Origin of the sequence: Rhizobium sp. F40D2, assembly GCF_051810745.2 — a bacterium.
Lineage (GTDB): Bacteria > Pseudomonadota > Alphaproteobacteria > Rhizobiales > Rhizobiaceae > Rhizobium.
On record NZ_CM131436.1, the window covers coordinates 2,472,501 to 2,587,843 of the forward strand.

Annotated in this window: 91 protein-coding genes, 1 tRNA gene, 2 rRNA genes and 2 pseudogenes (2 of these 96 cut by a window edge); 50 read left to right on the forward strand and 46 right to left on the reverse strand. The window is 61.0% G+C overall.

Annotation, left to right across the window (positions count from 1 at the left end; genetic code table 11):
* From ACS4RS_RS11855 to ACS4RS_RS11870, 4 genes are all read left to right on the forward strand, one after another.
* Positions 1-2,755 (forward strand): 23S ribosomal RNA (locus tag ACS4RS_RS11855) (it extends 186 nt beyond the left edge of the window).
* 241 nt (positions 2,756-2,996) lie between these two features.
* Positions 2,997-3,111: ribosomal RNA gene (rrf, locus tag ACS4RS_RS11860) — 5S ribosomal RNA — on the forward strand.
* Positions 3,112-3,239: 128 nt separating this feature from the next.
* Positions 3,240-3,316, forward strand: a tRNA-Met gene (locus tag ACS4RS_RS11865).
* A 279-nt stretch (positions 3,317-3,595) separates the two neighbouring features.
* Positions 3,596-4,618 (forward strand): DUF808 domain-containing protein, encoded by a 1,023-nt coding sequence (locus tag ACS4RS_RS11870; RefSeq protein ID WP_439010818.1) that lies wholly within the window; start codon positions 3,596-3,598, stop codon positions 4,616-4,618.
* Between the two features lie 55 nt (positions 4,619-4,673).
* Here ACS4RS_RS11870 and ACS4RS_RS11875 read toward each other — a convergent pair whose 3' ends face one another.
* Positions 4,674-6,470 (reverse strand): tetratricopeptide repeat protein, encoded by a 1,797-nt coding sequence (locus tag ACS4RS_RS11875; RefSeq protein ID WP_439010817.1) that lies wholly within the window; start codon positions 6,468-6,470, stop codon positions 4,674-4,676.
* Positions 6,471-6,527: 57 nt separating this feature from the next.
* The gene (locus ACS4RS_RS11880) at positions 6,528-8,846 is read right to left on the reverse strand and encodes a membrane-bound PQQ-dependent dehydrogenase, glucose/quinate/shikimate family (RefSeq protein ID WP_439010816.1); all 2,319 of its coding nucleotides are present in this window, start codon (positions 8,844-8,846) and stop codon (positions 6,528-6,530) included.
* Between the two features lie 253 nt (positions 8,847-9,099).
* Here ACS4RS_RS11880 and ACS4RS_RS11885 point away from each other — a divergent pair, with 253 nt between their 5' ends.
* Entirely contained in the window at positions 9,100-10,209 is a 1,110-nt protein-coding gene (locus ACS4RS_RS11885) for an acyltransferase family protein (RefSeq protein WP_439011845.1), read from the forward strand.
* Positions 10,210-10,573: 364 nt separating this feature from the next.
* A complete protein-coding gene (locus tag ACS4RS_RS11890) occupies positions 10,574-10,873 on the forward strand; it encodes a hypothetical protein (RefSeq protein WP_439010815.1) in 300 nt (99 codons plus the stop codon).
* 32 nt (positions 10,874-10,905) lie between these two features.
* Here ACS4RS_RS11890 and ACS4RS_RS11895 read toward each other — a convergent pair whose 3' ends face one another.
* A complete protein-coding gene (locus ACS4RS_RS11895) occupies positions 10,906-11,556 on the reverse strand; it encodes a sugar transferase (RefSeq protein ID WP_439010814.1) in 651 nt (216 codons plus the stop codon).
* Between the two features lie 455 nt (positions 11,557-12,011).
* Between ACS4RS_RS11895 and ACS4RS_RS11900 the strand changes: the two genes are divergently transcribed.
* The gene (locus tag ACS4RS_RS11900; RefSeq protein ID WP_439010813.1) at positions 12,012-12,764 is read left to right on the forward strand and encodes a helix-turn-helix domain-containing protein; all 753 of its coding nucleotides are present in this window, start codon (positions 12,012-12,014) and stop codon (positions 12,762-12,764) included.
* A gap of 206 nt (positions 12,765-12,970) precedes the next feature.
* On the opposite strand, the gene ACS4RS_RS11905 is transcribed toward ACS4RS_RS11900, so the two are convergent.
* Both ACS4RS_RS11905 and ACS4RS_RS11910 read right to left on the reverse strand, forming a co-directional pair.
* On the reverse strand, positions 12,971-13,993 hold the full coding sequence (locus ACS4RS_RS11905; RefSeq protein ID WP_439010812.1) for a glycosyltransferase family 2 protein: 1,023 nt from the start codon (positions 13,991-13,993) through the stop codon (positions 12,971-12,973).
* 130 nt (positions 13,994-14,123) lie between these two features.
* A complete protein-coding gene (locus ACS4RS_RS11910) occupies positions 14,124-15,035 on the reverse strand; it encodes a glycosyltransferase (RefSeq protein WP_439010811.1) in 912 nt (303 codons plus the stop codon).
* 308 nt (positions 15,036-15,343) lie between these two features.
* Here ACS4RS_RS11910 and ACS4RS_RS11915 point away from each other — a divergent pair, with 308 nt between their 5' ends.
* Entirely contained in the window at positions 15,344-15,640 is a 297-nt protein-coding gene (locus ACS4RS_RS11915; protein WP_439010810.1) for a hypothetical protein, read from the forward strand.
* Between the two features lie 188 nt (positions 15,641-15,828).
* Here the strand turns inward: ACS4RS_RS11915 and ACS4RS_RS11920 are convergent, their stop codons facing one another.
* The 5 genes from ACS4RS_RS11920 to ACS4RS_RS11940 form a co-directional block, all read right to left on the reverse strand.
* Entirely contained in the window at positions 15,829-17,298 is a 1,470-nt protein-coding gene (locus tag ACS4RS_RS11920) for a hypothetical protein (protein WP_439010809.1), read from the reverse strand.
* Between the two features lie 126 nt (positions 17,299-17,424).
* Complete coding sequence (locus ACS4RS_RS11925) at positions 17,425-18,804, reverse strand: polysaccharide biosynthesis/export family protein (RefSeq protein WP_439010808.1); 1,380 nt, start codon at positions 18,802-18,804, stop codon at positions 17,425-17,427.
* Between the two features lie 4 nt (positions 18,805-18,808).
* Complete coding sequence (locus tag ACS4RS_RS11930) at positions 18,809-19,771, reverse strand: glycosyltransferase (protein ID WP_439010807.1); 963 nt, start codon at positions 19,769-19,771, stop codon at positions 18,809-18,811.
* Positions 19,768-21,534: a Wzz/FepE/Etk N-terminal domain-containing protein gene (locus tag ACS4RS_RS11935; RefSeq protein WP_439010806.1), complete on the reverse strand. Its 1,767-nt coding sequence runs from the start codon at positions 21,532-21,534 to the stop codon at positions 19,768-19,770. The genes ACS4RS_RS11930 and ACS4RS_RS11935 overlap by 4 nt, the downstream gene beginning before the upstream one ends.
* Positions 21,535-21,650: 116 nt before the next feature.
* Positions 21,651-22,352: a sugar transferase gene (locus ACS4RS_RS11940; RefSeq protein WP_184697070.1), complete on the reverse strand. Its 702-nt coding sequence runs from the start codon at positions 22,350-22,352 to the stop codon at positions 21,651-21,653.
* Positions 22,353-22,823: 471 nt separating this feature from the next.
* Here ACS4RS_RS11940 and ACS4RS_RS11945 point away from each other — a divergent pair, with 471 nt between their 5' ends.
* The 5 genes from ACS4RS_RS11945 to ACS4RS_RS11965 all read left to right on the forward strand — a co-directional run bounded on the left by ACS4RS_RS11945 (position 22,824) and on the right by ACS4RS_RS11965 (position 28,588).
* Positions 22,824-23,561: a helix-turn-helix domain-containing protein gene (locus ACS4RS_RS11945; RefSeq protein WP_439010805.1), complete on the forward strand. Its 738-nt coding sequence runs from the start codon at positions 22,824-22,826 to the stop codon at positions 23,559-23,561.
* Complete coding sequence (locus tag ACS4RS_RS11950) at positions 23,561-24,907, forward strand: glycosyltransferase (protein WP_439010804.1); 1,347 nt, start codon at positions 23,561-23,563, stop codon at positions 24,905-24,907. Before ACS4RS_RS11945 ends, ACS4RS_RS11950 begins: the two co-directional genes overlap by 1 nt.
* Entirely contained in the window at positions 24,904-26,148 is a 1,245-nt protein-coding gene (locus ACS4RS_RS11955) for a glycosyltransferase family 4 protein (RefSeq protein WP_439010803.1), read from the forward strand. The genes ACS4RS_RS11950 and ACS4RS_RS11955 overlap by 4 nt, the downstream gene beginning before the upstream one ends.
* A gap of 78 nt (positions 26,149-26,226) precedes the next feature.
* On the forward strand, positions 26,227-27,708 hold the full coding sequence (locus ACS4RS_RS11960) for an oligosaccharide flippase family protein (protein ID WP_439010802.1): 1,482 nt from the start codon (positions 26,227-26,229) through the stop codon (positions 27,706-27,708).
* 52 nt (positions 27,709-27,760) lie between these two features.
* Positions 27,761-28,588 carry a family 16 glycosylhydrolase gene (locus ACS4RS_RS11965; RefSeq protein ID WP_439010801.1) on the forward strand — a complete coding sequence of 276 codons (828 nt, stop codon included), beginning with the start codon at positions 27,761-27,763 and terminating at the stop codon, positions 28,586-28,588.
* A gap of 27 nt (positions 28,589-28,615) precedes the next feature.
* Here the strand turns inward: ACS4RS_RS11965 and ACS4RS_RS11970 are convergent, their stop codons facing one another.
* The 6 genes from ACS4RS_RS11970 to ACS4RS_RS11995 all read right to left on the reverse strand — a co-directional run bounded on the left by ACS4RS_RS11970 (position 28,616) and on the right by ACS4RS_RS11995 (position 34,682).
* On the reverse strand, positions 28,616-29,695 hold the full coding sequence (locus ACS4RS_RS11970) for a sn-glycerol-3-phosphate ABC transporter ATP-binding protein UgpC (RefSeq protein WP_439010800.1): 1,080 nt from the start codon (positions 29,693-29,695) through the stop codon (positions 28,616-28,618).
* On the reverse strand, positions 29,692-30,621 hold the full coding sequence (locus ACS4RS_RS11975) for a PfkB family carbohydrate kinase (protein ID WP_439010799.1): 930 nt from the start codon (positions 30,619-30,621) through the stop codon (positions 29,692-29,694). The genes ACS4RS_RS11970 and ACS4RS_RS11975 overlap by 4 nt, the downstream gene beginning before the upstream one ends.
* A complete protein-coding gene (locus tag ACS4RS_RS11980; RefSeq protein WP_439010798.1) occupies positions 30,622-31,644 on the reverse strand; it encodes an SIS domain-containing protein in 1,023 nt (340 codons plus the stop codon).
* Positions 31,641-32,486, reverse strand: coding sequence for an ABC transporter permease subunit (locus tag ACS4RS_RS11985; protein ID WP_439010797.1), 846 nt, complete (start codon positions 32,484-32,486; stop codon positions 31,641-31,643). Before ACS4RS_RS11985 ends, ACS4RS_RS11980 begins: the two co-directional genes overlap by 4 nt.
* Entirely contained in the window at positions 32,486-33,370 is an 885-nt protein-coding gene (locus ACS4RS_RS11990; RefSeq protein ID WP_439010796.1) for an ABC transporter permease subunit, read from the reverse strand. The genes ACS4RS_RS11985 and ACS4RS_RS11990 overlap by 1 nt, the downstream gene beginning before the upstream one ends.
* 73 nt (positions 33,371-33,443) lie before the next feature.
* Positions 33,444-34,682 (reverse strand): extracellular solute-binding protein, encoded by a 1,239-nt coding sequence (locus tag ACS4RS_RS11995; RefSeq protein WP_439010795.1) that lies wholly within the window; start codon positions 34,680-34,682, stop codon positions 33,444-33,446.
* Positions 34,683-34,879: 197 nt separating this feature from the next.
* Between ACS4RS_RS11995 and ACS4RS_RS12000 the strand changes: the two genes are divergently transcribed.
* The 5 genes from ACS4RS_RS12000 to ACS4RS_RS12020 all read left to right on the forward strand — a co-directional run bounded on the left by ACS4RS_RS12000 (position 34,880) and on the right by ACS4RS_RS12020 (position 40,862).
* A complete protein-coding gene (locus ACS4RS_RS12000; protein WP_449313664.1) occupies positions 34,880-36,085 on the forward strand; it encodes an ROK family transcriptional regulator in 1,206 nt (401 codons plus the stop codon).
* Between the two features lie 363 nt (positions 36,086-36,448).
* Positions 36,449-37,804 (forward strand): extracellular solute-binding protein, encoded by a 1,356-nt coding sequence (locus ACS4RS_RS12005; RefSeq protein ID WP_439010793.1) that lies wholly within the window; start codon positions 36,449-36,451, stop codon positions 37,802-37,804.
* Positions 37,805-37,930: 126 nt separating this feature from the next.
* On the forward strand, positions 37,931-38,815 hold the full coding sequence (locus ACS4RS_RS12010) for a carbohydrate ABC transporter permease (RefSeq protein ID WP_012485023.1): 885 nt from the start codon (positions 37,931-37,933) through the stop codon (positions 38,813-38,815).
* 10 nt (positions 38,816-38,825) lie between these two features.
* Entirely contained in the window at positions 38,826-39,740 is a 915-nt protein-coding gene (locus tag ACS4RS_RS12015) for an ABC transporter permease subunit (RefSeq protein ID WP_439010792.1), read from the forward strand.
* 12 nt (positions 39,741-39,752) lie between these two features.
* Positions 39,753-40,862: a sn-glycerol-3-phosphate import ATP-binding protein UgpC gene (locus ACS4RS_RS12020; protein WP_439010791.1), complete on the forward strand. Its 1,110-nt coding sequence runs from the start codon at positions 39,753-39,755 to the stop codon at positions 40,860-40,862.
* 16 nt (positions 40,863-40,878) lie between these two features.
* Here the strand turns inward: ACS4RS_RS12020 and ACS4RS_RS12025 are convergent, their stop codons facing one another.
* Positions 40,879-41,352 carry a cupin domain-containing protein gene (locus ACS4RS_RS12025; protein WP_439010790.1) on the reverse strand — a complete coding sequence of 158 codons (474 nt, stop codon included), beginning with the start codon at positions 41,350-41,352 and terminating at the stop codon, positions 40,879-40,881.
* A 193-nt stretch (positions 41,353-41,545) separates the two neighbouring features.
* On the opposite strand from ACS4RS_RS12025, the gene ACS4RS_RS12030 reads away from it, so the two are divergent.
* Entirely contained in the window at positions 41,546-42,088 is a 543-nt protein-coding gene (locus ACS4RS_RS12030) for a hypothetical protein (RefSeq protein ID WP_439010789.1), read from the forward strand.
* On the opposite strand, the gene ACS4RS_RS12035 is transcribed toward ACS4RS_RS12030, so the two are convergent.
* The 8 genes and pseudogenes from ACS4RS_RS12035 to ACS4RS_RS12070 form a co-directional block, all read right to left on the reverse strand.
* Positions 42,074-44,194, reverse strand: coding sequence for a beta-galactosidase (locus ACS4RS_RS12035; RefSeq protein WP_439010788.1), 2,121 nt, complete (start codon positions 44,192-44,194; stop codon positions 42,074-42,076). The two genes, ACS4RS_RS12030 and ACS4RS_RS12035, sit on opposite strands and share 15 nt — an antisense overlap.
* A gap of 107 nt (positions 44,195-44,301) precedes the next feature.
* Positions 44,302-45,177 (reverse strand): 2-hydroxy-3-oxopropionate reductase, encoded by an 876-nt coding sequence (locus ACS4RS_RS12040; RefSeq protein ID WP_439010787.1) that lies wholly within the window; start codon positions 45,175-45,177, stop codon positions 44,302-44,304.
* Positions 45,174-45,968, reverse strand: coding sequence for a 2-oxo-tetronate isomerase (otnI, locus tag ACS4RS_RS12045; RefSeq protein WP_439010786.1), 795 nt, complete (start codon positions 45,966-45,968; stop codon positions 45,174-45,176). Before otnI ends, ACS4RS_RS12040 begins: the two co-directional genes overlap by 4 nt.
* Before the next feature lie 10 nt (positions 45,969-45,978).
* A complete protein-coding gene (locus ACS4RS_RS12050) occupies positions 45,979-47,688 on the reverse strand; it encodes a dipeptide ABC transporter ATP-binding protein (RefSeq protein WP_439010785.1) in 1,710 nt (569 codons plus the stop codon).
* Between the two features lie 10 nt (positions 47,689-47,698).
* Positions 47,699-48,889, reverse strand: coding sequence for an ABC transporter permease subunit (locus tag ACS4RS_RS12055; protein WP_439010784.1), 1,191 nt, complete (start codon positions 48,887-48,889; stop codon positions 47,699-47,701).
* Positions 48,890-48,900: 11 nt separating this feature from the next.
* A complete protein-coding gene (locus ACS4RS_RS12060; RefSeq protein ID WP_439010783.1) occupies positions 48,901-49,887 on the reverse strand; it encodes an ABC transporter permease subunit in 987 nt (328 codons plus the stop codon).
* Positions 49,888-49,991: 104 nt separating this feature from the next.
* Positions 49,992-52,100, reverse strand: a complete 2,109-nt coding sequence (locus tag ACS4RS_RS12065; RefSeq protein WP_439010782.1) for a family 10 glycosylhydrolase — start codon at positions 52,098-52,100, stop codon at positions 49,992-49,994.
* 87 nt (positions 52,101-52,187) lie between these two features.
* Positions 52,188-54,114: pseudogene (locus ACS4RS_RS12070) on the reverse strand (ABC transporter substrate-binding protein).
* A 177-nt stretch (positions 54,115-54,291) separates the two neighbouring features.
* Between ACS4RS_RS12070 and ACS4RS_RS12075 the strand changes: the two are divergent.
* Positions 54,292-55,311 (forward strand): substrate-binding domain-containing protein, encoded by a 1,020-nt coding sequence (locus ACS4RS_RS12075; protein ID WP_439010780.1) that lies wholly within the window; start codon positions 54,292-54,294, stop codon positions 55,309-55,311.
* On the opposite strand, the gene ACS4RS_RS12080 is transcribed toward ACS4RS_RS12075, so the two are convergent.
* Complete coding sequence (locus ACS4RS_RS12080) at positions 55,308-56,078, reverse strand: TIM barrel protein (RefSeq protein ID WP_439010779.1); 771 nt, start codon at positions 56,076-56,078, stop codon at positions 55,308-55,310. The genes ACS4RS_RS12075 and ACS4RS_RS12080 overlap by 4 nt on opposite strands.
* A 143-nt stretch (positions 56,079-56,221) precedes the next feature.
* On the opposite strand from ACS4RS_RS12080, the gene ACS4RS_RS12085 reads away from it, so the two are divergent.
* Entirely contained in the window at positions 56,222-57,010 is a 789-nt protein-coding gene (locus ACS4RS_RS12085) for an SDR family oxidoreductase (protein ID WP_439010778.1), read from the forward strand.
* 224 nt (positions 57,011-57,234) lie between these two features.
* Entirely contained in the window at positions 57,235-57,699 is a 465-nt protein-coding gene (locus ACS4RS_RS12090) for an Rrf2 family transcriptional regulator (RefSeq protein WP_439010777.1), read from the forward strand.
* Between the two features lie 85 nt (positions 57,700-57,784).
* On the opposite strand, the gene ACS4RS_RS12095 is transcribed toward ACS4RS_RS12090, so the two are convergent.
* Entirely contained in the window at positions 57,785-58,933 is a 1,149-nt protein-coding gene (locus tag ACS4RS_RS12095; protein WP_439010776.1) for an acyl-CoA dehydrogenase family protein, read from the reverse strand.
* A gap of 262 nt (positions 58,934-59,195) precedes the next feature.
* Here ACS4RS_RS12095 and ACS4RS_RS12100 point away from each other — a divergent pair, with 262 nt between their 5' ends.
* Positions 59,196-59,972, forward strand: coding sequence for a metallophosphoesterase (locus ACS4RS_RS12100; RefSeq protein ID WP_439010775.1), 777 nt, complete (start codon positions 59,196-59,198; stop codon positions 59,970-59,972).
* Between the two features lie 32 nt (positions 59,973-60,004).
* Here the strand turns inward: ACS4RS_RS12100 and ACS4RS_RS12105 are convergent, their stop codons facing one another.
* The 3 genes from ACS4RS_RS12105 to ACS4RS_RS12115 all read right to left on the reverse strand — a co-directional run bounded on the left by ACS4RS_RS12105 (position 60,005) and on the right by ACS4RS_RS12115 (position 66,172).
* Complete coding sequence (locus tag ACS4RS_RS12105) at positions 60,005-63,208, reverse strand: efflux RND transporter permease subunit (RefSeq protein ID WP_449313665.1); 3,204 nt, start codon at positions 63,206-63,208, stop codon at positions 60,005-60,007.
* Positions 63,189-64,367: an efflux RND transporter periplasmic adaptor subunit gene (locus ACS4RS_RS12110; protein ID WP_439010773.1), complete on the reverse strand. Its 1,179-nt coding sequence runs from the start codon at positions 64,365-64,367 to the stop codon at positions 63,189-63,191. The genes ACS4RS_RS12105 and ACS4RS_RS12110 overlap by 20 nt, the downstream gene beginning before the upstream one ends.
* Positions 64,368-64,627: 260 nt before the next feature.
* Entirely contained in the window at positions 64,628-66,172 is a 1,545-nt protein-coding gene (locus ACS4RS_RS12115; RefSeq protein WP_439010772.1) for a cation:proton antiporter domain-containing protein, read from the reverse strand.
* Between the two features lie 244 nt (positions 66,173-66,416).
* Here ACS4RS_RS12115 and ACS4RS_RS12120 point away from each other — a divergent pair, with 244 nt between their 5' ends.
* Genes ACS4RS_RS12120 through ACS4RS_RS12130 form a run of 3 tightly spaced genes read left to right on the forward strand, consistent with a single transcriptional unit; the run spans position 66,417 to position 69,631 of the window.
* Positions 66,417-66,881 carry a MarR family transcriptional regulator gene (locus tag ACS4RS_RS12120; RefSeq protein WP_439010771.1) on the forward strand — a complete coding sequence of 155 codons (465 nt, stop codon included), beginning with the start codon at positions 66,417-66,419 and terminating at the stop codon, positions 66,879-66,881.
* On the forward strand, positions 66,874-68,097 hold the full coding sequence (locus ACS4RS_RS12125) for an efflux RND transporter periplasmic adaptor subunit (RefSeq protein WP_439010770.1): 1,224 nt from the start codon (positions 66,874-66,876) through the stop codon (positions 68,095-68,097). Before ACS4RS_RS12120 ends, ACS4RS_RS12125 begins: the two co-directional genes overlap by 8 nt.
* Positions 68,090-69,631: a DHA2 family efflux MFS transporter permease subunit gene (locus tag ACS4RS_RS12130; protein WP_439010769.1), complete on the forward strand. Its 1,542-nt coding sequence runs from the start codon at positions 68,090-68,092 to the stop codon at positions 69,629-69,631. Before ACS4RS_RS12125 ends, ACS4RS_RS12130 begins: the two co-directional genes overlap by 8 nt.
* Here the strand turns inward: ACS4RS_RS12130 and ACS4RS_RS12135 are convergent, their stop codons facing one another.
* The 3 genes from ACS4RS_RS12135 to ACS4RS_RS12145 are packed head-to-tail and all read right to left on the reverse strand — an operon-like array spanning position 69,632 to position 71,546.
* The gene (locus ACS4RS_RS12135; RefSeq protein ID WP_439010768.1) at positions 69,632-70,249 is read right to left on the reverse strand and encodes a DNA-3-methyladenine glycosylase; all 618 of its coding nucleotides are present in this window, start codon (positions 70,247-70,249) and stop codon (positions 69,632-69,634) included.
* A 50-nt stretch (positions 70,250-70,299) separates the two neighbouring features.
* Entirely contained in the window at positions 70,300-70,614 is a 315-nt protein-coding gene (locus ACS4RS_RS12140) for a hypothetical protein (protein WP_439010767.1), read from the reverse strand.
* Positions 70,615-70,637: 23 nt separating this feature from the next.
* Positions 70,638-71,546 (reverse strand): LysR substrate-binding domain-containing protein, encoded by a 909-nt coding sequence (locus ACS4RS_RS12145; RefSeq protein ID WP_439010766.1) that lies wholly within the window; start codon positions 71,544-71,546, stop codon positions 70,638-70,640.
* Between the two features lie 106 nt (positions 71,547-71,652).
* Here ACS4RS_RS12145 and ACS4RS_RS12150 point away from each other — a divergent pair, with 106 nt between their 5' ends.
* Positions 71,653-72,396: an SDR family oxidoreductase gene (locus ACS4RS_RS12150; RefSeq protein ID WP_439010765.1), complete on the forward strand. Its 744-nt coding sequence runs from the start codon at positions 71,653-71,655 to the stop codon at positions 72,394-72,396.
* A 252-nt stretch (positions 72,397-72,648) separates the two neighbouring features.
* On the opposite strand, the gene ACS4RS_RS12155 is transcribed toward ACS4RS_RS12150, so the two are convergent.
* Entirely contained in the window at positions 72,649-73,560 is a 912-nt protein-coding gene (locus ACS4RS_RS12155) for a LysR substrate-binding domain-containing protein (RefSeq protein ID WP_449313666.1), read from the reverse strand.
* Positions 73,561-73,721: 161 nt separating this feature from the next.
* Between ACS4RS_RS12155 and ACS4RS_RS12160 the strand changes: the two genes are divergently transcribed.
* From ACS4RS_RS12160 to ACS4RS_RS12195, 8 genes are all read left to right on the forward strand, one after another.
* Positions 73,722-74,537, forward strand: a complete 816-nt coding sequence (locus ACS4RS_RS12160; protein WP_439010763.1) for an alpha/beta hydrolase fold domain-containing protein — start codon at positions 73,722-73,724, stop codon at positions 74,535-74,537.
* 46 nt (positions 74,538-74,583) lie between these two features.
* Positions 74,584-75,774, forward strand: a complete 1,191-nt coding sequence (locus ACS4RS_RS12165; protein WP_439010762.1) for an efflux RND transporter periplasmic adaptor subunit — start codon at positions 74,584-74,586, stop codon at positions 75,772-75,774.
* A gap of 115 nt (positions 75,775-75,889) precedes the next feature.
* Positions 75,890-79,090: a multidrug efflux RND transporter permease subunit gene (locus tag ACS4RS_RS12170; RefSeq protein WP_439010761.1), complete on the forward strand. Its 3,201-nt coding sequence runs from the start codon at positions 75,890-75,892 to the stop codon at positions 79,088-79,090.
* A gap of 144 nt (positions 79,091-79,234) precedes the next feature.
* Entirely contained in the window at positions 79,235-80,146 is a 912-nt protein-coding gene (locus ACS4RS_RS12175) for an NAD(P)-binding domain-containing protein (protein WP_439010760.1), read from the forward strand.
* Positions 80,143-81,927: a dihydroxy-acid dehydratase gene (locus tag ACS4RS_RS12180; RefSeq protein ID WP_439010759.1), complete on the forward strand. Its 1,785-nt coding sequence runs from the start codon at positions 80,143-80,145 to the stop codon at positions 81,925-81,927. The genes ACS4RS_RS12175 and ACS4RS_RS12180 overlap by 4 nt, the downstream gene beginning before the upstream one ends.
* A 131-nt stretch (positions 81,928-82,058) precedes the next feature.
* Complete coding sequence (locus ACS4RS_RS12185; protein WP_439011844.1) at positions 82,059-83,885, forward strand: EAL domain-containing protein; 1,827 nt, start codon at positions 82,059-82,061, stop codon at positions 83,883-83,885.
* On the forward strand, positions 83,882-84,154 hold the full coding sequence (locus ACS4RS_RS12190) for a hypothetical protein (RefSeq protein WP_449313667.1): 273 nt from the start codon (positions 83,882-83,884) through the stop codon (positions 84,152-84,154). Before ACS4RS_RS12185 ends, ACS4RS_RS12190 begins: the two co-directional genes overlap by 4 nt.
* The gene (locus tag ACS4RS_RS12195) at positions 84,151-84,999 is read left to right on the forward strand and encodes a GNAT family N-acetyltransferase (protein WP_449313668.1); all 849 of its coding nucleotides are present in this window, start codon (positions 84,151-84,153) and stop codon (positions 84,997-84,999) included. The genes ACS4RS_RS12190 and ACS4RS_RS12195 overlap by 4 nt, the downstream gene beginning before the upstream one ends.
* On the opposite strand, the gene ACS4RS_RS12200 is transcribed toward ACS4RS_RS12195, so the two are convergent.
* On the reverse strand, positions 84,996-85,913 hold the full coding sequence (locus ACS4RS_RS12200; RefSeq protein WP_439010757.1) for an EamA family transporter: 918 nt from the start codon (positions 85,911-85,913) through the stop codon (positions 84,996-84,998). The genes ACS4RS_RS12195 and ACS4RS_RS12200 overlap by 4 nt on opposite strands.
* Before the next feature lie 191 nt (positions 85,914-86,104).
* On the opposite strand from ACS4RS_RS12200, the gene ACS4RS_RS12205 reads away from it, so the two are divergent.
* Positions 86,105-87,403, forward strand: a complete 1,299-nt coding sequence (locus ACS4RS_RS12205) for an adenylosuccinate synthase (protein ID WP_449313669.1) — start codon at positions 86,105-86,107, stop codon at positions 87,401-87,403.
* Positions 87,404-87,463: 60 nt separating this feature from the next.
* The gene (locus tag ACS4RS_RS12210) at positions 87,464-89,974 is read left to right on the forward strand and encodes a hypothetical protein (RefSeq protein WP_439010756.1); all 2,511 of its coding nucleotides are present in this window, start codon (positions 87,464-87,466) and stop codon (positions 89,972-89,974) included.
* Between the two features lie 116 nt (positions 89,975-90,090).
* On the opposite strand, the gene rpoH is transcribed toward ACS4RS_RS12210, so the two are convergent.
* Entirely contained in the window at positions 90,091-90,999 is a 909-nt protein-coding gene (gene rpoH / locus ACS4RS_RS12215; RefSeq protein WP_003566040.1) for an RNA polymerase sigma factor RpoH, read from the reverse strand.
* Between the two features lie 181 nt (positions 91,000-91,180).
* A complete protein-coding gene (locus ACS4RS_RS12220) occupies positions 91,181-92,206 on the reverse strand; it encodes an RluA family pseudouridine synthase (protein ID WP_439010755.1) in 1,026 nt (341 codons plus the stop codon).
* A 43-nt stretch (positions 92,207-92,249) separates the two neighbouring features.
* On the opposite strand from ACS4RS_RS12220, the gene ACS4RS_RS12225 reads away from it, so the two are divergent.
* Positions 92,250-92,636: a hypothetical protein gene (locus ACS4RS_RS12225; protein ID WP_439010754.1), complete on the forward strand. Its 387-nt coding sequence runs from the start codon at positions 92,250-92,252 to the stop codon at positions 92,634-92,636.
* A 7-nt stretch (positions 92,637-92,643) separates the two neighbouring features.
* Complete coding sequence (locus ACS4RS_RS12230) at positions 92,644-93,468, forward strand: TrmH family RNA methyltransferase (RefSeq protein ID WP_439010753.1); 825 nt, start codon at positions 92,644-92,646, stop codon at positions 93,466-93,468.
* A gap of 113 nt (positions 93,469-93,581) precedes the next feature.
* Here ACS4RS_RS12230 and ACS4RS_RS12235 read toward each other — a convergent pair whose 3' ends face one another.
* Both ACS4RS_RS12235 and ACS4RS_RS12240 read right to left on the reverse strand, forming a co-directional pair.
* Entirely contained in the window at positions 93,582-94,742 is a 1,161-nt protein-coding gene (locus ACS4RS_RS12235; RefSeq protein WP_439010752.1) for a hypothetical protein, read from the reverse strand.
* A 117-nt stretch (positions 94,743-94,859) separates the two neighbouring features.
* The gene (locus ACS4RS_RS12240) at positions 94,860-95,447 is read right to left on the reverse strand and encodes a DUF1134 domain-containing protein (RefSeq protein ID WP_439010751.1); all 588 of its coding nucleotides are present in this window, start codon (positions 95,445-95,447) and stop codon (positions 94,860-94,862) included.
* Positions 95,448-95,642: 195 nt separating this feature from the next.
* Here ACS4RS_RS12240 and chpT point away from each other — a divergent pair.
* Positions 95,643-96,292: pseudogene (gene chpT, locus ACS4RS_RS12245) on the forward strand (histidine phosphotransferase ChpT).
* Between the two features lie 120 nt (positions 96,293-96,412).
* Entirely contained in the window at positions 96,413-96,775 is a 363-nt protein-coding gene (locus ACS4RS_RS12250; protein WP_439010750.1) for a response regulator, read from the forward strand.
* A 208-nt stretch (positions 96,776-96,983) separates the two neighbouring features.
* Here ACS4RS_RS12250 and ctrA read toward each other — a convergent pair whose 3' ends face one another.
* Positions 96,984-97,685: a response regulator transcription factor CtrA gene (gene ctrA, locus ACS4RS_RS12255; RefSeq protein ID WP_003542362.1), complete on the reverse strand. Its 702-nt coding sequence runs from the start codon at positions 97,683-97,685 to the stop codon at positions 96,984-96,986.
* A 436-nt stretch (positions 97,686-98,121) separates the two neighbouring features.
* Between ctrA and ACS4RS_RS12260 the strand changes: the two genes are divergently transcribed.
* Positions 98,122-98,472: a flagellar export protein FliJ gene (locus tag ACS4RS_RS12260; RefSeq protein WP_439011843.1), complete on the forward strand. Its 351-nt coding sequence runs from the start codon at positions 98,122-98,124 to the stop codon at positions 98,470-98,472.
* A gap of 147 nt (positions 98,473-98,619) precedes the next feature.
* On the opposite strand, the gene ACS4RS_RS12265 is transcribed toward ACS4RS_RS12260, so the two are convergent.
* Positions 98,620-98,898 (reverse strand): N-acetyltransferase, encoded by a 279-nt coding sequence (locus ACS4RS_RS12265; RefSeq protein ID WP_439010749.1) that lies wholly within the window; start codon positions 98,896-98,898, stop codon positions 98,620-98,622.
* A gap of 62 nt (positions 98,899-98,960) precedes the next feature.
* Here ACS4RS_RS12265 and ACS4RS_RS12270 point away from each other — a divergent pair, with 62 nt between their 5' ends.
* A complete protein-coding gene (locus ACS4RS_RS12270) occupies positions 98,961-99,506 on the forward strand; it encodes a paraquat-inducible protein A (RefSeq protein ID WP_439010748.1) in 546 nt (181 codons plus the stop codon).
* A 20-nt stretch (positions 99,507-99,526) separates the two neighbouring features.
* On the opposite strand, the gene sciP is transcribed toward ACS4RS_RS12270, so the two are convergent.
* From sciP to cysQ, 3 genes are all read right to left on the reverse strand, one after another.
* Complete coding sequence (gene sciP, locus ACS4RS_RS12275; RefSeq protein ID WP_007533628.1) at positions 99,527-99,802, reverse strand: CtrA inhibitor SciP; 276 nt, start codon at positions 99,800-99,802, stop codon at positions 99,527-99,529.
* Between the two features lie 1,049 nt (positions 99,803-100,851).
* Positions 100,852-101,577 carry a sugar transferase gene (locus tag ACS4RS_RS12280; protein ID WP_439010747.1) on the reverse strand — a complete coding sequence of 242 codons (726 nt, stop codon included), beginning with the start codon at positions 101,575-101,577 and terminating at the stop codon, positions 100,852-100,854.
* 535 nt (positions 101,578-102,112) lie between these two features.
* Positions 102,113-102,910: a 3'(2'),5'-bisphosphate nucleotidase CysQ gene (cysQ, locus tag ACS4RS_RS12285; RefSeq protein ID WP_439010746.1), complete on the reverse strand. Its 798-nt coding sequence runs from the start codon at positions 102,908-102,910 to the stop codon at positions 102,113-102,115.
* A gap of 537 nt (positions 102,911-103,447) precedes the next feature.
* Between cysQ and ACS4RS_RS12290 the strand changes: the two genes are divergently transcribed.
* The 6 genes from ACS4RS_RS12290 (at position 103,448) to ACS4RS_RS12315 (ending at position 108,978) form a co-directional block, all read left to right on the forward strand.
* On the forward strand, positions 103,448-104,350 hold the full coding sequence (locus tag ACS4RS_RS12290; protein WP_116406834.1) for a branched-chain amino acid ABC transporter permease: 903 nt from the start codon (positions 103,448-103,450) through the stop codon (positions 104,348-104,350).
* Positions 104,351-104,354: 4 nt separating this feature from the next.
* Positions 104,355-105,746 carry a high-affinity branched-chain amino acid ABC transporter permease LivM gene (gene livM / locus ACS4RS_RS12295; RefSeq protein WP_439010745.1) on the forward strand — a complete coding sequence of 464 codons (1,392 nt, stop codon included), beginning with the start codon at positions 104,355-104,357 and terminating at the stop codon, positions 105,744-105,746.
* Positions 105,746-106,621, forward strand: a complete 876-nt coding sequence (locus ACS4RS_RS12300) for an ABC transporter ATP-binding protein (RefSeq protein WP_003581862.1) — start codon at positions 105,746-105,748, stop codon at positions 106,619-106,621. Before livM ends, ACS4RS_RS12300 begins: the two co-directional genes overlap by 1 nt.
* Positions 106,621-107,364, forward strand: a complete 744-nt coding sequence (locus ACS4RS_RS12305) for an ABC transporter ATP-binding protein (protein WP_183696429.1) — start codon at positions 106,621-106,623, stop codon at positions 107,362-107,364. Before ACS4RS_RS12300 ends, ACS4RS_RS12305 begins: the two co-directional genes overlap by 1 nt.
* An 18-nt stretch (positions 107,365-107,382) precedes the next feature.
* Complete coding sequence (locus tag ACS4RS_RS12310; protein WP_439010744.1) at positions 107,383-107,736, forward strand: DUF6867 family protein; 354 nt, start codon at positions 107,383-107,385, stop codon at positions 107,734-107,736.
* Positions 107,737-107,856: 120 nt separating this feature from the next.
* On the forward strand, positions 107,857-108,978 hold the full coding sequence (locus tag ACS4RS_RS12315; protein WP_439010743.1) for an ABC transporter substrate-binding protein: 1,122 nt from the start codon (positions 107,857-107,859) through the stop codon (positions 108,976-108,978).
* Between the two features lie 117 nt (positions 108,979-109,095).
* Here ACS4RS_RS12315 and ACS4RS_RS12320 read toward each other — a convergent pair whose 3' ends face one another.
* Positions 109,096-110,013, reverse strand: a complete 918-nt coding sequence (locus tag ACS4RS_RS12320) for a response regulator (protein WP_439010742.1) — start codon at positions 110,011-110,013, stop codon at positions 109,096-109,098.
* A complete protein-coding gene (locus tag ACS4RS_RS12325; protein ID WP_439010741.1) occupies positions 110,006-113,392 on the reverse strand; it encodes an ATP-binding protein in 3,387 nt (1,128 codons plus the stop codon). Before ACS4RS_RS12325 ends, ACS4RS_RS12320 begins: the two co-directional genes overlap by 8 nt.
* 177 nt (positions 113,393-113,569) lie before the next feature.
* On the opposite strand from ACS4RS_RS12325, the gene ACS4RS_RS12330 reads away from it, so the two are divergent.
* A protein-coding gene (locus tag ACS4RS_RS12330; protein ID WP_439010740.1) for a phosphatase PAP2 family protein crosses the window boundary here: on the forward strand, positions 113,570-115,343 show its 5' portion. The gene runs 131 nt beyond the window's last position; only the first 1,774 of its 1,905 coding nucleotides appear in the window; it begins with the start codon at positions 113,570-113,572; its stop codon lies beyond the right edge, outside the window.

A 115,343-nucleotide genomic window follows, 5' to 3' on the forward strand; every position in this document is an offset into this window, starting at 1 on the left:
CGAACGATCGCCGACGGCCTCTGGCCTGTATGGGAACTTCCCAGTACAGCGCAGAGCGCGTCGCCGGTCGTCCGGCGCGCCCACGCAGCGTTGCACGAAGTGCAGAACAAGCGTGAGTGAAAACCCGAATGGTTTCCAAGCATTGTTATAAGGTATCTGCACCTGAATACATAGGGTGTAAGAAGCGAACGCAGGGAACTGAAACATCTAAGTACCTGCAGGAAAGGACATCAACCGAGACTCCGCAAGTAGTGGCGAGCGAACGCGGACCAGGCCAGTGGCAATTGTGATTAAAGTGGAACGCTCTGGAAAGTGCGGCCGTAGTGGGTGACAGCCCCGTACGCGTAGATATCATGATTGTCCTAGAGTAGGGCGGGACACGAGAAATCCTGTCTGAACATGGGGAGACCACTCTCCAAGCCTAAGTACTCGTGCATGACCGATAGCGAACAAGTACCGTGAGGGAAAGGTGAAAAGCACCCCGACAAGGGGAGTGAAATAGAACCTGAAACCGGATGCCTACAAACAGTCGGAGCCCGCAAGGGTGACGGCGTACCTTTTGTATAATGGGTCAACGACTTAGTGTAACAAGCAAGCTTAAGCCGGTAGGTGTAGGCGAAGCGAAAGCGAGTCTGAATAGGGCGATTTAGTTTGTTGCATTAGACCCGAAACCGAGTGATCTAGCCATGAGCAGGTTGAAGGTTGGGTAACACCAACTGGAGGACCGAACCCGCATCTGTTGCAATAGATTGGGATGACTTGTGGCTAGGGGTGAAAGGCCAATCAAACTCGGAAATAGCTGGTTCTCCGCGAAATCTATTTAGGTAGAGCGTCGAGCGAATACCCCCGGGGGTAGAGCACTGGATGGGCTATGGGGACTCACCGTCTTACTGATCCTAACCAAACTCCGAATACCGGGGAGTACTACTCGGCAGACACACGGCGGGTGCTAACGTCCGTCGTGAAAAGGGCAACAACCCTAACCTCCAGCTAAGGTCCCCAAGTCATGGCTAAGTGGGAAAGGATGTGAGGATCCCAAAACAACCAGGATGTTGGCTTAGAAGCAGCCATCATTTAAAGAAAGCGTAACAGCTCACTGGTCTAAATAAGGGTCTTTGCGCCGAAAATGTAACGGGGCTGAAGCCATGCACCGAAGCTGAGGATGTGTAGCAATACACGTGGTAGCGGAGCGTTCCGTAAGCTGATGAAGGGAGACCCGTGAGGGCTCCTGGAGGTATCGGAAGTGCGAATGTTGACATGAGTAACGATAAAGAGGGTGAGAGACCCTCTCGCCGAAAGACCAAGGGTTCCTGCTTAAAGTTAATCTGAGCAGGGTTAGCCGGCCCCTAAGGCGAGGCAGAAATGCGTAGTCGATGGGAACCACGTTAATATTCGTGGGCCTGGTGGTAGTGACGGATTGCACAAGTTGTTCTGGTTTATTGGATTATCAGGGCAGCGGAGCGGTTCCAGGAAATAGCTCCACCGTATAGACCGTACCCGAAACCGACACAGGTGGTCAGGTAGAGTATACCAAGGCGCTTGAGAGAACTATGTTGAAGGAACTCGGCAAATTGCACGCGTAACTTCGGAAGAAGCGTGACCCCATTTTACGCAAGTATGATGGGGTGGCACAGACCAGGGGGTAGCGACTGTTTATCAAAAACACAGGGCTCTGCGAAGTCGCAAGACGACGTATAGGGTCTGACGCCTGCCCGGTGCTGGAAGGTTAAGAGGAGAGGTGCAAGCTTTGAATCGAAGCCCCAGTAAACGGCGGCCGTAACTATAACGGTCCTAAGGTAGCGAAATTCCTTGTCGGGTAAGTTCCGACCTGCACGAATGGCGTAACGACTTCCCCGCTGTCTCCAACATAGACTCAGTGAAATTGAATTCCCCGTGAAGATGCGGGGTTCCTGCGGTCAGACGGAAAGACCCCGTGCACCTTTACTATAGCTTTACACTGGCATTCGTGTCGGCATGTGTAGGATAGGTGGTAGGCTTTGAAGCGGGGACGCCAGTTTCCGTGGAGCCATCCTTGAAATACCACCCTTATCGTCATGGATGTCTAACCGCGGCCCGTCATCCGGGTCCGGGACAGTGTATGGTGGGTAGTTTGACTGGGGCGGTCGCCTCCGAAAGAGTAACGGAGGCGCGCGATGGTGGGCTCAGACCGGTCGGAAATCGGTCGTCGAGTGCAATGGCATAAGCCCGCCTGACTGCGAGACTGACAAGTCGAGCAGAGACGAAAGTCGGTCATAGTGATCCGGTGGTCCCGCGTGGAAGGGCCATCGCTCAACGGATAAAAGGTACGCCGGGGATAACAGGCTGATGACCCCCAAGAGTCCATATCGACGGGGTTGTTTGGCACCTCGATGTCGGCTCATCGCATCCTGGGGCTGGAGCAGGTCCCAAGGGTTTGGCTGTTCGCCAATTAAAGCGGTACGTGAGCTGGGTTCAGAACGTCGTGAGACAGTTCGGTCCCTATCTGCCGTGGGTGTAGGAATATTGACAGGATCTGTCCCTAGTACGAGAGGACCGGGATGGACATATCTCTGGTGGACCTGTTGTCCTGCCAAGGGCATAGCAGGGTAGCTATATATGGACGGGATAACCGCTGAAGGCATCTAAGCGGGAAACCCACCTGAAAACGAGTATTCCCTATCAGAGCCGTGGAAGACGACCACGTTGATAGGCCGGGTGTGGAAGTGCGGCAACGCATGAAGCTTACCGGTACTAATAGCTCGATCGGCTTGATCGTTCTCATTGACTGTGCTCATCGCCCGGCGAACACGAAGTGTTCGTCCGGTAGTTCGATGATGCTTGACCTTTGTCCTGACGCGCCAATGGCGCTGCGGACGGCCCGCGCGACCGAGCGCGACGGCCTCTGGCCTGTAGAGGGTGCCACAAGCGCCCTCGGGTGGAAAAGATCGAAGACGTGTTCAAAAAGAAAACAGGCTAACGCCTGCCAGCTTCTCAAACATAAAGTTGCGCTTTGCCGACCTGGTGGTTATGGCGGGGTGGCTGCACCCGTTCCCTTTCCGAACACGGCCGTGAAACGCCCCTGCGCCCATGGTACTTCGTCTTAAGACGCGGGAGAGTAGGTCGCTGCCAGGTCTGCAAATCGCAACTTCATAAAAAACAATCTTCTCGCACAATACTAACGGCCAAGGCCGTCAAAAGGCCGCTCCCAAAGCGGCCTTTCGTGTTACAATACTTCAGCAAGTCCAAACGACTTGCGCTGGCGCGGGGTGGAGCAGCCCGGTAGCTCGTCAGGCTCATAACCTGAAGGCCGCAGGTTCAAATCCTGCCCCCGCAACCAAATCTCGCATAACTCAACACCTCAAAACCCGCCTCATGGCGGGTTTTGGCGTTCTGCGGATGTCGCGAAGGTACTCAGCGCGCGGCAGCGGGGTCCTTCAGTCAGGCACGTCCTCCGCCGGATGAGAGCGGCCTGAGCCCGTTGCCGGCCGAATAACGGCATTGCCGTCAGAATCTGTGCGTGGCATCTTCCCGGCCGTGGATGCCACGTGTCGCTTCGAGATCGTTGGATGACGGGTTTTCCGCATTTTTTCTGAGTGTCTTCTCAATGGAGTCTTGAATGAGCGTTGGCTTGATCGCCCTTCTTGATGATATCGCCGCATTGGCGAAGGTGGCTGCGGCCTCGCTTGACGATGTTGCCGGCCAAACAGCCAAGGCAGGCGCGAAGGCGGCAGGCGTCGTCATCGATGATGCGGCAGTCACGCCCCGCTACGTCACCGGATTTTCGGCGGCACGCGAATTGCCGATCATCGGCAAGATTGCGGTGGGGTCGCTGAAGAACAAGCTTCTGATCCTGCTTCCGGCGGCGCTTATCCTGAGCCTCGTCGCACCGCAAGCAATCACACCGCTACTTATAATCGGCGGACTTTTTCTCTGCTATGAGGGCGTGGAAAAAATCTACGCACTGGTGCTGCCGCATGCCGCCCACGCCCATGAATCGGCACTCGAGGCGACAAGCCTCGATGCGCAATCGCTCGAAGACGAGAAGGTCGCTGGTGCGGTCAAGACCGATTTCATCCTGTCGGCCGAAATCATGGCGATTACGCTCGCCGCGGTTCCATCAGGCAGCATCTTCGCGCAGGCCTTCATCCTTGCGGTCGTTGGATTGGGCATAACGGTCATGGTCTATGGCGGCGTGGCGCTGATCGTGAAGGCCGATGATCTGGGGCTGATGATGGCGCGTGTAGAGACGGCGCCTCCGACGGGGCCTTTGCTGCGCGTGATTGGACGAGGGCTGGTCACCGGCATGCCTTATTTTCTGAAAGCGCTCGGTATTGTCGGAACGGCTGCGATGATCTGGGTCGGTGGCGGCATCATCGTTCACGGCCTCGAAGCCTATGGAGCGGCCGGCCTAGCGCATCTCATCCATGATGCCGGGGAGGTGGCCGTCCATGCCATTCCTGCTCTGGCGTCCGTGCTGCGCTGGACCGTCGAGGCGGCGGGAGCAGGCATTGTCGGTATTGTCGCCGGCTTTATCACAATTCCGGTTGCAGGTTACGTGATCTCGCCGATGTGGCGGTCCCTCAAATCACTCCTGCCGCGTCGCCGGGGGAAAGAGGCGCTGCCGGAGGGGAAGAAATGAATGCTGCGGCCATCGACAGGCTGCGACGCGACATCGGTCCGAGCCGCGTTTTCTGTTAGCATTGACGGAGATCCGGGACCAACAGTCCCGCCTTGCGGAGTCCTTCGACGCGGCGGTTAAAGTCCTCGGGGTTTCGGAATGGCAGGACGCGGCGGCGGCGTTCGATGGAGAAGGCCGGGTTGATCTGGAGCGCCTTCTCCCACGCCTGTCGGGCGTCCTCCGCGCGGCCGAGATGGCCGTAGCATGATGCGAGCAGCGCATAGGCCGTTTCCGATTGCGCGTTTTGTTGGAGCCGTTGCTCGATCGCGGCGATGGCTTGTTCATATTCACCGAGAGAAAAGCGCGCATCGGCGAGAAACTGGAACAGAAGTTCCGGATGGTGCGGGTCAAGCCGCATCGATGCATCGAGCGCTTCCAAGGCGCCTGCGGGATCGCCGGAGAAGATCTGGATATGCGCCATCAGTGTCAGGAGTTCGGCCGAGTTGGGCGACAGCGCCAGGCCGCACAGCACTTCCGCCCGCGCCCGGTCCAGTTCGTGGTTCCACATGCAGGCCATGCCCAGCGCGAAGTGGCTGTTCGGCTGTTCCTCGGCCATATCAACTGCTTGCTGCGCAAGATCCAGCCCGGTCCGCAGCGAACCTTCCGGATCGTCGCTCCAGGCGTTGACGTAGTCGAGCACATGCGTGAAGGAAATGAGGGCTCGGGCCGCCGCATAGTCCGGGTCGACGGCGAGAGCGTCTGCCGCGAGGCTGCGGGCGGCTCTATTTCCGGTTCGGTTATGGGCTGACGCCTGCTCACGGCCGCGCAACAACAGCTCGTAAGCGCCGACATCCACGGCGCGCCCCTGGGCCAAGCGGTCCTGGTCGCCATGCGTGAGATTGAGCTTCAGCGCTGTGACGATCTCCTGGGTCAGTTCATCCTGAACCGCAAAAATGTCGGTGAGATCGCGATCGTAGCGGCTGGCCCAGATATGTCCGCCATTGCTCGCGTCGATCAACTGCGCTGTCACACGCACGCGATTGCCGGCCTTGCGCACGCTGCCTTCGAGGACGTAACGGACGCCGAGCGCCTTGGCCATCTCAGGTACCGAGGCTGTCACATTCTTGTAGACGAAGGATGAGTTGCGGGCGATCACGTGCAATTCGGACAGCTTGGAGAGGTCGGTGATGATGTCTTCGCTGATCCCGTCGGAGAAATATTCCTGTTCGGCGTCGCCGCTCATATTGTTGAAGGCCAGTACGGCGATGGTGGGCTTGTCGGGAACGGCTGCAGCCGAAGGCCATTTCGTCCCCGGCTGATCTCCCGGCTGCCGTGCCGATGCCGGCTGCGAGACGGTTCCGACATGAAGCAAATAGACCCGCATCGGCTCCGCGATATTTTTGAGAGGGACTTTGCCGAGATCGGTCACCGCACATTCAAGCCGCGCTCTCACCTGTCGGTAGGCATCTTCGGAGAGGCAAATGGCGCCGGGCTCAGCAACTCCCTCCAACCGCGCGGCGATGTTGACGCCGTCGCCCATCAAGTCGCCGTCGTTCTCCTCGACCACGTCGCCCAGATGGATGCCGACCCGGAACTCGATGCGATGCTCGGGAGACACGCCGATATTGCGCTCGACCATGGCTGTCTGCACCTCGATCGCGCAGCGCACGGCGTCGACGACGCTGCGAAACTCGATGAGGCTTCCATCGCCGGTGCGCTTGACGATACGGCCATTGTGCACGGCGATGGTCGGATCGACCAGATCGCTGCGCAACGTTCTCAGCCGCGCCAGGATGCGATCCTCGTCCGCACCGGCGAGACGGCTGTAGCCGACCACATCCGCGACCAGGATCGCCGCCAGTTTTCGCGTCACGCTCGTAGCCTCAGTTCCTCATCGGACCAAAATAGCACAGTGCGACGGGCAGCGGCGCTAATCTTCGTCTTTCAGAGAAAAGGCGAACACGTAGTCGCCGTTGTCCCTGGAATATGGCGCTCCGCCAACCGAGATCACCACATATTGCTTGCCGGTTTTCGGCGAGACGTAGGTCATGGGTGTGGCGCTCGAGCCGACCGGCAGGGGATATTTCCAGAGCTCATCGCCGTTCGCAGCGTCGTAAGCGCGGATGTAATAGTCCTGGAAGCCAGCAAAGAAGACGACGCCGCCGGCGGTCGCAGACGTACCGGCATAACTCGGCAGGCCCATCGGCATCGGCAGATTGGTCTTGATCTTAAACGGCCCGAGTTGTTCGGCGGTCCCGGCCGGAACCTGCCATGCGATCTTGCGCGTGTTCAGATCCACTGCGGTGACGGTCCCGAAGGGCGGCTGCGTGCAGGGCACGCGAAGCCTTGAGGTCCACATTTCGGTGGCCATGCCGTATGGCGTGCCGCGCTGCGGGGCGGAGGGGCCGTGAGCGGTTGTGGTGAGGGCAAAATCGACATACTCCCCGCGCGGAATGAGTGCGAAGAGGCTGGGCACGCGGATATCGTTCAGGAAGACCCGGTTGTTGGGCAGATCGACCGACACGCTCCCCCAATTGAGGCCGCCAAGATTTCCCGGCTGCTGGATCGCATATTGCGGGCCGATCGGGGTGAAATCGCCGTCGTAGCGCATCTTTCGAAATGCGATGCGGCATGCCAGCTGATCGAACATCGTCAGCCCCCAGGCCGTCTGCTCGGTCACCCGTTCGGCACCGATTGTCGGCATGCCGACGGAATAGGGCTGCGTCTGAGACAATTTCTCCTCCGGCGCGCCGCCTTCCTGCGGCACCCGCCTCTCCTGAACCTCGGCAAGCGGTGCGCCGGTCTGACGGTTGAGCAGGAAAAGCTGCCCGCGTTTGGTGGTCTGCAGGAGAGCCGGCACGGTGGCGCCATTGCCATCGGGCAGGTCGATCAGTACCGGCTGGGCCGGCAGGTCATAGTCCCAGATATCGTGATGCACGGTCTGGAACTTCCATCTCTCCCGCCCCGTCGTGACATCGAGCGCCACCAAGGTGGCATTGTATTGATCGGCGAAGGCCGGGCGATTGACGCCGTAATAATCCGGGGTGGTATTGCCGAGCGGTGCGTAGATGAGGCCGAGCTTGTCGTCGAATGCCGCCGTCGTCCACATGTTGGGCGTGGCCCGTGTATAGGTCTGGCCCTCCGGCGGGAGTTTGGTGATCTCGGGATTGCCGAGATCCCATGCCCATTCGAGCTCACCGGTAACGACATTGAAGGCGCGGATGACGCCCGAGGGTTCTCCAACCTCCTGATTGTCGATGACCCAGCCTCCGACGACGATCAGGTTGCGGGCGATCAGCGGCGCCGATGTCTGGAAATAATAACCTGACTTGACTTCACCCATGCCCCGGGAAAGCTGCACGGTGCCATTGTCTCCGAAGCCCTTGCAGGGCGCGCCGGTCTTGCTGTCGATTTCCAGCAGGCGGGCATCGATCGTCGTCTGCACCAGACGCTCGTTGCAAAGACCGTCGGCCGATTGGGCCTCCGGTGGCATCTTGTAGTAACCGAGGCCGCGGCAGCGCTGCCAGTACGGCGCCGCCGCCTTGGGATCGAAGGTCCAGCGCGGTTTGCCCGTATCTGCGTCAAGCGCTGCGATCACGTCCGTCGGCGTGCAGGTGTAGACCGTGTCGCCGATCTGCAGCGGCGTGTTTTGATCGGCGCCATCGCTTTTCCCGGTGCGATAGGTCCACGCAAGATCGAGCTTGGCAACATTGCCGCGGTTGATCTGATCGAACGGAGAGTAGCGATCTCCGGCCGTGCTGCGGCCATAGGATGTCCAGTCGGAGGGTGAGTTGTCGCCCTTGGCGGTCTTATAGGCGGGGATATCGGCGGAAGGGCGGATCAGCCCATGCGGCGTGAAAGCAAGACTGAAACCCGCTGCGAACAGGATGGCCGAAAGCAAAGTGCCGCCATAAAAGAGTTTCCGGTTAGCAGTCGGCGACAGCGACGGCGCAAAGAGAAGTGCAAAGCCCGCCAGCGCGATAGGGGACATCAAACGCGCAAAGAGCGCCCAAAAATTGAAACCCGACTCCCATAGTGCCCAGGGAAGGGTGAAAACGGCGACAAGCAGGACGATGAGGGCACCTGACATCTGCCGGCGCCACAGCAGAAGCGCGGCAGCCAGATAGGCAAGCCCGGCGATCGCGTAATAGGGCGAGCCGCCGAGGCTGAGCAGCAAGGCGCCGCCTCCTATCAGGCCCAATCCGATAAAGGCGAGAACAATAAAAAACAGGCTGGCCAGAAATTTCATGGTTTCCTCATTTGAATTCCCCGCCCGATCGCCTGGTCCCATTCCCGCCGTCACATGGCGCCGCGAAAAGCGCAGGGCGAGTGGGTTGTGGTCAGTTGCCTCGCCTTCGGGAGAGGGGCGCTCTCTCGTTCAATTTTTCCTAATGTAGCTCTGGTCACTGACACGCGGTCCCGACCCGGCAATCATGCCGCCGCTGCTCTGCGGCGACAGCTTGCCAATCCAAATCGGGTCAATACTTCTGAAAGGGCCACAGATGTTTCTCGGCGAAAAGCTTGATCTAGCGAAAGGGCGACCGACAGGATCCGATTATATGCGATTACTGTTAGCCTTTTCAGTACTTTGGATACATACGGCTCGCGTCACATACGGCGATGACCTGTTTCTCTGGGAGTCACCTTTCCGTCCTGTCATCAAGTCAGTGCTGCCGATGTTCTTCGTCTTGAGCGGATTCCTGGTGGCTGGCAGTCTTGAACGGTCGAAGACATTGATCTCCTTTCTCGGCAACCGATTTATCCGGATCTACCCGGCTCTTGCGGTGGAGGTATTGCTGGCTGCCTTTATACTCGGAGCGATCTATACAGAGTATGACCTGCGTGACTATTTCACCGATCCTCAGTTCTTTACCTATCTGCTGAATGTCACCGGCCACATCCACTTCAATCTCCCCGGCGTATTCCTGGATAATCCGGACGCCGCAATGGTCAATGGGCAGCTCTGGACGGTGCCCTTCGAGCTTGAGTGCTATGCCGCGATCGCCGCCCTGTTTCTGCTCGGCGTGGTGAGGCGGCGGGTGATTGCCCTTATCGCAACGCCGGCTTTGATCATCAGCTTCGGTATCGCAAGATATTGGAAACATGAAAGCGATTGGGCAACGATGCCCACGACCGCGTCGGGCAATCTGCTCATCTGTGCGTTTCTCGTGGGGGTGACCTTCTATCTCTACAAGGACAAGATTCTCTGGGATGTGAGAATTTTCCTTGCTTCGGTAGCAATCATATTATGGGCCTATTGGTTCACTTCCTTTGGGGATTTCATTGCCATACCGGCAATTGGATATGTCACGGTCTTCCTCGGCCTGACCTCGCCCCGCAAGCTTGGCATTCTCAGCGGGGCTGATTATTCTTACGGCGTCTTCCTCTACGGCTATCCCATTCAACAAGCGTTCGTAGCGCTCGGGCCTTGGGCGCATAACTGGTGGTTGAATGGCATTGTCTGCAGCATTGTGGCTACCTGCTTTGCCGCCTTCTCGTGGAGATTCATCGAAAAGCCGGCGTTGAAATTGAGGAAACAAGTTACCTGGCTTGAGAACTTCAGCCTCCAACGCGGCGCAAAACGGCAATTGGCCGCCGCAGTCTCGAAATAGCCTTATCGACGCCAGGCATCAGCGGGGTTCGCCAATCGCCGGCGAGCCCCTTTTCGTTGAACCGTGGTCGGGGATCACCACCTTTCGTGGGTGGCGAGGAGGCTTGCTGCGCACTTCCTGATGACATGCACTAATCTTGCTGCGTGCTGCAAGCATCTCTTGGTTCCCGACGATAGAACGGCCCTGTCGGATGAATAGTCGAATATTCTGCGTTTGGTTTGATCGGCTTACTGAGCGGATCTTAGGAATATTTTAACAATAATAGATAAAATACTTTGATCGGACTTCGTTTCGACTTTGAGTTTTTGTCATGTCATTGAGGCTGACGGCGGCTTAAAGGAGGTGTGAAGAGAGGAGCGGATTAATGCTGAAGAGCGCGCTTATCGTGGTTGTCATCTCCATCGTTGCTGGAGCGACCATTCGCGCCTGGGCCTTCGCAATCTTTGCATTTCTGCTGGTCGTTGCCATGGGTGCTGTGATCCTGCTGAAAGGCTCCTCCTTTTCGGATACGATCGCCTACTGCCTCCAAGCGCTTGTCTTGATGGAAGTAAGCTATCTGGCGGGTCTATTCGCCTACTCGTTGTGGGAGCATATGCAAAAGCGCCGGAAAAAGAACTCTATTGCCGAGCGCGCTCCTATGACCGGCAAGCGCCCCCACGGATAATCCTACGAGGTAGGAGGGAAAACGGAACGACCCTACAGGTCCGTCTTGGGCAGTAAGGCGGGCCTCGAAAGCAGGGCGGCCAGAGTCTTTGCCATGATCATGAAATCCAACGCGAGTGTCCATTTGCGCAGATACTCGACGTCGAGGAAAACTCTGTTCTGATAACTGACGCGTTCGCTGATCTGCCAATGACCGGTCAGGCCAGGACGGACCGCAATGTAGGCATAGGCGTGTTCGCCGTAACGGGGCAGTTCTTCTTTGGCAATGGCGCGAGGCCCGACGAGGCTCATCTGCCCAAGCAGCACGTTGATCAGTTGCGGAAGCTTATCGAGGCTCGATCGCGTCAGGATGTCGCCGACGATAGTCGCATATAGGCTGGCAGTTGCGTCGGATGTTGTCGTCCGAAACTTGAGGCAACCGAACTCTTTTCCCCTATAGCCGATACGCCGATGGGAATGGAAAACGGCGCCCCGATCGCTTAGCGTTATAATAACTGCTACCGACAGAAGGAGCGGCGACAGAAGAAATAAAAGAGATGCCGCAATGACAAGGTCTAACGCGCGCTTCAGAATTTTGCTGATCGTATGGGATTTTGACGAATTGAAGGGGCGCCCTTCCTTTCGCACCCCGGAGCTACGCCGCCAAGAGCCGACTGGGTTGATGCCCTGATTTTTTCCCGCCATCCGCGTCTCCGTTGGGCGAATCCCAGAAATACCATCCGAAGCTTGCTTCAATATAGGTTTGATGTCTGTGACCTAGGTCATAATGGTGAATAAATTCTTTATTTCCCAAAGGTCTTCTTTCGAAATTTTAAGATACTTTTTGCATTTTGGGATACATAAACAAAATGTTATTAATATTAATTAGAAGGAGACGATATTATTCTTCTATTTTGTGGATCTAATCTTCATTTTGAAGATTGTCATAAAACGTATAAAAATCCAGCCGTGGCTTGAGATCGCTCGATAAGTTAGACGTCAATATGGATTTTGTTATATATTAATGTGAGTATCATTCACTATTTGTGTATAAATCCAGATGACAATTTAATATTATTATCATTTGACTTTACAATTTAATGAATTACGAATGTCGCCGAATAGCAATAGCTAAATTAGTCTGTGTGGAGTTGCGTCGTATGGACGGAGCGATTAACATCGGAGATAACAAGACTGGCGCAGGCGCGGCGCGAGTAGGCGAAGCGGTTACTTCAGGGCCTGCAGATGTCATATACGGCGGCCGTGGTGATCTGGATCACGAGTTCCCGTTTTGCCGTTCGAGTGTTCGAAAGTTTCGTCGGGGTGAGGTGATTGCCGGCGCCGGGGACGCCATCGACATGTTCGTCCGCGTCCAGCGCGGAATGGTGAGCGCAAGCACGCCGCTTGCCGATGGAAGAGAGTTCATCGTGGAGATGATTCCAAAAGGCGGCTTGATCGGCGAATTGGAGGTGTTGCGCAAGCAGTCCCTCAGCCTGGAATATCGCGCCTCATCAGACTGCGAACTGCATTATTTCGATGGTCGTTTGCTGCGGGACTTGTGTGCGAACGATCCGCAATTTCAGGTGAAGATCCTGTCGAAGGCGCTGGCGCGTGTTTCCGAACTCGAACTGCGGATCATTTCCAACGCCGGATCGAACCTGAGGCAGAGATTGGCCCGGACGCTGCTGCGCCTTTCTGCCGTGTACAAAGTGGATGCGCAACATAGCGGCGATGAGCTGATCATCTCCCAACATGACCTGGCGGCGACGCTGCCGGCGTCGCGCGAAAAGGTCAATCAATGCCTGCGGCGTTTGCGCGAAAGCAAAGTGGTCGACGGGACGCAGGGCAAAATCCGCATTCTCAATCGGAAGGCGCTGGAAGCCTACGCCGATGGTGTGGCGTCCATCGCTTGAGGGCGCCTTGACGAAAGAATGCGGCAGCGAAAGCCTCAACAAAACCCGCCTCGGCGGGTTTTGTGTTTGACGGCGGTTGAAGCGGCTTCCCGATGATAGTGGTTAAAGCATGTCGCGTAAAAGTGTGCAGCGGTTTTACGATAACGACATGCGTAAAAGCAAAGACCTAAAGCGCAAGGAGCGAATCCGAAAGATCGCGACGCGCTTTAGACTTCGCTTTCGGAGGCATTCCTCCAGTATTTCCAGCCTTCACCCTGAATGAGCCCGTGATCGGAGAGATTCTTCCAGTTGCTGTAGGTGCCCGTATCGGCGCAGACGAAATCATCCTTGTCCTTGCTCGAGGAATATACGGCATATTCCTCCGTGTGCTGGGACCGGTGCGCCGCATCGGCAACCTTGTGAACGAAGGTCGACAGGAATTTGAAATGCAGAAGGGCGCCGGATACGCCGAGCGCTCCGCGCATGTCGCCCAAATTCAGGGAGAGCGGCCAGACCTGGTGTGATGATTTGAGAAAAAGACGTTCACCTTCGATATAGACAAGAGGTATCTTGTTGAGCGCGGGGCCGTCCCAGATGCGGTTGTGGAAATAGACCCGTCCGCGAACGCCGCCCTTGATCCATATCGTCCAGTTGCGTTCGTCGAAATGCGCGACATAGCCGGACCGGTCGAAAAGATTGCAGACCTCGAGCGGATTACGGCCGGGTTCGCATATGTTTTCGAGAACGGGATGCGGGCTATACATGTCGATCATCACCGAGCGCAGCGAATGGCCGCCGACGGAATCGATATAGGCGGTCAGTTGATCGATCGGCCGTGTGTCGCAATGCGGATAGACCAGGAACTCATCGGCATCGACATAGAGAACCCATTTCTCCTGGCAGTGCCGGTTGATGACTTCGTTGATCCAGTCGTTTCCAAATCTCGCCGCCTTGTAGGATCCGTGGGCAGAAAGAAGGGAGACATCGTCGAAGCCAGACAGCAATTCGGCCGTGCCATCTGTCGAGCCGTTGTCGATGCAGATGAAGTGCTCGAAGCCGAGATCGCGATAATACTGGAGGAAAAATGGCAGCCGGTGCCCCTCGTCGCGAATGACGCAGATAACGACGTGACGCGCCTGCTTGAGCCCGTTGCGCAGCAGGTCGTAGCGAACCTGCCGAGCCTTGAGCGAGCGGCGCAGTCGGGCTTTTACGTAATGCGAGATACTGGCGGCGGAAGCCCTATAACTCATATTCTGTCCTGACCATTATCCATCCTGAAATGAGCAGAGGAATAGTTGCGAGTCCGCCTGCAATCCAAGGGGCGATCGCGATGCCGAGATCAGTCACGCGGCTATTCATCCTCAGGCGGACCACAATGCATCACACGGCGTAATCGCCAACCAGCAGGCTTTGGACTCGCGGATTGGGTCCGTTCGCCTCGATTGCGTGTTTGATGCGCGCCCGCATCGACCGGTACTTATACAGGGCCTTACGATCGAAGCTTATTCCGCGATACAGCGAGTTATAAATCGGGTGCGCTTTGCGCAGGTCGACATAGACTTGGCTTTCCCTATCGGTCCAGGGAAAGAAGGTGCCATGCCACGGTTTCGGATGCGCCATATAATGGACGATAGACAGCGAGGACATGTTGACCAGATGAAGGAACTGTTTGGGGAAGTTCCAGCGGTTCGATACGAGGATGAGCGATGAGCCGCAGACGTAGTTCAATGCGCCCTGATCATGTTTGCCCTCGCAGGCTTCAGGATTTCTAGCGAAAAGCTCAAGCGCCTCCAGCCCGATCCAGCCGATGCGGTGGAACTTCAAGACCCCCGCGTTGAAGTAGTGGCTGTTCTTTCCGCTGTCGAGGAAGTCATGGATCGCCGTGTAATCGCGCGCCGCGAAAAACCTGCCCTCGGGCACAGCCGCATTTTCGAGCTCGCCGAGATCGCTGACGATCTGCGTGTCCCCATCGAGGTAGATGATCTGGGTATAGTTGGCAGGCAGGATCTCGCAAAGGACCAGCTTGGCCATGGTGCTGACGCTGATACGCCCCTGAAAATGCGATCCATCGAGCTTGCCGAGCGAGTCCTGCAGCGCTTCGGTCGCATCGATCAAGTCGACCCCGCTCGTTGCCAGCAGGGCTTTCAGTTCGTCGAAATTATCGAGATGTTCCGACATGAGGACACAGACATCGGTCGCGGGGCTTGCGAATTTGCGAGCCTGCAGCGCCGAGAGAATAGTCGGAAATGAATATTCGACATCTGTAACGTAGACGACGCACTGATTGTTCATGTCTTCACCTTTCCGATCGTCCTTGACAGCGCAAAATCGCTGTCGCCTTCCAAGCCGAGGGAACAGTTGTTGATTGAGCCGAAGGGGCTGTCGTATGAAAGCCCGGTCCGGTATATATTGCCGAGATACAGCCTCGGTCGTTGACTGATCGGCGTCCGGCTGCCGGCGGTTTTCGCGTGTTTCATTGTTGAGATATTCACCATGAAGAATGCCTTGCCTGCGATGACGCTGCGTTTCGATATCTTCTTCCCTGGCACGACGATGGGGACCGGTGCGCATGTCGGGCTGCAGCGAAAAGAGGTATTTGAATGCTGATCACCGCGCTCATCGCCGCCGTGATTTCGATAGCTGCCGGTGCTTGCATCCGCGCCTGGGCTTTCGCCATCTTCGCATTGCTTGTGGCAATCGGCTTCGGCGGCGTGGCCTTCGTGGATGGATCCTCCACGGTTGCGGCGATCGGATCCGGTATCGCGATCCTCGTGCTGATGGAGATCGGCTATCTCACGGGCGTCTTCCTGTCGGGTGTCCTGCGGCGCAATGCCAGACTGCGGCAGAGCAATTCCCCAGACAGTGTCTCTGCCGCCAGCGAGCGTCAGCAGAGCTGACATTGAGACGGAAGCTGCGGCATATCCTTCCCCGGATCGCGGTCTGGGATCGTTTGCGATCGGCAGCCTGATTTCACCGGCAATCCCTGGAGGATGAGGCTCGGCCGAGCGGCCGCGAACTCGTGTTCGCCCGTGTCCGGCTGCGCCAGGCTGCCATTCGCCGCGATCTCGCAAGTCCCGAGCGGGCGTCATGGCGTCGAAAACATCGGCGCTCTCAAAGGAGATGCCGATGCCTCCAGGGGACGCCGGTTCGTAAGCGATGAGGCTGCCCGATGCCGCGGCACATAAGCTCCGGCCAGGCAGCCCGCGGCCAGCCCCGCCGAAGTGCTGAACAGCAAGCCGAGATCCGTGCCGCTTCCCGATATCGCTGCGGAGCCGATCTGTGCGATGGATGCCATCACGGCGGCGGTTCCGATCGCGTGGGTTTCCCGGTCGCCGGATTTGTACCGGCCGGCTGCCCTCACCAGGCTGTACACGAAGACGGCGAATAGGGCTGTGCCGGTCAAGCCGACATTGGACAGCAATGCGGCAATGAAACTGGACGCTCGAACCGTGCCCAATCCGGCGCCGAAGGTGGCGGTATCGACAAATGCAATCAATGCCAGGGTGTTCCAGGCGGTGCGCTCTTCGCCGGACTGCGATTGCAGCTTGTCGGATACGGTGGTGGTCAGGAGGCCTGAGATGGAATTCCACGCGTCAGGGACAAGGCTGAGCGCGGTGATGGCGCAGGGGATGAAAAACAGCGTGATCGCAAGGAAAGTCACGTGCGGGGTCGTGGCGGAACCGCCGATCAGTCGTTTCAGGCAGAACAACACGAACATGCAGACAACGAAGACGCCGGCGACATAGGCGGTTGTCGAGGTGCAGAGCACGATGGTCGGGCCGATGAGAAGAGTTGCCAACCCAGCCATACGGTTTTGGACGCGCTCCAGCCAAAGCATGAGCGTGAAGGCGAAATAAGCCAATGCAACGGCGCCGTAAGCGCTTGCTTCGGGAAAGGGGCCGACGATGCGCTTGAAACCGTGGATGGTCTCGGCTGTGTGCATCGTATAATTCGCATTTCTGATGATATCGAGCAGTTGGGCCTGGCCGATCTGGAACGTTGCGAGGTCGATCAGCGCGAAGGCAAAACACGCTATCGACGCGACGATCAGTTGCTGCGCGATGAACCGGCCATATCCCAACCGGGCAAGTCCGGCGACGACGGCGAAGCAGGCGAGGTCGCCGAGAAGATAGACGGACTGGCTGATATTGGATGAACCCGGAGCCAGTGGAGCCGCTACCGTCGACATCATCCCCGAGGGGTCTCTGGCGGAGGAGTAAACGAGGGTCGCGCCGGCAAAAATACGGGGCAGGAAGAAGGACGACACCACGGAGAACAGGATGTAGCAGGCAAACCAGAAGCCGGGGCCCGGATAGGCGATACTGGCGAGCGTCGCCTGCATCTGAACCGGGCGCAGCAGGACCGTCATAACCAGAAAGAGGACCAGAAGATGGCTCGGCTGGATGCTGCTGCCGCCGAGCGCCGGCAACTGCAGAGCCGCTGCGGCGCCGAGCAGCGTCGAAAGGCAAAGGACGGTGATGGCCAGGCGCGCGCCGTTCAGCATGCTGAGCACGCCAAGCAGCAGAACCATGAAACCGATCGGCTCTATCGACATGCTTCAGATCCCGAGCAGAAGGGCGAGCGGCCGAGGCCTGGCTTTTGCCGAAAAACGGCATCCAGCTTTCGGCGGGATGAGCGAGGCGAAAGCCCGACGGCTGTCGTTGATGATCACAATCGCCTCCTAATTCGATCCGGTCTGGGATATCCAGCCGGGAGCGGAGCGATTGTCTCCGGCCACGTCGGATGATGGGACCGTCGAGCTCTGTTTCTGCGGTGCTGTCTGCGGCGACGAGGATGGCGCCTGAGGGGCCGTGTCCAGACCGACCTCGACGAGGTCATGCGGCAGCAATGCGGTTTGCTCGTCCGCCACGATGTCGCGGGAGGTTCCGTCGTCATTGCGACGCACGATCCTGTAGTTCTTTTTTGCCCGGCCGAGCCCCGGCGCGTCCGTGTTGATCTGGGCAAGCTGGGCGTCGTAGCCGGCCTGTTCGCCGAGTAGCTGGGCTACCTGGATATCGATCGCCGCCCTGCCGATCGCGAGATTGACCTGGTTCAGCAGGTCCTGGTTTTCGCTGTTCTGCCTGTTGACGATATTGATCTTGGAACGGTCGGCTTCGCTAAGGCCCTGGCGAGCCGTGGTCAGGGCGACTTCGAGATCGATCAGAGTGCCTTGCGCATCCGCCACCCAGCGGTCGACCGAGACCTGGCGGGAATTGCTGACCAGGCCTTTGCTCACCAGGCTGTTGACATTGTCCAGTTCCTTCTGGGCAAGGTCGATCTGCCGTTTTTGCGAACTGATCTTGGCCGTGAGCGATTCGACCTGTTGGCCATAGAGGCGCGTCAGGTCGTTCGCCGCTTCGATCCGGCTGTCGATATCGACGCGCCGCAAGCGCATCAGGTTCAATTCCTGTACCTTCAACTTGTCGACGTCGGGCGTTCCCACCAGTTCGTCAGGGATCTCGAAACTCTGCTGGCCGGCGATCTCGGCACGCAGCCGCGCCTGCCGCATCAGGAGATCGCGCCGGTTGATAACGGCCGTCCGGTAGGCGCCGGCAGCCTGGATCCGGTCGCGCTCGAAATAGGTGTTGTCCTCGCGTTCCCGCAGGAAGCCACCGGCGATGCTGACGGCCTTCATCACCGTCATGTTGGGTTCAAAAGGATAGCGGCCGGGGGTCTGCACGGTTCCGGCCACGAAAATCGGTGCATGCTCGGCAATCTCCAGGGCGATATATGGCTTGCCCGGAAGTGCGGATTTTTCGGCCAGCGCGCTGGCAATGGCATCGGCAAGCTGCTCGGTCGTCTTTCCATTCGCCTGCAGGTGGCCAGCGATCGGGATCGACAGATTGCCGGCATCGTCAATGGTATAGACGCCGTCGAGGGCCTCCCAACTGGCATAGCGGGAATCCGACGACCGCCATTCGACGACGCGCAGTCTGACCTTGTCTTCCGGCACGAGAGTGAATGTTTGCGCGTGGGCCACACTCCAGCCGGTCAGGCAGGCGAATGCCAACAAGGCGAGTGCCGTGGAGACGAGGCGATCGAACAAGGATGTAGGCTGCATTGGTCTATCTCCGCTTCGTTGCGATCGACGGTGAAGGCATCTCGCGCGGCAAGGGAGTGCCGAATTCGAGAATGCGGGACGGAGAGGCGCGACCGACGAGAAGATCGGATAGCGCCAGCAAATTGCCGTTCAAACGTCCCCACCGGTCGATCAGCCGGTCCTTCAACAGGGTGCCCGACATATTGGCCAGAATGTTGCGGCCGATCTGCGCGATTGCGCGGCCTTTCGACATCGTGCCCTTGCGGATCAGGTAGACAGGATTGGCGACCTGCGAATAGCCAAGCCTTCGGCCGGGCTGGCGTCCGGATCTGACGCCGAGATGCACGCCGCGGGCGCCTTCGACATAGACGGACCGGCCGTGGCGGGCGATGGATCTGCTGAAATCGACATCTTCGAGCCAGCCGTAAAGCGGCAACTGCTCGTCGAAGGTCAGGGCGTGCTCGATAACGGGCGCAAGGCGAACCGCCATGTTGCATCCATAGGCGTTGTAGACATCCGCCACATGCTCGGCGCCTTCGCCTGCCGTGTGGAGAACCTCCAAGGCCTTCGCCATGCTGAGGCCTCCGTCGAGGACGCCGTCGGCCAGCACCTCGCCGGTGGCGATTACCACGTCCGGCTTTGCTGCAAAGACAGCCGCCATGCGCGACAGGAAAGTCGCGGCGGGAATGAAGTCGTCATCGAGGAAGATCAGAACGTCCGTATCAGCCGCAGCAGCCTGGATGATCCTGTTGCGCTGGGCGGTCAGGCCGCGGCTGCCGACGATGACGTCCACATCGCGGCGGTCGGCAAGCCCGGCCGCGTCCTCGATGACGGGCACGCAGACAATGAGCCGTCCCGCCTGATCCGGCAAGCCGGTGAGATAATCGATCGTCTCCCGCAATATCGAAGGGCGGCCCGCCGAGGCGATCCCCAAGGCAATTCGCAATGGACGGCCCCGACTTGCTGTTCCTGCCGAAGGTGAGATCATGAGTCTATTCTCTTCGGTGCCTGGTTGATGACCGCGCCGAGGATTTCGGCGCCGACATTGCGCATGGTCTCGATGACGCGCACGGTATCGTCGATCGAGGTGCGCCCATGCGAGGAGACGACAAGGACGCCATCCAACTCCGGCGCGATCGCATTGGCATCGGGGGAAGTCGAGAATGCGGAAATATCGACGAATATGGCGTCGAATTCCTTTTTCAGGTCGGCGAAGCTCAACTGCGTGCGGCGGGAGCTTAGACGAACGGCCGGCGTCACGGCTTCCACCTTACCGAGCGGAAGGAATTTCAGGGTCGGGGTGAGGGGCAACGCCGCCGTCCGGATCAGTTCGCCATTGTCGAGCACATCGACGAGACCTGTGGAACTATGGGGCGCGATCGATTTGCTGAGCGAGGAATTCTGCGCTGCCGCATCGATGAGCAGCGTATGCGCACCTGACATCGACGACAGCGCCGCCAGTTCGCATGCAATGGTCGATGTCCCGCTGCCCGGATCGACGGCGACGATTCCGATGACGACGCGGCGTTTGCGCCGAAGACCGACGACGGTTGCGCTCAATTCCGCCATGCCGGGAATAACAGGATAGGCCGCCGTATTGATGCTGCCCGCATCGGCGGCGAGGGCGCCGGCTGGATGCCCATTGCGGTTCTGCTTCGATCTTGCCAGCAAGGTCACGATGGACACTCCGCCGGCATCCGCGATCTGCTGGGGACGGACGATCCGGCGGTCGCTGGCGTGCCTTACCATGGCGAGCGCCAGGCCGACGCCGAGGCCGACCGCCCCGGCAAAGGCGATGATGAGCGTGCTGCGCGGCCTCGCCTTCGAAAGAGGCAGCGTGGCCCGCGAGACGATCGTGGCGTCGGATACGGGGTAGGTTATGCGCTGCTTGGCTTCGGTAAGCTGGGTCAGCGTGCTTTCATAAAGGGTGCGGCGGGCATCGGTCGCGCTCTGCAGCTCCGCAAGCTTGAACTGGTCGCGCGGGTTGCTGTTGAATGTGTTCAGGGCGCTGGAGGCATCGGCGAGGCCGCGCTGCTGCTCCCTCACGAATTTCTCCAGCCAGTCACTGTATTGGCGGGAGGAATCGGCCTTCATTGCGATATTCTTCTGGATATATTGCCTGGCGAGCATATCGGCGATGGCGACCGCCTTCTGAGGGGTCGACGCTGCGGCTGATATCTCGATGATCGTCGAATTCCCGATCCGGCGTAAGGCCATCATGTTCTGCAGCGTGGCAATTGCCAGGTCGTGGAGCTGTTCCTGCTCCGTCCGCGGTCTGGATGGCGTATCACTCGCTCTCATGCCTGCCGCTTCCTGCCCCGTATCCACTTGAGCAGAAACTCCCAGAAGCCAGTCCTTCGACTTGTCCAGAAGCGAAGGTTTCCAATCGACAAAGTCGGGATCGCTATCAAGATCGAGCGCTCTTACCGTTCCGTCGACGACATCGCTTGATCTGGCAATCTCCAGCTGCCCTTCGATGAATGCGTCTTCCGCGAAGGCTCTTTGAGCTTCGGAGCTGTTCACCTGAGGGAAGATCACAAGTTGCGTGCTGGCAACATAAGTCGGCGCGGCGGTGAGAAGGTAGCCGCCGCCGATGACAAGGAAGGCAAAGGTCGTAGCCAGGATCCATAGCCAGCGCATTCTGAGAAAAAACAGCATGTCCCGCAGGGTCAGTGGCGAGTTCCCGCCAGCGGCTGCCGCGGCAGGCAGGGATATCGGGGAAACACCGCTGAAGATCGTGCTTGAGGTCATGTCGTCCTAATCCAAAATGGCGAGATTACGGAGTTACGAGATACTGGCAGCCTGGAGAGGACGAAGGGGTAGCGCATCTTGCGACGGACATGGTCGGCAGCTTTCCCCTTTAATGCTCAGTACGAGCCACGCTGCGAAAACAGAGCTGGGATGGTCTTGGCGATGATGATCAAGTCCCGGCCGAGCGACCAGTTATTGAGGTAGTGCACGTCGAGGGAAACCCGGTGTTCATAGCTGACATCGTTGCGCCCGCTGGTCTGCCAGTGACCGGTCAGTCCAGGACGGACGGCCATGTAGGCCCAGATGTGCTCGCCGTAGCGCGGCAATTCTTCAGCGGTGATCGGCCGCGGGCCGACCAGGCTCATTTCGCCGCGCAGGACATTGAACAACTGGGGGAGCTCGTCGAGGCTCGACCGTCGCAGAATGTCGCCGACGGCGGTGATCCTCGGATCATCCTTCAGCTTGCGCGTTGCTTCCCATTCGCTGCGCGCAGCCGCGCTGTTTTGCAGCAATTCGGCAAGCTGCGCGCTGGCATCGGTCTTCATCGTGCGAAACTTGAGGCATCCGAACGGCGCTCCGCCGAAGCCGATGCGCGTATGGGAATAGAAGACCGGGCCGCGGTCGGAGAATTTCACGATCATTGCGACGAGCAGCAGAAGCGGGGAAAGCAGGATCAGGGCGGTGATCGCCAACAGAAGGTCGAGCGCGCGCTTGACCGATCTGCCCGCTGCACGAGGCCGGGACGCATGGAGGTCGCCGTCTTTCGCAGGCCGTCCGACACGCGACCATGCCTCGAAACTATGTGCATCCCATGCCATTGGGGGTCTCCAAAACTTTCCGATTAAGAACCGTTCAAACTTTGCTGCGCCGCACTCTTGTTGTCTGTTACCAAGGTCATAATCCTTAATAAATACTTTATGCTACGAAACCGCAGAAGAGAGATCCGATCGCGGCGTCTGGCAAATTATTTTCATTCTAAATCAGGATATAAACTACCCAATGGTGGTTAAGTCGCGCAGATACATCTATGTTTATGATATCGTCATTCGGATTAATGATATTTTTTAATCAGAAAGACTTTTTAATAAGCGCAAATTTCAATCAGATTGGATTTATTTGGTCTTATCGAGGTTATTAACGCGACAAATGATGTATTTTTGTGCTTTCAGCTAACTGTAATCTCAATATTTACGTTAAATCTCGGCGATGTTATTTGACTTGGATATTAAGGTAATATAAATGATGCAGTGCAGCATTCTTATCGTTATTCGAGTATTGGAGTTATGCGCATGGACGGGGTGACGCACGCAACGGACCGCAGGGCCGGCATCGGCAAGCCGACGATATCGGCGAGCGGCGGCATTCATCTCGGCAGCCGCATCGTGCTTGACGATGAATTTCTTTCCTGCCGGTCGAGCGTCCGGCGCTTCCGGCGCGGCGAGGTCATTGCCGGGGCCGGCGTCCTGGTCGATATGTTCGCGCGCGTGCATTCCGGGGTGGTCAGCGCAAGCACGATGCTGCCCGACGGCAGGGAATTCATTGTCGAGATCATTCCGAAATCAGGCCTGATCGGCGAGCTCGAGGTTCTGCGCAGGCAGACACTGAGCCTCGAATACCGAGCCGGCTCCAACTGCGAGCTGCATTTCTTCGAAGGTCGCCTACTGCGCGACATGTATGCCAGCGATGCCTCCTTCCGCGAAAAGGTCTTTTCCAGGGCGCTGGCGCGTATTTCGGAGCTTGAACTCCGGATCATTTCGAATGCGGCGTCGAGTCTGCAGTCGAGGCTGGCCAGCACGCTACTGCGGCTTTCGGCTGTTTATGGAAAAGACGCGGCAAACAGCGGGGACGAACTGTTCATCTCACAAAATGACCTGGCCGCGACGCTGCCGGCGTCGCGCGAGAAGGTCAATCAATGCCTTCGGCGCCTGCGGGAAGGCAAGATCATCGACGGGGGGCAGGGCAAGATCCGCATTCTCAACCGCAAGGCGCTTGAAGCCTGTGCCAACGGCGCGGTTTTGGTGAAGTAATGCGCCCGTCGCTTTCCGAGGGCCTCCGATCCACAGCAAGCATCGGCCGATTTCCCGGCCCCCGCACGGCAAAGATCAATCGCGTGGTCGTCATTGACGACTATTCGGTGGCCAGAGGCGGCGCGACAGGCTTGGCGGTACTGTCTGCCAAGCTTTTTCGCGGGCTCGACATCCCCGTGACCTATATCAGCGGGGATGATGCGGCCAATGCGGAGCTTGCCGCACTCGGGGTCTCGATGGTCGGGCTGAACAGCCGCGACCTGCTCAGCGCCGAGCGTGCGAAGGCATTCGTCACCGGCATTCACAATGGCGCCGCCGTCCGCATGGTGGCGAACTGGATTGCGGAAAACGATACCGCCAACACCGTCTACCATGTGCATGGCTGGCACCAGATCCTGTCTCCGGCGATTTTCAAGGCGCTGGCGCAGGTCGCCGGACGATGCGTGGTTCATGCGCATGATTTCTTCACGGCCTGCCCCAACGGCGCCTTCTTCGACTATCAGGCGCAGGAAATCTGCCTGCGACGCCCGCTTGGCGGAGGCTGCATTGCGACGGCCTGCGACAAGAGAAGTTATTCGCACAAATTGTGGCGGGTTGCCCGCGGCTCGAATATCCTCCGGCTCCTGAAGGGGCAGGCCGAATTCGGCCGGATCATCCTGCTGCATGAGAAGATGGCGAGCTTTCTCGTCGGCACCGGCTATCGGCCCGAACGGCTGACGACGATCCGCAATCCCGTCGCTCCACTCTCCATCAATCGCATCGAAGCGGAAGCCAATGACGAGTTGGTGTTCATCGGACGGCTGGACGAGGAAAAAGGCGTTGAGGACGCCGTCGCCGCCACGCGCCGAGCCGGTGTCAGGCTCTGCGTGATCGGCGACGGGCCGCTGATGCCGCGGGTCGCAGCGTCGGGAGATCACGTCAGGGCGGTCGGCTGGCAGTCGCATGCGGAGATCGGCCCGATCATCCGCAAGGCGCGTGCGCTGTTGATGCCCTCGCGCTATCCCGAGCCGTTCGGTCTCGTCGCTATCGAAGCGGCGAGGAGCGGTCTGCCGGTCATCATGTCGCGTAGCGCCTTTCTCGCGGAAGAAATGGAAAGAGCCGGCATGGCGCTTGCCTGCGATACGGCCGATGAAAGCGCCTTTGCCGATACTTTGACGCGATTCAGTCAAATGCCCGCGCAACAGGTTCGCGCCATGAGCGAGCGGGCCTTCCGGCTGTCGCCGGATCTCGCCTCGACACACGAGGAATGGCGCGATGCGCTTCTTGCCGAATACCAAAGCCTGATTTCGACGAATGCGGTTTTCGAGCCGGCAGACGGTGTGGCGATACAAGGAGTATTCAGTTGACCCTTAAAGCAGCGACCTCTCTCCCCGACGCGAGGGCATTTCTCACCGATGCGCCTGTTATGGCGAAAAGACGCGTCACCGAGGCCGGAACCTCAAAAGAGAGCGGGCAACCTCGTGTCGCCATCGTGCATTACTGGCTCGTTTCGATGCGCGGCGGCGAGAAGGTTCTGGAAGAGCTGTGCCGGATGTTTCCGCAGGCCGACATCTTCACCCTCGTCTGCAACCGGGATCGCATCAGCGATTTTCTGAAGACGCGCAACATCCGCACGTCCTTCCTGCAGAAGATCCCCGGCGCGCAGCGGCACTACACCAAGATGCTGCCGCTGATGCCCTTTGCGCTCGAGCAGTTTGATCTGCAGGATTACGACCTGGTGCTGTCGAGCGAATCCGGCCCCGCCAAAGGCATCATCACACGCGCCGACGCTCTCCATGTCTGCTACTGCCATTCGCCGATGCGCTATATCTGGGATCAGTTCCATGTCTATCGCCATGGCCTGCCCTGGGTGGGACGTGCCTTGATGTCGATTACTGCGCCCATGCTGCGCGCCTGGGACGTGACGACGTCCTCGCGCGTCGATGTGTTCGTCGCCAACTCCGAATATGTCGCAAGCCGCATCCGCCGCTTCTACGACCGCGACTCCGTCGTCATCCATCCGCCGGTTGCGACCGACGATTTTGCCGTGGGCAAGGGGAAAGGCGAATTCTACCTCTATGCGGGACAGCTAACCACCTACAAGCGGCCGGATATCGCCGTGCGCGCCTGCACCGAGGCCGGCCGGAAACTGGTGGTGATCGGCGAGGGCGAACAACTCTCTTACCTGAAGTCGATCGCCGGACCGACTGTTCAGTTTCTCGGCCATCAGCCCTTCAACGTGTTGCGCGATCACCTGTCGCGATGCAGGGCCTTGTTGTTTCCGGGCACGGAGGATTTCGGCATCCTGCCGGTGGAAGCGATGGCATCAGGGCGGCCGGTTTTGGCCTTCGATGCGGGCGGCGCCCGGGAAACCGTATCCGCGCCGCAGGTCGGCTTTCGCTTCGCTGAGCAGACGACGGAAGCCCTTTTGGAAACGATGGCAGCATTCGAAGAGGTCGAGGACGATATCGATCCGCATGCAATCCGCGCGCATTCGCTGAAATTCTCCTCAGCCGTATTCCGCGATCGTCTGTCCGGTCTCATTGAGCAACAACTGTCCAGCCACGGAGACGGATCTGCCGGCGTCTTCAGAAGACGGCCGGGTTGAGGGGAAAGGGACGGAGCAGCCCGCCTTGCAGCCCCGACCGCCGTCTCAACCCCTCGACGAGAAATAGATAAACAGATCATGTCAAGCGTATCTCAGAGGACGGCGACTGCGAGCATCTGGACGATCAGTGGAAAATTCCTCGCGCGGATGCTCGATTTCGTCAGCCTCCTTGTCCTAGCGAGGCTGTTGAGCCCTGCGGATTTCGGCCTGGTCGCCATCGCGACGTCGGTCTTGGTCATCGTCGAGGCGATCCTGGATCTGCCGTTGACGCAGGCGCTGATGCGCCAATCGTCGCCTTCGGACGAGATGTTCGCCACGGCCTTCACCCTCAGCCTGCTGAGAGGGCTGGCCATCAGCCTGCTGATGATGATCATCTCCTGGCCAATGGCGCTGGTCTACGACGATTCCCGGCTTTTCGCCCTTGTCGCCGTTCTCTCGATCGCGCCCGCCATGCGTAGCGTGGTCAGTCCACGCATGGTTCTTTTCATGCAACGGTTCGATTTCAAACGCGAGTTCGCGCTCGATCTCATCGCCAAGGGATCGACATTGCTGTTCGGGGTGGGGGTCGCTGTGGCAACAGGCAGCTATTGGGGGCTGGCGATCGGAGCGGTCGCCGGCCCGACCGCGGCGATGATCACCTCCTATGTCCTTGCGCCGATGCGACCGACGTTCAGCCTTTCCGAATGGAAGCATTTTCAGGACATGATCAGCTGGAATACCGTGTCGCAGGTGCTGAGTTCGATCAACTGGCAGCTGGACCGGCTGCTTCTGCCGCGTTTTACCGGCCTGTCGACATTTGGTGCCTTCAGCGTCGCCGACAATATCGCCGGTATTCCGTATCAAACCTTCGTCGGACCGTTGCTGCGCCCGCTGATGGCTGCCTTCTCCACGGTCGAAGACCGCCGCAACCTGATCGCCGCCTATCTGAAGGCGACCAATGCGATCACCTTCGTCGCAGCACCCATTCTCATTGCACTTGCCCTTCTCGCCGAACCGACCGTGCGCATCCTCGTCGGCGAGAAATGGGCATCGGCCGCGCCGATCCTGCAGTGGCTGTGCCTTGTCAGCCTGCTTGGCCTTCCCACAAACATGATGCCGCCATTGGCGATGGTCATGAACAATACCCGTTATGTCGCTCTCAGGATGTTTGTCGAGTTCGCCGTCAGGGTCCCGGTTACCATTCTGGGCATCGCCTATTTTCAGGTGGCGGGGGCGCTCGGCGCGCGGATTGTGGCAGTCCTCGTCGCCTATGGCGCATCGCTCGTCATCACACGGCGGCTGATCGGCGCGAGTTTTGCCGCGCAATTGAATTCCTTTTTCCGGCCGCTGGCCGCGAGCCTGCCGATGATCGCCTTCCTGCTCTGGGTGGGGCCGATGCTCGTCGCCATGCCTGTCGGCGTCACTCTTGTTGTCTGTGTGGCGCTTTGCGGCGGGGTGGCAGCGGGCATTTTCTGGGCTGGTGCCTTGCTGCTGTGGCAGATGGTCGGAAGGCCCGACGGCATCGAGACGATCGTCGTGCAAAGGCTCATGCCGAGACGAAACGAGGTTCTCACCTCATGATCGGGACAAATGCCCCCAACGATTTAGTTCAAGCGTTTTCGAGGGAGTAACAATGCGTTACGGGATATCTGCCAAGTGGCTCGGACTGCTCGTCGTTCTCGGCCTGGGGGCGCTGCCCGGCCAGCCCAGCGTGGCCCAGGAACCGCTCAATATCGATGCATACCAGCTGACATTCGAGGAAAGTTTTGACAGTCTCGACGTTTCGGCCTGGGGAGAGAAAAGCTCGCGCTGGATTGCCCATACGCCCTGGAACGGCGATTTCGGTGATGCCCGTTTCACCGATCCGGCTCCCGGCTTTCCGTTTACCACCGATCAGGGAATTCTGAAGATCGAAGCGCGCAAGGAGGCCGACGGCACCTGGCGTTCAGGCTTGCTGTCGTCGGTGAACCCGAAGGGCGAAGGTTTCTCGCAGCAGTTCGGCTATTTCGAAGCTCGAATGAAACTGCCGCCGGGCAAGGGCGTGTGGCCGGCCTTCTGGCTCATCGGGCTCGACCGTTCGAAATACACAGCCGAGATTGACGTGCTGGAATATTACGGCCGCGCGCCTTACGAATTCAGCATGGGTTTTCATATCTGGCGTCAGAGCCAAGGCGGGCAGAACTCGACCGGTGGCTATTGGAAAACGGTCGAGGACGGAATTTTAAACAGCGAGTATCATACCTACGGTGTCGATATTCAGGCTGACAAGACGACCTTCTATCTGGATCGACAGTACCTTTGGAGCTTCGACACCCCAAAGGAGTTCCACATGCCATTCTATCCGCTGGTCAATCTGGCGCTCGGCTCGGGATGGCCGATCGATGAAACGCCGAACCCTTCCATTCTGCTCGTCGACTATATCCATGTTTACAAGCGAAAGCCCGTCGACGCAGCGAATTGAACGAGGAGCTCAGGGTCCCTGATCGGCCTATTGCTCGCCGAGGCAGCTGAGACCGGTTTCCAGGTCGAAGAGATGCATCGCCTCCTCGTCGAAGAAGAGGGTCAGGTTTTCGTTGTCGCGGATCGGCGTGCGCGGCGGCAGGCAGGCCATCAGCCGCTGATCTCCGGCAAGGGCGGTGACGACCAGTTCGGGGCCGGTCAGTTCCGCCACCTCGGCGGTTGCCTCGATCGACAGGCCGGCGCCGTCGGTGCGAAGCGCCTCGGGACGGATGCCGAGGATGACCTCGCGGCCATTGCCGGCCGTATCGCGGAAGCGGGCGGGCAGGGGCATGGTAGCATCGGAGCCTGAGAGCGCCAGGCGGCCGTCACGCACCGTCGCCTTCAGCAGGTTCATCGGCGGCGCGCCGACGAAGGTGGCGACATAGAGCGTTGCCGGATGGTTGTAGATTTCTTCAGGCGTACCGAGCTGCTCGATGCGGCCGTCGCGCATGACGGCGATGCGGCTTGCAAGCGTCATCGCCTCGATCTGGTCATGGGTGACGTAGACGACCGTGGTCTTCAGCATCTGGTGCAGTCGCTTGATCTCGGTGCGCATCTCCATGCGCAGCTTGGCGTCGAGATTGGAGAGCGGCTCGTCGAAGAGGAAGACTTCCGGCTTGCGCACCAGCGCGCGGCCGATCGCGACGCGCTGGCGCTGACCGCCGGAAAGCTGGCTCGGCTTGCGCTCGAGGAGGTTTTCGATCTGCAGAAGTTTTGCAGCGTCGCGCACCGCCCTGTCGCGCTCGGGCGCCGGAACCTTGCGCATTTCCAGGCCGAAGCCGATGTTCCTGTGCACCGTCAAATTGGGATAGAGTGCATAGGATTGAAAGACCATGGCGATGTCGCGGTCCTTCGGATGCACGCCGAGTACGGATCGCCCGCCGATCCTGACGTTGCCGCTCGTTGCCTCTGCAAGGCCGGCAATGATGTTCAGGAGCGTGGACTTGCCGCAGCCCGACGAGCCGAGCAGCACGAGGAACTCGCCGCTCTCCAGCGAGATGTCGATGCCTTTCAGCGTCTCGACCTCGCCATAGGTCTTGCGGATGTTCTGGATGTCAAGCGCGCTCATGACACGGGCTCCTCTGCGGATGTCGGGCCACCGTAGCTGCGGGGCAGGGTGGAGATGGCGCGCGACGCGACCTCGGTTCCCGCCTTCAAGCAGGAAATCAGAGGTTCATCCATTGCGAGAGCGGCGAGGAAGGCGGCGTTGAAGACATCGCCGGCGCCGATCGTGTCGACGACCGTGACGAGGGGTGCCTCCACCGAGACCAACTGGCCGTCCGGCCCGATGGCGGTGGCGCCGTCCGGGCCGCGCTTGACGACGATGATTGCGCCTTCCGGCATGTGCGACCTGATCTCGCGAGCAGCCGCGATAGGATCGGCAATGCCGGCAAGCGTCGTGGTCTCGACCTCGTTCAGCAATGCGATGCCGGAGCGGGAGAGCCAGGCGCGCGTCGCCGCGCAGTTCTCTTCCGTCCAGCCGTCGAGCGGCCAGCCGGTGTCGAGCGCGATGGTGATGTCATGGCTATCGGCCCAATCGAAGAGGGCGTCGTATTCCTTCGTCAGATCATCGGTCAGGAAGGCACCGCAGAGCAGCGCATATCCGCCCCGCAGCCTTGCGCCGTCGATGACGGCGAAGACATCGGCAAGCGCGAAGCGCGGCAGGTGGCCCGTCGTCGTGAAGAAGGTGCGCTCGCCGTCCGGATGGGTGATGCCGACGGAGAGTGTCGTCTTTTCAGCGCGGACCGGCCACTTCTCAGAACGCTGGCCGAAGGCTTCGGCGAGCCAGCGGCCGAACTGGTCGCTACCGATATTGGCGGCAATCTCGAATTCAATGCCGAGCGCCTGCCAAGCGAGCGCGCTGTTGCCGGCCGATCCGCCGGCCCTCAACTCGTCATGATCGACGATGACTTCCGTTCCGGCCTTCGGCCAGGGGGCGGCCGGTCCAAGGATGAGGTCGACATTGACGTTGCCGATGACTGCAAGTGGCCGCATTCATTCACTCCGGGTAATCTTGGTGGAACGGACCGGCGTTCCGGCATTTTCCACGCGCGCGTCGGCAAAGGCGATCATCAGTTGCTGGGCGACCGGCAGCATGGCGAAGACCGCCGCAAGGCCGGTCGCAGGGGTAAAGCGGATTGTTACCGCGCCGGCGACCGGCGCTTGGCCGGATGCGTCGAACAGGATGACGGGGGCGCCGGTTTCGACGGCGGAGAGCGCCATCGCCGTTACCAGGCCGGCCGTCTCGTCCAGGCCGCGGAACAGCACGAGGCCGATCTCAGGCCCCAGCATCTCCATCGGCCCATGGCGCAGCTGGCCGCCTTCGAGCGAGAAACAGGGACGGCGCGACAATTCAGTCAACCCGAGCGCCAACGCCTCGGCAACGCCCTGCAGGCGGCGGCCCGAGGTCACGACGGTCGCGACGTTTTCGAGGGCGGCGAGGGCAGCGGCGATGTCATGCTCTTCGGGCGCCCTGAGGACGGCGAGTGCGGCCGCGGGATCTTCGCCGAGGGCGGCAAGGATTGCCAGATGCAGGGCGAAGGTCACCGTCAGGCTGCGGGTGGCGGCAAAGGCAAGCTCGGTGCCGCCGATACCCACCAGCGACGGGGCGGTGCTGGCGAGGAATGAAGTGGCTTCCAGCGTCAGGCCGAAGGTCTGCCGCATGCCGCCGGTCTCTTCGAACCAGCGCCGGACTTCGGCGCTCTCGCCGGATTGCGAGGTGACGAAGATCGTCCTGCCGGCAATGGGCAGCGGCTGGCCGAGCTGCTCGGAGAGCGGCAAGGCGACGGCATCGATGCTGAGCGAGCGGTAGAGCGGTTCGACGGCGCGGTTGACGGCATGCGAGCCGCCCATGCCGAGCAAGAGCAGCCGGCCGGTTTTCTCAAGCGAGGTGGCGGCTCTTTCCGCCATCGGCGTTACGGCTTCATAGGAGGCGAGCGCATCGGCGTGCTGACGCGCCATCTCGCGGTCAATCGCGGCAAGTCCGGCCGGCCGGGTTCTTTCTATTGTCATGTTCATCCCTTGACGCCGCCGCTGGTGAGCCCTGAAATCAGGGCGCGTTGCATGACGAGACCGATCAGCACCGGGGGCAGGGCGGCGAGCACGCCGGCCGTGGCGATCAGTCCGTAATCGGAAACGCGGCCGCCGGCGAGATCGGCAATGGCGACGGTCAGTGTCTTGGCGCGCTGGTCGGAGGTGAAGAGCAGCGCATAGAAGAATTCATCCCAGGCCAGCAGGAATGCAAAGAGGCTGGATGTCGCGACGACGGGGGCGGCGAGCGGCAGCGTGATGATCCTGAGTGTCTGGAACAGGCCAGCGCCGTCGATCATTGCGGCGGATTCGATCTCGCGCGGGATGGAATCGAAGCCCGATTTCATCAGCCAGGTGGTGAAGGGTGCCAGGATGGTCAGATAGACCAAGGCAAGGCCGAAGACGTTGTTCAGCATGCCGAGATGAGAAAGACCCATATAGAGCGGCACGGCGAGGGCCACCGGCGGCAGCATGTAGGTGGCGATTACCATCGACAGCGACCATCCGACAGAAGGCGTGCGCGACACTGCCCAGCCGGCCGGAATGGCAAGCGCGATGGCGGCGATCGTCGCCATGCCCGCCACCTCGATGCTGTTGCGCAGCGACGCGGTAAAAGCGGCGCCGGCGCTGTTTTCGAGCGTCGAAAGCAGCACGGCGTAGCGAGAGAAATCCGTCGTCTGCGGCCACCAGCGCAGCGGCTTGGCCGCAAGATCGGCGGCCGGAGAGATGCTCATGATGAAGAGCCAGAGGATCGGCGCCAGGATGACGGCGGCAAGCAGCAGCGCGCAAAGGTGAATGAAAGCTGAGAAGAGCGGGCTTTGGCGTTCCATCAGGCCGCACTCCCGGCCGTCTTTCGCACCAGCCCGGCATAGCCGGCTGCAAGCAGGGTCACCAGCAGCGTGACGATCAAGGCGAGCGATGCGCCGGAGCCTGCCCGCTGGAAGGAGAAGGCTTCCTGATAGACGAGGATCGACAGCGTGCGCGTGCTGTTGGCCGGACCGCCGCGGGTCATCACCCAGATGATGTCGAATACCTTGAAGGCTTCGATCGTGCGCAGGACCAGCGCCACCATCAGCGGGCCGGCGAGATAGGGCAGGATGACGAAGCGGAAGCGGGCGAAAACACCGGCGCCGTCGACGAGCGAGGCGGCGGTGATGTCGCGCGGCACGGCCTGGAGTGCGGCCAGCGCGATCAGCGCCACCAGCGGGAAGTTCTTCCAGCAGTCGGCGACGATGAGAGCGGCGAGCGCCGTGCCGGGTTCGCCAAGCCAGGAGCGATAGGCGTCAAGCAGACCGAGCTGCGTCAGCGCGGCGTTCAGCGCGCCATACTCCGGATTGTAGATCAGCCGCCAGAGCGTCGCGTTGACGACGGTCGGCAGCGCCCAGGGCAGGATCATCAGGGCGCGGAGCGCAGTACGGCCGCGGAATTGCTGGTTCAGCAGCAGGGCAGCAAGGACGCCGATCACCATTTCGGCGGCAACCGAGACGATCGCGAACCATGCGGTGGTGATCAGCGTGCGCTGGAAATTCGAGCCTGAGATCATCCTGGCGTAATTGTCGAGGCCGACAAAGCTGCCCTCGGTGCCGACGAGCTTGGCATCGGTGAAAGAGAGGCCGACCGTATCGATCAGAGGCCAGCCGATAACGGATATCATGACCACGAGAAGCGGCAGCATCAACAGCCACGCGCGGGTTGTCAGCCAAGTGCCCGACATCGGGCGACCCTTCTTCATTCTTCAGTTTTAGAGGCCGGGCGACGGCAGGCGGCGCCCGGGTTTCTGAGCTTGATCAGAGGCCGCTATTGTCGGCCGCGGATTTCAACGCATCCTCCGGAGAGGACTGGCCGAGCAGGGATTCCTGGATCGCCTGCTGCAGCGCGGTCGAAAGCTCCTGATATTTCGGCGTCGTCGGGCGCGGATACATGGCGGCCAAGCCGACCTTGGCGGCCGAGATCAGTTCTTCCTGGCCCTTGGTGACGGCAGGGTCCTCGTAGGAGGAGGCCCAGATCGGCAGGCTGAGCCTGGCATAGGCGTTCTGTGTCGCCTGCGAGGTCATGAAGGTGATGTATTTCCAGGCTTCATCGGGATGCTGGCTGGCGGAAGTGATGCCGAGGCCCATCGAGCCGTTGACGGCAGATGCCTGGCTTTTACCGGCAACACCCGGTGCCGGCACGACGCCGACCTTGCCCGCGACCTTGCTGTCCTTCGGGTCGTTGGCCATGTTGTACATGTAGGTCCAATTCAAAGCGAAAGCGGCATCGCCGTTTTCGAAGACCTTGCGGACATCCTCTTCCAGAAATTCCTTGGAGTTCGGATTGGTCAGGCCGGAGGAATAGCTCGCGACCATGTATTTCAGCGCATCGAGACCGCCGCCGGTCTGGAAGGCTGGCTTGCCGTCCTTGAGGAAATCGCCGCCATAGGCGCTGACGAGCGTGGTGTAGTCGCAGATCGCGGCTTCGGCCTGCGACCAGCTCCAGGCGATCGGAGTGGCGAGCAAGCCCTTGTCCTTGATCGCCTTGGCCTGCTCGGTCAGCTCATCCCAGGTCTTCGGCGGCGCCTTAATGCCGGCCTTTTCGAGGATTTCCTTGTTGTAGAACAGGTATTTGGTATCCAGGATCCACGGCATGCCGTAATATTTGCCGTCATACTGTACGGTGGTCCAGGCGCCCGGGAGCACGCCCTTCTTCATCTCGTCGGTGATGCGGGAGGAGACATCGACCAGCACCTTGTTGGTGGCGTATTCGGCCGGCCAGATGACGTCGAAGAGCACGACGTCGTAACCGCCGCCGGAACCCTGCGCCAGCACCGTCTTGTCGTGCAGGCCCTCATAGGGAACGAATTCGAGATTGACCTTGATATCGGGGTTCGCCTTGGCGAAGGCGTCGGTCATGGCGCGCACATCGGCCTCGCTGTATGCGGCCTGCGCCATGAAAAGCGCGTTCAGCGTCGTTTCGGCGAAAGCATGCGGCGCAAGAGATGCGCCGATCAAGGCCGCACCCAGAAGCGTCTTGGTAAAGGATTTCAGCATTGCAGCCTCCAGTTTTTGACATTTGCGCATTTCCGAGGGCGGCCCTCCGCCATCGGTGTTCGAGAAGTTGTCTCGGAGCGTCGTCGGAGCCCTTGTCGGCATCCTGGGTTCCCTGGAACTCTCCGGTCCCTTATTAAGTCAATTGTCTTGACTTAATACTTCTTCAACATTCTACTGGAGTCAAGAGGCAGTTGCACATGAATGACAGCCGGCCGATCCGGGCCAAGAGCGGCACCAACCACGAAGGCACCAGCGCGCATAATCGGCGCGTGATGATCGACGCCTTGAGGATCAATGGTGAGCTTTCACGCGCCGATCTGGCGCGGGCGACATGGCTGACCAAGCAGACGGTGTCCAATATCATCGAGGAACTCGAGCGCGATGGTCTCGTCTGTTCGCAGGAACCGGTGCGCAAGGGCAAGGGGCAGCCCTCGACGCCTTACGGGCTTGTGCCCGAAGGCGCCTTCGCGATCGGCCTGCAGATCGATCGGCATGTGACGCGGGCGGTCGCCGTCGATCTGATCGGCAGTGTTCTGGTGCGCGCAGAAGCCGGCCTTCCGCCTGGAGGACCCTCGACGGGAGCAAAGGTCATCCTCGATCTGGTCGCCGATGTGCGCTCCAAGCTTGCAGGGATCGTCCAGCAGTCGGAAAAGCGAATGGTCGGCCTCGGTGTCGCCATGCCCGGGCCCTTCGGAGTGGCGGGCAGCGGCGACGATCCGTGGATGATGGAGGCCTGGCAAAAGTTTCCGCTGCTGGAAACGCTGGCGGCCGGCACCGGGCTTGATGTCGGCCTGCAGAACGATGCGGCGGCGGCAGCGACCGCCGAGCGTATGGTGGGAGCAGCCCATGGTGTCGACCATGCGGTCTGCCTCTTCGTCGGCTACGGCATCGGCGCCGGCCTCATTTTGAACGGCGAGCTCTACCGTGGCGCCAACGGCAATGCCGGTGAGATCGGCATGGCGCTGCTGTCTGCCGACGGCAAATCGACGCCGCTCGAACATCGCGCTTCGCTCGCCTCGCTCTATCAGCATCTCTCGGCCGATCCTGCCGATCCCGACCTCCATGCACGCATCAACGACCTTGCCTCAAGGGGCGATCCAAACATCGAGACCTGGATCGAAGCGGCGGCAGTGGACCTGCGCTGGAGCATCCATCTCATCGAAACGGTCTTCGATCCGCAGACCGTGATCCTCTGCGGCAGTGCCCCGGAAGCGCTAGTGAAAAGGTTGTTTGCGACCATCGGTCCGCTGCTGCCCTCGATCGCCGAACGACCTGGCCGCATGCTGCCGCGCCTGCAGCCCGGCATGGCCGATCCCTGGTCGGTGGCGATCGGTGCTGCCGCCGGTCCGATCAGCCGTGCATTCGATCCCCGGTTTGCTGCAATTTTGAAGGATTTCCTTTAAGCCTGGGGCCAAAACCAGGCGTTGCACAGCAGTGCAATGGCGGGGAGATAGCCGATTTTGCAAGTTTTCATGCGGCGGTATCTGCGAATAACGATGCTGCGTCGCAATATAGGCAAATATTAAAAACCCTTGAAATTCATAAATATTCGAATACAAATATAAATGTTCGGCAGTGCGCTGGGGAGGCTGGCGAGGCTTCGCTAAATATAGCCTCGGCCGTGGCAAATAACATCCGCATGAAGGTTTTGTGACGGAACGATTTCGATCGTTTCATGTCATGTAATATTCATTGGCCGCGGGAATTTGAACCAGCTAATAGGGCGTGCGCCGAAAGTGCGCGTCCCTTTTACGCTCGAGGTTCTCATGCAAGCCAAGCTTCTCGGCGCCGTTCGCGCCCTTCTCGCTACAGCGTTTCTTGCCAGTCCCGCTGCCGCCGCCGATAAGACCAAGATTGACTTCTGGTTCGGCAATTCCGGTGACATCGCAAAGCGTGTCCAGGAACAGTGCGATCGCTTCAACCAGTCGCAGGCCGATTACGAAGTCGTCTGCACCAGCCAGGGCAGCTACGACGCATCCTTGCAGAACACCATTGCCGCCTTCCGCGCCGGCAAGCAGCCGACCATCGCTCAGGTCTCCGACGCCGGCACGCTCGACATCATGCTTTCCGGCGCCTACTACCCAGCCAATCAGCTGATGACCGACATGGGCTACACCGTCGACTGGAAAGATTATTTCTCCGGCATCGCTAACTATTATGCGACGTCGAAGGGCGAGATGTATTCCTTCCCCTTCAACTCCTCGACCGCACTGCTCTATTGGAACAAGGATGCCTTCGCCAAGATTGGCAAGGACCATGCTCCGGCCACCTGGCAGGAAGCCGGCGAAGATTTCAAGGCTCTGAAGGATGCAGGCTATGCTTGCCCGCTCGCCTTCGACATCTCCAACAACGAAGTCTGGCAATATGTCGAGCAGTTCGAAGCCGTTAACGGCGAAGCGATCGCGACGAAGAAGAACGGCTTTGAAGGTCTCGACGCCGAGCTGACCTACAACAAGAACCCGCTGCTCGTCAGCTACATCAAGGACCTTAAGTCCTGGTACGACAACAAACTTGCTTTCATCAAGAACAAGGCCGTCGGCCAGACCTTCGTCGAAGCCTTCGCCGCCGGCGATTGCCAGGTTATCCTGACCTCGGTCGGCGACCACGGCAATATCGGCCGCACCGCCAAGCAGGGCATGAACTGGGGCGTTGCCATGCTCCCGACCTACGGCACTGCAACCCGCCACAGCTCCTATGTCGGCGGCGCTTCGCTCTGGGTTCTGAAGGGTCACACCGACGCCGAATACAAGGCTGCCGCTGCCTTCTTCAACTTCATCGCAAAGCCGGAAGAAGCTCTCACCTGGTCGACCGTGACCGGCTATATCCCGGTTCGTAACTCCGGCTTCGAATATCTGAAGAAGCAGGGCTTCTACGACAAGGCTCCTTATGCCGGCCGTGAACTCGCCATTCAGAGCCTGACGGCATCGCCTGCCGACGATACGGCGCCGCACGGCATCCGCCTCGGCGGCCTGCTGCAGGTCCGCACCGAAATCGCCAACGGCCTGCAGGCGATCTTCGTCAACAATGCCGACGTCCAGGCTTCGCTCGACGGCGCCGCCGAACGCGGCAACCAGCTGCTGCGCCGCTTCCAGCAGACCTACAAGAACGTTCAGCTCCCCTGATCGGCTGATATCAGCCGCACCCGGCCGCCTTGCGCGCGCCGGGTGCGTCTTTGTAAGCTCTCTTAATCAGGCGCGGATGCGAACTGTCGCCCGCGCCGAACCAAACCATGGCGAAAACGACCACTCATGGAAAAGCGCGTCACTTTCTCCTCGACGACGATCGGACTGCTCTTCGCATTTCCGATGCTGCTGCTGATCTTCGTCTTCTTCTATTGGCCGAGTGCGCAGGCGCTCTATTGGGCGTTCACGCTCGAGCAGCCATGGGGCGGCGGCAACGCCTGGGTCGGTTTCGACAATTTCAAGCAGCTGCTCAGCGACCCCATCTATTGGGAGTCGATCACCCGCAGCATGATCTTCGGCTTCAGCTCGACGGCGATTGCCATGGGGATGGCGCTCATCCTGGCACTTTTGACGGATCGTGAGCTGCGCGGCCACAAAATCTACCGGTCGGTCTTCATCTGGCCTTATGCGATCGCCGCGCCCGCTCTCGGTCTTGCCTTCCGCTTCATCCTGGCGCCGGAGGCCGGCCTCCTGTCGGTCATCAATCATGTCTGGCCCGGTCTCTGGAACCCGGCACTCGACGGCAAGGACGCGATGATCGCCGTCATCATCGCCTTTTCCTGGAAATATATCGGCTATAATTTCATCTTCTTCCTTTCGGCCCTTCAGGGCATTCCGCGCTCGCTGATCGAGGCCGCGGCCATGGACGGCTCCGGGCCGCTGCGCCGCATGTGGGATCTCCAACTGCCGCTGCTGACGCCGACATTGTTTTTCCTGCTCGTCATCAACATCACCGAAAGCTTCCAGGATTCCTTCGGTATCGTCGACGTCATGACGCAGGGCGGGCCGGCGCGCGCGACCGAACTCATGGTCTACAAGATCTATTTCGATGGCTTCAGGGGGCTCGATTATTCGGGCGCCGCCGCCCAGTCGATCATCCTGATGGCGCTCGTCGTCCTTCTCACCATCTTCCAGTTCCGCTTCATCGAGCGGCGCGTGCACTACAAGTGAGGTCGCGGACATGATCGAACGCACGCCGATATTCAACTTCATCTGCTATATCATTCTGGCGCTCGGCATGGTGATCGCGCTTCTGCCCTTCGTCATCGTCATCATCGCATCGACGCTCGATCTGGAGACGGTCAACCGGGTGCCGTTGCCGCTTACCCCGAGCACGCATTTCTGGGAAAATGCACAGGCCGCCTGGATCCGCGCCGATCTTGGCAACAAGCTGATCCACAGCATCATCTTCGCCACTGCGGTCGGTGCCGGCAAGGTCATCCTTTCCGCCATGGCGGCCTTCTCGATCGTCTACTTCCGCTTCCGCGGCCGGCATCTGATCTTCTGGATCATCTTCATCACCCTGATGCTGCCGCTGGAAGTCCGCATCGTGCCGACCTATTCGATTGCGGCCAACGCGCTGCAGCCTTTCCAGACGATTCTCGATATCACCGGAATTACCGCGCTGGTCGCCTGGCTGTCCGGCATCCAGATCAAGCTCGAATGGGGTCTGCTGAATTCCTATACCGGCCTGGTGGCGCCGCTCGTCGCCACCGCGACCGGCACCTTCCTTTACCGCCAGTTCTATCTGACCGTTCCGGACGAGCTTGCCGAGGCCTCGAAGATAGACGGATCGGGTCCGGCCCGGTTTTTCTGGGACATTCTGCTGCCGCTGTCCCGACCAAACATGATTGCACTGTTCACCATCATGTTCGTCTGGGCCTGGAACCAGTATCTCTGGCCGTTGTTGATTACCACCGATCCGAGTTTCGGCATTGCGGTGACGCAGCTCAAGACCCTCATCCCATCCGAATTCGGCCTGCCCGACTGGAACGTCGCCATGGCAGGTACACTTATCATCATGTCGCCTCCGCTGGTGCTCGTCATCCTGATGCAGCGTTGGTTCGTGCGCGGCCTTATCTCTACCGAGAAATGAAGGAGCAGTCCTGTGGCACCGATCTCAATCCGTGATGTGAAGAAGAGCTACGGCAAGACTCCCGTCGTTCACGGCGTCGACCTGGAGATCCAGTCCGGCGAATTCATCGTCATCCTCGGCCCGTCCGGCTGTGGCAAGTCTACGCTGCTGCGCATGATCGCCGGCCTCGAGGAAATCAGCGGCGGTGAAATCGCCATCGACGGCCGCGTCGTCAACCAGCTGGAGCCGCGCGAGCGCGGCTGCGCCATGGTGTTCCAGAACTATGCGCTCTATCCGCACATGACCGTCGCCGAGAATATCGGTTATGCCTTGAAGGTGGCCGGTGTGGCGAAGGCCGAGCGCAGCCGCCGCGTCGCCGAGGTTGCCAAGGCGCTCAGCCTCGAACCCTTTCTCGACCGTCGGCCGGCCGCGCTTTCCGGCGGCCAGCGCCAGCGCGTCGCCATGGGGCGCGCGATGATCCGCGAACCGAAGGTGTTCCTCTTCGACGAGCCGCTGTCGAACCTCGACGCCAAGCTGCGCATCGCCATGCGCGCTGAAATCCGCCGCCTGCACCGCCGCCTCGGCGCAACCTCGATCTTCGTCACGCATGACCAGACCGAGGCGATGACCCTGGCCGACCGGCTGGTGGTGATGAATGGCGGCAGGGTGGAGCAGGTCGGGACGCCTGAGGAGGTCTATCACCATCCGGTTTCGCGTTTCGTCGCCGGCTTCGTCGGCACGCCGGCGATGAACCTGCTCGAAGGCACGATCAATGACGAGGGCGTGTTCGTTTACGACCAGAGCCGCAAGGTCGCTTTGCCGCGCGAACGCGCCGCCGTGCTGAAAGGCAAACGCGTCGTGCTCGGCATGCGCGCCGAGGCTGCCCGTCTGGTGGCCCCGGATGCGCCCGGCGCCCTGGTGGCGACGGCCGACTTCATTGAGGAGCTCGGTGCGAGCCGCGTCGTTCACGCCGATTTCGACGGGCTGCCCTTCGCCGTGGCGCTGACCGAGGCCGTGACCGTGAAGTCGGGCGATCCGATCGGCATCGCGATCGATCACAACGCGATCCACCTTTACGCCGCCGATACCGGCCGGATCATCGAAAACTCGGCCATGAGTGGGGCGGATGCGGTTCACGCCTGACCGATGTCGGTATGCATTAGCGGTGGATCGGGTCGATCCATGGCACGTCTTCCGGCTTTTCCACCGGCTCGATATCGAGATTGACGACAACAGGGTCCTGGCCTGAGCGGACGAGCACGCATTCCAGCGTCTCGTCGCGGCTGGCGTTGATCTCCTGATGCGGCACATAGGGCGGGACGTAGATGAAGTCGCCGGGGCCGGCTTCGGCGGTATATTCGAGCTGCTCGCCCCACCGCATGCGGGCCTTGCCCTTGACCACATAAATGATGCTTTCGAGATCGCCGTGATGATGAGCGCCGGTCTTGGCGTTGGCATGGATCGTCACCGTGCCGGCCCAGATCTTCTCGGCTCCGGCGCGGGCATTGTTGATCGCTGTCGCGCGGTTCATGCCCGGCGTCTGCGCGGTGTTCGGATCGAGCGAATTGCCGGGAATGACCTTGACGCCATGTTCCCGCCAGTCGATGGGGTGATGCTCGTGATCGTCGCTCATGCCTTGCCTCCACCTTCGATATAAGGAATTAAAGCATGTCGCGCAAAAGTGTGCAGCGGTTTTGCGGCAACGACATGCGTAAAACAAAGAGCTAAAGCGCAAGGAGCGAAATCTGAAAGATCGGGGCGCGCTTTAAGTGGGCGCGGCCCGGCGGCCAAGCGGATTTATCTTCGTGCATCAGAAAGAGGACCCGATGAGCCAGCTCCCGCAGATCGACTACGGCACCGCTTCGCAAGAGGTTCGGGCGGCGCATGACGAGGAAGTCAGGCTGCGCGGGCGCATGACCAATATGAAGCGGACGCTGCTGCATTCGCCGGCCGCCCATCGCATCTATGCCGAATGGTTCACGCTGCGGGCCGAGCTCGATCCTGTCATCAGCGATCGGGAGATCTGGGTCTTCTCGCATGCGATCTCGAAGGCGGCGAAATCGAAGATCGCCATCACCTTCTTTCGCAGGGCGCTCATCAACAAGGGTTTCAATCCCGACGCGCTCAAACTGTCCGAGGAGGAAGCTTTGCTCGACGCTTTCGGCAAGGCGATCGTTGCCGATTCCAATGCGGTTCCCACCGAACTCTGGGCTAAGCTGAAACAGCGCTACGACACCAAGGTGCTGGTCGATCTCGTCGCCTTTGCCGGCATCATGCTGGCCACCGCCGTCTTCAACAATGTCGTCGAAGTCGATTTCGACCCCGAGCTTGAAGCCTTTGCCGAAGGCGCCCGTTCACCCGCGTCCTGAATCCCAACCATTAAGCGGCATGATTAGCACATCGCGCGGCGGGACCTCGATATTTCCACTGTCTACATGGCCGATGGGCCAGACGGGCTGGTCTCGCGCCAACGTTCCCTGGGCAAGCGTCACCTCTGTTTTTTGAGCGGTTCTCGTCGGGTTCACTAGCCAGAGAAAGCTGCCTTTCTTCCCGACATGAATACGAGCGAAGAGCGCGCCATTCGATAGCGTCGTATGACGATTCTTGCCGCTCCATGTCATTAGTTCGGCGAAGAAGGTCCCGTTCCGCTTTCCCTGCGTCCGGTAGTAGGCGACGGAAGGGTTGGTGCCGATCAGCAGCGTGCGGCCCTTGCCATAGGCATTTTCGACGACGGCAAGACGGCCATCGGTGAAATGGCCGTGCGCGGTTCCGCCGGTCAGCCGGTAGGATTGCAGGAAGCCGCCGCCATCGACGGCTATGCCGTCGAAATCGAAATGGATACGGTCGCCGATGTCGGGCATGAATTCGACCTCATCCTCGCGCGCGCCGAAAACTTCGTCGAAGCCCATGTTCGGCTGTACGGTGCCGACATGGCCGCGATCGCCGAAATATCCGGGGCAAGCTTCGGCAATCAGCGTGCCGCCGTTTTCGACCCACGCTTTGAGACGATTTGCCTGTTCTGATGTGAACATGATCGGATAGGGGAAATAGAGGAAATCATAAGCGTCGATGTCGTCGATATGCACCCAGTCCGGCTGAACGCTGTTTTCGAGGAAGGCGCGATAGGCACCCCACATGGCTTCGGGATAGGGCTTTTCCTTGCGGTCGTGGTTCAGGAGGTAATCGAACTCCTGCGTTTCGCGCACAACAAGAATGCCGACCTCGCCGCGCACCGGCTTTGCCTCCCAGAGGGCGGCATGTGCCGGGTCGTTTGCCCATTTTGCCATGGCGCTCGCCATGGCGGAGCGTGGGGTGCGCGATCCGTCCATCCCGTAGGAACCGAAGGCGCCAAAGAGCGGACCATCGAGCAGCGGACGCCAACGCAAATTGATCACGCCACGCGCGCCACCGGCAAGCGACGTCATGCTCCAGAGGCGGATATCCTCGGGCTCGGCGACGCGGCCATCCTCCTTGTCGCGGCCGATTACCTGCGGCTGCAGCCAAAGCGGCCCACCCTGTCGCTCGGCATGCCAGAACGGCTTGCCGCGGGCGGCGGCGCGGTTGATATCGACGCCATACCAGTTCTTCCAGGCTTCCGAGCCCTTGCGCGCTTGAATCCAGGTGAAGCCGTAGACTTCGACCTTGGAAGCGGCGAGCCAGTCGTCGCAGCCGTTTGCCGCCATGTTAGGGATCGCGCCCGATATGCCGTGGGCAACGATGGTGTTCTCGCCGTCGACCTCACGGATCGTGTCGATGCGCCACTGCATCTGATCGTAGAAATTGTCGCGTTTGAATTGCAGCCAATCGATGCATTCGGGATAGGGCGCCATATGCACTGGTGGTTCGATATCTTCCCATTCGGCAAAGCTGTAACGATGCCAGGCCTTGGCCACGACCTTGAGGCTCCCGTATTTGTTTTCGAGCCATTTGCGAAAGGCGGCTTTTGCATAGGGGCTGTAGTCGACATCGGCGGAATAGTTGCACTCGTTCCAGACGTCGTAGCCATAGATCGCCGGATGGTCTTTGTAGCGGGTAGTGAGCGCGGTGAGGAATTTGCCCGCTGCTTGCTTCACCTCCGGGCAGTTCAGCGTTAACGCACCAGCTCCGCCGCCGTTGTTGGAAAAGCCTCCGGTGGCGGAGGAGACGCCCATATAGGAGCCGAGTTTGGTGCCGTCGGCATTGACCTGTAGTGCATGGGCGTATTTGCGGACCGCCCAATCGGGCACGGCATGGATCAATTCGGCGATGACAGTTTTAATGCCGTTTGCCGCGGCAAGGTCCATCTGGCGGTCGTATTCTTCCCAATCGTATACGCCCGGAGCGGTTTCGATCGCGCTCCACATGAACCAGTGGCGGAAGATGTTGAGGCCGTCTTCCCCGGCGGTAGCGTAGTCGCGCTCCCAGTCCTCGCGGGGCGGATTCGACTTGCGGAAATAGACGGCGCCGTAGGGGAGCTGAATATCATTTCTAAGCATTGTTCTGTCCTTCTCTGTCGATGTCCGGACATAGCTTCGCCGTCCTGAGAAATGGCTCCGGCAGGAGGGCAATCGACGATGGCGTCCGGCTGTTTTAAAAAGTTGATCTAGCGCGGTCCTCCGGCAAGGAGTTCCAACGTGCGGATGAGGGCGGAATGGTCGTAATCGCCGTCGCCATTAGCGATTGCAGCATTCATCAATTGCTGGGTGGTGGCAGTATTCGGCAGCGACAGGTCGAGTGCGCGGGCTGCATCGATGGCGAGCGTCATGTCCTTGCGGTGCAGGCGGATGCGGAAGCCGGGAGTGAAGGTCTCGTTCACCATGCGCTCGCCGTGCACTTCGAGGATGCGCGATGAGGCAAAGCCGCCCATCAGCGCAGCGCGCACCTTGGCCGGGTCGGCACCGGTCTTCTTAGCAAACAGCAGCGCTTCGGCAACGGCCTCAATGGTCAGGCCCACGATGATCTGGTTAGCGACCTTTGCGGTCTGGCCGTCGCCGCTTCCGCCGACATGGGTGATGTTCTTGCCCATCTTTTCGAAGAGCGGTCTGGCGCGCTCGAAGGCGTTTTCCTTGCCGCCGACCATGATCGTCAGCGAGGCTGCCTTGGCTCCGACTTCGCCACCGGAGACCGGAGCATCGAGATAATCACAGCCGACCGCCTCGATGCGCCGTGCGAATGTCTTTGTCGCCACCGGTGAGATCGAGCTCATGTCGATGACGAGCTTGCCCTCGGACAAACCCGAGACGACGCCGTTCTCGCCGATGAGGGCCGCCTCGACGTCAGGCGTATCCGGCAGCATCAGGATGACGATGTCGGAGGCTGCGGCCACGGCCATGGCGCTTGCGGCGGCTTTGCCGCCCTTGTCCACAAGATGCTGAGAGGCTTCCTTCACGCGGCTCAGATGCAGCGTGTGCCCGGCGTCGATTAGGTGTTCCGCCATCGGGCGGCCCATGACGCCCAGTCCAATAAATCCGATGTTCACGCCGTCCTCGCTGACTTCAGATAGGGTTTCATCCAGCCGAGGCCTTCGCTGGTGCCGAATGTTGGCTTGTACTCGCAGCCGACCCAGCCGTCGTAACCGAGGCGGTCGAGCTCGGAGAGGATGAAGCCGTAGTTGATCTCGCCGGTGCCGGGTTCGTTGCGCCCAGGATTGTCGGCGATCTGCACATGAGCGATCTTCTCCTTCAGCCTTGTGAAGGTGGGCATCAGGTCGCCCTGCATGATCTGCATGTGGTAGAAATCATACTGGATATAGAGATTGTCGGAGCCGACCCGGTCAAGGATGCGTTCGGCATGAGCGGTCGTCGACAGGAAGAAACTCGAAATATCGCGCAGATTGATCGGCTCGATCAGCAGCCTGACGCCGGCGTCGGCGCAGCGCTTTGCTGCGTATTTCAGATTGTCGACCAGCACATTTTCCAGCGTTTGAAGGTCCGCACCTTTGGGCACCAGGCCGGAGATGACGTTCACCTGTGGGCAATCGAGCGCCTTGGCATAGTCGAGCGCCTGCGCGACCCCGTTGCGAAACTCCTCTACGCGGTCCGGCAGGCAGGCAATGCCGCGCTCGCCGCCGCCCCAGTCGCCGGACGGCACGTTGAATAGCGCCTGTTTCAGGCCACTCGCCTTCAACGTCTCGGCGACCTTCTCCTTGGGCTCGGCATAGGGGCCGAGGTATTCGAGGGCGCCGAAGCCGTCCCCTGCGGCAGCGGCGAAACGGTCGAGAAAGGGCAGGTCCTGGTAGAGGAAGGAAAGGTTGGCGGAAAATTTCGGCACGGGATCGTCCTTAGATATTGGCAGGCGCGACGAAACGATGCCGGTGCAGCATGCGCTTGTCGCGAGGGTCGGGATTGGGAACAGCGGAGATGAGGCTCTTGGTATAGGCCTCTCCGGGAGCGGTGCAGATCTGTTCGGCTTCGCCGAGTTCGACGATTTTGCCGCGATGCATAACGGCGACACGATCGCAGAAATAACGGACGACCGAAATGTCGTGCGAGATGAAGATGAAGCTCAGGTTCAGCCGCTGGCGAATATCGAGCAGCAAATCGAGGATCTGGCTGCGGATCGAGACATCGAGCGCCGACGTCGCCTCGTCGGCGATGATGATGCGCGGATCGAGCGCCAGGGCGCGGGCTATGCCGATACGCTGGCGCTGGCCGCCGGAAAAGGCATGCGGGTAGCGCTCCATGCCCATCGGATCGAGGCCGACGAGGCGCATCAGTTCCGCGACGCGGTCCTCCAGTGCCTTGCCCTTGGCCAGCTCGTTGACGATCAGCGGATCGCCGATCACCTCCTTGACGGTCATGCGCGGATTGAGCGACGCGAACGGATCCTGGAAAACCAAGCGGACTTCGCGGTGGAAGGTGCGGAGTTCGCGCTTGGTGAGTTTCGTGACGTCGATCTCGCCGCCGTCCCTGCCGCGATAGGTGATGCTGCCCGATGTCGGCTCGACGGTACGCAGGATCAGGCGGCCGAGCGTCGTCTTGCCGGAGCCGCTTTCGCCGACGATGCCGAGGTTTTCGCCGGGATAGAGATCGAAGCTGGCGTCGTCGACGGCGCGCAGCGTATTGGCCTTGCCGTGCCAGCCGTAGATCTTGCCGAGATTGCGGACGGACAGGATCGGCTGCGGCGCCTGCGGCGACAGCGCCACGGCGGGCAGCCTGCCTTCGACATGGTGGGTGAGCTTGACCGTCGAGGTGAGCAGTTGGCGGGTATAGGGATGTTCGGCGGCGTGGTAGATCGCATCGACCGGCCCGCGCTCGACGATACGGCCGAAGCGCATGACGGCGACGTCGTCTGCCACTTCGGCGACGATCCCCATGTCATGGGTTATGAGCAGCATGGCCATGCCGCGCTCGACCTGCAGGCGTTTGATCAGGTCGAGGATCTCGGCTTGGGTGGTGACGTCGAGCGCCGTCGTCGGCTCGTCGGCGATGAGAATATCGGGATTGCCGGCGAGCGCCATGGCGATCATGGCGCGTTGGCGCATGCCGCCGGAGAATTCGAAGGTATAACGGTCGGCCATCTTGTCCGGATTCGGAATTTCGACCTGCCGCAGCAGTTCGAGGGTCCTTTCGCGGGCGGCGCGCGGGTCGAGATTGCTGTGCAGGCGTACGGCCTCGATGATCTGCGAGCCGATGGTGTGCACCGGCGACAGCGAGCTCATCGGCTCCTGGAAGATCAGGCCTATACGGCGGCCGCGGATGGCGCGCATTGCCCGGTCCGAGGGCTTCAAGGCGGCGATGTCGGTGACCCCCTCGCCATTGCTGAGCAGAATGCGGCCGGAAACGATGCTGCCGGGGCTGTCGACGATCTGCAGCAGCGAGCGGGCGGTGACGCTCTTGCCGGAGCCGCTTTCGCCGACGAGGCAGAGCGTCTGGCCGCGTTTCAGCTCGAAGCTGACATTTTCGACGGCGTGCAGGATGTGGGTGCGCAGCCTGAAATCGATCGAGAGGTTTTCGACGGAAAGTGCAACATCGTGCGAAAGATCGGTCATGGGTTCCTCCTCAATTGTCATAGGGGTCGGCGGCATCGCGCAGGCCGTCGCCGAAGAAATTGAAGGACAGGACGGCGACGACGACCGCGAGCGATGGCCAGATCAGGAGCCACGGCGCAGTGGCGACGGTGCGGATGTTCTGGGCGTCCTGCAGCAGCACGCCCCAACTGACGACCGGCGGCTTGAGGCCGATGCCGAGGAAGGAAAGCGAGGTCTCGGCGACGATCATGGTCGGCACGGCCAGTGTGACGACCGCAAGGATATGGCTCGTCAGCGACGGCAGGATATGGCGGAAGATCAGCCGCGCTTCGCTCGATCCGTCGAGCCGGGCGGCGACGACGAAATCCTCGCTGCGCAGCGCCAGGAACCGGCCGCGCACCTCCCGCGCCAGGCTGGTCCAGCCGAGCAGCGAGACGATAATCGTTATGACGAAATAGACGTTGACCGGCGACCATGTCAGCGGGATCGCCGCCGCCAGGCCGAGCCAGAGCGGGATGGTCGGCATGGCGCTGACGACCTCGATGACGCGCTGGATCAGCGTATCCACCCAGCCGCCGTAAAAGCCGGAGATCGAGCCGAGCACGACGCCCAGGATCAGTGACATTGCGACGCCGACGAGGCCGATCGACATGGATACGCGCGTGCCGTAGACGAGGCGCGAGAAGACGTCGCGGCCGAGCCGGTCGGCGCCGAGCAGGTACATTGGGTCGTTCTGGTTGAGGGGACCGATCAGGTGCCGGTTCATCGGGATCAGGCCCCAGAGGTCATAGGCAGCGCCTTTGACGAAGAAGCCGATCGGGACGACCTTGGTGTCGTCGACGGCGAAGGTGCGGCGTAGCGCCACCTTGTCGATCTCGACCTTGTAGCCCTTCACATGGAAATTGAATTCAGAGCTGCCGTCCGGCTTTTCGACGAAGAAGCTGAAGCCCTGCGGCGGGGCATAGGTATATTGCGACCGCGAGGTCATCGGCAAAGCAGGCGCCAGGAATTCGGCGAAGAGGCTGACCAGATAGAGGAATAGGATGATGGCGCCGGCCACCATCGCCACCTTCTGGCGGATCAGTTTGCCGGTGACCAGCCGCCAGGGGCCGATCGCTGCGGTCGAGACGGTCTTGCCCTGTTTCAGCGGGCTGATCGAGGGGCCGTCGGCGACGACGTGGAGGGGGCCGGTGTGGTTTCCGAAGGTTTCGTGCGTGCTCATCGCGTTCCCCCTCAATTGAACCGGATGCGCGGATCGAGCAGCGCCAGCAGCAGATCCGACAGCAGCATGCCGACGAGGGTCAGCGCGCTCAAAAGCAGGATAAAACTGCCGGCGAGATACATGTCCTGCGAGATAAGCGCGCGGAAAAGCAGCGGGCCGGCCGTCGGAAGGTTCAACACGATGGCGGTGATCGTCACGCCGGAGACGAGATGCGGTAGCACCCAGCCGATCGCCGAAACGAAGGGATTGAGCGCGATTCTGACCGGATATTTGAGGATCACCTTGTACTCCGGCAGTCCCTTGGCGCGGGCGGTAACGACATAGGGCTTGTGCAGTTCGTCGGTCAGATTGGCGCGCAAGATGCGGATCATCGCTGCCGTTCCCGATGCGCCAATGATGATGATCGGGATCCAGAGATGGGCGAGGAAATCGCCGACCTTGTCGAGGCTCCAGGGCGCCTCGGCATATTCCGGCGAGATCAGCCCGCCGACGCTCTGGCCGAGATATTTATAGGCGATGTACATCAGCGTCAGCGCCAGGATGAAGTTCGGCACCGCAAGGCCGATGAAGCCGAGAAAGGTGAAGACATGATCGCCGACGGAGTGGCGGCGGACAGCGGAATAGATGCCGATCGGCAATGCCACGATCCAGACGAAGAGCAGGCTCAAGAGCGAGATCACCAGCGTCGAGCCCATGCGGGCCCAGATCAGCCCGGAAACGGGCTGGCCCCACTCGAAGGAGTAGCCGAAGTCGCCGCGGCTGACGATGCCCCAGATCCATTTGAGATATTGGATATAGAAGGGATCGTCGAAGCCGTAGATTTCCTTCAGTCGCTCGATCTGCGCGGGATCGACGGTCTGGCCGCTGTCGCTCATGGTGGCGATCATCGACGTCAGATAGTCACCCGGCGGCAGCTGGATGATCAGGAACGAGATCAGCGACATGCCAAACAAGGTCGGGATCATGTAGAGCACGCGCTTGAAGATATAGCCAAGCATTGAAACGTTTCTCCTCCCGTCGGGAACGCCGTGACGCACTTCCCCCGGATCTTCACCCGCCTTCCGCCGTCGAGGCCGAAAGCGCTCCTTCGTCGTGCGTCATCTCATTTCCAGGTTAGATGCAGGACCTCTAGCCGATCGATACCAGGCACCTCCACCTGCGCGCGGCCATTCCCGAAGCTGAAGCTTGCGGCGCGATCGGCAACGACGAGCCATGCCTTCGCCACCGATCGGCCCTCCGGAATCTCCACCGAAACGGTCTGCGCTGCCAGAGGGTAATTGTCGCGGATCGGGCCTTTCATCATCATCGGATTGGTGAGGTTGAAGAGGCTGAGCGCCAGACCCTCATCGTTTTCGCGCAACGCCAAATCGACGACCCCCTTGCCCTTGACGGTGACGCGCGGCGTCTTGCCGAGTGCCCAATGGACGGCGTTGGCGATGAGACGGGCGTGATCGACCGCAAAGACCTCCCAGAAGATCTCGCCGATGTTCCAGGGAATATAGACCGTGCGGCCACCCTTGCCAGTCTCGCGGGCGATGACGGCAGCACCTTTCGGGTCTTCACGCGGATAGACCTCTTCCATCGGCAGATCGGGAAAGTCGGGGACGTAGAGGAAGGGAGCCCTGGCATCGGCCGACGGTTCTGCGTGGATCAGGCGGGTGCCGCCCATGATGCGTTCGGCGCCGTCGAAACCCCGATTGATCGGGTGATCGCCGGAAAGGGCAATATAAGTGTTCTTGACGATGCCGCGCGGGCCGGAGACGTATCTGGCGCCGAGCACGTCGGCCAGGCCGAATTCGTCACGCTTCTTCCCGAATTCGTCACGCAGCGATGTCTCGTAGGAGGCAATGACGCTGCCGCCGCGATCGACATAGGCGCGGATCGCCAAGTTCTGCGCATCCGAAAGGCAGGAAGCGTTGGCAAGGATGATGAGCTTAAACCGATCGAGGCTCTCTTCGGTCAGGACCTGGTCCGAAAGCAGCTCGAAGGGCAGGCGGGCTTCAACGAGGGCGTGGTAGAGACCGAGATCGTGCTTCTCTGCGAGATGCCGCTCTTCCGGCGCCCAGTGGCGTAGCGTCGTCGAGGGATCGATGACGGCGATTTCGGCGGTCGGCTTCATACTTTCCAGCACTGGCTCAACGGCTGCCTGCAGGCCGAATGCGTCGGCCACTGGCTCGACCCAGCGTTTGTCGGGCACGACACCGTTGAACTTAGTGAACCAGGCGTAGAGGCCATGGGCGGTGCCGTCGTTGATCCAGAGCTGCATCTCCTCACCCGACGTGACGGCGTCTTTCCAGCGATATTCCTCCTCCGGGCCGATCGAGGTGATCAGTACCACCGGGCGGTCGGGGAAGGTGGCGCGGATGCGCTTGCCGTTGCGCCCAGCCGACCAGCCGAGCTCGAGGCCCTTGCGGCCCTGATGGTCGACGACGAGGAAGGGGCAGTGCCTGGCGATGACCGAGAGGTCGAATTCCATCAGAGACGCGCCGCCCATGTTCGGAATAAAGCTCGCATGCGAGCGGATCGCTTTGACGCCATCGTCCCATTGCGCGATCATGTCGGTGAGCACGCGGCGGCGCCATTGCACCCAGGCCTGCCAGGCGGGATCCTCGGCGTCGGGTTTTACAGGCAGGGCGTGACCGGACATGTCCTTGAAGCGGCGGGCGCTATCTTCGCTATAATCGACGCCGTGGCCCTGCCAGCGATTGGCGAAGACCGCATCGATATCGTATTTGCGGACGATCTCCTTGACCACCTCAGGCATGAAGACGGTGTTGTAGTCGCCATAGGCATTGGTCACCCAGACATCGGGATAGGCCCAGTGGCGGCGCGGCATGCCGTCGGCATTGATCATCACCCATTCCGGATGGGCTTTGGCGGCATCGTCATGGATCGCATGCGGGTCGACGCGGGCCATGACATGCATGTCGAGCTTGCGGGCGGCGTCGACGAGCGCGCCGAAGATATCCTTATCGCCGAGATATTTGCTCACATAGTGGTAGGGCACTTCGCTCGGATAATAGGCGATATAGCCGCCGGCACTGAGGCAGACCGCGTTCGATTTTGTGCGTTTGAAGACATCGATCCAGAAGGCCGGGTCGTATTTTTCCGGGTCGTCTTCCACGAAGGTCAGCTGGGTCCAGCGGGTCGCGGTCTTGAACCAGTCCGGCGTCCTCAGCGTGCGGGTGTTCTGATTTCTGGCATCGAGCATCGTCTTCATCCAATCATTGGCAAAAGAAGGTCCTCGGCGCCAACCGGCGGGGCCGGCGCCTAACTAGGCTCCTGGAATAAAAGGTCTTCAGACCTTGTAGAACTGCTCCGGCATGGTCGGAGCAGGCGTCGGCCAGCCGAAGGAGTTCGGCATGATCTTCGTGATGTTCTTCATATTCTTCTTGACAATGCCGTAGCCATCCGGCGGCAGCGAGATGCCGAAGACATAGAAATTATCGGCGGCGCCTTGCAGGATCTGCTTCATGACCTCGCGCTGGCCTGATGCGTCGGAGGTCGCCTTCAGCTTGTCGTAGAGCGCAAGCTGGTTCTTCGTGCTTTCCGGCGGTTCTTCGGCATTGGCATTGGCGCGGTCGCGATACCAGAGTTGCCAGGCCGGGGCATACATGGCGTTGGCATCGGTCGGCACGTAATAGCGCGGGTCGAGCATGGCTGCGACACCGCCGTTTGCGCCGAACTGGTGGGCGGTCGCATCGAAATCACGGCCCTGGCGGACGCGCGTCTCCCAGAGCGAACGGTCCATCGAGCGCATCTGCGCATCGATGCCGACCGCCTGGAACATCGGGATCACCAGTTGGAAGAGATCGAGGAAGACGGCGCGCGCCTGGTCGATCTCGAATATGATTGTCAGGCGGCGACCCTTTTCGTCGAGACGGAAGTTCTGGTCGTCGCGCTTCGGCACGATCTGGTCGAGCATGGCATTCGCCTTGTCGACCTCATAGGCCGTGAACTGGGTGGCGAGCTGCTCGTTGTAAAGCGGATCTTCCTTCTTGATCGACGGCTGGGCGGGCGCCGCCCTGACCGACGAGCACCGCATCAATTAGCGACTGCCGGTCGAGCGCGGTCGAGAGCGCCGCACGGAAATCCTTGTTCCGGAAGAGCTTCCGCTTGGTCTCGTCGTTGTGGTTAAGGTTGAAAATGAAATTCATCACATTGGCTTCGGTCGAGGTCAGTGTGTAGAAATCATAGCCGCCCTGCTCACGCGCATCGTATAGAACCGACTTGTTGTTCGGCGTGGCGATATACTGGTCCATCAGGTCGACTTCGCCCTGCATGGCCTTCAGCAGCAAAACCTGCGGGTCGGCGACCATCTGGTAGACGATGCGGTCCATGTAGGGCAGCTGGTTGCCCTCGGTATCGACCTTCCAATAGTAGGGATTGCGCTCGGCAACGGCGCGCTCGGTGTTTTCGCCGGGCGCTATCGTGAACATCCAGGCATGCACGCAGGGCTTCTTCGAGGAGTTGAGGAAGAAGGCATTGTCATCCTGGAAACCGGCGGCCGCCTGGAAGGAGGCGATCCAGCTTTCAAAGCCGCGTTGCTTGGCAAGTTCATCGGCCTTCGGATTGAAGTCGATGTGGAACTGCTCGAGATAATGTTTCGGCGTGCGCGTCGTCTGGTCGTTGTTTGCCCAAGCGACCTGCAGCGGGAACAGGCCGTTCGGCTTGTCGAAGGTGACCTTGAAGGTCTGCTCGTCGACGATCTCCAGCTTGGCCGGCTTGCCGCCGGACTTCCAATGATCCTGGCCGACAAAGGCGACGCGCTTGTCGGTGAAAACGGTGTCGTACCAGAATTTGATGTCGGCGGTGGTGTAGGGATGGCCGTCCGACCATTTCATGCCCTTGCGCAGCCGGATCGTATAGACCTTGGAGTCAGCATCGCCCTCAAAGGACTCGGCGACATTCAGCGTCACGCCAGACCAGTCGGGCGTATAGCGCAGCAGCGGCTCGTAGGCTTGATAGCGAAACAGCATCGACAGCGACCCGCCGCCGACCAGAGCCATGTTCCAGTCGCCGCCGTATTTGCCGACGCTTTCGACCGGTTTGACGACGAGCGGATTTTCAGGAAGCCGCTCCTTCAGGGCCGGCAGGGTGCCGCTCGACACCTTCGTTTTCAGTATATCCGCTTCCTTGAAGTCAGCGGCGAAAACCGGCAGGGCCGGCAATATCAGGGCGGCCGATGTCCCGGCCAGAAACGCACGTCGTTTCAGCTTGATCATAGGGATCTCCTCCAAAAATCCGTGCCCTTATCATTATTTTTGCTGCGGGCTGGGATGAGGGAAAGATTACATTTGGATATTGTTAGGTAAAGCGTTATGTTTTTATTAGTGTGAAAATTGCTTTGGTGACGTTATTGATATAGCCAGCGTCGCATCAATCAAATGGCGAGGTGCCACGTGGGAAGCAGAGGCCGGGTTACATTGCAGACCATCGCAGGGGAGGTCGGTCTATCGAAATATGCGGTATCGCGGTCGCTTGCCGGCAAGAGCGGTGTTAGCGAAGAGACGCGCGCTCTGATCCGCGAGACGGCGCAACGCCTTGGCTATACGAAGCCCGCCCGGCAGGGTTCTACCGGCGAGGTCGCGGTTGTCTTTCACGATCTCGATGCCGTCAACAGTGAGCTCTATATGCAGGTGCAGAACGGTGTGCAGCGCGAGGCTCATCGGCTTGGCATGACGCTGCGCGTACGCTGGACACATGATCCCAGGCAGTTGGAAGAGCTGGCGCGTAGCTGCGACGGGCTGATGCTCGTCGGTCCCCATGCCCGTGAGGCTGTGGCGGCGGTGAGTGCCACCGGCGTTCCGATCGTGCGCTTCGGGTGGGTCGATGCGCTAGAGCAGATCGACCATGTGGGTGGCACCGACCATGAGGCAGGGCAGGCGGTGCTGGAGTATTTAGTCGGGCTCGGCCATCGGTCCATCGTGTACGTCTATGGCATGCCGGGCCTGCGGGGGCGCCAGGAACGGCATTACGGTGCCCGTGAAGTCGCCGAACGTTATCCGGATGTTGCGCTTTTTGTTATGCAGTTCGACGAAGAGAATGGCTTTAGCGCGGCCTTCCGGGCGCTTGCCGAAAAAGGCATCCGGCCGACGGCTTTTTTCTGCGCCCATGACGGGCTGGCCCTGACCGTGGTTTCCGAGTTGCTCGGTCAGGGATACCGCATTCCCGACGATATTTCGGTCGTCGGTTTCGGCGACTACTCGCCGGCGACGCAGATTTCGCCGGCGCTGACGACGGTGAGGATGGAGGGACAGGAATGCGGGGCGGTCGGGCTGCGGCTTTTGCTCGAACGCATCGAAAATCCACGCCTGCCCGGCATGCCGGCGAGGCGCATCATGATTGCCTCGCGCATTATCGAGCGCCGTTCGGCCGGACCCTGCAAGGTGGTGGCAAGCATCGATGCCGCCGTGTTTTAACCGCCGAGTGAAGCGATCACGGCCATGACTGCGTCGGCGCCGGGCCTTGTCGGCCGGTATTCTAGGCCGACGGCGCCGTCATAGCCGTTGGCGAAGATCCAGCCGAGCCGGTGGGCCAGGTCGATGCCGCCGGAGCCCGGTTCGTTGCGGCCGGGATGATCGGCGACATGGACGTGGAAAACACGGTCGAGACGGCCGTCCAACACGTCTTCCGTGCGCTCGTCCATCACGGCGGAATGGTAGATGTCGTAGACGATGCCGATCTCGGGGCGGGCGATGTCATCGATGATGTCGAGACCTTCGCTAGTTGAATCGAGGAAATAGCCGATATGGTCGATGCGGATGTTGAGCGGCTCGACGCCGAGGCGCACACCGCTGCCGCGAAGAATATCGGCGCCGGCCTTCAGCGTTTCGGTGAGCGCCCGGCGTTGCTCCTCGCGGGTCACGCCCGGAAGATCGTCGCCGGCTTGGGCAATCAGCACCGGCGCGCCGAGACGCTTTGCGGCCGCGACGGATTCGGCAAGGCCTTTCAGCCATGCCTGCCGGTTGCCGGCATCGGTCAGCGCGATCATCGGCTCAGCGACGAGGCTGGTGACGGCAAGGCCGGTTTCATCAAGCGCCGCCTCGATCGCGTCCAGATTCTTGTCGGTCCAACGCCAGAATTCGATCGCCGTCAGGCCGCCGGCATGGGCGCGGCGGATGCGATCGGGAAAGCTGTCGCCTTCTTCGGCAAACAGCCACTCTATACAGGCTGAATAGCGTCGCATGAAAACTCCTCGCATATGGGGATGCAGGCTGCGACAGATCGGTGCCCTCCGCAAGAGGCATCTCAGTGCTTGACGCGCGGTTTCATTGGCGGAACATTCGGCACATCAGGCCGGAACCGCCGGCCGCTTGCGCGGAGGAAAATATGGATCTGGGACTGAAGGGAAAGACCGCCGTCATAACAGGCGCGTCTGTCGGGATTGGCTTGGCGATCGCCGAGGGGCTGGCGGCTGAGGGGTCCAATCTCGTGCTGGCGGCCCGCGGCGGCGAACGGCTCGAGGCGGAGGCCGCCCGTATCGCCGAGAAGTACGGCGTCAGCGCGGTCGCTGTTGCCGCCGATGTGGCGACGGTTGACGGAACGGAGTCGATCATTGCGGCGGCGGCCGAAAAAGGCGGCGCCGATATCCTCATCAACAATGCCGGCACCGGATCGAATGAGACGGTGATGGAGGCGCCCGACGAGAAGTGGCAGAGCTATTGGGACCTGCATGTGATGGCCGCCGTGCGGCTTGCGCGCGGCATCGCCCCTCAGATGAAGACACGCGGCGGCGGCGTGATCCTGCACAATGCGTCGATCTGCGCCGTCCAGCCGCTCTGGTACGAGCCGATCTACAATGTCAGCAAGTCGGCGCTGATGATGTTTTCGAAGACGCTTTCGACCGAACTCATCCCGGACAATATCCGGGTCAACTGCGTCAATGCCGGCCTGATCCTCACCCCCGACTGGATCAAGACCGCCAAGCAGTTGACCGCCGAAACCGGCGGGAACTGGGAGGGCTACCTGCAGAGCGTCGCCAACGAACATGCCGCCTCCAGACGCTTCGGCACGCCGGAGGAACTGGCAAACGTCTTCGTCTTTCTGAGTTCGGAACGGGCGAGCTATTGCGTCGGCTCGACCTATTTTGTCGATGGCGGCATGCTGAAGACGATCTGAGCGAAACCACACCGCTGCGGGTCTCAGACGCGCAGCGCGGTAACACTTTGAATTCCGCGGCAGCGGCATTGCTCGGCAAGTCGGTTCCAAGGCCGCCGGCTGGCCTGTGGACGTTGCCGATATAAGCTATAAATAATAGCTATTTTCTTGTAAGTTCACGCTTTTGACGCTATTTGCCTGCTATTGGCAGGCATAAATACTGCGTTTACTACAGGGCAACGACGATGCTGACGAAAAAGGGAAAATACGGGCTGAAGGCGCTGGTCGATCTGGCGCGGCTGGCGCCCGGCGAGACCGCCTTCATCAATGACATCGCCGCCCGCAACAATATCCCGAAGAAGTTTCTCGATACGATCCTGCTCGAACTGCGCAACGTCGGCATCCTGCGCTCGAAAAAGGGGCCGGGCGGCGGGTATTCCCTGTCGCGGCCGGCCTCCGAAATCCGCATCGGCCATGTCATCCGCACGCTCGACGGGCCGCTGGCGCCGATCCGCTGTGCCAGCCGTACGGCTTACGAGGCCTGCGACGACTGCGCCGATCCGGAAACCTGTCAGGTGCGGCGCTCGATGACCGATGTTCGTGACGCGATCGCCGCCATTCTCGACAATATGAGCCTCGAGCAATTCGTCGCCGCGGGCGGCCGCATCGACGGCCCCAAGGAAGAATTGCCGATCTCCGCAGTCAGCTGAATTGAATGCATGTCGCCCGGAAATGTGCAGCGGTTCCGGGACAACGACATACATCAAAACAAAGAGCTAAAGCGCTTCGCATGAATCAAGTTTGATGCGACGCGCTTTGGGGGTCGCCAGGCGTCGAGCTATATTCGCCTGCGGCACGCAGCAGCTTCTCCCGTGGCAGCGATAAAGCGTGAATGCGGGCATTGCGCCAATGCCGGTCGAGATTGAGCCCGATGCCGGCCGATGTTTCCCCTGCCAGTTCGAACAGCGCGTTTGCGGTGTCGAGTGCAGTTTCCCCGGCAAGGATCGCGGCCGCCGAGGCGGAGAAATGCGCGTCCGCCATCGCGGCGTCGACGGGATTGACCTGGGCAATGTCGAGTTTGCGGCCAGCCCGTTCCAAGGCTGCCGCACTCGCTTCGATACGGATGGCACGTTCGCCGATGCGGGGAAGGACCGTCGTGCCGCGATCGCCAATTGCCGTCATCAGGTCGCTCCAGGCGGCCCGGGCGATGCCGACGCTGACGCTTGCCTTGAGCAGCAGGCCGAGCGAGATACCGGTCGAAACGTCGGAGGAGGGGATCGGCGCAATCGCATCGGCATTGACGTGAAGTGTGCCGACGATTGCCGTCGCCGATCCATTGGTGCGCTGGCCGAAGCCGTCCCAATCGTCGACCACCCGCAGGCCTTCGTCGTCGCCTGCCAGGTAGAGGGTCAGTGGACGGCTGGGTGGAGCGATAGCGACAGCGGCGATCCAGTCGGCGAATAAAATACCGGAGGCCTGCCTTGTGCGCCCGCTCAGGCGATAGCCCGGGCCTTCGGCCGTAAGCTCGGCTCCTTCCATGAAGGTGGCGCCTGCAAAGCGGTCCCCGAACAACACGCGGGCAAACAGCGATGCCTGCAGATCCTCGGTCGCCTGGGTCCGCAGCGTTTCCAGCACACAGAAATGGTTTTCCAGCGCCTCGCCGATCGAGGCATCGCCCTCGGCAATGATGGCGACGATTTCGGCGAGCAGCGCGTTCGACACGTCGAGCCCCTGATGGTCGGGCGGAACAGTGATCGCCGTCAATCCCGATGCCGACAGCGTGTCGAGTTCGGCAAAGGGCAACACGCGGTTGATGTCGCGTTCGCTCGCCTGGTGCCGGAATGCGGCGGCAAGGAAGCGGGCGATGGATATCGCCTCCTCTTCACTTTCGATGCGATGCGCGGGAGGCCTTTTTCTATCCTGAAACTGCGATACCGTTCCCATCGGTCACTCTTTCCTACAGCGCTGTGCGTCTTTTCGGATGGGCGAAGAACGCTGCAACAGGTTGACTCGGCGCCTCGTGCCTTCCGAAAATCGCTCCAATCGTCGGGCCGATGGCAGGGATACAGGAGTGAGGGATTGGCCCACGAATGATAAGGCTGGTTTTTCTACAAAACGCCAAGGCTTTGAATTTTCTTACCAGCTTGATTGCCTTGTTTTCGCCTCTACTTACCGGCAAGTGGGGCTTCCTTGATTGAGAAACATGATGAGCGATACTCTTGCTCGCAACGGCGAGGTTTCGAAAATGGCACGCCAGTCGAGACCACGTCTGACGCTGGATATTGCCGCGATCCCGACCTATGCGATCGGCGACATTCATGGGCGGTACGATCTGCTTGCGAAAGCCGAGGCGGCGATCCTGCACGACGCCGCGCGGCTGCCGGGGCGTAAACTGATTGTGACGCTTGGCGACTATATCGACCGTGGACCGGCATCGGCCCAGGTCATCACCCATCTCATGGCGCCGCCGCCGGATGATTTCGACCGTATCTGCCTTGCAGGCAATCATGAAATCGCCATGCTCGACTATGTCGACGGCTGGATCTCCTATGACGAGTGGATGCGGATGGGTTCGGCAGAGTCGCTGAAATCCTATGGCCTCGATCCGGAGCATCTGCCGCTGGTCTTTCCCTCCGGCGCAAAGCTCGATTCCTTCCTCCGCCAGTCGCTGCCGCGCACGCATATCGATTTCATGCGGGCGATGCCTGTCATGCTGGAGACTCCGAGCGTGATTTTCGTACATGCCGGCATCAATCCGAAGCTGCCGCTCAACGAGCAGACGGACGAGGATCTGGTCATGATCCGACAGCGGTTTCTCGAAAGCCGGGTGCCTTTGCCGAAGCTCATCGTTCACGGTCACACGCCGAACGACGAGCCCGACATACGGCCGAGACGGCTCAATCTCGATACGCGCGCCTATCGCAGCGGCAAGCTGACCGTCGCCCGCCTGTGGCAGGGTCAGGTGCATCTGTTTTCCACCTGACTTCCGCCTTCTCGGCCGCCCGCTGGAGCGGATCAGACCGTTTCGCTTTCAATCGGGACGGCCTCCGCCGTCTTTTCCGCCGGCTGCTTGCGGCGCCAGCCGCGCAGCACGACGTAGAAGACCGGCGTCAGAAACAAGCCGAAGATCGTCACGCCAAGCATGCCCGAAAAGACGGCGGTGCCGAGCGACTGGCGCATTTCGGCGCCGGGGCCGGTGGCGATGGCAAGCGGCAGAACGCCGAAGATGAACGCGAATGCCGTCATCAGGATCGGGCGCAGGCGAAGATGGCTGGCCTCGATGGCCGCTTCCACCGGCGACTTGCCCTCGTCTTCCGCCTGCCTGGCAAACTCGACGATCAGAATGGCGTTCTTGGCCGCAAGCCCGATCAGCACGATCAGGCCGATCTGCGTCAGGACGTTGTTGTCCATTCCCCTCAGCGAGACCCCGATCAGCGCTGCGAGCACCGCAAGCGGGACGATGAGAATGATCGCGAGCGGCAGAACCCAGCTTTCATATTGTGCCGCCAGCGCCAGGAAGACGAAGACGACTGAGAGGGCGAAGATGTAGACGGCGGTGTTGCCGGTATGGGTCTCCTGATAGGCGAGTTCCGTCCATTCGAAGGTTGTCCCTTGCGGCAGGATCTTCGCCGCCAGCGCTTCCATCTTCGCGATGGCATCGCCGGTTGATGTGCCAGGCGTCGGATTGCCCTGAAGCGGCACCGAGACGTACATATTGTAGCGTTGGACAAGCGCCGGGCCGCTGGCATCCTGGATATCCATCAACGTGCCAAGCGGAACCAGCGCGCCGGTCGCCGATCGAACCTTCAGGGCGAGGATGTCTTCCCTGTCCATGCGATATTGCCGGTCAGCCTGCGCGCGAACCTGGTAAACGCGGCCGAACGCATTGAAATCATTGACGTAGGCGACGCCCAGATTGATGGAAAGCGCGTTGAAGATATTGGGGATCGGCACATTCAGGAAGCGTGCCTTGTCACGGTCGATCGACAGGAAGTATTGCGGGCTCGCATCGGAGAATGTGGTAAAGACGCCGGTCAGCCCCTCGGTGGTGGCCGCCGCCCCCATCATCTGGCGGGCGAGGCCGAGAACGCGCGTCATATCGGCGTTTTCAAGATCGGAAATCTGCATCTTGAAGCCGCCTGAGTTGCCGACGCCACGCACGGATGGCGGCGGGATGGCGATGATGAAGGCTTCCTGGATGCTTTGCAGTTTGCCGTAAAGCTCGCCGATGATCTTGTTGGCGGTCTCTCCGCCTTCCTCACGTTCGGCAAAGGATTTGAACGGCACGAAGACGACGCCCGAATTCGAGGCATTGGTGAAGGTCGCCCCGCTGAAGCCGGCAAATTGCACGGCGTTGCCGACACCCGGCACGGTCCGGGCTATATCGCCCACCTGTTTGACGACGGCGTCGGTACGCGCCAGCGAGGCGCCGTCTGGAAGCTGTATGACGACGATCGCGTAACCCTGGTCCATGGTCGGGATGAAGCCCGCGGGAACGCGGGTGCCCATGTACCAGGTTGCTCCGAGCAGGCAGACGAAGGCGATCATCGCGGCCGTCAATCCGACCCAGCTGCGGACCAGATGCCGGACGATCCATGAATAGCCGGAGCTCATCCTGTCGAAGCCGCGATTGAAACCGTCCGCGAGACCTCTTCCAAACCGTGTGGCGATATTCGCGCGTCTGGTTTCGTGGTCGTGGGTTTTCAACAATATGCCGGCAAGGGCGGGCGACAGTGTCAGCGAATTCAACGCCGATATCGCGGTGGTGACCGAGATCGTCACGGCGAACTGCCTGTAGAACTGGCCCGATATGCCGGGAATGAAGGCTGTCGGCACGAACACGGCGATCAGCACCAGCGAGATGGCGACGACGGCGGTTCCGACTTCGTCCATCGTCACATGGGAAGCTTGTTTCGGCGTCATACCGCGCGCCAGATTGCGCTCGACGTTTTCCACCACCACGATCGCATCGTCGACGACGATGCCGATCGCCAACACCAGCCCGAAGAGGGTGAGCATGTTGAGCGAGAAGCCGAATGCCAGCAGGATGGCGAAGGTGCCGATCAGAGAGACCGGAATGGCGACGATCGGTATGATCGCGGTTCGCCAGGATTGCAGAAAGACGAGAACGACGATCGCCACCAGGATGGCGGCCTCGGCGATGGTTCTATAGACCTCGCTGATCGAGTCCGAGATGAATTCGGTCGTGTCGTAGACGATGCGATATTCCAGGCCCTCGGGGAAATTCTGGGAGATATCTTTCATCAATGTCTGGATCTGATGGGCCGTATCCAGTGCATTGGTTCCCGGTCGGGCGAAAATGCCAAGGGCGACCGCCGGGTCGTTGTTGAGGTAGCTGTTGGTGACGTAGTCCTGGGCGCCGAGTTCGATACGGGCGACATCCTGCAACTGCACGAGCCGGCCGGCGCCGGTCGATTTTACGATGACGTAGCGGAACTCGCGCACGTCGGAGAAGCGTCCGTCCGTTCGCACCGTATATTCGAAGGCGTTCTTACCGGTGACGGGCGGCGCGCCGATCTTGCCGCCGGAGACCTGGACGTTCTGGTCCCTCAAGGCGGAGACGACGTCGTCCGAGGTCATGCCGTAGGCCGAGAGCTTTTCCGGATCGAGCCAGATGCGCATCGAATACTGGCGCTCGCCGAAGATCTGCACATCGCCGACGCCGTCGAGGCGGACGAGAACGTCGCGGATGCGGTTGCGGGCATAGTTCGAGACGTAAAGCTGGTCGTAGCGGTGCGACGGCGACAGCAGATGCACAACCATCATCAGGTCGGGCGAACTCTTGTCGGTGGTCACGCCGAGCCGCTGCACCTCTTCCGGAAGGCGGGGCAGCGCGATCGAAACACGGTTCTGGACAAGCACCTGCACCTTGTCGAGATCGGTGCCGAGCTTGAAGGTGATGGTCAGAGACATAGCGCCGTCAGCACTGGAATAGGACGACATGTAAAGCATGTCTTCGACGCCGTTGATCTGCTGTTCGAGCGGGGTCGAAACCGTATCGGCGATGGTCTGCGGATCGGCGCCGGGATAGGAGGTTCGCACGACGATGGTCGGCGGCGCGATCTCCGGATATTGGGAGACCGGCAACTGTGTATAGGCGATGCCGCCGACGACGAGAAAGAGAATCGAGATGACGGCCGCAAAGATCGGCCGGTCGACGAAGAAGTGCGCGCAGATCTCATTGTCCGCTCTCCGCATTGGCGGCTTCGGGCGGGGTGTCCTGCCGCTCCTGCGGCAGTTCGGTCATCTGAGGCGTGATCGTCGAACCCGGGCGGGCGCGCATCAGGCCGTTGACGATGATCGTTTCGGTGCCGTCGAGGCCCTCGCGGATCACACGATAGCCGTAGAGCCGCGGGCCGGGTCTTACGGGCTTGGTCGAAACCTTTCCTTGCGCGTCAACCACATAGACGACGCGTTCGTTCTGGTCCGACCCGATTGCCTCGTCCGGGACGAGTATGGCCTGGTAGGTGTTGGAGGCTTCGACCTGAATGCGGCCGAAGAGCCCGGGCTGAAGGACGAGATCGGGGTTAGGGAAGCGGGCGCGCAGACGAATGGTGCCGCTCTCATTGTCGACCCGGTTCTCAGCGAAGTCGAGTTTTCCCTTGAATGGTTTGGCAGAGGGATCCGAGATGGTGACGGATACATCCAATCCGCCGCCGCCCTGCTGGAGTTCCTTGCCCATTTTGCGCGCCGTGTCTGCGAAATTCAGCAGGCGGCGCTCATCGACGTCGAAATAGAAATCGATCGGGTCGAGCGAGACGATGGTGGTCAGCACGGTCTGGTCGGTCTGCACAAGGTTGCCGGCCGAGATCAGCCGGCGGTCGATGCGGCCGCTGAGCGGCGCTTTGATCTCGGTATATTCCATGTCGAGAGAAGCGCGATCGGCTGCGGCCTGCGCACCGCGGACATTGGCCTCGGCCGAATCGAACTCGCGGCGGCGATCGTCCAGCGTCTGCGCCGCCTGGCTGCCGCTCGCGGTGAGCGATTGTGCGCGCTTAAACTGCGCATCGGCAAAGACCAGAGCGGATTGGGCCGCTTCGAGCGTCGCCTTTGCCTGGCTGAGCGCGGTTACGAACGGCCTCTGGTCGATGACGAAGAGTAGGTCGCCCTGCTTGACCAATGCGCCGTCCTGGAAATGGATTTCCTGCAGGTACCCACCGACGCGCGAGCGAACGGAGACTTCGTCGACCGGCTCGAAGCGGCCAATGAATTCGTCGCTGTCGACGACATCGCGAACGACCGGCTTGGCAACGGTGACGGGAGGAGGGCCAGACGGTGCGCCCTGCGCCATGGCGGCCAGAGGCATGAACGTGGTGATGCAGCCGAGCATCAATATCCGTCGAAGCACGTAAGTCATACCGGTCCCTCCAATCGCGACGGCCGATAGACTGCCGCCGAACCTAAGATAAGGTGATGCTATTTCATGTTTTGCTGCTTTGAACGAAGGCGTGGCCCCCGCGATTTCCCCCGGCGTTCAATCCGTAGGAGGGAAGGCCGGCACGCAATGCACATCGGAAAAATCGTAACTTGTGGAACCGGATATAAACGGCAGCGGCGAAAAATAGCAAATGCCAATTGGCTGAGGTTGCGAAATCCATCAAAACGTCATCGATGGCGTCAGATCTCGACGATCTCGTCGCGGCCGGGCGGCAGGACGGCGAGTTCGGCCCAATCGAGCTCCTGTTCCAGCATGTGAAAGACATCGTCGTCGATCTCGTCGGCACGGCGCATCGCTGCCAGTTTGCGGCGTTTGGCGGCAATGACGCTGCGGCGCTGCTTGTCGAGCCTGCTGACTTCGCGCGGATGTTTCCCGTCGGCGGCGATCTCGCGCTCGGAGGTGTAGACGTCGCGCAGGATGCGGGTGGATTTGTCCTCGCCGTCGGCAAGTTCGGCCAGCGCCGCATCGATCAACGCGACCCGGGCCTTGGTGAGGTCGCGGTCGAGCGAGGTGTCTGGCTCGAATTTTAGGAAGCGGATCAGCGGCCCGAGCGTCAGGCCCTGGACGATGAGGGTGCCGAGAACGACGGCAAGGGCGCTGAGCAGGATGATGTCGCGATCGGGGAAGTCGATCGGCAGAGCGAGCGCGGTCGCCAGCGTGACGAGGCCGCGCATGCCGCACCAGCCGGCAAGCAAGCTGGTCGCGAAGGTCGGAACGGCCTGTCTGGTATAGCCGCGCTTCGCGAGAAAGGTGATCACGCGGTTATAGAGGAGCACCCAGGCCAGGCGCACGCCGATGACAGTGACGAAGACCGCGGCGGCCAGGGTGATTGCGAAATTCAGCCGGCCGGGATCGAGGTCGAGGACGATCTGACGGACCTGCAGGCCCAACAGCAGGAAGGCGAGCACGTTTAGCAAGAAGACGGCGGCTTCCCAGACCGAATAGGAATGAATGCGGTGGCGGGCCGTCTGCCGCTCGGGCATGTAGCGGGCGATCACCATCGCATAGACGACGATGGCGAGGATCGCTGAAAGGTGCAGCCGCTCGGCGATGATCCAGGTGCCGAAGGTGGCGACGAATTCGAGCAGGGTGCCGCCGAGCGTGCCGGCGAGCTTCAACCCGACCACCATGTAAAGACGGCCGAGGAGATAACCGAGGATGAGGCCGCCCGGCACCGCCAGCGCCAGCTCCGCCAGGGCGCCGGTAAAGAAGGCGGGGCTTGCGGCGGCCGCCACCGCGGCGCTGAAGATCAGGAGCGCCACGGCATCGTTGAGAAGGCTCTCGCCTTTTAGGATCACATAGGTCTGGCGCGGCAGGGCGAAGCGGTCGAGCATGGCGGTCGCCGCCGCCGCATCCGGCGGCGCGACGATGGCGCCGAGTGCGACAGCTGCGGCGAGCGGCAGGCCGGCCATGGTCACGCCGACGGCGGCAACGGCTGCGGCCGTAACGATCACGGCGATGGCGGCGAGCGAGAAGAGCGGCAGCCAGTTGCGTCGCAATGTCCGCGGAGGCAGATCATAGGCGGCGTCGAAAAGCACCGGCGCGATCAGCAGCGCCAGCGCCAGCTCGGGATCGATCGCGACCTCGGGTGCCCAGGGCACGGCGGCGACGATGATGCCGGCGATCGCCAGCATGGTTGGATAAGGGATGCGGAATTTCCTGGAGAATTGCAGGAAGACGATCGCCACCAGCAGTAGCGTCAGCATGCTTTCGAAGAACGCCATCGAGCCCTCCTGCGCACCTCCGGCGGAGGCGATCTCTGCCCGAAACTAGGGCTGAAGCCGAGCTGCGGCCACTGGACGGAAGTCCTGCGCCGGCAAGAATGGCGAATTGAGACCCTTCCGGCGGCAGCTGCGGCATTTTGGCTGCACCTGTGAAATCCTGCGGCTGTGCTCTTGCGCGACAGGCATGCTCAATATATCTACCAATATTATAAGTATACTTATAAATTAATGATCGCAGGTCTTGATGAGCGCCACTCCGACCCTCGGCTTCCTTCTCCACGACGTCGCACGGCTGCTGCGCAAGCGGTTCGAGCAACGCGCGAAATGCCTTGGGCTGACCCGGTCGCAGTGGCAGACGCTGGCCTATCTCTCGAATAATGAGGGCATCCATCAAGGCGGCCTTGCCGAAATCCTCGAGGTCGAGCCGATCACACTGGTGCGCATCCTCGACAAGCTCGCCGAACGTGGGCTGATCGAGCGCCGACAGCACCCGACCGACCGGCGCATCTGGCTGCTCTACATGCGCGACGAGGCGCACCCGTTGCTCGCCGAAATGCGGCAGCTTGGCGACACCACCCGCGCGGAAGCGTTGCAAAGCATTCCGGCCGAGCAGCGCGAGCAGCTTTTCCACATCCTATCCGTAATGAAGACGAACCTGGTTCAGGCATGCCGGAGCCCGGTCGACGAGAATGAGACGAACGATGGCTGATCAATCCCCCCTCCGCGTCGTTGCCGACGCCAATGCCAAGACACCTGTCGAAGAAAATCAAGCCAAACAGCAAGAAACGGTAGCCGAAGCGCCTCCATCCAATTCAGCGCCGGCTGCCGCCGTGGCTGCGCCTGGCGGCAATAAGGTCCGCCGCCGGCGCAGTCTCACGCGGCCGATCCTGTTCGCCCTGCTGCCGGTGACGCTCATCGTCGGCGGTTATTATTACGTCAATGGCGGCCAGGTGATGTCGACCGACAACGCCTATCTCCAGGCCGATATGGTCGGGCTCACCACCGATGTCTCGGGCATCGTCGAAAAGATCGACGTGCATGAGAACGAGGCGGTCAAGGCAGGGCAGGTGCTCTTCAGCCTGAGGGCCGATTCCTTCAAGATCGCGCTCGATGGCGCCAAGGCGCAGCTCGGCGTGCAGCGCAACCAGATCATGAACCTCAAGGCAAGCTATCAGCAGTCGCTGGCCGAGATCACGCAGGCGCAAGCCGATCTGCCTTATTACCAGGATCAGTTCGACCGGCAGCAGAACCTAGTCAACAATGGCAGCGCGACGCAATCGGCCTATGACGAGGCCAAGCACAATCTCGAGGCTGCGCAGCAGAAGGTCACCGTCGCCAAGGCGGAAGCTGCAACCACGCTTGCCCAGCTCGGCGGCTCGGCCGACCAGCCGATCGAGGAGAACCCGCTCTACCTGCAGGCGAAGTCGAATGTCGACAACGCCCAGCGCGAACTCGACCACAGCGTCGTCAAAGCACCGTTCGACGGCATCGTTACCAATGTCAACGCGCTGCAGGTCGGCTCCTACCTGCAGGCTTCGCAGCAGGCCTTCTCGCTTGTCGCCACCGATCACCTGTGGATCGCCGCCAGCCCGAAGGAAACCGAGCTTACCTATGTCAAGCCCGGCCAGACGGCCGAAATCTATGTCGACACCTATCCCGGCGTGATGTGGAAGGGCAAGGTCGAGAGCATCAGCCCGGCCTCCGGCTCCAGCTTCTCGCTGCTGCCGGCGCAGAACACCACGGGCAACTGGGTGAAGGTCGTCCAGCGCATTCCGATGCGCGTCAGCATCGAGGATGTGCAAGGCAAGCCGCCTCTTCGTGTGGGCATGAGCACGGTCGTCGATGTCGAAACCGGCCATGCCCGCGGTCTGCCCGACTTCGTCAATAAACTTCTGGGCAGACCCCAGGACAAGGATCATGAGTAACGCTCCCGCTTCCCCGGCGAGCCCGGTTGCCAATCGCGGCGCGATCACGGCCTGCGTCATCCTCGCCGTCATCATGCAGGCGCTGGACACGACGATCGCCAACGTGGCGCTGCCCTATATCCAGGGCAGCGTGTCGGCCTCTGCCGACCAGATCAACTGGGTCCTGACCTCCTACATCGTCGCAGCGGCGATCATGACTCCGCCATCGGGCTTCCTTGCCGCCAAGTTCGGCCGCAAGCGCGTGCTGCTCGTCGCCATCGCCGGCTTCGTGGCGGCCTCGGTGCTCTGCGGCCTGGCGCAATCGCTGAACCAGATCGTCGCCTTCCGCCTGCTGCAGGGGCTGTTCGGCGCATCGCTGGTGCCGCTTTCCCAGGGCATCCTCCTCGATATCTATACGGTCGAGGAGCGCGGCTCGGCCATGGCGCTTTTCGGCGTCTCGGTCATGGTCGGACCGGTGCTCGGGCCGGTGATCGGCGGCTGGCTGACCGACAATATCAGCTGGCGCTGGGTGTTTTACATTAATGTGCCGATTGGCGCACTTGCCTTTGCCGGTATCGTCATCTTCGTATCGGAGACGAAGAGGGATGCGCTCGCAAAACTGGACTGGTTCGGTTTCGGGATGATGAGCCTGTTCATCGCCTCGCTGCAGCTCTTCCTCGACCGCGGCGAGCAGCTCGACTGGTTCTCCTCCGGCGAGATCATGCTCGAAGCGGTCATCTGCGCCGCGGCCTTCTATCTGCTTCTGGTGCACACGCTGACGGCGCAGAAATCATTCATCAATCCGAAGCTGTTCCTCGACCAGAACTTTTCGATCAGCATGATCTTCATCTTCGTGATCGGCATCACCTATCTCGCCTCGCTGGCGCTGATGACGCCCTATCTGCAGACGCTGATGGGCTATCCCGTCATCACCGCCGGCATCGTCATGGGGCCGCGCGGGCTCGGCACCATGCTCTGCATGTTCATCGTCGGGCGGCTGATCGGCAAGGTCGATACGCGCTGGCTGCTGGTGCTCGGTCTCGGCCTGACCGCCTGGGCAATGTATGACATGACCGGCTGGACACCCGACGTCTCGCAATGGACGATCATCTCGGTCGGCTTCATCCAAGGTGCCGGCCTCGGCTTCCTCTTCGTGCCGCTGACGACGATCGCTTTCGCCACGCTGCCCGCCAATATGCGCGGCGACGGCACCGGCCTCTACAATCTGTCGCGCAACATCGGCTCGTCCGTGGGCATATCGATCGTCTCGGCGTTGATCGTCGAGAATACGCAGAGCAATCATGAATCGATCGCATCCTATGTGACGCCGTTCAACCACGCCTTCAACGCGGTGGCGGCGCAGGGGCTCAGCCCGCTGACGGCGGCCGGGCGCGCCTCGCTCAACGAGATCATCACGCTGCAATCGACGATCATCGCCTATATGGACGATTTCAAGCTGTTGATGCTGATGTCGCTCGCGGTCATCCCGCTCGTTCTGCTGCTGCGCAAGCCGAAAGCAGCGCCCGCCATCGACCACAGTGCCGTCATGGAATAATCAGCGGAACGGCTTGCTGAGATAACGCGATCCCTGGATGCCGAAGCGCCACGGCACTTCGGCATTTTTGGTGATGCCGATGCGTTTTCCCGAGACGACAGGCACCGGTACGGACGGCGTCAGCGCATAGGGCGGACGGTCGAGCAGCCGGTCGTTGATTTCGATATCGATGCCGAGCGCCTGGCACAATTTGCCGGGGCCGCTGCAGAGCGTGGTCAGCATATCGGTACCGCGCCGCTCCATCATCAAGGGTATTCCCGTTTCCGGCTCGAGCGCCCGGATGAGCACCGCCGAGCCCGGATGGCAGACGAAGTTCAAGCACCAATACATGCCATAGATGCGGTAAATGTAGACATTGCCGGGCCGGCCGTACATGGCGCCGTTGCGCTTGGTCGGGCCGCGGAAGCTGTGCGAGGCCTCGTCATCGGGGAAATAGGCTTCCGTCTCGGTGATCCGGCCGCCGGCGCCATCGACTGTGAGATGGCAGCCGAGCAGATCCCGGGCAACGGCGATCGCGTCTCGCTCGAAAAACGCCCTGAGGCTTTCGCCGGTGAGCGCGTCGGCGCCGATCGCGCCCGATATCATTCCACCATCGATCATGGCCGATGCAGATAACATCCAGTGCACTCGCCGTCATCCCGAAACCGCTTCATGCTTTGGGCTATGCATTAACGGCCGGCATTCGGATCCCGCATCGGGATCGAGGAGACGGTGACCGACACCGGGTCGCTTGCCGGGAAGGAATCTTCCAGGCCTTCCTCCAGCTCTTCCTCGAGCAAAGCGGGGTCCTTGCCGCGCGCGCCGTCGCCATGGGTCGGTTCGAGCGCTGCTGCAAGCAGGGTTTTGGCTCGCAAGACCGCGTTTTCCGGGGTCAGTTCAGGCGTGCTTCGCAGCGTCACGGCAATGCGGTCTTCGCCTTCTCCGCCGAACTCGACGACGAAGCCATCTTCCGTCTGGTAGACGGTGATATCATTGAGTGCCATCGTCGTTCCCCCAAGCGCTCATATTAGCAAAGCGCGTTTTCCGACTTTTGTCGAGCGAAGACCGTCACCAGCCAGTCGATGAAGACGCGCACCCGCGGCGAAAGCTGGCGATTGCGAGGATAGAGCACGGAGACCGGTGTCGGGGTCGGCGGAAAATCCTTGAGCACATGGATCAGCGTTTCCTCGGCAAGATCTTTTTCGGCGTGATAGCGCGGGATCTGGATGATGCCGAGGCCCATCCTCGCCGCTGAAATATAGCTTTCGGCGGCGTTGACGGCGACGGTCGCGGGAATGCTGATCTCGCGAACCACGCCGTCGACGGTGAATTCGAGCGGCAACTGGCTTCCAGTGCCGCTGGAGCGGAAGCCGACCATGCGGTGGCCGGCAAGCCGGTCCGGATGCTGCGGCAGCCCATGGGCGGCGACATAATCAGGCGAGGCGAGCGTGATCTCATCCAGCATGGCAACGCGCCTGATGACCATGTCGCTATCCCCGGTCGTGCCGGCGCGCAGCACGCAGTCAATGCCTTCGCGCACCAGATCGACAAGCCGGTCGCCTTCGCTCATGTAGACCTCGATCTCGGGATAGGTCTGGAGAAAGGACGGCAGGCTCGGCAGCAGGAAATGGCGGGCGAGAGTGCCATGCACATCGACGCGTAGCAGGCCCTTCGGCCTGGCGCCGGCAAAGGCACCTTCGGCATCCTCGATATCGGCAAGGATCGACAGGCAGCGCTGGTAATAGGCTTCGCCGTCGAGCGTCGGGCTGACATGGCGTGTCGTGCGCTGGAGCAGGCGCACACCGAGGCGAGCCTCGAGCTGCTTCACCGCATCGGTGACGGTCGAGCGCGGCAGGTCGGTGTCTTCGGCGGCAAGCGTGAAACTGCGGCGTTCCACGACGCGGCAAAACACCCGCATGGCATCAAATCTGTCCATCTCTTTGTTCGCTATCTCCGGATAGTGATGGCGAATAATGCCTGATTATCCGTGAAGAGAAAAGGCGTAGCTTCTTCTCATCGAAACGCGGTCAAGGAGAAGGACAATGGCTTCCAACGAAAACGGCAAGGTCGCACTGATCACCGGCGCCTCCCGCGGCATCGGCGCGCCCGTCGCCAAACGCCTCGCCAGGGACGGTTTTACCGTCGTCATCAATTATTCCGGCAACGCCGCCCCGGCCGAGGAACTCGCCCGGGAGATCGAGCAGGCCGGTGGAAAGGCGCTGACCGAGAAAGCCGATGTCAGCGATGCGCAAGCCGTCCGCCGCATGTTCGGTGCCGCGGAAACCGCCTTTGGTGGCATCGACGTGCTCGTCAACAATGCCGGCATCATGATGCTCTCCTCGCTTGCCGAGGCCGATGATGCCAATTTCGACCGGCAGATCGCCGTCAACCTCAAGGGCACCTTCAATACACTCCGCGAAGCGGCCAGGCGCTTACGCGACGGCGGCCGGATCATCAACTTCTCCACCTCCGTCGTCGGGTTGAAGCTCGAGACCTACGGCGTCTATGCCGCCACTAAGGCTGCCGTCGAAACGTTGACGGCGATCATGGCCAAGGAGATGCGCGGCCGCAACATCACCGTCAACGCCATTGCGCCCGGTCCTGTCGCCACCGATCTTTTCCTCAATGGCAAGTCGGCGGAACTGGTCGCCCGCATGGCGAAGATGAACCCGCTAGAGCGTCTCGGCACACCTGAGGATATCGCCGCCGCTGTGGCCTTCCTCGCCGGTTCGGACGGCGGCTGGATCAATGGTCAGACGCTGCGCGCCAATGGCGGGATGATCTAACGGCGGCGCCGTCATCGCAATTATGTGAACGGCGCTTGCAGCGTTTCCCCTTACAATGCTGCGGGGAGTGCGTATATCTAATTTATCGCGAGAGAGTGGAATTCCCTGCCGCTTTTTCCGAACCTCCAGAGCCTGCCGCGCCCTCCCTGCGGTGCGACGGGCTTGATGTTCAAAGTTGCACATTGCGGTCCGTTGAAGGTTTCCTGCCTTCCGGGCCGTATTCTTTTGGCCGGGCCGTATTTCTTTTGTCGCTCAGAAGTCGTTCAGTCTCGCTTCCACCAGAAGCTTCACCAGCCAGTCGACAAAGACGCGGACCTTGTTGCTGAGGTGGCGGTTCGGGGGGTAGACGACGTAGAGCGGCAGGGGATCGCGGCGCCAGTCCGGGAGCACGCGGACGAGGTCATCCTTTGCGATCGGCTCACGCGCCATGAAGATCGGCACCTGCGCGATGCCCAGACCCGTCAGTGCCGCTGTCAGGTAGGTGCGGCTATCGTTGACCGAAGCGATGTAACGCGGACTGGTCTCGATCACCTCGTTGTGCCGGCGAAATTCGAAAGGCAGCGTTCGGTTGTTCTGGGCGCGGAAATAGTTGACGGAGTAATGATCGGCCTCCAGATCCTCCGGCCGTTCCGGCATGCCGAATTTCTGGATATAGCCCGGCGAAGCACAGGTGATCATCTCGACTTCGGAGACACGCCGGGCGATTAGCGACTGGTCGGTCGGCGTGCCGCCCCGCAGCGCGCAGTCGACATTTTCCGCAAGATAATCGACCGTGCGGTCGCCGACGCCGAGGTCGATGCGGATATCGGGATAACGCTGATAAAAATCGCAAAGTGCGGGAACGACGATCCAATCGGCGAAAGCACCGGCCATTTCGACGCGCAGCCGCCCGCTCGGCAGGCTCTGCGAATTGGAAAGGCTGCCGTCGAGTTCCTCCAATTCCGAAATAATCTGGGCGGCGCGTTCGTAGTAAAGCGCGCCGTCCGTGGTCACCATCACCCGGCGCGTCGTGCGATTCAAAAGCTTGGTGCGCAGATGCGCCTCCAGGCCCTGGATGAGATTGGTGACCGTCGCCTTGGGCATGGCGAGCATGTCGGCGGCGCGGGTGAAATTGCCCGTCTCCACCACGCGGATGAAGACGCGCATTGCCGAGAGCTGATCCATCGGTTTGAAATCCGCAGTTTGCGTTGCACCATTGTTCGAGATCTGGAACAGTGTAATCGCGATATCGCTTCTTATTCCCTGAATGGAATAACAATATCTTTTTTGGGCAAAATGCAAGCGGCAGGCGTTGTCTGCTTGTGGGACGCAAAAGAGACCGGAACATGACGGTGGCATGGAAAGATATGATGCTGGATAAGGTGGCCATCGGCCCCGTTTCCGCACGCATCTACCAGGGCGCCGATTACGGCAAGGGTCCGCCCATCGTGCTCTACCTGCATGGCGGCGCTTTTCTCGACAGCGAGACGAGTGTCGACCGGCCGGTGGCAATCAGCCTCGCAAAGGCCGGCGCCATCGTCGCCGCCGTCGATTACAGCAGCCTGTCCGGCAATCTGTTCCCGAAGGCGCTGGAAGTCTCCTTCTCCGTTCTCAGCTATCTCGCCAACAAGCGCGCCGCCGGTCTCGGCGACCGCAAGTCGCTGCTCTTCGTTGCCGGCGAAGAGGCCGGCGGCAATGTCGCCGCCGGCGTAGCGCTGAAGGCCCGTGACCAGATGCCCGATGCGCTCGACGGGCAAGTGCTGATTTCGCCGCTGCTTGATCCCTTCATGGGCACGTCCTCGATCCGCAAGGCCGAGGCGATCGGCATGCGCCAGCGCTGGACAGAAGGCTGGAGCCATTACTTGAGCGGTGGCGGCTGCCACCCTTATGCGGCGCCTTGCCTTTGTTCGCGTCTTTCCGGCGTCGCGCCGGCATTGATCTTTACCGCCGAGGACGACCCTCTGCACGACGAAACACTTGGTTACGGTGCCCGCCTGATAAAGGCCGGTGTCGGTGTGCGCCAGCATGTCCTTCCCGCCGGGACGGGCTGGCCCTCGATTTATGGTGGGAAATCCGAAGGAGTGCCCGACTGGCAGGAGCAAGTCAGCCGCCATTTCGGAAGCTTCCTTCAGGACGTGAGCGTCCAACCGCAATTGCATTGAAGATGATCTGATATTTCAGCGGCTTTGGGCCGCAAGGAGAGTACTGATGACGTCCAGAAGTAAGCGCTGGGCCCTCCTGGGCGCCGGCATAGGTCTTATTGCGTCGGTTTCAGGCGCTGCATTGTTTTTCGAACTGCCGATGAGCACAAGCGCCACGGCCGCTTCCGCCCCGGCACAGCCGCCTGCCGTGCCGGTGACGGTTGCCGTCGTCGCGGCGCGTGACGTGACGGCCTGGCAGAGTTTCTCCGGCCGTCTCGAAGCGGTCGACCGTGTGCAGGTTCGTTCCCGCGTTGCCGGCGCCATCCTGTCGGTGGCCTTCCGCGAAGGGGCGCTGGTCAAGCAGGGCGACCTGCTCTTCACCATCGACCCGGCTCCTTATCAGGCGAGCGTGGCGCAGGCGCAGGGCCAGGTCGCTTCGGCCGAAGCCAAGGTCAGCCTGGCGCAGACCGAACTCGATCGCGGCCGCAGGCTTTCCGACAACCGCACCATCTCCCAGAGCGATCTCGATCAGCGCCGGAGCGCGCTGGCCGAGGCGCAGGCGGGGCTGCGTTCGGCGCAGGCTGCACTGCAGTCGGCCCAACTCGACCTCGATTATACCGAGGTTCGGGCGCCGGTTTCCGGCCGCATCGGCAAGATCGAGGTGACCGCCGGTAATCTGCTTGCGGCCGGCTCGGCCTCGCCGGCGCTGACGACGCTCGTTTCGGTCGATCCGATCTATGCGAGCTTCAACGCCAGCGAGGAAATGGTGACACGCGCGCTTGCCGAACTTCCACAGACCGACAGCGCCCTGCCGCCGGTCGAGCAGATCCCGGTCGAGGTCGGCACGCTGGCCGACAGCGGCACGCCGATCAAAGGCAAGCTGCAGCTGATCGACAATGAGGTCGATGCGGCAAGCGGCACGATCGGCGTGCGCGCCGTCTTCGACAATCCGGGCGGGCGTCTGATCCCCGGCCAGTTCGTGCGGGTGCGCATGGGCCAGCCGAAAGCCGAGCACAAGATCGTCATCAGCGACCGCGCCGTCGGCACCGACCAGGACAAAAAGTTCGTCTTCGTCGTCGATGCCGAAAACAAGGTCGCCTACCGGCAGGTGAAGCTCGGCACGCTGGCCGATGGCCAGCGGGTGGTGGAAAGCGGTCTGAACGCCGGCGAAAAGATCGTCGTCAACGGTCTGCAGCGTATTCGTCCCGGCGCGGTCGTCATACCGCAGATGGAAGAGAAGGTCGCGACCGCGCAATAAGTCTTCGCGCTCCCCGCGGGGGAGGGCCAATACCCGAAAATGATATGACCCGCCGGCGGCTTCAACCGCCGGAGAGGGACGTTGCATCCATGTTCACCCCGGAGAGGGCTTTGATATGAACATCTCCAGATTCTTTGTCGACCGCCCGGTCTTTGCCGGCGTTCTTTCGGTCCTCATCGTGGTTGCCGGCCTGATCGGTCTGCGGGCGCTGCCGATTTCCGAATATCCGGAGGTCGTGCCGCCGTCGATCGTCGTGCGCGCCACCTATCCCGGTGCCAACCCGTCGGTTATCGCCGAAACCGTGGCCACACCGCTCGAAGAGCAGATCAACGGTGTCGAGGGCATGCTCTACATGTCCAGCCAGGCGACGTCGGACGGCGTGCTCAACGTGACCGTCACCTTCAAGCTCGGCACCGACCCCGACAAGGCGCAGCAGCTGGTGCAGAACCGCGTCTCGCAGGCCGAACCACGGCTGCCGGCGGAAGTCCGCTCGCTGGGGATCACGACGGTCAAGAGTTCGCCCAACTTCATCATGGTCGTCAACCTCGTCTCCGACGGCGACAATCATGACATTACCTATCTGCGCAACTACGCGACGCTGAACATTAAGGATCGGCTTGCCCGCATCGCCGGCGTCGGTCAGGTGCAGGTCTTTGGCGCCGGCGATTATTCGATGCGTGTCTGGATCGACCCCCAGAAGGCTGCCGAGCACGATCTCGCCGCCAGCGACATCAGCAACGCCATCAGTTCCCAGAACGTCCAGGCCGCGGCCGGCATCATCGGTGCATCGCCGAGCCAGCCAGGTGTGGATCTGCAGCTCAACGTCAATGCCCAGGGCCGCCTGCGCACGCCCGAGGAGTTTGGCAATATCATCGTCAAGACCGGCGCCAGTGGCGAGATCACCCGCCTTCGCGACGTTGCCCGCATCGAGCTCGGCGCCGCAGACTATACGCTGCGTTCGCTGCTGGACGGCAAGCCGGCCGTCGCCGTTGCCGTGCTTCAGGCGCCTGGTTCGAATGCGATCGAAATCGCCGACAATGTGCACGCCACCATGGATCAGCTGCAGCTCGCCATGCCCGAGGGCGTCAAATACGAGATCGTCTACGATACGACGAAATTCGTGCGTGCCTCGATCGAGAAGGTCATCGACACGCTGCTCGAAGCCATTGCGCTTGTTGTTCTCGTCGTCATCCTGTTCCTGCAGACATGGCGTGCCTCGATCATTCCGCTGATCGCTGTTCCGGTGTCGATCATCGGCACCTTTGCGGTCATGTACGTCTTCGGCTTCTCGATCAACGCGCTCAGCCTGTTCGGGCTGGTGCTGGCGATCGGTATCGTCGTCGACGACGCGATCGTCGTGGTCGAAAACGTCGAGCGTAATATCGAACAGGGGCTGTCGCCGCGGGCCGCCACCTACAAGGCGATGAAGGAAGTCTCCGGTCCGATCATCGCGATCGCGCTGGTCCTCGTCGCGGTCTTCGTGCCGCTCGCCTTCATCTCCGGCCTGTCCGGTCAGTTCTATCGCCAGTTCGCGCTGACGATCGCGATCTCGACCGTTATCTCGGCCTTCAACTCGCTCACCCTGTCTCCGGCGCTTGCAGCTCTTCTGCTGAAGGGGCATCATGCGCCGAAGGACTGGCTGACACGATTCATGGATGCCATCTTCGGCTGGTTCTTTCGCGGTTTCAACCGGGTCTTCGGCGCCGGCTCGAATGCCTACGGCAAGGGCGTGGGCGGATTGCTGTCGCGCAAGAGCATCGTCATGGTGATCTATCTGGCGCTGGTCGGTGCGACCTACAGCCTGTTCAGCACGGTCCCCGGCGGCTTCGTGCCGTCTCAGGACAAGCAGTATCTGATCGGTTTTGCCCAGCTGCCGGATGCCGCGAGCCTCGACCGCACGGAAGATGTGATCAAGCGGATGACCGACATTGCGCTCGCCCAGCCGGGCGTTGCCAATGCGATCGCCTTCCCTGGCCTGTCGATCAACGGCTTCACCAACTCCTCGAATGCCGGCATCGTCTTCGTGACGCTGAAGGACTTCGAGGAGCGCAAGACGCCCGATCTTTCGGGCGGCGCCATCGCCATGGCGCTGAACCAGAAGTTCGGCGCCATCCAGGATGCCTTCATCGCGATGTTCCCGCCGCCGCCGGTCAACGGTCTCGGCACGACGGGCGGCTTCAAGCTGCAGATCGAGGATCGCGCCGGCTTGGGCAACCAGGCCCTCGACGAGGCAACCAAGGCGGTGCTTGCCAAGGCCTATCAGACGCCTGAGCTTGCCGGGCTATTCTCCAGCTTCCAGATCAACGTGCCGCAGCTCTATGCCGATCTCGACCGCGCCAAGGCCGAGCAGCTCGGAGTGTCCGTCACCGACGTCTTCCAGACGCTGCAGATCTATCTCGGTTCGCTCTATGTGAACGACTTCAACGCCTTCGGCCGCACCTACAGCGTCCGTGTGCAGGCCGACGCCAAATTCCGCGCCCAGCCGGAAGATATCGGCCAGTTGAAAGTCCGTTCGGCATCGGGTGAGATGATCCCGCTTTCGGCCCTTCTCAAGGTGGAGCCGAGCACCGGTCCGGAGCGTGCGAACCGCTACAACGGCTTCCTCGCTGCCGATATCAACGGCGGTCCGGCGCCGGGCTTCTCGTCCGGCCAGGCACAGGCCGCTATCGAGAAGATCCTTCACGAGACCCTGCCGGCAGGCATCGACTTCGAATGGACGGATCTGACCTATCAGCAGATCCTTGCCGGCAATTCGAGCGTCGTCGTCTTTCCGCTGGCGCTGTTGCTCGTCTTCCTGGTGCTGGCCGCCCAGTATGAAAGCCTGACGCTGCCGCTTGCGATCATCATGATCGTGCCGATGGGTGTGCTGGCCGCGCTGACAGGCGTCTGGCTCACCGGTGGAGACAACAACATCTTCACCCAGATCGGTCTTGTGGTGCTTGTCGGACTATCGGCGAAGAATGCGATCCTGATCGTGGAATTCGCCCGCGAACTCGAGTTCGAGGGCAGAACGCCGCGGGAGGCCGCGATCGAGGCCAGCCGCCTTCGCCTTCGCCCGATCCTGATGACCTCGCTTGCCTTCATCATGGGTGTTGTGCCGCTCGTCGTCTCCACAGGCGCCGGCGCGGAGATGCGCGCGGCGATGGGTGTCGCGGTGTTCTCGGGCATGATCGGCGTGACCTTCTTCGGCATCTTCATGACGCCTGTCTTCTACGTGCTGCTGCGGCGGCTGACGGGCAACCGTCCGCTCGTCCAGCACAAGCCGGACGAACACAAGGAAGAAGAGGCGGAGGTCATCCGGCTCGCGGCGGAATAAACGGAATTCAACCTTCCTTTGTCGAGTAAATCGGGCGGGAACTTCGGTTCTCGCCCGTATCGTTTTCGGGCCGTCGCGTCATCAAAACGGTTGCAACGATGGGTGAGGGGGTTATCAAAGACGAACAACAGTTGGGAGGACTGAATGACAGGTTCGAGCAGAGGTCATGACGGCAGGCGGATCGCCTTTCTCGGCACCGGGCTGATGGGGGCACCGATGGCTCGCCGGCTGCTTGGCGCGGGTTTTGCCGTCACCGTCTGGAATCGCGATCGCAGCAAAGCCGAGGCTCTGGCGGGAGACGGCGCGATCTGTGCGGAAACACCCGCGGATGCCGTTTCCGGCGCCGACGTCGTCATCACCATGCTGACCAATGCCGAGGCGGTGAAGGACGTGCTGTTCGACCGCGGAGCGGCCGATGCGATGACATCAGCGGCCACCGTTATCGATATGAGTTCGATCGCCCCGCATTTTGCCCGCGACCATGCTGCCAGGCTTGCCGAGCGCGGCATCGCTCATGTCGATGCGCCGGTTTCCGGCGGCGTCGTCGGCGCCGATGCCGGTACGCTCGCCATCATGGCGGGCGGCGAGAAGGATGTGATCGACGCACTTGCAGATGTCTTTGCGCCGATGGGACGCGTGACCCGCGTCGGTCCAAGCGGGGCTGGCCAGCTTGCCAAGCTTGCCAACCAGCAGATCGTCGCGGTGACGATCGGCGCCGTCGCCGAAGCGATGATGCTGATTGCGGCCGGCGGCGGCTCGCCGGCAGCCTTCCGTGACGCCATTCGCGGCGGCTTTGCCGAGAGCCGTATCCTTGAACTCCACGGCAAACGCATGGTCGAGCGACAGTTTACGCCAGGCGGTTCGTCCAGCAACCAGCTGAAGGATCTGAACGCCGCCATGGAAACGGCCAACGCCCTGTCGCTGACGCTGCCCCTGACTGCAGCGGTACACGCCGAATTCACCGAATTCGTCGCAAACGGCAATGGCGAAAAGGATCATAGCGGCCTGCTGCTGCATCTCGAAGAGAAGAATGCTCTGCCCGGAGGCAAAAGGTGACCGACAGCCATCCTCCGAAGCGGCGCCTGCGTTCGCAGGATTGGTTCGACAATCCCGACCATATCGACATGGCAGCGCTCTATCTCGAGCGTTTCATGAATTACGGCATCACGCCGGAAGAGCTGCGCTCCGGCAAGCCGATCATCGGGATTGCCCAGAGCGGCAGCGATCTTACGCCTTGCAACAGGGTGCATGTCGAGCTTGCCAAGCGCGTGCGCGACGGCATTCGCGATGCCGGCGGCATTCCGATCGAATTTCCGACACATCCGATCTTCGAGAACTGCAAGCGCCCGACGGCGGCACTCGACCGCAATCTTGCCTATCTCGGCCTCGTTGAAATCCTCTATGGCTATCCGCTCGACGGCGTCGTGCTGACGACCGGCTGCGACAAGACCACGCCGTCGGCAATCATGGCGGCGTCGACGGTCGATATTCCGGCGATCGTGCTCTCCGGCGGCCCGATGCTCGACGGCTGGCACGAGGGAGAGCTGGCGGGCTCCGGCACTGTGATCTGGCGGATGCGGCGGAAATATGCGGCAGGCGAGATCGACCGGGAGGAATTCCTGCAAGCAGCGCTCGATTCAGCGCCTTCCGTCGGCCACTGCAATACGATGGGCACGGCTTCGACGATGAATGCGCTCGCCGAGGCGCTCGGACTGTCGCTGACCGGTTGCGGCGCCATTCCGGCTGCCTATCGCGAACGCGGGCAGATGGCCTACCGCACCGGGCGGCGTGCCGTTGAGATCGTCTTCGAGGATCTGAAGCCGTCGGATATCCTGACGCGCGCAGCTTTCCTCAATGCCATCCGCACCAATTCGGCGATCGGCGGCTCGACCAACGCGCAGCCGCATCTGGCGGCGATGGCCAAGCACGCCGGTGTCGAACTTCATCCCGACGACTGGCAGGTGCACGGCTTCGACATCCCGCTACTCGCCAATGTCCAGCCGGCAGGCGCCTATCTCGGCGAGCGTTACCACCGCGCCGGTGGTACGCCGGCGATCATGTGGGAATTGCTGCAGGCCGGAAAGCTGGATGGCGACTGTCATACGGTGACGGGCAGGACGATGGCCGAGAACCTGCAAGGTAAGGAAGCCAGCGACCGCGAGGTTATCCGGCCGTTCGGTGAGCCGCTGAAGGAGCGGGCCGGCTTCCTCGTTCTCAAGGGCAATCTCTTCGATTTCGCCATCATGAAGATGAGCGTGGTCTCGGAGGATTTTCGCCGGCGCTACCTCCAGGAGCCCGGGCGGGAGGGCGTCTTCGAAGGTAAGGCGGTCGTTTTCGACGGGTCGGAAGATTATCACAAGCGCATCAACGATCCTGACCTCGGCATCGATGAGAATACCATTCTCGTCATCCGCGGCGCCGGGCCACTCGGCTGGCCGGGTTCGGCAGAGGTCGTCAATATGCAGCCGCCCGACCATCTTCTGAAGCGCGGCATCAGCAGCCTGCCGACGATCGGCGATGGCCGCCAATCGGGCACGGCCGACAGCCCCTCGATCCTCAACGCCTCGCCGGAGAGTGCGGCCGGCGGCGGCCTAGCCTGGCTTCGCAGCGGCGACATCATCCGCATCGACTTCAACCAAGGGCGCTGCGACATGCTGGTCGACGAGACAGAGATCGAACGGCGCAAGGGTGACGGTATTCCGCCGGTGCCGCCGGATGCGACGCCGTGGCAGCAGATCTACCGCCGCTCGGTCACGCAACTGTCGGACGGCGCGGTTCTGGAAGGGGCGGCGGAATTCCGCCGGATTGCCAAAAACCCGCCGCGGCACAACCACTGATCTCAACGGGGTTGCGGACTGCAAGTCCTTTGATCCAAAAGGGGAAAATCGTAACGGACAGTTCACCTAGTGACTAGTTCGACCATCGGAACAAGGCTTCATTAATGCCGGCCTGAGACGATATTGCAATGATGGAAGCTTCTAAGGCTAAGACCGCGTTGCCAGAAAATAGACCCACACGATACGAACAAGAGTTTCAGGATCTTCTGCGCCGGCTCGAACTCGCTCTCGATGCATCCCGGATCGGTGTCTGGGAGCACAGTATCGCAACGAGCGGGATCTTGTGGGATGCGCAGATGCACCGGCTCTACGAGACCGGCGAGACATGCCGGGAAGTGCCGTCATGGTTATGGTCGAATGCGATTCACCCCGACGACCGCGAGCAAGCCGAACACGACTTCAACCAGGCGATCGCCACTCGGGGCGCTTATAATTCGCAATTTCGGATCGTGCTGCCGAGCGGCGAGATTCGCCATCTGCGGTCACGCGCACATTTCTACGTGGATGCGGAGGGGCTGCCCTCCTTCATCGGCGCCGAATGGGATGTCACCGCCGACGTCCTGCTCAACGCTGAACTCGCGGGCCAGAAGATGGTGGCCGAGGCGAGAGCGCTGGCGCTCGAGGAAAGCAATGCGCGCATCGAGCATGTCGCCGATCACGACTATCTCACCGGCCTGCCGAACCGGCGCCTTCTCGACAAGCGGCTCGCGGAGCTGCCGGCCGACAGGAATATCACGACGCTTAGCGTCCTGCATCTCGACCTCGACCAGTTCAAGCAGATCAACGACAGCCATGGTCATGCCGCAGGCGACGCGGTTCTGAGGGCCGCAGCCCTTCGCATCACTGCCGCCATTCCCGCAGATGGCATGGTCGCCCGCGTCGGCGGCGACGAATTCGTCATCGTACTGGTCAATTTCAGCGATCTCGCCGAATTGAAGCTGATTGCTGACGACCTTCAGCGCCGGCTGCGGAAGAAGATCCGCTTCGGTCAGGAGATGCTGCAATCCGGCGCCTCGATCGGCGTTTCCTGGAGCGGCGATCGGCGGGCGCGCAACCTGCTTGCCGAATCCGATCTAGCGCTCTACCAGGCCAAGAAGCTCGGGCGCAACCGCGTCGAATTCTTCACGCGGCAATTGCAGGAGGATCTGCGTGCCAAGCGTCGCCTCGCCGAAGAGCTGAAGCTCGGGCTGGAGCGCGGCGAGATCGTTCCCTATTATCAGGTGCAGGTCGATGCCAAGACGCGGCAAGTCATCGGCTTCGAGGCCTTGGCCCGCTGGAAACACCCGGCGAAGGGCGTGCTCGCCCCGGGGATATTCCTGAAGATCGCCGACGAGCACGGGCTTGCGGCGGAGATCGATGCGGCGATCCTCAAAAACGTTCTTGAAGACCGGCTGTTCTGGCTGGTGCAGGGCCTTGCGGTTCCGCGCATCGCCGTCAACATCTCGGCGTCGCGCCTTGCCGATCCGACGTTGCTCGGCAAGCTGAGGAAACTCGACATTCCGCCCGGCGTGATCGTCTTCGAACTGGTCGAGACGATTTTTCTCGACGACAGCGACGAAAAACTGCTCGACCATATCGGCGATATCAAACAGTTGGGCATCGACATCGAGATCGATGATTTCGGATCCGGCCATGCCTCGCTCATCGGTCTCGTCAAGCTGCGGCCGAAGCGGCTGAAGATCGACCGGCAGCTCATCGCCGAAGTCGTCAGTTCCGCCGAGCAGCGGCGCGTGGTGGGTTCGATCGTGGAAATCGCCAAGGCGCTCGATGTCGAGGTGATCGCCGAGGGCATCGAGACCGAGGCGCACGCCGTCGTGCTGGCGCAGCTCGGCTGCGATGGCCTGCAGGGTTACGCGTTTGGTTATCCCGCACCGGCGGCCGAGACGGCTCGTCTTTTCTCACCCATGGCGAGCGGGATCGAAAGGCAGAATATGGCGATGGGCGGAACGGCCCGGTGATCCATCAGTGGGGGCAGCTGGCAGGCTTTCGCGGTCGCGGGAAGATAATTGGCGCAAGTAATTTTCTTGAGCTTGCATCGCCATTGTTTCATGCTAATGCGGAAACCAAGCTTTCTGCATTGCATCGAAAAATGATTATACGCGTGGTCAAGATCATGAGCGCGACTTTCCATCATTCGCAGCTGCAATCGGTGAACTGGGGACCTGACAATTGCTTTGCCGTTGCCGGGATGGACTTGCGGGACATTCAATCTGGGAAAGTCGCATGAATTCGGAATTTGCAGTTCGTTCGATGCGGCCCGGCGAACTGGAACTCGTGCTCGAATGGGCGCGTCAGGAGGGCTGGAACCCGGGCCTCGATGATTTGCTTGCATTCCTCGAGGCTGATCCGTCGGGATTTTTCGTCGGCGCCATCGGTGAAGTCCCCGTCGGCTCGATTTCGGTCGTCAAATACGGCGAGAGTTTCGCCTTCCTGGGCCTCTACATCGTTCATCCCGATTTTCGGGGCAAGGGTTACGGCAAGGCGATCTGGGAGACGGGCATTGCCAGTGCGGGGGACCGCACTATCGGCCTCGACGGCGTCGCCGCACAGCGGGACAACTACCGCAAGGCCGGCTTCGAACCAGCCTATTCCACCATTCGCTACGGCGGCGTCGCCACCACCTTGCCTGTCTCGGCGCTTGCCGCGCACCCGGTCATGGATTCGCGTCTCGAAGGCCTGCAGCGTTTTGATTCGGCGATCTTTCCGCAGCCGCGGGATGCCTTCCTTGCTGCCTGGTGCACCGGCCGCAAGGGCCGTCGCTCGGCTGTGGTGCGCAAGAGTGGCAAGATCCGCGGTTACGGCACGATCCGCCGCTGCTACGAGGGTTACAAGATCGGGCCGCTCTTTGCCAACGATGCCGACAGCGCCGCAGCGCTGCTTGCCGAATTGATCCCCGAAGCGAAAGGGGCTGCTGTTTTCATCGATATCCCCGCGGAGAACCATGAGGCGGTGGCACTTGCCGAGGGCCTCGGCCTTCGACCGGTGTTCGAGACGACGCGCATGTATCGCGGACCGGCGCCGGCCACTCCGCTGAAGCACGTCTTCGGCGTGACGACGCTGGAGCTTGGTTAATCCACAGGTGAGGCCGGAACGGTCGGAGCCGAAGCTTTCGGCCGGCCTTTTTCGGCAATCGCGATGCCGCCCAAGGTCAGTGCCAGCGCGGCCATATGGAAGGACTGCAGCCTCTCGCCGATCAGGGCGACGGAGAGCAAAGTTCCGAACACCGGTACGAGATTGATGAACAAGCCGGCGCGATTTGCGCCGATCGCCTCGACACCCTTGATATATAGGATCTGCGCCAGTAGCGATGGGAATGTCGCCGTGTAGAAAGTAATGACCCAGCCGGCCTGATCCGGCCATAGCGCAGCACCCTGGCCGGCTTCCCAAAGGAGCAGCGGCACCGAGGTCAGCATGGCGCCGAGCGCGGGGAATGCCATCAGCGTGCGCCAGTCGACGGGCGGCTTCCAGCGCAGGAAGATGGTGTAGACCGAATAGGCGGCAATGGCGATCAGCATCAGCCCGTCGCCGCGGTTGAGGCTTAGTTGCAGCAGAGTTGCCAGGTCGCCGTGAGCAGCGGTCAATGCGACGCCGATCAGCGTCATGCCGAAGCCGAGACATTGCGCCAGCGAGATGCCGGTGCGGAAGAACAAGAAATTCAACACGAAGATCAGCATTGGGATGCCTGCCTGCTCTATGGCGACATTGATCGCCGTCGTATATTGCACGGCTGAATAAAGCATGGCGTTGAAGAGCGTGTAGCCGATGACGCCGTAGAAGAACAGCAGCGGCAGGTTCTTCCTGGCCACCGGCCAGTCCCTCTTGAGTTGCGGCACCGAGATCAGGGCGATCAGCGCCACGGCGATGAACCAGCGCAGGAAGGTCAGCATCATCGGGCTGATATGCCCGACTGCGAGCTTGCCGGCGACGGAGTTGCCGCCCCAGCAGAGGGTGGCGATAATGAGGCAGATGTAGGCCGTGGCTTGCAAGAGCGTTCTTCCCGTCTTTCCGCGATCGCCAAGCGGCGTTTTGTGACGGGCAATAGCCTGCCGGCTGCTGTTTTGTCACGTAAAAAGCCCAATCTACTGTGACAACAGGGTCGCTTTCCCAAAAACAAAGCTTTATAGATGCGCGGGTTTGAGCAGGTGCGCGGTTTTCCGCCGGTAACAGGAAGAGTTGGATGACGAACGTAGTCGTGGTCGGTTCGCAATGGGGTGACGAAGGCAAGGGCAAGATTGTCGACTGGCTTTCGGAGCGCGCGGATATCGTTGTGCGCTATCAGGGCGGACATAATGCCGGACATACGCTCGTCATCGACGGCACCAGCTACAAGCTGTCGCTGCTGCCCTCCGGCGTCGTCCGTCCGGGCAAAATGGCGGTAATCGGCAACGGCGTCGTCGTCGACCCGCATGCGCTGATCGCCGAGATCGGTCGGCTTGAGGCCCAGGGCGTGACAGTGACGCCTGACAATCTGCAGATCGCCGACAATGCGACGCTCATTCTGTCGCTGCACCGCGAACTCGACGCGATGCGCGAGGATGCGGCGTCGAACAGCGGCACCAAGATCGGCACGACACGCCGCGGCATCGGCCCTGCCTATGAAGACAAGGTCGGCCGCCGCGCCATCCGGGTGATGGATCTGGCCGATCTCGACAGCCTTGCCGGCAAGGTCGACCGCATTCTCACACATCACAATGCGCTTCGCCGCGGCCTCGGTGTCGCTGAAGTCAGCCATCAGACGATCATGGACGAACTGACCTCGATCGCCGATCGGGTGCTGCCGTTCCGTGACACCGTCTGGCTCTTCCTCGACAAGGAGCGCCGCAAGGGCTCCCGCATCCTTTTCGAAGGTGCGCAGGGCAGCCTGCTCGACATCGACCACGGCACCTATCCGTTCGTGACCTCGTCGAACACCGTGGCCGGCCAGGCCGCGGCCGGTTCCGGCATGGGGCCGGGCTCGCTCGGTTATATCCTCGGCATCACCAAGGCCTATACGACGCGTGTCGGCGAAGGCCCGTTCCCGACGGAGCTGAAGGATGCGATCGGCGAATTCCTTGGCGAAAAAGGCCATGAATTCGGCGTGGTGACCGGGCGCAAGCGGCGCTGCGGCTGGTTCGACGCCGCACTCGTGCGTCAATCGATCGCCACCAACGGCATCACGGGTATCGCGCTTACCAAGCTCGACGTGCTCGATGGCCTTGAGGAATTGAAGATCTGCGTCGGTTACATGCTCGACGGCGAACAGATTGATCATCTTCCCGCAAGCCAGGGAGCGCAAGCTAGGGTCGAACCGGTTTATATCACGCTGGAAGGGTGGAAGGAATCGACCGTCGGCGCCCGCAGTTGGGCGGACCTGCCGGCACAGGCGATCAAATATGTTCGCCAGGTCGAAGAGCTGATCGGCGCGCCTGTCGCGCTCCTTTCCACCAGCCCGGAGCGGGATGACACGATACTTGTGACCGATCCGTTTGAGGATTAAGCTCACGGGTCACTGTGGAGGATGGTTCGGTAGGGTGCCGGACTTCTTGAGAAAGTACTGATGGCGGATTTTATTGCAGTTATTCGGCGGGCCGTCGACGGCCTGGCCGAAAATACCCCTGAGATGCGGGTAAAGGTCTACGAACGTGCCCGCGGCGCAGTGCAGCGGCAGCTCGAGAACATGAAGCCGCGTCCGCCGGAAGCCATGCTGCAACGCCAGCTCGAAAAGCTCGAGGCCGCCATCCGCGAAGTGGAAGGCGAACACGGCGAGGCGCTGCCGCTCGATGAGCCGGTTGCCGCCGCCGTCGCGCCGGAATTCGCCGAAGAACAAGCGGTTCACGACGAAGCCGAACCGGCGCCCGCACCGGAGACGACCGTCGAGGAGCCGGTCTACGAAGCCTCTGCGGAACCGCAGGCGGTTGAGGCCGCCGCCGTGCCGGATCACGTAGAAGGTGCCGCGCCGCAGGAGCCCCAGGAGGAGCTCGCGGACGAGGAACCTCTCTCCGAGGAAGCACTCAGCCTCCCCACGGCCGTTGCGGCCGAAGCCACCGCTCCCGCGCAGGCAGAGACACCGGCTCCTGCCGAAACATACTGGCATCCCTCGCATGAAGAGGAAGGGCCGGCCGAGGAATGGCATTCAGGCGAGCGACGCGACATCGCTGCCGAGGCTTGGCCCGCAGATGACGAGCGCTGGGAGACGCCTGCCGGGCATCGCAACGAAGAAGCCGACGAATATCATGCTGACGAGCAGCATCCCACGGAAGGGACCGCGCCCGAACCCGCGGCGGTGGAAAGCGCGGAAGCCGTGGAGGCTTACGAACCCGTCGCGCCGCTCGAGTCGATCACACGTGGCATAGAGCATGCATCCAACCGGCTGGTGGAGCCGGTCGCTGATTTTGCTCGCCCGCAGGAATTCGTCGAGCACAGCCGCGAGGAGCCGCTGCAGGCTGACGCGGCTGCCCATTTCGATCCCGTCTGGACCGAGCCCGCCGCCGAGACGCCGGCTCCGGCGCCGAAGGATGCGGAGACCGAATGGGCAGAAGAGGAACTCCGGCAGTATTCGCAGACGGCGCCGGTCACCCCGGATACCTCGGCGCGCGCCTTCGAGGAGGTGATATCGAGCCTCGAAAAAGTGGCACCCGCGGCAGTTATGCCGGCGGCCAAGGAAAGTTTCTCCTGGGAGACCGCAGTCTTCGACGATCTGCCGCCGATCGAGGCAGACAGCAACAAGAAGGCGGCGCCGGTCGCCTCGCATTTCGACGATGTCGATATCTTCGCGGAAGTGCACAACGGCAAGCCGGCGGCCGCCGGCGGCGCGCCGAGCGAGGACTGGCGCGAGGCGAAGGCGCTGCGCGGCTACGACCGCCGCGGCTCTGTCGCGGCCGACGACGATGACACCAATCCGGCGATGGATATCGACCAGATGGTCGCTTCCAAGCTGCAGGGCAAGAGTTTCCGGATGGAGCCGAAGCGTCGCCGCTTCGGCATCGGCACCGTGATCACTCTCATCTTCGCGCTTCTCTTGATCGGCGGCGGCGCTTATGCCGGCTGGATGAACAGAGAGGCGCTGGTGGCCATGGTCGACGGGCTCGTCAGTTCGGCACCGTCGCAGGCCACCAGGAACGAGGCGGCGACACCGCCTGCCGGCTCAGCAGCGCCTGCCGAGCCGAACGCGACGACGCCGGCCCAGCCGACCACGCCGGGCGCGCAGAATACGCCAGCGGCGCCGGCTCAGCCGAACCAGAACCCGCAGGTGGCGTCAATGAACAATGACGGCGCCGCGGCCAATTCGAAATTCACCCAGCGGCTGCTGACCGATGGGACCGAGGTCGACAGCGGACCGGCGACGGTGCCGGGAACGCCGACCGCGGAAGGAAAGTCGGTCGCCGAGCAGAATGTCGCGGCAGCGGACACGCCGCCGCCGGCGACCGCGCAGGGCGATGTCGCACCGGCCGAAACGCCGACTCCGAACGGCCCGGCAGCATCGCCGCAGCAAACCGCTCCCGTCGGCTCGTCGCAAAAGATGTTCCTCTATGAGGAGCGCATCGGCCAAAGCTCCCCGACGGCGATCGAAGGGTCGGTGGTCTGGAGCGTGCAGCACGAGGCCGGCCAGGACGGCCGGCAGGAGGCGACGGTGCAGGGCAACGTCACCGTGCCGGAGCGCAATCTCTCGGCTCTTGTTACCTTCAAACGCAATTCCGATCCGTCGCTGCCGGCAAGCCATCTCGTCGAGATCGTCTTCTCGCTGCCGCCGAATTTCGAAGGCGGCAGCATCGACAGCGTCCAGCGCATCTCGATGAAGCGTACCGAGCAGGACCGCGGCGACGCGCTGATCGCGGTTCCGGCCAAGATCACCGACGATTTCCACATGATCGCGCTCAACGACTATCCCGATGCGCGCAAGGCCAATCTCGACCTGATGTCGACCCGAAGCTGGATCGATATCCCCGTCACCTACCGCAACGGCCGCCGCGCGCTGCTGACGATGGAAAAGGGCAATACGGGAACGGATGCCTTCAATACCGCCATCAAGGAATGGACCGCGCTCGGGGACGTGTCGACGAGCCAGTGACGACTGGCCGTAATTCGCACTCTCGACCTTTGACGGGGTGTCGAGGTTGCGAAGAGGAAAGAAACAGAAAGGCGGGCCGCAAGGACCCGCCTTTTCAATTTTCACACGAGCTAGGTTTATGCTGTTGCTTCGACGACGCGGACGGCCTTGGCGCGTTCCTGGGCTTCCTTGCGGACAGCGTCCTGCACCTTTTCGAAAGCGCGAACCTCGATTTGGCGGACGCGTTCGCGGCTGATGTCGAACTCTGTCGACAGGTCTTCTAGCGTCACCGGATCCTCGGCGAGGCGGCGAGCCTCGAAGATACGGCGTTCGCGCTCGTTCAGCACGCTCATCGCTTTCGCCAGCATGCGCCGGCGGGTGTCGAGCTCGTCCTGTTCGATCAGCACGTCTTCCTGGCTGTCATGGTCGTCCACCAGCCAATCCTGCCATTGGCCGCTGTCGCCTTCGGCTGCCTTGATCGGCGCGTTCAGCGAGGCGTCCCCGGACAGGCGGCGGTTCATCGAAATGACCTCCTCCTCCGAGACTTTCAGCTTGGTGGCGATTTCGGAGACGTGCTCAGGCTTCAGGTCGCCGTCATCGATCGCCTGGATACGCCCTTTCAGCCGGCGCAGGTTGAAGAACAGGCGCTTCTGGTTGGCGGTCGTGCCCATTTTCACGAGCGACCACGAACGCAGAATATATTCCTGGATCGAGGCTTTGATCCACCACATGGCGTAGGTGGCAAGGCGGAAGCCGCGCTCGGCATCGAACTTCTTGACGGCCTGCATCAGGCCGACATTGCCCTCGGACACGACTTCGCCGATCGGCAGGCCATAGCCGCGATAACCCATTGCGATCTTCGCGACGAGGCGAAGATGGCTGGTGACGAGCTTGTGGGCGGCGTCGCGATCGCCATGCTCGGCATAACGCTTGGCGAGCATGTATTCCTGCTGCGGCTCGAGCATCGGGAACTTGCGGATTTCGTCGAGGTAACGATTGAGACCGGCTTCGCCGGCGGTAATGGACGGCAAGGTATTTCGGGCCATAGTGCACCCTCCTAAAGTGAATTCCAGTTCCCGTTGGAAACGCGTCCTCGCGTTAAAAATGGCAAACCGGGACGTGCGGCTCTACTGCGAGCCCGCACTAAGTCAATATACAGATAAGTGTGGCGAAACAGCGGTTCAAGATGCCGCTCACGCAGCTGTGAGAGGGGCGGAGACGACGCCTCTATCCTCGCAATGCCTCGACCAGTTCCACCATATCATCCGGTAGCGGCACTTCGAAATGCATGATTTCGCCGGTGCGGGGATGCTCAAACTGCAACATGAAAGCATGCAGCGCCTGGCGGTTAAAACCGTTGACGACCTTGCGGATTTCCTCGGGCAGGCGGTTGGCCTTGGTCTTGAAGCCGGCGCCATAAACCGTGTCGCCGAGCAGCGGATGGCCGATATGGGCCATATGCACACGGATCTGGTGGGTACGGCCGGTTTCGAGGTGGCACTCGACCAGCGAAGCAAGCGCCGTCGCGTCCGGGTTCTCTTGGAAGCGCTCGATCACCTCATAATGGGTGATCGCCTCGTCGGCGTCATGACTGTCGGGGCGCTTGACGGCGCGGCGCGTGCGATCGCCGGTGGCGCGGCCGAGCGGCGCGTCGACCGTGCCCGTCAGTGAGCGGGGCCGGCCCCAGACGACCGCCTGATAGGCCCGCTCCAGCGGCATGGTGCGGCCATGATCGGCAAACTGGAGCGAGAGGTGGCGATGGGCAATGTCGTTCTTGGCGACGACCATGACCCCTGTCGTGTCCTTGTCGAGCCGGTGGACGATGCCCGGACGACGCACGCCGCCGATGCCGGACAGCGTATCGCCGCAGTGATGGATCAGCGCGTTGACCAGCGTCCCCGTCCAGTTGCCGGAGCCGGGATGGACGACGAGACCGGAAGGCTTGGAGATGACGATGAGGTCTTCATCCTCATGGAGGATATCGAGCGGGATATCCTCGCCCAGCGGCGTCGGGTCTTCCGGCTCGGGCAGGGTGATCTCGAAACTATCGCCGTTGCGCACCTTGCGCTGTGGATCGGTGACGGGCTCGCCGCGCAGAAAAACCTGGCCATCCTTGATCAGCGCCTTGATGCGGCTGCGCGAAAATTCCTCGCCGACCTGCGCCGTCAGCCAGGCGTCGAGCCGGCCTTCCGCAGTTTCATCGGCGGTCAGGACTTTTCTATTGCCGGCTGCTTGTTTAAAGGGGTCGCTCAAGACGCTTCTTCTCCGACGCATTTTCTTAGAACGGGACGCACAGATGACAGCAATCGAGCCAGATGACCAGGAAGAGAAGCCCCTTGATCCGGCGATGGAAAGTGTCCGGCGCAAGATGGTCCGCCTGCAGATCGTTTCCGGCGCCATCATGTTCGTGAGCCTTATGGCGGTCTTCGGCGCGGTTGTCTACAAGACGATGCACAGCGAACCGAAGGAGACGGCGGTGACCGTTTCCGCCGCCGGCGTGCCCTCGGATGCGCCGCTTGCGGCGACGGTTTCCCTGCCGCTCGGCTTCAAGGTGCGGTCCACCTCGTTTTCGGCAGGGCAGATCCTGTTTTACGGCGAAACGGCCGAGGGCAAGAGCAAGGCGCTGGTCTTCGACCTCAGGACCGGCCGCACCGTCGCCGATGTCAGCGTCGCGGGCAATTGAGGCGGGCATGGCCGTCGTCCCGATCGCCATCGATAGCGCCGACGATCCGCGCATCGCCGAATTCCGCAATATCCGCGAGCGCGACCTGACGGGCCGGGAAAACCGCTTCATCGCCGAAGGCACAGTCGTGCTGCGCATGCTCGCCGAGGCGCATGCGCAGGACCGCGGCTTTGTCGCCGAGAAGATCCTGCTGCTGCGCAACCGCGTCGACGGCGTTCTGCCGATCCTCGAGCGGTTGCCGGCCGATGTGCCAGTCTATGTCGCCGAGGCCGATGTGCTTGACGGCGTCGTCGGATTCCATCTGCATCGCGGCGTTCTGGCGCTCGGCCGGCGGGAGGATCGCGGAGAGGCGGCCCTTCTCGAGGCGCTGCCGGAACGGGCGCTGGTGCTCGTCGGCTGCGGCATTTCCAATCATGACAATGCCGGTTCGATGTTCCGCAATGCGGCCGCCTTCCGGGCGGATGCGGTGCTGCTCGACGAAACCTGCTGTGATCCGCTCTACCGCAAGGCGCTGCGTGTCTCGGTCGGTTCGGTGCTGAGCGTTCCGCATTGGCGCGGCGGCAAGGCGCTGGACGTGCTGCTTTCACTTGCCGAACGCGGCTTTGCCATCTGGTCGCTTTCGCCGCACGGCAAAACGGATATCCGCGCCATTCCCGCCTCCGCACGAATGGCGCTCGTCATCGGCACCGAGGGGGAGGGGTTGCCGCAGGCGCTGCTGGCGCGCTTCCAGAGCGCGCGCATCCCACAGTCGGAGGATCTAGACAGCCTCAACGCCGCGACGGCAACCGGTATCGCTCTGTTTTCCATGGCGTCGGCGATGGGTCGGATCTAAATTGCGATCCTAAGGCGCGTCGCGTCGAAGCTGAATCGCGCGACGCGCTTCAGTCCCCTTGTTTTTGTGCATGTTGTTATCCCGGAACCGCAGCAAACTCCGGGCGGCATGCATTAGCGCTGGGGATCGGCGATGATGGCGGCGGCCCGGTCGGCAAGGCTGACGCGATCACTGGGGGTCTTTTCCGCCGCATCCGGCAGAAGTGCGCGGATCGGCGAGGAGGGGCCCTCATTGAGTGCGGTCAGCGCCACCATGTTGGCGGCGATCGAGGCAATTTCCTCTCGAATCGCGCCATCGCGTCCGGTCACGGTCTTTGCCTTCTGCAGGCGCTCGGCAAGAGCGGCGCTGCGCTTGCGGACATCCTCGCCGATCTCAGCCGTGACAACGGCAGTGTCGGGCGTGGATGTTGCGGGGTCTTCAGCCGTCAATTCCGCCGGCAGCTCCGCGGCCATCCCGGCAAGGCCGGCGTCGCGCAGCAAGCGATTGACCTTGCGGATCTCGGCATTGGCGGCCTTCAACTGCTCCTTCAGCTTGGCGATCTCCTGCTGGCGGCGAGCGACCAGGGCTTCCTTTTCGGCGGCGGAAGCGCTGTCGCGCGCGGCCTTGTCCTCCAGGCGGATCACCATGTGCTGCTGCTGCGTCAGTTTCTGTTCGGCATCCCTGGCACGCTTCTGCAGCAGGTTGACGTCCTGGCGTAACGTGTCTCGTTCGTCGCGCAGCGTGTTGGCGCGGAATTTCAGGCTCTCCGCCTCGGTTTCTCGTGCGGCCAGATCGATCCTCAGCCCATCGGTCTGTTCACCGAGTTTGCTTAGCCGCGTCCGCATCGTCGCCAGTTCGCTCTCCTTGTTGGCCGCGGACTGTTCGGCAATATGCAGACTGGTCTTCAATTGGCTGATATAATTCTCATCCTTGCGCAGACGCGAGCGCTGCTCGGCGGCCTCGACATGCATCTCGCCAATCTGGGCTTGCAATTCTCCGATTTCGGCGGCAAGCCTGCCGGCATTGAGGGCGAGCGCGTCGTGGCGAAGCTGAAGTGACAAAGATTTCTCGCGCTCACGGAGCAGATCCTGGGTGGTCCGGGCGTTTTCGGCGGCATAGAGCGCGCGAACCATATCCTTCTGGGCGCGAACCTCCTGCGGGCTGAGCGGCATGGTCGCCTTCAGGCGGTTCTCTGTATACCAGACGATACGGCGGTGAACGGCGGGCGAGACCAGAAAGACGAGGAAGGCCGCGGTCAGGAAGCCCAATCCGAACAAGAGAGCATATTCGATCACGGCGCGGCCATCGATTCGAAGGTTGATAAGAGGTCAGCCGCGATGATTAAGCACGCATGACGCATATGGGCAAGGCCGCCGATGCGGACGGCGGCGCTTTCCTGCTGCTTTACGGTCTCAGAAGGGATTCCAGGTCGGAGCCTGCGTGATCTTGAGATAGCCGACATTTATACCCAGGCGGGCGCCGACGCCGGTACGGATGGGCACGACCAGCACGTCATTGTTCTTGAGCAGCGTCATGCCGAAGCCGGCGATCACATAGGCCGAGCCACTGACGCCGCCGAAGCGGGCATAGATGCTGTTGACCGAGGGCAGGTCGTAAACCAGCATCATCACGCGTGAGCCCTGACCGCCGTAGTCGAGGCCGAGCGAGGGGCCCTGCCAGTAGAGACTATGTTCGCCGGCGTTCTTGGTGTTCAGCTGACCTTCGCCGTAGGTAAGGCCGGCGATGAAGGCGCCGCCGCCTTCCTGTCCGAGAATGTAGCCATTCGGGAGACCGTATTTCTGGAAGGCACTCTCGACGACTTTGGCAAGTCCGCCGCTGGCGGAGCCGAAGAAGGAGTGGCCGGCATCGACGATTTCCTGCATCGTGTACTGGCCGTTGTCCTGGGCGGAGGCAGGTCCGGCGACCATCAGCAAGGAAAAGACGAGGGCCGAAAGCAACCTGCAGAAGCCGATGAATCGTTGCGGAAATCGAGGGCGCATGGTGTCATCCGTTCGTCGTTTGGCTGGGAGCGGGCAACCGCTCGCGGCGATTGGTGCATTTTGCGCCGATGATCTTAACAATCGGTTTACCAAATATGGTGTCATTATGGCACCGAGTACGATCGCAAACTTCGCGCAATTTTGATGAAGCATATTCCCGGGCGCGATGAAATTGCCGCCCCTCAGGAGACGATGATGTCCAAGAACCCCAATCTCACCTTGTCCGGCCCGGATCTGGCCGCGCTTCTTTGCAGCCGCGTTTGCCACGATGTCATCTCACCGGTCGGTGCGATCAATAACGGGCTGGAACTCCTGGATGAGGGGGTGCCGACGCCGATGCGATGGACCTGATCCGCACCAGCGCGCTCAACGCTTCCGTCCGATTGAAATTCGCACGCCTCGCCTTCGGTGCTTCGGGTTCTGTCGGTGCTTCGATCGATACCGGCGAGGCCGAGCGTGCAGCCAAGGATTTCGCCGTCGCCGAGAAAAAGACCGAGGTGATCTGGAGCGGGCCGCGCGCCATCGTCGCCAAGAATCGCGTCAAGCTGTTGCTCAACCTGTTTCTCGTTGCCTATTCGGCAATTCCGCGCGGCGGCGTGCTCGAGGTAACGCTGGAGAACCCCGAGTTCGATGCCAGGTTCAAGCTCACGGCCAAAGGCAAGCTGATGCGCCTGCCGCCGAAATTCGTCGAGATCTCGACCGGCACGATCGAGGAGGCAATCGATGCGCATTCGATACAGCCCTATTACACTGTGCTTCTGGCGCAGGAGTGCGGAATGACGCTTGATCACAGCGCCAGCGCCGAAGAATTGGTGTTCACGGCGGTGGCCGCGGCGACGGCCTGATTTCAAGCTGGGACGGGTGTTTGCGCCCGTCCGGTAACGATTCCTTAGCCTGATCGACCTATCCTCCAGGGTTGTAAGAGGCCTCTTGCTGCGACGAATGCGAGGGGAAAAGGAGCGCCCATGCAAAGGTTCATGATCACCGATAATTCGGATATCGTCCGCAAGGTCGGCAAGCGCATTCTCTCCGAACTCGATTTTCTCGTAAGCGAGGCCTCCAACGCCGGCGAGGCGCTGCAGCGCTGCCAGACGGAGCTGCCGGAATATCTGATCGTCGATTCCGGCATGGAAGGCGCCCTCGACCTCATCGCCGCCATCCGCGCCATGGACGCCGGCAAAGAGGTCAAGATCTATTACTGCGTCGTTGAGGCGGATCTGAAGAAACTGATGGCGGGCAAACGGGCCGGCGCCACCGACTTTCTGCTGAAGCCGTTCGACCGCAAGATCCTGACCGCCGTATTCGGAAACCGCGCCATCGCTGCCTAACAGCAAGTCTCCTTCCCATGCAGCCTCGCCGAACGCGCAAGCACGTTCGGCCGCCGGTTCTCCGTTTTCTTGATCGAAACGGAGAAGGTTCGACCGCTTATTCAGCCCTCAGACCTTCTTATCAAGGCGACTTCTTCTTGCCAGGGAGAAACGAAAAATCCCGCCGGAGGGGCGGGATCTTCGTTATCCGATAAGGGGGACCGGAAAATCAGGCGGTTTCGGCGTATTCGGCACCATCCGGCTCGCGCAGAACGTAGCCGCGGCCCCAGACGGTCTCGATGTAGTTGGCACCGCCGGCAGCGTTGGCGAGCTTCTTGCGGAGCTTGCAGATGAAGACGTCGATGATCTTCAGTTCCGGCTCGTCCATACCGCCGTAAAGGTGGTTCAGGAACATTTCCTTGGTGAGGGTGGTGCCCTTGCGGAGCGAAAGCAGCTCCAGCATCTGGTATTCCTTGCCCGTCAGGTGTACGCGCTGGCCACCGACTTCGACAGTCTTGGCATCGAGGTTGACGATCAGTTCGCCGGTCATGATGACCGACTGGGCGTGGCCCTTGGAGCGGCGGACAATGGCGTGGATGCGAGCGACGAGCTCGTCCTTGTGGAACGGCTTGGTCATGTAGTCGTCAGCGCCGAAGCCGAGGCCGCGAACCTTGTCTTCGATGCCGGCCATACCAGACAGAATGAGAATCGGTGTCTTGACCTTGGACAGCCGGAGCGTGCGAAGCACTTCATATCCGGACATGTCGGGCAGGTTCAGATCGAGCAGAATGATATCATAATCATACAGCTTGCCCAGATCGACGCCTTCTTCACCGAGATCGGTGGTATAAACATTAAAGCTTTCTGATTTCAGCATCAACTCGATGCTCTGCGCCGTCGCGCTATCATCCTCGATGAGAAGTACCCGCATAATTATCCCCTTTACCGCCGCCGAAAGGTGGTCTGGCCCCCTACACGATACCGAACACGCTACGTGATTTGGAAGCTGCCACGAAATGGTTAACAAATTCTAATTCACTCTGGCAAGGAGTATCGAATTTATTAAATATTTTTTCCATTTCTCTGTTTTCCAATAGGAATCTCAAAATGGCGCTCTTCATCTTCAACATTAGGAAAATGCGCTAAATGATTCATCCGACTCGCCAATGAAAAGGTTCGAACTTAATGCCGCGGCATTTACCGACCCTTAAATCATCGGGCCTATCATTAACGATGCCCGTAAACGAAAGGTTACCAGCGGTAGGTATTTGTTAATATCGCGGGAAATTTTTTAGCAAACCGTGTCAAAGCGGCGCGCAGGGCGGTTTCAAGTTGAGCCGGGGTCTCGCATCACGGGAGTAATGCGTATGAAGTCGCGAGAGAGTCTCGTTCGCCTGAAAGAGTTTCAGGTGACCGAAAAACGACGTCAATTGCAGCAATTGCAGATGATGATGTCCGAATTCGAACGGATGACGAAGGATCTGGAGAGCCAGATCGTCGTCGAGGAAAAGAAGTCCGGAATCTCAGATCCGAATCACTTTGCGTATCCGACCTTCGCCAAGGCCGCGCGTCAGCGGGCCGACAACCTGCAGGTTTCGATCAAGGAACTGAAGATGCAGGAAGAGTCGCTGGAAATGGCGCTCGAGGAGATGCAGGCGGAATATGCAAGGGCGACGGCGCTGGAAGAACGTGACATAAGCGCCCGCGCAAGGGCGTAAAAAGCGGCGGGCGCCGGTTGCGGCGCCCTGGGATCGCCACTGAGAAGCCATGTATGACGGGCGCACTGTCCGTCATACGTGGCTTTTGGTGTCTCGCCGTTTTACATCTCTATGTAACTCGGCTGGAAATCGCGGCCGTTTGAAAGATCAGTTCACGACATCGTGCCATTCCGGATGCCGCTGCGCCTGTGCTTTGAAGAAAGGGCAGAGCGGGATGATCTTCCAGCCGCCGGCGCGGGCGGCCTCCACAGCATGCAGCGCCAATGCCTTGCCGACGCCCTTGCCGCGCAGCGCATCGGGAACGGCGGTGTGATCGACGATGACGAGTTTCGCCGATGTGCGCGAATAGGTCATCTCGGCCTCATGTCCTTCGACCTCGGTTGCATAACGGCCGCCGGAAGCGCCTTCCTCGTTTCGAATGTCCATCTTTATTCCTCGTTGCGGGATTGGGATATTGTCGCCGGCGACGGTGACACGGCGACGAGATCATGCCAAGCCGGCAAGGCAATTGCCTGAGGAGACGGAGTGTTCATGAAAAACGTCGGGTCGGTGTGAGGCTCCGGCCTATGAGGGCGCTTTCGATGATCCGTCCCGTCCTGCTCGTGGCCGCGGCATTCCTCCTGGCGCTCGGCCTCATTCTGCCGCTGATCCGTTTCGAGACGCCGTATTTCTTCGATCGGAATCCGTCGCTCATCGAAATCGTCGTCCCGCTCTGGCAGGGCGGGGATGGGTCGCTGGCGGCGATCGTCGCACTGGTCTCGATCGTGCTTCCGCTTCTGAAATTGATCGGGATCTCCGCGCAAGCGGCAGGTGCCGGCGGCGGGACCGGCAGCCTGTTTTATCGTCGCGTCGTGCCGCATCTGTCCAAGTGGTCAATAATGGACGTGCTGTTGGTCGCGATCGTCATTGCGGCGGCGAAGACAACGGGGTTGGTGGATGCCTTCCCGCAACCCGGCCTCTGGTGCTACGCGGCCTCGTCAATGATTTCGGGCCTTCTTCATTCCCTGATGGGAGATGCGTCCGGCCCGAAATAAATCTCGTTGATGGCGTGCGATCAGTGGCGATATTGCTGGATGCGCGTGGTGCGCAAGCCGGCGAGACCGTGGCTGTTGATCGACGATTGCCAGGAGAGGAACTCTTCGACGGTGAGCGTGTACCGCTCGCAGGCCTCTTCCAAGCTCAACAGGCCACCGCGAACAGCCGCGACAACCTCTGCCTTCCGACGGATCACCCAGCGCCGCGTATTGGGCGGCGGAAGATCCGCGATCGTCAGGGGGCTGCCATCGGGGCCGATGACATATTTCACTCGGGGACGTATCATTTCGGTCATTGGACTCTCTACACAACGCAAGACCACGGACGCCACTCTAGCCTGCCACATTTAAAAATTGCCTAAGCTCATCGTAAGACTTTGATAACAAATTTAGATGCCCCGGGCCCTTGGCGATCCGCGCCGGCCATCTGCTGCCCCGTCGGCTGGGAGCGTCCTGAATGGGGCTTGCCGAATAATTGTGACCGATTTCCCGTGATAGATCTTGTCGCGCCGGGCATGTGGATGGACGTGCGACATCGTCTCTGTTCTTCCCGCTGGATCAATCCAGAGCGCGCTTTTGATGCTTGGTGTGCTCGGGATGCGGGGCAAAGACGTGTGTCTACCGATGCCCCGGCAGGGGACCTCTTGAGCCGGCCGCGAGGCCCGGCTGAAGCTGGCCTTACGTGATATGAAGATGAAAAAGGATGAGCATGCGCGCGATGATTGCATTGAGCATGCTGGGTTTTTCGCCTTCGCAGTCAGGTCGGGATGGGATCTTGCCGAACGGCTGCAAGGAGCGGCTCAGCAGGACGGTAAAGTTTGCGGACTCCGATTTTTGTCGGCTCTCGGCTTTCCCAAGCGGCGGTCGCCCCGCTTTGACGAAAACCAGCTGACTGGCCGGAAAGCCTTGTCGGCTTCTTACCTGCCGGTGATTTTCTTTTCTTGTGGCAGATGTGAGCGTGCTAAGGGGGACGATCGAGACCGATCTTCCGTGAGGCGGGTGGCGGCGCCGAAAAAAGCACCCTCAACCCGTTTCTTCAGATGTGGGCCTTGAAAAATATTTTCGCCTTCGCGCCCGCACGACGCTGACCTGAAATAATACATCTTCGCTTTCGGATGGATGTTTTGAGCTCGCACGGCCGCAGGTGTTAGCGCGCCTGGCGCGAAATCGAGTATGTGGCCTGCAAAGCAGCGACGAGAATGCGATCATTCTCGAATTCTCGTCGCATATGGCGTTGGGTGATTTGAAGAGCGCGATGCGCAAGATCGATTCGGTCAGCCGCAGTGGCGTGCCAGAGCGCTCGGATGCCGGCTGCTCTTAAGCTGCCGGCCCCTTTCTCAAAAGCTTAGAAGCCTTTTCCGCGGGTCAGCTCGGACACGACGGTGCCGGCAATGATGCGGATATCCATCCCGATCGAGAAGTTTGCGACATAATAGAGATCGCTGACGATGCGGGCACGCGCCTTGGCCGGACGATCCGTCGGGCCGCGCAGGCCGCGCATCTGGGCAAGACCCGTCATGCCCGGGCGCATGGCGTGGCGTTGATGGTATTCCGGGACGAGCTCTTCGTAGAGCATGCCGCCAGCGCGCATGCCGATCGCATGGCAGCGCGGACCGACGACAGACATGTGGCCCATCAGCACGTTCAGCAGCTGCGGCAGCTCATCGACGTTCGTGCGGCGCAGGATTGCACCGACGCGGGTGATGCGCGGGTCGTTCTTTACCGTCTGGGCAACACCCGAAACATCGCAGAGATCCGTGCGCATCGAGCGGAACTTGTAGACCTTGATGGTCTTGCAGTTTTTACCCCAGCGGGTCTGCTTGAAGAGCACCGGTCCCGGGCTGTCGAGCTTGATCAGCAAGGCGACGAACAGGAGGAAGGGGGCAAGGACGAGGAGGGCGCTCAACGACGAAACGATGTCGAACGCCCGCTTCAGGGCGAGATCCACCCACGACGCCTGGGACGCGTCGCTATGGATAACTGGGGTCTGGATCTTCAGGCTCGGCTGCTGGCGGCGGCTCGGCCTGAAGGCCTCAGTCGAAATGCTGTTGTTTAGTTCCGTGATGCTCAAGGATCGTACTCTGTTGTCTTCGAGGGGTGCGGCGGCAATAGGCGATCAATGGTTTACCCTGTCACCAGGGCTGCACTCAGGTCTTGGTAACCCTACTAAAACGGAAAAATGCGACAATTGTGTAATGGTGTCCAGAGAAATATCGCATCGCAATAAATCTTTCGCATCTGCGTTAAGTTGAGGCAACCTCATGATATTTCGTTAATAATTGGAATTTCGTCAAGGTTTTTAGGCCTTTGGCGAGGGCTTCCGGGGTGGTCCGACGTGCTGTTTCGGCACGCGACCGACGGTCGACCGACGGTATTGTTAACGAGTTCCGGCCCGAAGTTTTTCTGACGAGGATGCTCGATCGTTCCCAAACTGCGTCACAATAAGACAAAATCAAGGCGGAATCGGTGACGATCCGGGGTGGGAAAATTGGAAAACGGGGTTCAAACCGAGAATCACCTGATCCGGCCGGCGGTTTGCAGAATCACTCAGAGAGTGCCTGCCGAAGCCAGTCACGTGGATAGGCGAAATTCGGGTACGGGTGTGGCTACGCCGGTTCGAAGACGCGTTTCGTGCCGCCCCAGGAGATGAAGTTCGGATTGGCGAAGTCGAAATCGGCTGCGTCGCCCGTCTTGCCGTAGGTCAGCGGCGCTCCGTCGAGCGTGACCGTCGAACCGCCGGCGGCCCGCAGCACCGCATCGCCCGCCGCAGTGTCCCATTCCATCGTGCGGGTAAAGCGCGGATAGACGTCGGCCTTGCCTTCGGCCAACAGGCAGAATTTCAGCGAGGAGCCGATATTGGTGCATCTGGAGATTGCGTGGTGGGCGAGGAAGCTTCCGGTCTCGGGACTGTTGTGGCGGAGGCTGGCAAGCGCCAGCCTGTCGCCTGGCTGTTCGCGCACGGCAATTGCGCTGCGTGCGCCGACGGTGAAATCGTCGGTGACCACGAGCCTTTCGGCGTGGCCGTGTTCGCCTGAGAAGGCAAGTCCGAGTGCCGGGGCGTAGACGATGCCGGCCAGCGGGGCGCCGTTCTCTATATAAGCAATGTTGACGGTGAATTCCTGTCGTCCGTCGACGAATTCGCGCGTGCCGTCGAGAGGATCGACCAGGAAGAAGCCGCGGCCGGCGATGTCGGGCACTTTTCCGGCGGCGACCGATTCTTCCGCCACGACGGGTATTTCAGGATAATCTCTGGCGAGATGAGCGAGGATGATGCGTTCGGCCTCCTCGTCGGCGACCGTGACCGGACTTGCATCCGCTTTCATGGCGACCGGGAAGCCTTCGCGCAGGACCGTGATAATGGCCTTGCCGGCTTCGAGCGCCGCCCTTTCAAATGTCCTCAGCATTGTCCTTTTGCCGTTCGCCGCGCGGGCCGAGCACCCCACTGTCGCTCTTCCGCAAACCATCCCTGTCACCAGATACTCGATATGGTGTTTCCCATCGCGCTCTGCATCCCCTAACGCAGTTCCATGATGCTACCATAAGTTTTCAGCCTTGTCAGACGAAGAAGGGGCATCTTGATGTGAAATGGTATTCGCAAAATTGGTGGGGTTGGGGTGTGAATTTGCGCCATCTTCCAATTCTATGGAATAGCTTACGCGCTAAGCGGGCAAGGGAAATCGCCGGCCAAATCTTCGAATCGTTAACTCCGCGGCAGTTTCTGATCAAAAATAGGCCTTTCTTTGCCGATTTTCTGTGGATTTTGGTTCAAAACGCGCCACTTAGGCCTGTTCGGACAAGAATCTGTCGGAGTAAATCCTTTTTGTCTTCACATTTCCAACGAAACCGGTATGCATTCGGCCTATGAGGTTCTCTGAAACGGGGAACCAAAGAACCAAAAAGAGATGCAGCCCGTGCGGTTCGCATCCAGGGGAAAACGACATATGGAGTATTTCGTCCAGCAGCTCTTCAATGGGCTGACGCTCGGATCCATCTATGGCCTTGTGGCTATTGGCTATACGATGGTTTACGGCATTATCGGCATGATCAATTTCGCCCATGGCGATATCTTCATGCTCGGTGGTTTCGCCGCTCTTATCGTCTTTCTCGTCCTCACATCCATCTTCGCAGGTCTCCCGGTGGCAGTTCTGCTGCTGGCGATGCTTGTTGTGGCGATGCTGATGACGAGTCTGTGGAATTGGACGATCGAGCGCATCGCATACCGCCCGCTGCGCGGTTCTTTCCGCCTGGCGCCGCTGATCACGGCGATCGGCATGTCGATCGTGCTGTCCAATTTCATCCAGGTGACGCAGGGTCCGCGCAACAAGCCGATCCCGCCGATGATCAGCTCGGTCTATCAGTTCGGCAACATCTCGGTGTCGCTGAAACAGATCGTCATCATCGTGATTACGGTCGTGCTGCTCGCCGTCTTTTGGTACATCGTCAATCGTACCGCGCTCGGCCGTGCCCAGCGCGCCACGGAGCAGGACCGCAAGATGGCAGCGCTGCTCGGCGTCAATGTCGACCAGACGATCTCGATCACGTTCGTGATGGGCGCCGCACTGGCTGCCGTCGCCGGCACGATGTATCTGATGTATTATGGCGTCGCTTCGTTCGCCGACGGCTTCACGCCGGGTGTCAAGGCATTTACGGCAGCAGTTCTCGGCGGCATCGGCTCATTGCCGGGGGCGGTTCTCGGCGGATTGATGATCGGCCTGATCGAATCGCTGTGGTCGGCCTATTTCACCATCGCGTACAAGGATGTCGCGACCTTCGCCATCCTTGCTTTCGTGCTGATCTTCAAGCCGACGGGTATTCTTGGACGGCCGGAAGTCGAGAAGGTATAACGTCATGGCAAACATTGATAATTCCGCAGGCAAGCCCGATGCCGGACTTGTCCGCAAAGGCCTTACCGAAGCCCTTTTCGCCGCCGTCCTGTCGTTCGGCATGTTCGTCCTATATGTCGGCCTCAAGACCGACCAGAACATCAATAACGAGTTGATCATCGTCCAGCGCTGGGGGCTGCTTGCGGTCTTCGTCGCTGTCGCCGCGATCGGCCGCTTCGCCACGGTGGTTTTCCTGCGGCCACATCTCGACAGCCGCAAGCTGGCAAAGGCGAGACAGGGCGAACTCGCCATCTCAACCGAGAAGAGCTTCTTCCACCGGCATTTCCTAAAGATCGCCCTGATCGCGCTGCTGCTTTATCCCATGGTGGTGGTAGCGATCAAAGGCCCGCAGGGGTCGCTGACATATGTCGACAATTTCGGCATCCAGATCTTGATCTATGTGATGCTTGCCTGGGGGCTGAACATCGTCGTCGGCCTCGCAGGTCTTCTCGATCTCGGTTATGTCGCTTTCTATGCAGTCGGCGCCTATTCCTATGCGCTGCTTTCGAGCCATTTCGGCCTGTCTTTCTGGGTTCTCCTCCCGCTCTCCGGCATTTTCGCCGCACTCTGGGGCGTTATTCTCGGCTTTCCGGTGCTGCGCCTGCGCGGCGACTACCTTGCCATCGTGACGCTCGCATTCGGCGAAATCATCCGCCTCGTGCTTATCAACTGGACAGATGTCACCAAGGGGACGTTCGGTATCTCGAGCATTCCCAAGGTGACGCTGTTCGGCATTCCCTTCGACGCGACGGCCGGCGGCTTCGCCAAGCTCTTTCACCTGTCGATGTCCTCGGCTTACTACAAGATCTTCCTTTTTTACCTCATCCTGGCGCTCTGCATGCTGACCGCCTACGTGACCATCCAGCTGCGCCGCATGCCGATCGGGCGCGCCTGGGAAGCGCTGCGCGAAGACGAGATCGCCTGCCGCTCGCTCGGCATCAATACGGTGACGACCAAGCTCACGGCCTTTGCGACGGGAGCGATGTTTGCCGGTTTCGCCGGCTCCTTCTTTGCTGCCCGTCAGGGTTTCGTTTCGCCAGAATCTTTCGTCTTCTTGGAATCGGCTGTGATCCTCGCCATCGTCGTCCTCGGCGGCATGGGTTCTTTGACCGGGATTGCGATCGCCGCAATCGTCATGGTCGGCGGCACCGAGCTGCTGCGCGAAATGGACTTCCTGAAAGTAGTTTTCGGGCCGACTTTCACGCCAGAATTGTATCGTATGCTGATCTTCGGCCTCGCCATGGTCGTGGTCATGCTGTTCAAGCCGCGCGGTTTCGTCGGTTCGCGTGAACCGACCGCCTACCTCAAGGCGCGCAAGGCAATTTCCGGAAGCTTCATCAAGGAGGGCCATGGTTGATGAGCCCCGTCACCAACACCATGTCGAGCGACACGCTTCTCAAGGTCGAACACCTGTCGATGAAGTTCGGCGGCCTGATGGCCATCAACGACTTCTCCTTCGAAGCCAAGCGCGGCGATATCACCGCGCTGATCGGCCCGAACGGTGCCGGCAAGACCACGGTCTTCAACTGCATCACCGGCTTTTACAAGCCGACGATGGGGATGATCACGCTTAACCAGAAGAGCGGCAAGCAGTATCTGCTGGAGCGTTTGCCAGACTTTCGCATCACCAAAGAAGCCAAGGTGGCGCGCACCTTCCAGAACATCCGGCTGTTCTCCGGCCTGACGGTTCTCGAAAACCTGCTCGTCGCCCAGCACAACAAGCTGATGAAAGCCTCAGGTTATACGATCCTCGGCCTCATTGGCATCGGTCCCTACAAGCGGGAGGCGGCCGCATCGATCGAGCTTGCGCGCCATTGGCTGGAGAAGGCCGATCTGATCGACCGAGCCGACGATCCGGCAGGTGATCTGCCCTACGGCGCCCAGCGGCGTCTCGAGATTGCCCGTGCCATGTGCACTGGCCCCGAGCTGCTTTGCCTGGACGAACCGGCCGCCGGCCTGAATCCGCGGGAATCGGCGACCCTCAATGCGCTGCTGCAGAGCATCCGTGCCGAAACCGGAACATCTATCCTGCTCATCGAGCATGACATGTCGGTGGTCATGGAAATCTCCGACCACGTCGTCGTCCTCGAATACGGCCAGAAGATTTCCGATGGCACACCGGATCACGTGAAGAACGATCCGAAGGTCATCGCGGCCTATCTCGGTGTCGAAGATGAAGAAGTGGAAGAGGTGATCGCAACCGTCGAGCAGCTCGAAGGAGGCGCAAACTGATGGGCGATGAAGTAATGACGGGTCAACCGCTCCTTCAGGTGAATGGCGTCGAAACTTATTATGGCAATATCCGTGCGCTGGCCGGCATCGATGTCCACGTCAACAAGGGCGAGATCGTCAGCCTGATCGGCGCCAACGGCGCCGGCAAGTCGACGCTGATGATGACGATCTGCGGCAGCCCGCAGGCCCGAACCGGCTCGGTCGTCTTCGAGGGCCGGGACATCACCCGCATGCCGACCCACGAAATCGCCCGCCTGCGCATCGCGCAGTCGCCTGAGGGACGCCGCATCTTCCCGCGGATGACGGTTCTGGAAAATCTTCAGATGGGCGCCGGCCTCGATAATCTCAAATATTTCGCCGAGGACGTCGAGAAGATCTTCACGCTCTTCCCGCGCCTGAAAGAACGCCACGCCCAGCGCGGCGGCACGCTTTCGGGCGGCGAGCAGCAGATGCTGTCGATCGGCCGCGCGCTGATGGCGCGCCCGAAGCTGCTGCTTCTCGACGAACCCTCTCTTGGTCTTGCGCCGCTGATCGTCAAGGGCATCTTCGAGGCGATCCGCAAGCTTAATGAACAGGAAGGGCTGACCGTTTTCCTCGTCGAGCAGAACGCATTTGCTGCGCTGAGGCTTTCGCACCGCGCTTACGTGATGGTGAACGGCAAGGTGACGATGAGCGGCTCCGGCAAGGAGCTGCTCGCCAATCCTGAAGTCCGTGCCGCCTATCTCGAAGGCGGAAGACACTAGCTCGAAGGGGAGTTTGACATGCAGGGACTTTTCTTCGAAAGCGATACCGGTGCCCGCTTGATCATCCGCGCGATCGTCGTGCTGATCGGCTTCTGGACGGCCTGGCGCGCCGGCAAGGCGGTTGCCGAAGGCTGGAACAACTACCCGCTGACTGTCGTCTACACTTTCCTGCTCGCCTGGGCGATGCAGTTCCTGCACCACGCGCTGTTCGATGGGCCTATGCTCAGCGCGCTTTACTACGGGATCGATTTCGTGACGCTGCTGGTCTTCTCGACCGCCGGCTTCCGCTTTCGCCGCACCAATCAGATGGTCAACAACTATTACTGGCTGTACGAAAAAACTTCCGCGTTTTCGTGGAAGGACAAACATTGACAGTCCGTTGAAACTAGGCATGAATTGCCTTCAGAGTGGAACAGCTTTCCTGGCGCAGTCAATGGTGGGTAGTGCGCTGGGCCTTGGACCGGAACCCGCCCAAAAATTGGGAGTAATAATATGAAGAAGTCTCTTCTGTCGGCGGTGGCTCTGACGGCGATGGTCGCCTTCAGCGGCAACGCATGGGCCGACGTTCTCATCGCTGTCGCTGGTCCGCTGACCGGCCCGAACGCTGCGTTCGGCGCTCAGCTCCAGAAGGGCGCCGAGCAGGCGGCCGCCGACATCAACGCTGCTGGCGGCATCAATGGCGAGCAGATCAAGCTCGAGCTCGGCGACGACGTCTCCGACCCGAAGCAGGGCATTTCGGTTGCCAATAAATTCGTTGCCGACGGCGTCAAGTTCGTCATCGGCCACTTCAACTCGGGCGTTTCGATCCCGGCTTCGGAAGTCTATGCCGAAAACGGCATCCTCGAAATCACCCCGGCTGCTACCAACCCGAAGTTTACGGAACGCGGTCTCTGGAACACGTTCCGTACCTGCGGTCGTGACGACCAGCAGGGCGCCATCGCCGGCAAGTATCTTGCCGATCACTTCAAGGACGCCAAGATCGCGGTCGTTCACGACAAGACACCTTACGGTCAGGGTCTTGCCGACGAAACCAAGAAGGCGATGAATGCTGCCGGTGTGACGGAAGTCATGTATGAAGGCATCAACGTCGGCGACAAGGACTTCTCGGCCCTCATCGCCAAGATGAAGGAAGCCGGCGTCTCGATCATCTATTGGGGCGGTCTGCACACCGAAGCCGGTCTCATCATTCGTCAGGCCGCCGATCAGGGCCTGAAGGCAACGCTGGTTTCGGGCGATGGTATCGTTTCGAACGAACTGGCCTCGATCGCTGGCGACGCCGTTGCCGGTACCCTGAACACCTTCGGTCCCGATCCGACGCTGAACCCGGCCAACAAGGAACTTGTCGAAAAGTTCAAGGCCGCCGGTTTCAACCCGGAAGCCTACACGCTCTATTCCTACGCTGCGATGCAGGCGATCGTCGGTGCCGCCAAGGCTGCCGGTTCGGTCGATCCTGAAGCCGTTGCCACGGCCATGAAGGAAAAAGGTCCGTTCACGACGGTTCTCGGCGACATTTCGTTCGACGAAAAGGGTGACCCGAAGATTCCAGGTTACATCATGTACGAATGGAAGAAGGGCGCAGACGGCAAGTACACCTACGTGCCGCAGGGCATGTAAGCTTGCCTTCCCTTTTTAGGACATGAGATTGAAGCCCGGTTTCGACCGGGCTTCTTTTTTGCGGAGGTTTCAATTTCGGGCCGCTGCGGCGAGGGTGCTGTGCTGTGCCGCCCGATGTTACATTTCGTGCAGCACGTGTGTGGCTTTTACCGCGGCTGACGCCCGGTTCTCGACGCCCAGTTTCACGTAGATCTGTTCCAGGTGCTTGTTCACGGTGCGCGCCGACAGTCCCAATATTTCGCCGATGTCGCGGTTGGCCTTGCCCTTGGCGATCCAGAGCAGCACTTCGGATTCGCGCTGGGTGAGCGAGAAGCGCTGGCGCAGCATCTCGTCGTCGCTGCGCTGATTGGCGGCGGTGAGGCGAAAAAGATATTCGTCCGGGCCGATCGCGCCGAGATAAGCGAGCTGTAGCGCCGCCTGGCCGGCATGGGCGATCGAGATGATGCCGTCGCGCGCAGCGGCTGCGCGCTCGCGCATCCAGCCGGCGATATGGCGGACGACGATTTCCATGCCCTCGTCGCTGCCCATGGCGGCATTGACCAGCCGTGTTGCCTGCGGCGTCGACCAATGGATTGCGCCGTCGCCCTTGACTGCCAGCAGATGGCGGCCGGCGGCATCGAGCGCCACGCGGGCACTTTGCGCCGAGCGGGCATTGCGCAGATGGACACGGATGCGGGCGCGCAATTCGTCGATATTGATCGGCTTGGCGAGATAATCGACGCCGCCGGATTCCAGCGCGTGCACGACATGCTCGGTCTCGGTCAGGCCGGTCATGAAGATGACGGGCACCTGCGCCACCGCCGCATTCGCCTTCAGCCTGCGGCAGGTCTCAAAGCCATCCATGGCGGGCATGACGGCGTCGAGCAGGATGAGATCGGGCGTGATGCGCTCGACGATACCAAGTGCCGCGGCACCCGATGTGGCGATCAGCACGGAGAAGCCGGATTGTTCGAGCGCGTCGGTCAGGAAGCCGAGCGCTTCGGGCGAGTCGTCGACCAGCAGAACGATGTCACGGGGCAGGGCCGGCTCAGCCAATGGATTCCACCTTTTCGTCGAAGTCGTGCAGGAAGGTCATGAAGCCGGCGAGATCAAAGACGGCGACATAGGCATAGAGTCTCTCGGTGAATGGCTGATTTGCTTCCACCTTGGCAAGGTCCGAAAGCTTGGCCTCGATGCCTCTGATATAGCCGATTTCGCCGAGCCGCACTAATTCCTGCACATGGGCGGCACCCGGACTCATCATCGGCGCTTCGGTATTCACAGGAACGGCTGTTGCTGCGTCGGCATAGAGCCATTTCAGGCCGAGATGCAAAGCCAGCTTGTCGCGCAGCTGGCGGATGTCGACCGGCTTGCCGATCGCATCATTGTGGCTGTCGTCGCTGTCGCTGAGAACGGCGGCATCGCCAATATTGGCCGAAAGCATCAGCATTGGCGCCGCCTGGCCGGCCTCGCGCAGGCGCGAGACGAGCTGCCAGCCGTTCATGCCGGGCATCAGGATATCGACGAGGAAAAGATCGGGCGTGATGCCTTCGATCAGCGTCAGGCATTCGGCGCCGCCGGCCGCCGTCAGAACGATGAAATCGAGAGGCGCCAGGATTTCGCGCATCATCTCGCGATGATCCTCATTGTCGTCGACGACAACCACCGTGCGACGCGGACCGTCATATCCGGCGATACGTTTTTCCTGCGGCGCGGCGGCCACAGCCCGCAGCACGGCCGACAGCATGAGGCGGACGCGGAACGTCGAGCCCTCGTCCTTGACGCTTGAAACCGCGATCTCGCCGCCGAGCGTGTTGGTCAGAAGCCGGGTGATGGTGAGGCCGAGGCCGAGGCCCGGCATCGGCCGGACGCTTTCCGCCTCGCCGCGCTGGAAGGGTTCGTAGATGCGCGTCAGATCCTTTTCAGTGATCCCGCGGCCGGTATCAGTAACGGTAAAGGTCGCAACCTGGCTGCGATAGGCGACATCGAAGGTGACGCTGCCCTCGTCGGTGAATTTGATGGCATTGGAGAGCAAGTTGACGAGGATCTGACGCAGCCGCTTTTCATCGGTGCGAACAAATTGCGGCAAGGCCGGCGCGCGCTCATGGATGAAGACAAGTCCTTTTGCCTGCGCCTGCGGGCGGAACATGTCGACGATCTGATCGAGGAAATCCTGGATGTTGATCTCATTGGAATAGACCTGCAGCCGGCCGGCCTCGATCTTGGAAATATCGAGCAGGCCGTCGATCAGGCCTGAGAGATGTTCGGCGCTGCGGCGGATGACCTTGATCGAGGATTGGCGCGGCGCCGGGATGGTCTCGTCGCGTTCGAGGATCTGGGCGTAGCCGAGCACGGCGTTCAGCGGCGTGCGTAATTCATGGCTCAAGCCCACGACATAGCGGCTCTTGGCGCGGTTGGCGGCCTCGGCCGTCTCCTTGGCGTTCTGCAAGGCGGTGTCGGTCTTCTTGTGGGCGGCGATCTCCTTGAGCAGCAGCGTGTTCTGGCGCGAGGATTCCTCCTCGGCGACGACGCGGCTGTCATGGGCGAGCACATAGAACCAGCAGACGACGCCTGAAATCACCGAGAAGACGAAGAAGACGATCAGGATGGTGCGGTTGACGACCTCGGCCGTCTCGGGCGAGGCGGCGGCGACCTGATGGGCGATCATCGCCAGGATCGCGCCGATGGCGGTCAAGGCCAGCACGACGGCGATGCCGTAGCGGCCAAGGCGCGTCGTCAGCTTGCCAAGCACGGTTTCCGGCAGCAGCGCCTTGGCGACGGTGCCGACCTGCGCGTTGAGACGGGCGGCCGGCTTGCACATGTCGTGGCAGCGGCTGTCGAGCGAGCAGCAGAGCGAACAGATCGGCGCGGCATAGGCCGGGCACCAGGCCATGTCCTCCGGCTCGAAGGGATGCTCGCAGACCGAGCAGGTGATGTTCGTCAGGTTCTTCCAGCTCTGGCGCGGCTTGCGGGCGAGATAGAACCTGCCTTTCGTTGCCCAGGCGATGACAGGCGAGGCGACCAGCGCGATGACCAGCGTAATATAGGGAGCGAGCGACGCGGCGATCTCGCCGAAGGCGCCGAAATGGGCGATCAGCGACACCGTCGCCGACAGCGTCATGGCGCCGAGCCCGACCGGGTTGATGTCGTAGAGATGGGCGCGTTTGAACTCGATGCCGGGCGGCGCGAGGCCAAGCGGCTTGTTGATGAAGAGATCGGCGGAGATCGTGCAGAGCCAGGCCATGGCGACGATCGAGAAGATGCCGAGCGTCTCCTCCAGCAGCCGGTAGATGCCAAGCTCCATCAAAAGCAGGGCGATCGCGACGTTGAAGACCAGCCAGATGACGCGGCCGGGATGGCTGTGGGTCAGCCGCGAGAAAAAGTTCGACCAGGCGAGTGAGCCGGCATAGGCATTCATCACGTTGATCTTCAGCTGCGAGACGACGACGAAGGCCGCCATCAGCAACAGCGCGGCATTCTGCCAGGGGACCATATAGCCGAAAGCGGTCAGATACATCTGCGCAGGGTCGGCGGCGCGATCGACCGGCACGCCCGAGGCCAGGGTCAGCACGACCAGGAACGATCCCGCAAGCAGCTTGGGCGCGCCGATGACGACCCAGCCGGGGCCGGCGAGAAAGACAGCCAGGCGATGACGCCACTTGCGCCGCGGCTCCGGCGGCAGGAAGCGCAGGAAATCGGCCTGTTCGCCGATCTGCGACATCAGGGCTAGGATGACGGCGGAGGCGGCGCCGAACTCCACCAGATCGAAATCGGCGACGGTGCCGGGCGGGCCGGAGGCATGGCGGATGCCGGCAAAGGCGCGCCAGAGATCGAATTTCTCCCAGTCCATGAAGGCGATGAAGATGAAGGGCAGGATGTTCAGCACGATCCAGAAGGGCTGTGTCATCAGCTGGAACTTGCTGATCAGCCGCACGCCGTGCGTCACCAGCGGGATCACCATGACGGCGCTGAGGATGTAGCCGATCCAGAGCGGGATGCCGAGGGTGAGTTCCAGCGCCCCAGACATGATCGAGGCCTCGATCGCAAACAGCATGAAGGTGAAGCTCGCATAGATCAGCGAGGTGATGGTCGAGCCGATGTAGCCGAAGCCGGCGCCGCGCGTCAGAAGGTCGATGTCGACGCCGTGGCGGATGGCGTAGCGACTGATCGGCAGGCCGATCGCCAGCATGGCGATCGAGGCGACGATAATGGCATAGAAGGCATTGGTGGTGCCGTAGGAGAGGGTGATGGCGCCGCCGATCGCTTCCAGCGCCAGGAAGGAGATCGCGCCGATCGCCGTCTGAGCGATGCGCTGGGAGGAGAAATGGCGGGCGCTCTTTGCGGTGAAGCGCAGCGCGTAATCTTCCAGCGTCTGGTTGGCGACCCAGCGATTATATTCGCGTCTTACCGGAATGATGCGTTGGCGGGCTGCCATGTCTTCCTTCCGGCATTCCGGTTGGCCTATCGTCTCGAAACAGTTTTGGCGGGATGGGTGAGAAAGGCAAGGGCGGAGCACTGGCAGATTCACGGAACCGCCATATTTTTGAAGCCGGTCTGTCACACTAGGCCTCTAACTCTCCCGCCATTCTTTCAACCATTTCAGGTATCACCTATGTCTGTTTCAAGCTTTTTCCGGCTGAGCACCGCCCTCGTCTGCCTCGTTTCGATCGTGCCGTCGCTTGCCGTCGCTGAGCAGGCCACGGCGGCGAAAGCGCCTTATGCCGAGACCGGAAACACCAACAAGCGCGGTGACGCCTGCTTCTCGACGGTGGACACCAATGCCGCCGTTCATCTTCTCTCCGGTTTCCTCGAAGTCTGGACCCCACGCACGCCTTTCGTCGATGCGGGCGTCGAAGCGCCGGCCAAAGACAATTGCCCGGCGGTCGCCAAGACGGACTGGGACGGCATTCCCGCCAGCAAGACCGATGGTCAGGTCGTCAACAAGCTCGTCCATGATGCGAACATCGCCTATGTCGTCAAGGTGACCAAGGCGCGGACGGCCGAGCAGGCCGTGGCCGCCTATCTCGACGATCGGCGCGGCAAGAATGCCAGCATCGTCGACGGCCTCGGTCCACTGACGGCTGCCTGGAAGGCGGGCTCCAAGCAGACCACCACGATCACCGAGGTGGCCGCCGATGCGACGGCGGTCAAATATGACGACAAGGGCAACAATCGCGGCGCCGGCAGCAAGCCGGACACCGAAAACAAGACGGATGCCAATCCGGACATGGGCCTCGCAATCGACTTCATCAACGCCGCCAGCGGTGACGGCTCGACGGAGCCTGCCAAGCGCTATTTCAAATATGGCCGTCCCTACCGCTGGAGCCAGGACGTTTCGGTCGTCCCGACGCTCGAGCCCGCCAAGAGCGGCAAGCCGGTCGAAGACGGTGGCTTCCCGAGCGGACATACGGCGGAAGCCTGGCGGGATGCGCTCGCCATGGCCTATCTCGTGCCGCAGCGCTTCCAGGAAATGATCACGCGCGCCAGCGAGTTGGGCGAGGACCGCATCCTTGCTGGCATGCATTCTCCGCTCGACGTGATGGCCGGCCGGATGCTCGGCACCGCGACGGTCGTCTACAATCTGAACAAGGCCGACAATGCCGGGCTGAAGAGCGATGCTTACGCCCAAGCGCAGTCCTGGCTCATTGCCAAATCCGGCGTTGCCGATGCGGGCGCGCTCGAAGTCGCTGCGCATGCGGAGCCGATCGCCGCGGACCGTTTTGCCGATCATGGCGCCAATCGCGCCTATGTGCTGCAGCGCCTCAGTTACGGCCTGCCGACGATCCATCCGACCGATCAGCCGGCCCGCGTGCCGCAGGGCGCCGAAACGCTTCTCGAAACACGTCTGCCCTATCTTGACGGCGAGCAGCGCCGCGACGTGCTGAAGACGACAGAGATCGCCTCGGGCTACCCGCTCATCGACGACGCGGAAGGTTACGGCCGCCTCAACCTGTTTGCCGCCGCGGATGGTTACGGCGCCTTCGACCAGGACGTGACCGTGACGATGGATGCGGCAAAGGGCGGCTTCAATGCGATTGACAGCTGGCGCAACGATATTGGCGGCAAGGGCAAGCTGGTGAAGCGAGGCAGCGGCATTCTCAGGCTTTCCGGCGCCAACAGCTATGCCGGCGGCAGCGTGCTCGAAGAGGGCGCGCTGGTGGCCGGATCGTCCTCGGCTTTCGGCACCGGCGGACTGACGGTCGATGGCGGTTCGCTCGTTGTGGCGGCCGACAAGCCGTTGGCCGTAAGCGGGGACTATCAGCAGTCTGCCAATGCGACGGCGAAGCTGGCGCTCGGTGCGAACGGCGCCGGCACGCTGGCAATCGAGGGCAAAGCAGCGCTGGCCGGCGATCTCGACGTGACGCTCGCCGATGGTTTTGTCCCAG

Excerpts from the sequence above, each read along its gene's own strand:
- ACS4RS_RS11870 (WP_439010818.1), top strand. The coding sequence starts at position 3,596 with ATGAGCGTTGGCTTGATCGCCCTTCTTGATGATATCGCCGCATTGGCG.
- ACS4RS_RS11880 (WP_439010816.1), bottom strand. The coding sequence starts at position 8,846 with ATGAAATTTCTGGCCAGCCTGTTTTTTATTGTTCTCGCCTTTATCGGA.
- ACS4RS_RS11885 (WP_439011845.1), top strand. The coding sequence starts at position 9,100 with ATGTTTCTCGGCGAAAAGCTTGATCTAGCGAAAGGGCGACCGACAGGA.
- ACS4RS_RS11890 (WP_439010815.1), top strand. The coding sequence starts at position 10,574 with ATGCTGAAGAGCGCGCTTATCGTGGTTGTCATCTCCATCGTTGCTGGA.
- ACS4RS_RS11895 (WP_439010814.1), bottom strand. The coding sequence starts at position 11,556 with ATGGCGGGAAAAAATCAGGGCATCAACCCAGTCGGCTCTTGGCGGCGT.
- ACS4RS_RS11900 (WP_439010813.1), top strand. The coding sequence starts at position 12,012 with ATGGACGGAGCGATTAACATCGGAGATAACAAGACTGGCGCAGGCGCG.
- ACS4RS_RS11905 (WP_439010812.1), bottom strand. The coding sequence starts at position 13,993 with ATGAGTTATAGGGCTTCCGCCGCCAGTATCTCGCATTACGTAAAAGCC.
- ACS4RS_RS11910 (WP_439010811.1), bottom strand. The coding sequence starts at position 15,035 with ATGAACAATCAGTGCGTCGTCTACGTTACAGATGTCGAATATTCATTT.
- ACS4RS_RS11915 (WP_439010810.1), top strand. The coding sequence starts at position 15,344 with ATGCTGATCACCGCGCTCATCGCCGCCGTGATTTCGATAGCTGCCGGT.
- ACS4RS_RS11920 (WP_439010809.1), bottom strand. The coding sequence starts at position 17,298 with ATGTCGATAGAGCCGATCGGTTTCATGGTTCTGCTGCTTGGCGTGCTC.
- ACS4RS_RS11925 (WP_439010808.1), bottom strand. The coding sequence starts at position 18,804 with ATGCAGCCTACATCCTTGTTCGATCGCCTCGTCTCCACGGCACTCGCC.
- ACS4RS_RS11930 (WP_439010807.1), bottom strand. The coding sequence starts at position 19,771 with ATGATCTCACCTTCGGCAGGAACAGCAAGTCGGGGCCGTCCATTGCGA.
- ACS4RS_RS11935 (WP_439010806.1), bottom strand. The coding sequence starts at position 21,534 with ATGACCTCAAGCACGATCTTCAGCGGTGTTTCCCCGATATCCCTGCCT.
- ACS4RS_RS11940 (WP_184697070.1), bottom strand. The coding sequence starts at position 22,352 with ATGGCATGGGATGCACATAGTTTCGAGGCATGGTCGCGTGTCGGACGG.
- ACS4RS_RS11945 (WP_439010805.1), top strand. The coding sequence starts at position 22,824 with ATGGACGGGGTGACGCACGCAACGGACCGCAGGGCCGGCATCGGCAAG.
- ACS4RS_RS11950 (WP_439010804.1), top strand. The coding sequence starts at position 23,561 with ATGCGCCCGTCGCTTTCCGAGGGCCTCCGATCCACAGCAAGCATCGGC.
- ACS4RS_RS11960 (WP_439010802.1), top strand. The coding sequence starts at position 26,227 with ATGTCAAGCGTATCTCAGAGGACGGCGACTGCGAGCATCTGGACGATC.
- ACS4RS_RS11965 (WP_439010801.1), top strand. The coding sequence starts at position 27,761 with ATGCGTTACGGGATATCTGCCAAGTGGCTCGGACTGCTCGTCGTTCTC.
- ACS4RS_RS11970 (WP_439010800.1), bottom strand. The coding sequence starts at position 29,695 with ATGAGCGCGCTTGACATCCAGAACATCCGCAAGACCTATGGCGAGGTC.
- ACS4RS_RS11975 (WP_439010799.1), bottom strand. The coding sequence starts at position 30,621 with ATGCGGCCACTTGCAGTCATCGGCAACGTCAATGTCGACCTCATCCTT.
- ACS4RS_RS11980 (WP_439010798.1), bottom strand. The coding sequence starts at position 31,644 with ATGAACATGACAATAGAAAGAACCCGGCCGGCCGGACTTGCCGCGATT.
- ACS4RS_RS11985 (WP_439010797.1), bottom strand. The coding sequence starts at position 32,486 with ATGGAACGCCAAAGCCCGCTCTTCTCAGCTTTCATTCACCTTTGCGCG.
- ACS4RS_RS11990 (WP_439010796.1), bottom strand. The coding sequence starts at position 33,370 with ATGTCGGGCACTTGGCTGACAACCCGCGCGTGGCTGTTGATGCTGCCG.
- ACS4RS_RS11995 (WP_439010795.1), bottom strand. The coding sequence starts at position 34,682 with ATGCTGAAATCCTTTACCAAGACGCTTCTGGGTGCGGCCTTGATCGGC.
- ACS4RS_RS12000 (WP_449313664.1), top strand. The coding sequence starts at position 34,880 with ATGAATGACAGCCGGCCGATCCGGGCCAAGAGCGGCACCAACCACGAA.
- ACS4RS_RS12005 (WP_439010793.1), top strand. The coding sequence starts at position 36,449 with ATGCAAGCCAAGCTTCTCGGCGCCGTTCGCGCCCTTCTCGCTACAGCG.
- ACS4RS_RS12010 (WP_012485023.1), top strand. The coding sequence starts at position 37,931 with ATGGAAAAGCGCGTCACTTTCTCCTCGACGACGATCGGACTGCTCTTC.
- ACS4RS_RS12015 (WP_439010792.1), top strand. The coding sequence starts at position 38,826 with ATGATCGAACGCACGCCGATATTCAACTTCATCTGCTATATCATTCTG.
- ACS4RS_RS12025 (WP_439010790.1), bottom strand. The coding sequence starts at position 41,352 with ATGAGCGACGATCACGAGCATCACCCCATCGACTGGCGGGAACATGGC.
- ACS4RS_RS12030 (WP_439010789.1), top strand. The coding sequence starts at position 41,546 with ATGAGCCAGCTCCCGCAGATCGACTACGGCACCGCTTCGCAAGAGGTT.
- ACS4RS_RS12035 (WP_439010788.1), bottom strand. The coding sequence starts at position 44,194 with ATGCTTAGAAATGATATTCAGCTCCCCTACGGCGCCGTCTATTTCCGC.
- ACS4RS_RS12050 (WP_439010785.1), bottom strand. The coding sequence starts at position 47,688 with ATGACCGATCTTTCGCACGATGTTGCACTTTCCGTCGAAAACCTCTCG.
- ACS4RS_RS12055 (WP_439010784.1), bottom strand. The coding sequence starts at position 48,889 with ATGAGCACGCACGAAACCTTCGGAAACCACACCGGCCCCCTCCACGTC.
- ACS4RS_RS12060 (WP_439010783.1), bottom strand. The coding sequence starts at position 49,887 with ATGCTTGGCTATATCTTCAAGCGCGTGCTCTACATGATCCCGACCTTG.
- ACS4RS_RS12065 (WP_439010782.1), bottom strand. The coding sequence starts at position 52,100 with ATGCTCGATGCCAGAAATCAGAACACCCGCACGCTGAGGACGCCGGAC.
- ACS4RS_RS12080 (WP_439010779.1), bottom strand. The coding sequence starts at position 56,078 with ATGCGACGCTATTCAGCCTGTATAGAGTGGCTGTTTGCCGAAGAAGGC.
- ACS4RS_RS12085 (WP_439010778.1), top strand. The coding sequence starts at position 56,222 with ATGGATCTGGGACTGAAGGGAAAGACCGCCGTCATAACAGGCGCGTCT.
- ACS4RS_RS12090 (WP_439010777.1), top strand. The coding sequence starts at position 57,235 with ATGCTGACGAAAAAGGGAAAATACGGGCTGAAGGCGCTGGTCGATCTG.
- ACS4RS_RS12095 (WP_439010776.1), bottom strand. The coding sequence starts at position 58,933 with ATGGGAACGGTATCGCAGTTTCAGGATAGAAAAAGGCCTCCCGCGCAT.
- ACS4RS_RS12100 (WP_439010775.1), top strand. The coding sequence starts at position 59,196 with ATGAGCGATACTCTTGCTCGCAACGGCGAGGTTTCGAAAATGGCACGC.
- ACS4RS_RS12105 (WP_449313665.1), bottom strand. The coding sequence starts at position 63,208 with ATGCGGAGAGCGGACAATGAGATCTGCGCGCACTTCTTCGTCGACCGG.
- ACS4RS_RS12110 (WP_439010773.1), bottom strand. The coding sequence starts at position 64,367 with ATGACTTACGTGCTTCGACGGATATTGATGCTCGGCTGCATCACCACG.
- ACS4RS_RS12115 (WP_439010772.1), bottom strand. The coding sequence starts at position 66,172 with ATGGCGTTCTTCGAAAGCATGCTGACGCTACTGCTGGTGGCGATCGTC.
- ACS4RS_RS12120 (WP_439010771.1), top strand. The coding sequence starts at position 66,417 with ATGAGCGCCACTCCGACCCTCGGCTTCCTTCTCCACGACGTCGCACGG.
- ACS4RS_RS12125 (WP_439010770.1), top strand. The coding sequence starts at position 66,874 with ATGGCTGATCAATCCCCCCTCCGCGTCGTTGCCGACGCCAATGCCAAG.
- ACS4RS_RS12130 (WP_439010769.1), top strand. The coding sequence starts at position 68,090 with ATGAGTAACGCTCCCGCTTCCCCGGCGAGCCCGGTTGCCAATCGCGGC.
- ACS4RS_RS12135 (WP_439010768.1), bottom strand. The coding sequence starts at position 70,249 with ATGTTATCTGCATCGGCCATGATCGATGGTGGAATGATATCGGGCGCG.
- ACS4RS_RS12140 (WP_439010767.1), bottom strand. The coding sequence starts at position 70,614 with ATGGCACTCAATGATATCACCGTCTACCAGACGGAAGATGGCTTCGTC.
- ACS4RS_RS12145 (WP_439010766.1), bottom strand. The coding sequence starts at position 71,546 with ATGGACAGATTTGATGCCATGCGGGTGTTTTGCCGCGTCGTGGAACGC.
- ACS4RS_RS12150 (WP_439010765.1), top strand. The coding sequence starts at position 71,653 with ATGGCTTCCAACGAAAACGGCAAGGTCGCACTGATCACCGGCGCCTCC.
- ACS4RS_RS12155 (WP_449313666.1), bottom strand. The coding sequence starts at position 73,560 with ATGGATCAGCTCTCGGCAATGCGCGTCTTCATCCGCGTGGTGGAGACG.
- ACS4RS_RS12160 (WP_439010763.1), top strand. The coding sequence starts at position 73,722 with ATGACGGTGGCATGGAAAGATATGATGCTGGATAAGGTGGCCATCGGC.
- ACS4RS_RS12165 (WP_439010762.1), top strand. The coding sequence starts at position 74,584 with ATGACGTCCAGAAGTAAGCGCTGGGCCCTCCTGGGCGCCGGCATAGGT.
- ACS4RS_RS12170 (WP_439010761.1), top strand. The coding sequence starts at position 75,890 with ATGAACATCTCCAGATTCTTTGTCGACCGCCCGGTCTTTGCCGGCGTT.
- ACS4RS_RS12175 (WP_439010760.1), top strand. The coding sequence starts at position 79,235 with ATGACAGGTTCGAGCAGAGGTCATGACGGCAGGCGGATCGCCTTTCTC.
- ACS4RS_RS12185 (WP_439011844.1), top strand. The coding sequence starts at position 82,059 with ATGGAAGCTTCTAAGGCTAAGACCGCGTTGCCAGAAAATAGACCCACA.
- ACS4RS_RS12195 (WP_449313668.1), top strand. The coding sequence starts at position 84,151 with ATGAATTCGGAATTTGCAGTTCGTTCGATGCGGCCCGGCGAACTGGAA.
- ACS4RS_RS12205 (WP_449313669.1), top strand. The coding sequence starts at position 86,105 with ATGACGAACGTAGTCGTGGTCGGTTCGCAATGGGGTGACGAAGGCAAG.
- ACS4RS_RS12210 (WP_439010756.1), top strand. The coding sequence starts at position 87,464 with ATGGCGGATTTTATTGCAGTTATTCGGCGGGCCGTCGACGGCCTGGCC.
- rpoH (WP_003566040.1), bottom strand. The coding sequence starts at position 90,999 with ATGGCCCGAAATACCTTGCCGTCCATTACCGCCGGCGAAGCCGGTCTC.
- ACS4RS_RS12225 (WP_439010754.1), top strand. The coding sequence starts at position 92,250 with ATGACAGCAATCGAGCCAGATGACCAGGAAGAGAAGCCCCTTGATCCG.
- ACS4RS_RS12230 (WP_439010753.1), top strand. The coding sequence starts at position 92,644 with ATGGCCGTCGTCCCGATCGCCATCGATAGCGCCGACGATCCGCGCATC.
- ACS4RS_RS12240 (WP_439010751.1), bottom strand. The coding sequence starts at position 95,447 with ATGCGCCCTCGATTTCCGCAACGATTCATCGGCTTCTGCAGGTTGCTT.
- ACS4RS_RS12250 (WP_439010750.1), top strand. The coding sequence starts at position 96,413 with ATGCAAAGGTTCATGATCACCGATAATTCGGATATCGTCCGCAAGGTC.
- ctrA (WP_003542362.1), bottom strand. The coding sequence starts at position 97,685 with ATGCGGGTACTTCTCATCGAGGATGATAGCGCGACGGCGCAGAGCATC.
- ACS4RS_RS12260 (WP_439011843.1), top strand. The coding sequence starts at position 98,122 with ATGAAGTCGCGAGAGAGTCTCGTTCGCCTGAAAGAGTTTCAGGTGACC.
- ACS4RS_RS12265 (WP_439010749.1), bottom strand. The coding sequence starts at position 98,898 with ATGGACATTCGAAACGAGGAAGGCGCTTCCGGCGGCCGTTATGCAACC.
- ACS4RS_RS12270 (WP_439010748.1), top strand. The coding sequence starts at position 98,961 with ATGCCAAGCCGGCAAGGCAATTGCCTGAGGAGACGGAGTGTTCATGAA.
- sciP (WP_007533628.1), bottom strand. The coding sequence starts at position 99,802 with ATGACCGAAATGATACGTCCCCGAGTGAAATATGTCATCGGCCCCGAT.
- cysQ (WP_439010746.1), bottom strand. The coding sequence starts at position 102,910 with ATGCTGAGGACATTTGAAAGGGCGGCGCTCGAAGCCGGCAAGGCCATT.
- ACS4RS_RS12290 (WP_116406834.1), top strand. The coding sequence starts at position 103,448 with ATGGAGTATTTCGTCCAGCAGCTCTTCAATGGGCTGACGCTCGGATCC.
- livM (WP_439010745.1), top strand. The coding sequence starts at position 104,355 with ATGGCAAACATTGATAATTCCGCAGGCAAGCCCGATGCCGGACTTGTC.
- ACS4RS_RS12300 (WP_003581862.1), top strand. The coding sequence starts at position 105,746 with ATGAGCCCCGTCACCAACACCATGTCGAGCGACACGCTTCTCAAGGTC.
- ACS4RS_RS12305 (WP_183696429.1), top strand. The coding sequence starts at position 106,621 with ATGGGCGATGAAGTAATGACGGGTCAACCGCTCCTTCAGGTGAATGGC.
- ACS4RS_RS12310 (WP_439010744.1), top strand. The coding sequence starts at position 107,383 with ATGCAGGGACTTTTCTTCGAAAGCGATACCGGTGCCCGCTTGATCATC.
- ACS4RS_RS12315 (WP_439010743.1), top strand. The coding sequence starts at position 107,857 with ATGAAGAAGTCTCTTCTGTCGGCGGTGGCTCTGACGGCGATGGTCGCC.
- ACS4RS_RS12325 (WP_439010741.1), bottom strand. The coding sequence starts at position 113,392 with ATGGCAGCCCGCCAACGCATCATTCCGGTAAGACGCGAATATAATCGC.